Below are 90,954 nucleotides of genomic sequence, written 5' to 3'. Positions count from 1 at the left end.
AAGAGGCCCTGCGCACGATCTTCACACTGCCCACCGACCACGCCGCCGACGCCCTCGACCGCTGGATCTCATGGGCGCGGCGCTGTCGCATCGAATCGTTCGTCCTACTGCAACAACGCGTTACCCGTCACCGCACCCAGATACTGGCCGCCATCGAACATGGTCTGTCCAACGGACTCATCGAATCGGTCAACACCAAGATCCGGCTCATCACCCGCGTCGCCTACGGCTTCGCCACACCCGAGCCCCTGATCGCCCTGGCCATGCTCACCCTCGGAGGACACCGACCAGCGCTCCCCGGCCGACAATGACCCACACATACGTCAACAGAGCCACTTTCCTTGACGGTCAAGGAAAGTTGACGGCCCCAGATCGGATGTGCCACAGGAGAACCGATGAGCCCGAGCGCCCCGCTAGTTCGCCGGGTACGCCGGTGCCGGGAAGACGCCGCGCAGGATCCAGGGGAACCAGGTGAGGCCGTGCTCCAGCTCGTCGCTGCCGTCGTAGTCGGGACTCGGGTCGAAACCGTTGTTGCCGCCGCCCTCCTTCTCGTCACGGTGCGGCGGTTCGGGCAGCTGGCCGTACACGGCGACGACGACGGTGCGGTCGAGGCTGTTCTCGGACCACACGCCCATCTGGTTGTTGGCGCAGTTGGACATGATCTGCTTGATGACGGGATCGTAGTACCACTGGTTGATCAGCTCGACTCCGCTGATCGCGAGCGCCGGGTTGGTGGCCACCGTCTGCGCCACCGGACCGCCCCGGTAACCCGCCTGCTCGGCCCGCATCTGAGGCGTGGAGCCGTCAGATCCGATGTCGCCGTCCAGGTTCCGGTTGGCCATCATGTCCTTGGCCTGCCGCTCCGCGGCCTGCTGCAGCTGCGCATTGACCGCGATGTCGTTGGTGCATCCCGCCTGATGTTGCACGGTGTAGACGTTCGACACGACAGAATCGTTGAGCCGCTTGTTGTTCGGGATGAGGGTGTTGCCGTTGTCAGCGTGCGCGAGCGGTACGCAGAGCACGGCGCCCAGCGGCACGACCGCCAACACCGACAGCACCCATTGCCGACACCTCATGTTGGATTCCTTTTCGTCAGGGATGCACACCGGGCGGCGACTGGTAGTGGGCTGCAGAGTTTCTCAGCTGCCAGATCTGCCCGGGGCACAGTTCGTTGACGGCCTGCGCTATGAGGTAGGACGCCTGGTAGTCGTCGTCGGTGTTGAAATCGCCTCGTACGTCGCCCATCACCTGGGCGAACGGCCGACCGCCTGCCACCTTGTCGCAGATGCCGTAGCCGTAGCCGAGTGCCGCATCGGCATTGGGAAAGTTGTAACCGGGCCGCACCGTGACGCCGATCAGGTACGCAGTCGCGTCGGCATGGGCCGCCGCCGGCGCGAGCACCGCCGGTACCGATAGCGTCGCCGCGGCGAGAAACCCACATGTCCACCGTCGAATCATGGTGCTCACATCGGGTCGAATTGCGAGATGAGCCAATGCCCCTCGACCTTGTCGAGAGTCACACGCACGCTCGACGCGGTACTCGTCGGGGCGCTGTCGCCGATGATCATCGTCTGATCCACGAACAGCATCACGACCGCATGGTCGGGTGTCGCCTTGGTCCACGCGGCTGCCGGCACGGTGGCGACGGCCGAGATCTTCTTCTGCTTGGACCCGGGTATCACCACGTCACGGGTGAGCGACGTGTACGAGTTGAGGAAGTTGCCGGTCATGTACTTCTTGGCGGCTTCCAGATCCTTGTCGACCGTCTCGGGCTTGTACGACAGCAGCGCGATGGTGCCGTCGGTGGCCGCCTTCGTGGATTCCTTTTTCGCCGTGTCGGATTGGGCCAGCGACACGTCTTTCCACTGCAGGTAACCGGCTGCCCCGCCGAGAGCGAGGATGGCAGCGGGCAGCAGTCCGTAGACGGCAACGTTCGCCCACGCGACGCGGCGCCGCCCTGCGGCAGGCGCCGCGTCGGTGGTTTCTGCGGCAGTGGTTTTTGTGACACCGGCCTCGGCCGCTTCGTCCAGCTCATCGACCGAAGCTGTTGATTCAGCGGACTTTTCAGCGGCGACGTCGTGGCCGCGGGACTTCATCAGTTTCACGGCACAAACTCCACGTTCGACACCTTCATCACATCTCCGACTTTCTGCACCGCGATGCGCATCCGCCACTCGCGAGGTTCCTGCGCCTGCGCACCGACATTCGAGGTCTTGACGGCCACGGCGACCAGCACCTGCGCCGAATCACCGGCCTCCGATTCCAGCCCGGCCTCGGTGATCGAACCGGTGGACGTCGACTTCGCTTCCTTGACGACCTTGATGAAAGGTGCTGAGCGCTTGGCGAAGTCGTCGTAGAACTCCCCTGTCGCGCTGTCGAGGATGCGCTGCACGTCGGCGTCAGCCCGTTGCCAGTCGATGGTCGTCAGGTTCAGCGCACCCTGCCGGGCGGCCTGGACGATCTGGCTCTGCCGCTCGTCGACCGCCGTGGCGCGGTGCGTCCGCACCACCAACCACCCGACCAGTGCGCTCAGCGCCACGACCAAGACCAGCCCGACCACCGCCGCGATCCGGCGCACCGGCTTCGGCTTCGTGGGCTCGTCGGCAGGCGCATCCACGCTCTCCCCGTCGGCCTCATCCAGCTCGTCGATGCCATCGATGTCGGGGTCGAGGACGGCGACCCCGCCGCCGTCGGTCAGCTCCCCGGCTGCGGCGTCATCATGCTTTGCCATGTCTTCTCCTTCGGAGCCGTGTGGGCCAAATCGGCTTGGGTATAGGTCTTTCCGTCAGGGCCGATGTACGACCCGCCGGCCGGGTCGTACTCGGCCACGGCGACCGGAGGCGGTGGCGGCGCACCAGCCGACGGGGCCGTGCCCGGCCGCAGTTGCGGCACATCCTGCCCGGTCCAGGTGGCGTTGGGATCGCCCTTCCAGTTGTAGCCGTCGCCCAGCGGCACGTACGGCTCGTCGCTCTCGCACTGTTTGACGGTCGCGGCGCGCTTGCCGGGCACCGTCTCGCACGGCAGGTTCTTGGCACCACGCACGTTGAACATGCCGTCCTGCGGGGTCCGGCAGTACAGGTCGCCGGCCGGCAGCTCGGGGTAGTCCTCGAGTGCGGGATTGCGCATCTGCTGCGCCGGCAGGTACCCGGTGGTGCACGGCGGCGGCAGGTTGAGGTTCAGGTTGAAGCTCAGGTACGCGCCCTTGTATGCCTGCTTGGTGTCGCGGTTCGCCAACGTAACACCCTGCGCCGCTTCCGTTGTGCGGGGCAGCAGCACCAGGAGTTGCTCGAGGTTCGGCTGGTAGGTGATCGCCACCTTGTTGATGGACACGAGATTCTGAAGCAGGACCGGCAATGTCGGCTGCAGCCGGTTGAACAACTGGCCCATCTCGCCGAACGCCGGGCCGCCCTTGTCGAGCAGGGTGCCGACGGCCTTGTCCTGCGCCTGCAGTTCACCGGTCACCGTGGCGAGGTTCGACGCCCACGCCTGGATGGCACCCGAGGTGTTGTTCTGTGAATCGAGCACGGGTTTGACCTGATCGATCAGGCTCAGCAGCGGGTCGAGGTTCGCGCGTGCGTCGATGGCGAGCTGACTGCCGCCCTTGACGATGTGCGACAGCTCCGGCCCCAAACCACCGACGGCCGTGGCCGATTCGTCGATGACCGTCTTGAGATTGTCCTTGGGCACCGCCTGCAGACCCTTGGTCAGCGAGTCGATGACGGTGTTGATGTCCGGCGGCACCGAGGTGTGCGCCAGCGGGATGACGTCACCGTCCTTGAGCGGCCGAGAATTCGCGCTGCGCGGCGTCAGGGACACGAACTGTTCACCGATCGCCATCTGGCTGTGCACGTCGGCCTGCACGTCGGACGGGATGTCGGTGCCCGAGTTGAGCGACAGCTCCGCCTGCACCCCGGTGGGCGTCAGCCCGACGGACTGCACCCGGCCCACCACGGTGCCGCGGTAGGTGACGTTGCCGGTGGCATACAGGCCACCGGTCTCGGGCAGCTCCATCTTGACCACGTAGCGTCCGATACCGAACAGCTTGGCGGGCAACTGCATATAGATCAGGCTCATCATCGTCACCGCGACCAGGGCGACGAGGGCGAAGATCGCGAGCTGAATTCTCACGCGTTTGTCGAGATGCATTTACGGCCCCTGATCCCAGCGGTACGGAATGGTCAGCGGATTACCCGGGTTGTTCGGCCCGCCGGCGGTGCACGGGCTCGGGAACTGGCCGATGGTGCGGCCCCACTGCAGTTCCAGCTCGGTCAGGTCGCACTCCCAGCGGGTGCCGGTGAAGAACGCCTGATCGATGCGGCTGAGGGTGAGGTCGACGATCGCGGTGAGGTTCGCGTAGTCGCCGCGCTGCCACTTCTCGATGGTGTCGCTCGGGAACGGCACCGTGGGGATGAAGCTCAACGCCCGCGTCATGGCCGGCCCGGCGTTGGCGAGCTGTTCGAGCGTCGGCCCCAGATCACGTAATTCCTTGATCACGTTCTGTTTTGACCGGTCCACGGTGTCCGCAGCCAGCGCCGCGAACTTGCTCAACTTGTCGGCGGCCTTGACCAGGTTCTCCCGTTCACCGTTGAGCACCGCGAGCGCTTCGGGGACGGTGTCGATGGCCTTGTCCAGGACCGGCTGGCTCGCGGCCAGCTTGCCCACGACCACGTTCAGGCTCTCGGAAGCCGCGATGATGTCAGGAGTCTGATCCTTGACGTTCGCGGTGAACGTGTCGAGCTGCTTGATGAGGCTCCGCAGATCCTCGGCACGCCCGTGGAACGCCGTACTGAAGGCCTCGGTGATGTCCTGGACGTTGCCGATGCCACCGCCGTTGAGCACCATCGACACCGCTGACAGCGTCTGCTCGACCGACGGGAAACTGCCGCTACTCGCCAGCGGGATGACCGACCCCTGGTGCAACTGTCCTTGTGGCCGGCCGTCTTTGGGCGGCCCGAGCTCGATGTGCAGCGTGCCCAGCAGACTGGTCAGACCCAGTTTGATGGTCGAGTTGGCCGGTGCCTTCACATCTCCGTTGAGCCGCATGGTGACCAACGCGTGCCAGCCCTGTCGCTCGATCTTGGTGACGGTGCCGACCGTGACGTCGGAGACTCGCACCCGCGAATTCTCTTGCAGGTTGGTGACATCGGGCATCTGCGCCTGGATTTCGAAGGCTCCGGGTCCCCCACCCTCGGTGCCGGGCAGCGGCAGGCTGTTGGCGCCGCGCCATCCCGAGCAGCCGGCCGAGGCCAGCAGCGTCAGGACCGCGAGGGTGCAGCCGGCGGCGGTACGCAGGCGGCTCATGACCCACCGCCCGGCGGCGACATCATGCCGGCAAGGCCGGCGTTGGCGTCGGTGGCCACGGTCTGGGGGGCCGCCGGCGCGGGCGCCGCAGCCGCCTGCTGTGCCACGGGGGCAACGGGCCGCGACGGCGGCACATAGTCGGGACGCATCCAATCCTCGCTGTACGTAACCTCATTGGGCCGCGCTTGGGTACCGACGAACAAGTTCTCGCCCAGCGGCGGGAAGTTGTACTGCCGGTTCTTGACGATGGGCGCCAGATACTGCGCGCACAACTTCGACGACTGGTCTGCGCCGAGGCGCGACGCGGCCTGGATGGCGCCGCAGATGAAGCTGACCGGGTTGGCGAAGTTGTTGACCGCGAGGACGCCGGTCAGCGAACCGACCGCGGGCTCGTAGATGTTGTTCAGGTCCGCCAATGCCGTTGGCGCCACATGCAATACCTGCTTGATGTCGTCGAGGCTGCCCACGATCGCGCTGCTGACCGACGCCAGCTTGTCCGATGCCGTCCCGACGGCTTCTTTGTTGTCCGCGACGAAGGAGCGCACATCGTCGGCGACAGCACTCATGTCGTGCAGCGCCTGCCCGACCTTGCCCGGATCGTCGGCGAGCAATCCGGTCACCTCGGCCAGGTTGGTGTTGAGCCGTTCCAGCAAGCCGGTGCTGTCCTGCAGCGCGGACACCAGGATCGAGAGGTTCTTGAACGTCGAGAACAGGTCGTTACTGTGGTCGCCGAGGATCGAAACCGCCTGCGACAGGCGGATCACCGATTCCCGGATGCTGGCGCCCTGCCCCCGCAGATTGTCGGCAGCGGTATTGATGAAACCACCGAGCGTGCTGACCCCGCCGGGCTGATCAGGCTTGAGCAGATCGGCCACTCGCTGCAACTGGGTGCGGACCTGATCCCACTCCACCGGCACCGCGGTCCGATCGAGCGGGATCACCGCGCCGCCGCGCAGCGTCGGCCCGCCCCGGTACGGCGGGATCAGCTGAATTGCCCTGCCGGTCACCAGCTGTGGCGACAGGATCACGGCCTTGGCCTCGGCCGGCACCTTGTACTTGTCGTCGATCCAGAAGGTGACCTTGACCTTTTCGGGCCCCGGTTCGATCTTCTCGACCTTGCCGACCGGCACCCCTTGAATCAGGACGTCGTCGCCCTTGAACAACTGATTGGTGTTCTGGAAGTAACCCACCACTTCGTTGCGTGACGCGCGCTGGAACGCCTGCACCGCGAAGTAACCGCCGCCCACGACCAGGGCCACCGCGGCCGCGACGACTAGCAGGCGGGTAGACAGCTTGCTCATGGCTGTCCTCCTGGCGGCTCAACGGGATCCGACACGTGTACTGGCGGGGTCTTGGGTGGTTCCGGCATGGCGGTCTGCCCGGGCGCGAGCGCCGGCGGTCCGGGTGGCGGCCCACCCGGCGGCGGGGCCGGTTGCGTTTCGCGAAGCGGGTAGCAGCCCGGCCCGGGCAACGGGATTCCCGGTGGGCCACAAGCGGTATCGCCGGGCTTGCCGCTGATCGCGTCCGGAATGGTCAGTCGCGGGTCGCCGGCCTGACCCGTGCGCGGGAACGGCACCGGGAGCGGCGGGGTGCCCGGTTGCCCGGTCTGCGGATCCTGAAGCTGCGACGGCAGTTTCGTGTTCGGATCCACCCCGAGGTCCGAGAATGCGGCGTCGACGAACGGCTGCACGAACTGGCCCGGCAACAGGTTGACGATGTACGCCTTGAAGAACGGACCCGAGCTCACCGCATCGCCCAGTGCCAGAGCGTATTGACTCAGTCCCTTGACGGCCTGTTGCAGCCGCTCCTTGCGGTTGTCGAGCATCGCCACGACGCCGTTGAGCTTGTCCAGCGCCGGCCGCAGTTGCGTCTTGTTCTCCGCGATCAGCCCTTTGAGTTGCTGTGAGACCGACGACAGGCTGTTCCACAACCGGCTCACGGCGGCGCTCTGCGAACGCAGTTGCACCAGAAGCGCATTGGTGTTCTTGACCAGGCTCACCACCTGGTCGCTGCGCTTGGCCAGCACCGTCGTCGCCTTCGACGCGTTGTCCAGCAGGCTCCGCAGTTGCGCGTCGCGATCGCTCAGGGTCTTGGAGAATCGCGCGATACCGTTCACCGCGTCCCGCAGATCGGGGGCGGTGTTCGCGAAAGCCTCTGAGACGGTGGCCAACGAGTCCGACAGCTGATGAGTGTCCAGCCCGCTGATCGCGTTGGTCACATCACCGAGGGCGTCCGGCAACTGGTAGGCGGACACGGTCCGCTCGAGTGGAATGGTGCCCTTGAGGTCACCGTCGCCCTTGGGGACGACCTCGAGCATCTTGCTGCCCAACAGACCCTTGGTTTTGATGGCGGCTTCGGTGCGCTCCCCGAGGTGCACGTCGTCGTCGACGGTGAATTTGATCAGCACGCGCGGACCGTCGAGGTCGATGCTGGCGACCCGGCCCGCCGGAAAACCCGAGATGTCCACGGGCGCACCGGTGTGCAGTCCGCTGGCATCTTCGAAGTACCCGGAGTACGTGGTCGTGCCGCTGACGAACGGGATCTTCTGGAACAGCAGCGCGACCGTGGCGACCACCACGACAGCACTGATGCCTATCGCGCCCAGGGCGAAATGACTTCGCTCGGCAAAAGGTTTCATCTGGGTGTGCACCGTCCCGTGCTCTGTCCGGCCACCTTCACGTAAACCGGTTGTCCCCCTTTGCCGTTGAGCTTGAGCACCGCGTCGCAGAGGTAGAAGCTGAAGAAGTCGCCGTAGATGCCCTGCCGGGACAGCGCCTTGTACTTGTCCGGCAGGGTGTTGAGGAAGTTGTCGAAATAATCGTGGTCGGCCAGCACGATCCCCGCGGTGCGGTCCACTTCGTGCACCGTCTTGGCCAACGGCGGCCGGGCCTCGGTCAGCAGGCCGGCGATCGAATTGGCGGCCGCATCGGTGTAGGCCACGGCATTCGAGACATCGGTCTTGCGTTGCGCCAGGCGGTCGACCAACTGCGACAGTGACACCACGGCCTTGTCGAGCTTGTCGCTCTTGCCGCCGAAGGACGTCAGCACCGTGTTGAGATTGGTGACGACCTGCCCGATCAACTGATCGCGATCGGCCAGGGTGTTGGTGACCACCGCGGCCTGCGCCAGGAACGAGCCGATCGACGGACCCTGTCCCTGCAGCGCCTGGATCAGCTGTCCGCTCAGATCGTTGATCTTGTCGGGGCTCAGCGCAGAGAACAACGGGCGGAAGCCACCGATGACGGCATCGAGATCCAGTGCGGGCTGCGTGCGGTCGACAGGGATGGTGTCTCCCGGGTTGAGCTTCTTGGTGCCGCCGGCACCTTCCTCGAGAGCCAGGAACCGGTCACCGACGACGTTGTCGTACCGGATCACCGCGCGGCTGCCTTCGGTCAGTACGACGGAACTGTCGGCGGTGAATTCGACCGTCACCGTCGAATCGCGGTTGATCGACACGTCCTTCACCTGGCCGACCTCGACTCCTGCGATGCGAACGTGACTGTCCTTCTTCATGTTCGAGACGTTGACAAAGCGGGCGAAGTACGTGTGTCCCTCGTCGAATCGCAGGTCGGCGAAGACCGCCCAGAGGGCGACGGTGCCGAGCAGACATACCGACAGGAAGACCGACAGGCGCAGCAGCGTGCCTCTAAGGTTCTCCACGGCTTCCCTCCTGCCTCGATCGTTGGTTGGTCATCACGGTCAGTTCCCGCCCGCCTCGGCAGGCAACGCGGGCGCTTCCGCCGGCAGTGGCGGAGCCTCGGCGGGCGCCGGTGCCGATTGCGGTTGTGCGTCAGCGGGATTCGGCGGCGCGGGCGGCACACCCGGCCACAGCGGTACCCCACCGGGTCCGTACAGCGGTGCGCCGTACGGCGGCGCGCCGGGGTACGGGATCGGGCCGGGAGCTGGCCCGGGCAGGCACTGCCGGATGCTCGGCGTCTGAGGCACTGCGCGGGTGCTCTGGAACCACTGGCCCCAGCAGGGACTGCCGATGCCCGGGTTCGGCCGGATGTCGAGCCCGGTGCCCCATCCGGTGTTGGTGATCAGTTGCCGCACAGGGAAGTTCTTGGCCACGTCAGGCAACGAGCCACAGCCGGGTTTCCCGCCAGGTCCGCCCTTGGCCGCGTTGATCGGCAGGTTGTCGGGGAACACGTACGGGTTCTTGCCAGGCAGCAGCGTCGCGTCGAGGATCAGCGAGCGGCCGTCGGCCCCGCCGAACACGCCCCAGGCGCCGGTGTCGAGGAACTTCTTGGTGCCCTCCAGCCAGCACGTGTACCCGGGGCTGTACTTGAGCAGCAGACTCGTCGTGGGTTCCAACCCGTTGATCGCGTCGACGAGGTTGTCCCGGTTCGGACCCAGCAGATCCGTTCCGGCCTCGGAGAATCCGATGACGTTCATCAGCAGACTGTCGAGTGCCTTGGCCTTGCCCGTCACCGTGCTGCTGGTGGTACTGGCGGCGTTGAGGATCTTCACGATGTTGTCGGCGGCCGCACCGTAGGTGTCACTGAACTGCTTGAACGACCGCCAGTCGTCACGAATCTTGTCCGAGCGCGAGTTGAGCGCCGTCAGCACCTCGTTGAGATCGGTTGTGGCCTGGCCCATTCGCTCACCCTGGCCACGGACGCCTTCAGCAACAGCGCTCAGCACCGAGTTCAGTTTCGCCGGGTCGACCATGTCGAGCAGGTTGACGATGTTCTCGAAGACGGTGTCGACCTCGGTGGTGGTGTGCACGGATTTGAGCACCGCGCCGGCGGCCAGCCGGCTGCCGCTGGGCGACGAGGGATAGACCAGGTCGACGAACTTGGCGCCGAACGCCGTCGTAACACTCACCTGCGCACCGACATTGGCGGGGATGTACTTCACCTGGTCCGGGTCCAGCTTGAGCTGCAGGGTCGCCCCCGAATTGCTCACGTCGATCTGGCTGACCCGGCCCACCAACACGCCGCGCATCTTGACCTTGGCGTTGGTCTCCAGCACCAGACCCGCACGGTCCGCCATGACCGTCACGGGCACATAGGATTTCGCGGCGCCGGTGAAGATGACCGTGGTCACCACCATGAACAGCACCACAGCCGTGATCAGGATCAGGGCCCACCATGAGTTCGAGATCCGGCGATCTCCCTTGCGCGCTTCCACCGGCTAACCCGCCATGTTGAAGTTGCCGGACTGGCCGTAGATGGCCAGTGAGATGAACACGATCTCGACGGCCGCGATCACCATCGACAGGCGCACCGCACGGCCGACCGCCTCGCCGACGCCGGCCGGACCACCGGAGGCGGCGAACCCGAAGTAGGTGTGCACCAACATGATCACGATGGTGATGGCGACGCATTGGACGAACGACCAGATGAGGTCGGTCGGGTTGAGGAACGTGTTGAAGTAGTGGTCGTACACACCCGCGCCCTGCCCGTAGACGGTGGTGGTGCCCATGCGCGCGGCGAAGAACGCCATCATGACCGCGACGCAGTACAGCGGGATCACCACAACCACGGCAGCCAGCACCCGGGTGGACGCGAGGTAGGTGATGCTGCGGATGCCGATCACCTCGAGCGCGTCGATCTCTTCGTTGATCCGCATGGCGCCGATCTGCGCGGTGGCGCCGGCGCCGATGGTGGCCGACAGCGCGACAGCCGTGGTCGCCGGCACGATCATCCGGACGTTGAGGAACGCCGACGCGAACCCGGTGAGGGCCTCGAAGCCGACGGATGAGAACTGGTTGTAGCCCTGGATCGCCACGAGGGCACCCGTCGTCATCGTCAGGAAGCCGACGATCGCGACGGTGCCACCGACGACGACGAGCGCGCCGGTGCCCAATCCTGTTGCGGCGATGAGCCGTAGCAGCTCCGCGCGATAGTTGACGACCGCATCGGGAATCGAGCCGATGGCGTGCGAATAGAACGCGCCCTGTTCACCGATACGGTTCCAGCGCGCGGCCGAGCTCTTGGTCAGTTTGTCGAGCCGCGGGAACCTGCGGCTGGGGACGTCGACAGTCATTTCTCCCTCACGACACCGTGTACTGGATCGCGACCGCGGTCACGATGACGTTGATCGCGAACAGCACCATGAAGGTGAAGACCACGGTCTCGTTGACGGCGTTCCCCACACCCGCGGGGCCGCCGCGCACGGAAGTGCCCTTGTAGCAAGCGATCAGGCCGGCGGCCATGCCGAACAGCGTCGCCTTGATGAGTGCGACGATGATGTCCCCGGGACCGGTGAGCAGGTTCAGGCCGCCGACGAAGGCACCGGGCGAGACGTGCTGCACCGTGGTGCAGAACAGGAACGCACCGGTCAGGCCGACGAGGATCACCGTGGCCGACAGCGCCAGCGCCACCGTGGTGGCGGCCAACACGCGCGGCACCACAAGCGAACGAATGGGGTTGATGCCCATCACCCGCAACGCGTCGAGTTCTTCGCGGATGGTCCGCGCCCCGAGGTCGGCGCACATCGCCGTCGCGCCCGCGCCCGACACCACCAGCACCGTGACGATGGGGCCGATCTGGTTGACCGTGCCGATCGCCGCGCCGGTGCCGGAGAAGTCGGCTGCGCCGAATTCGGTCAGCAGAATGTTGAACGTGAATGTCAGCAGCACCGCGAACGGCATCGTGAGCAGCAGCGCGGGCAGGACGGACACGCGCGCCACGAACCACGTCTGCATGACGTATTCATGCCATGCGAACGGCGGCTGAAACATTTGCACGAAAGTGTCGAACGTCATGGCGAAGAAGCCGCCCAGTGAAGTAACCGGCTTAGCCGCAGTGCGAGCAATCGCTACCATTTGTCGCCCGCACTTTCCAACCGTTGCGCCGAATTCACTACGGATGGTCGATAAGCGATCGCTGCGGCCAACATGGGTGGAGACGCTATCAATGCAGCTCAGCCGCCAACCACCTCTAGATGGAGGGATTCACGGCTGTGATTTGTCCCCCATCAGGGTGATAGGCGTGTTTCAGATCACACCCCATACACGGAATGGGAATTCCGCAGCAATAGCACAGTTAAGCCATATCAGAAGATTGCTGAATTCGCATCCGAACGAGAATTCCGACCGGATTGTTAATTCACCACTGCGGCAATAATCGGCTGCATGCCGGCGCCCTGCGGAGAGACAGCGTGTGCGGCTATTGCGCCTGTTCACCGAATCTGGATTGGGCGTCCATGTAGAGCGTGATCGCCTCCAACCGATTAGCGGCGCCGATCTTGCGCAGGATGCGTTTCACGTGCGTTTTGACGGTTTCCACCGAGACGACCAGTTCCTCGGCGATCTCCGCGTTGGAGTCGCCCCGCACCATCCTGGCGAACACCTCACGCTCGCGGTTGGACAACGCCGCCGTGAAGGCATCGACCGCCGCGTCCGTCGCGAACGCGTCATCGTCACCGCCGGCGTCCAGGCTGACGGCGGTTCCGGCGATGCGGTCGGCTTCCTCCGCCAAGCGGGCGGCGGCTCCGATGATCGATACCCGAAGTTGTTCGACCCGCGCCGAATTCAGCAGCCGCTCGTAGACGAACGAATACACCGCCAGCAGCAGTCCCAGCGTATCGACGTCACCATCGGCGATGGCGCCCCGCGCGCGGGACATGTGGACCAGCGCCACCACTTTCGACTCGACGACGATGGGGGCGACCAGATAGTCGGCGGCGCCCAGTATTTCGCAGAACCCCTCGCTGGCCGCCGCCTCATCGCCGCCGGCGTGGATGATCCGCCGGAACCGCACGCAGTCCTGTTCGGCGACAGCGGCGCTGCGCGGCACCGGTTTTCCGGTTCCGCGCGTGCCGTGTGATGTCACAGGGATGAACTTGTCGGCAGCGATGGACGACAGCACCGCGCTGCTGAACCCGATGGTGTGGCAGAGCTCGGTGCACACCTGGCGCTCGAGTGCCTGCAGCGTCGGCGCCGCTTTCAACCGCCGGATGCTGTCGATCACCGACCGCGCCGTGGCACCGGAGTCGTCACCGCTGATCAGGCGCGCCTCGACCTGCGCCTGCAACGATGCCATCAGCAGCCGCTGCGCCACGGCCGGCATGAGTGCGATGCCCTCACCGTCGTCGCCGAAGAGCACTTCCTCAGTGGTTGCCGCCGAGTTGGCGATGGCTTGCTCGAGAGTGGTCGCCTTGTCCGCTCTCGGCAGGTTGAGCACGCTGCGCAGGTGTCCGTCGATCTGGTTGAGCCGGGTCACCATCGCACGGCGCGTCATCGCAGCCGTCCGCTCCCCACGCCGGCGTCCATGGCCAGATACATCGCGAGGGCGGCCGCGCGGTTGGTGGTGCCGAACTTCTCGGCGATGCGCTTGAGATGGGACTTGACGGTGCCTTCGGAGATGTCCAGGCAGCGCGCGATGTCGCGGTTGGTCGCGCCGGTCGCCACGTAGGACATGACCTCCCGCTCGCGCGGGGTCAATTCGGGCAGGACGGCGGGCTCACTCGCGGGCGGGGCCACCGATTCACAGTCACCCCCGGCCGACACAGCGGCGACACCCGACCCGGGCCGCGTCATGAGTTGATCCATTGTGGCGCAGAGCTTGTCGACCTCGACACGCTGCTGCGACACCTTCTCTTCCAGAACGGCCCGCTCGTACACGACAGCGAGGCATTCGGCGAACGCCTCGAGCAGGTCGAATTGATCCATGACCGTGGTGCCGGGTGCTTCGGGGAAATCGGCGTGCAGCATCCCGATCACCGCGCCGCCGACGGTGATCGGCGCCGCGAGGTAGTCCTGCCGAGCCGATGCGGTCGGACGGGATACGACGACCCCGTGTCTCCCGCGGATCAAGGCGGCCTCTGCCTCGGCGTCCTCGAGCCGGACGGGCACGCCCACCGAGAACCCGTGGAAGGAACAGGATGTCGCACCACGGCCGTGCAGGTGCCGCGGCAACCAGTCGTGCTCACGGACCGTGGAGACCATGACCCGGCTGAATCCAAAGTCTCGGCACAACAGCGTCATGGCGGCCTTGATGGTCTCGCGCGACGAGGTGCCGCGCAACGAGTCCACGGCATGACGAATGGCACTTAGTCGCCCGGCACCATGGGCCACCGCGCGACCGCTCAGCTCACGGCGGAGCCGCTGGACGCCGGCCAACAGGTCGTCGGTCGCGGTGCCGGCACTGCGCTGGCGTTCGAGGCGGCGCCGGAAGCGGTCCAGTTGCGTGTCCAGCTCGTGGTAGGCGCCGGGACCGTGAAGATTGCGGCCCAGCGAGTGCAGGCGGTCCGCCCCGGTCGTCGTCTCGGCGTGCCCGGCGATGAGCGTGGCCATTCACTCCCCTGCCTCGAGGTCAAATCAGCACTGGTGCCAACACGTTCCGCGGTGTGCGCGGCCAGACGGGTCGGACACGCGACAGCTCTGCCCAGCTGCGATCGATGCGCATTCAACAACCGTTCGGAATGTTGCTACGCAGATTCTGCGCGGGCGACAGCTTTCGACCTATGTCCGCAACCGACGAAAAAACGAGCGCTGCCCGCCCTGGTCTGTCCTGACGCAACAAACCTGTGAGTCAGCAAACCGCCGGACCGGATCCGGCGGGCGAGAGACGGGGCCTACAGGTAGGCGGTCTGGTTGACCAACCGGACCGCGGAACCGCCGTCGCCGAAGAACTCCGCGATGCTCAGTGACGCCAGATCCAGGTGCAGGCGGTACAGGATGCCGGGCCCCGCATCGAGCGCCTGCCGCAGGATCGTCTTGATCGGCGTGACATGCGAGACCACGAGTACCGTCGTCGCGCCGTGCTCGGCGATGATCCGGTTGCGGGCCCGGCGAATCCGGTGCGTCACCGTATCGAAGCTCTCCCCATCCGGCGGCGCGACGCTGGTGTCCCCCAGCCAGCTGCGGTGCAACTCGGGATCCCGTTCGGCCGCTTCGCGGAACGTCAGGCCTTCCCAGGCACCGAAGTCGGTTTCGATGAGGTCGTCGTCGACGGTGACGTCGAGGCCGAGCGCGCTCGCTGCCGCCTTCGCGGTATCCAGCGCGCGCTGCAGCGGCGAGCTGATCACGGCCGAGATGCCTTCGATGCCAGCGATATACGTCGCAGCCGCCGCGGCCTGCTCACGACCCAATTCGGTGAGCGGCGGGTTGCCCCGGCCCGAGTAGCGCCGGTGCACCGACAGTTCGGTCTGCCCGTGCCGCAGCAGCAGGAACCGGGTCGGCGCGCCGACGGCGCCGGTCCAGCCCGGTGGGGACGGCTGTGCCGCAGCGGCTTTCGGTTCGGCTACCGCAGCAGTCGGCGCCACCGCCGGCGCCACCGCGGCGTCCATGGCCTCATTGGCCAACCGGTCGGCGTGCGCGTTCTGCGCCCGCGGAATCCACGTGTAGCTCACCCGCGCGAACCGCCGCGCGAGTGCCACTGCCTCGCGGTTCAACGGGATCAGGTCCGGGTGCTTGACCTGCCAGCGGCCCGACATCTGCTCGACCACCAGCTTCGAATCCATCGACACCGCAACGTCATCCGCGTCCAGGGCCGCCGCGGCCTCCAGGCCGGCGATCAGTCCCCGGTATTCAGCGACGTTGTTGGTCGCCACCCCGATCGAGGCACTGCTCTCGGCCAGTACCTCGGCGCGGTCGGCGGAAAACACCACGGCGCCATAGCCCGCGGGTCCCGGGTTGCCGCGCGACCCGCCGTCGGCCTCGACCAGAACCCTCACAGACCGGTTTCTCCCGCACGGAAGTCCTTGACCCGCACCAGGATCGCCCCACACTCGGGGCAGCGCAGCACGTCGTCGGGAGCGGCTGCCGAAACGCGGGACAGCTCACCACGATCCAGGTCGATGCGGCAGGCGCCACAGCGGCTGCCCTGCAGCAGCCCCGCGCCGGGGCCGCCCAGCTTGCGCTGCTTCTCGTACATCTCGGCCAGTTCCGGGGCCACCGAGTCCAGCAGCGCCTTGCGGCGGTCGGCCGCCACCTTGCGCGACTCGTCGATGGACACCAGTGCCTGGTCTCGCTCGACCTGCGCCGAGGTCAGGTCGCCCTGCAGCGCGTCGATCAGGGCCAGCTCCTCGTTCTGCTCGATCTGCAGCTCTTCGCGACGCTCCATGATCTCGAGCTGCTGCTCCTCCAGCGCGGCCTGCCGGCGCTGCAGCGTCTCCAGCTCGTGCTGCAGTTCGGCCACCTGCTTGGCGCCGACCGAGCCACTGTCCATCAGCTGCTGGTCGCGGGCCTCACGCTGGCGCACGGCGTCGATCTCGGACTCGAACTTGGCGATCTGCGCGTCCAAATCCTCGACGGCGATGCTCAGCGCCGCCAACCGATCGTTGGCCTCGCGGTGCTCGGCCTGCACGGCGTCGAAGCGCTGCTGCTCGACCAGGTGCGTCGACCGGTGCGTCAGGCGGGTCAGCGCGGCGTCCACTTCGGCCACCTCGAGCAGCAAACGTTGTTGCGACACTTCAGCTTTCATCTTCACGTCTCTCAGCAGGTTATCTCGACGTTCCAGGGGTCGGTACGGATCTGGCTGACCCGCACCGGCAACGCATCACCGAATTGTGCACGCAAGACCCCGGCGGCCTGCTCGCACCACGGAAATTCACTCGCCCAATGCGCCACATCGACCAGCGCCACGTCCGATGCGCGGAGGTGCTCGTCGGCCGGATGATGCCGCAGATCGGAGGTCACGTAGACGTCGACGCCCGACCGCGTCACCGCGCCCAATAGCGAGTCACCCGCGCCGCCGCAGACCGCGACACGTGACACCAGCGCGTCGGGATCACCCGATGCCCGTACCCCCCACGATGTGGCGGGCAGACCGCGCGCGACACGGGAAGCGAAGGCCGACAACGGTTCCGGCTCCGGCAGCGAGCAGATGCGCCCGATCCCCACGTCCGACGGCAGCGGTGCCAACGTGAGCACGTCGAATGCCGGTTCCTCGTAGGGGTGCGCCGCACGCATCGCCGTCAGCACCGCCCGCCGCAGCCGCGACGGCGCAATCACCTCGACGCGGTCCTCGGCGACCTGCTCGATGGCGCCGACCATGCCGATGGTCGGCGTCGCGCCCTCGTGCGGCAGGAACTGGCCCACGCCCATGGTCGCCCAGCTGCAGTGTGAGTAGTCGCCGATCTGACCGCCGCCGGCGGCGAACATCGCATCCCGGACCGCGTCGGCGTTCACGTGCGGCACGAACACGACCCATTTGTCCAGGTCAGCGCGCGCCTCGGCGGGGTCGAGCACACCGTCGACCTGCAGGTCCAGCGCCTCGGCCAGCGCGTCCGACACCCCGGGCGCGGCCGCATCGGCGTTGGTGTGCGCGCTGAACAGCGCCGCGCCGCGGCGGATCAGCGAGTGGATCAGTGCGCCCTTGCCGGTGTCGGCGGCCACGGTGTCGACACCGCGCAGCAGCAGCGGGTGGTGCGCCAGCAGCAGTCCGCCGTCGGGCACTGATGCCGCGACGGCCGCGGTGGCGTCGACCGCCACGGTCACCGACTCCACGGCCTCGGACGGGTCGCCGCACACCAGGCCCACCGAGTCCCAGCTGTGCGCCAGGGCCGGCGGGTACGCGCGGTCCAGCGCGGCGATGACGTCACGCAACGGCACACTCACCAGAGCACCTCCTGTAGGGCCTCGACCAGGACCGGCCATTCCGGCCGGACCGCCGCGCGCAGGTAGCCGCCGGGCAGCCCGACGAACGTGTCGCAGCGGCGCACCGCAATCCCCTTCTCCGCCAGGTACTTCCGGGCCAGTTCGGCGTCGGGCACCGAGAACAGGACGAAGGGGGCGACGCCGTCGGTCACCGGGAAACCGGCGGTCGTCAGACCCGCCGCCATCTCGGCCCGCAGGTCGGCCAGCCGGCGCGCCCCGGCCTCGGCCTCGGCGACCGCGGCCGGCGCACTGCACGCCGTCAACGCCTCCAACTGCAGCGTCCCCAGCGGCCAGTGCGGCCGCTGCGCCGTCAGCCGCGCCAGCACCTCGGGGGCGCCCAGCGCGTAACCGACCCGCAGCCCGGCCAGCGACCACGTCTTGGTCAGGCTGCGCAGCACCACGACGTCGGGCAGTGACCGCCCGGCCAGCGACTCCGGTTCACCCGGGACCGCGTCGGCGAAGGCCTCGTCGACGACCACGATGCGACCCGGCGCCCGCAGCGCCAGAATCTCGTCGCGGCGGTGCAGGACGCCCGTCGGATTGGTGGGATTGCCCACAACCACGAGGTCCGCCTCGGCCGGCACCGCCGCGCGGGACAGCCGGAACGGCGCGTCCAGGACCACGTGCGCGACGGGCACGCCGGCGGCGTCGAACACGGCCTGCGGCTCGGTGAACGACGGCGCGATGAGCGCGGCCAGGCGCGGGCGCAGCAGCGGGAGCAGCGCAAATCCCTCGGCGCCGCCCGCCAGCAGGGCCACTTCCTGCAGGTCACGGCCGTGCCGGGCCGCCACGGCCGCGCGGGCCGCAGCCACGTCGGCGGAGGTCGGGTAGCTGCCCAGGTCGGCCAGCCGGGCCGCGAGCCGGTCGGCGAGCCACTGCGGCGGGCCGGCGCCGCGGACGTTCACCGCGAAGTCGAGCATGCCGGGCGCCACAGCCTGATCGCCGTGATAGCGCGCCCTGGATTCCACACGTAGACCCTAGTTCAGAGGTATCGGAAGCCGAGAAGGACCAAATGGTCGCTCGCAGTGCCCTCGCAGCAGCCATTTGGTCCTTCTCGCGCAGAAACGATGCGCGCGACGCAGGCGGCCAGATACATCAGGGACAATGACACCGTGACCCCGCAGTTGGTGCTATTCGACCTCGACGGGACGCTGACCGACTCCGCCGAGGGCATCGTCGCCAGCTTCCGTCATGCGCTCGGCGCTGTCGGCGCCGACGTTCCCGACGGTGACCTCGTCGGACGAATCGTCGGCCCGCCGATGCATGTGACGCTGGGCTCGCTGGGCCTGGGCGAAAAGGCCGACGAGGCCATCGCCGCCTACCGCGCCGACTACACCTCCCGCGGCTGGTCCATGAACCGCATGTTCGACGGCATCGAGGACCTGCTGGCCGACCTGCGGGCCGCGGGAGTACGCCTGGCCGTCGCGACGTCGAAGGCCGAGCCGACCGCCCGGCGCATCGTCGAACACTTCGGCATCCACGAGCATTTCGAGGTCGTCGCCGGCGCCAGCGTCGACGGCACCCGGTCGGCCAAGGCCGACGTCGTCGCGCATGCGCTCGCCCAGCTGGCCCCGGTACCCGAACAGGTGCTCATGGTCGGCGACCGGTCGCACGACGTCCACGGTGCCGCCCACCACGGCATCGACACCGTCGTCGTCGACTGGGGTTACGGCGCAAGCGATTTCACTGACGACTCGACGGTCCGGCGGGTCGCCACCGTCGACGAGCTACGGGAGGTGCTGGGTGTCTGACCGCGTGCACGTGACCTTCATCTGTTCGGGCAACATCTGCCGGTCCCCGATGGCCGAGAAGATGTTCGCCCACCAGATCAACGAGCGCGGACTGGCCGACGTGGTCCGGGTGACCAGCGCCGGCACCGGCGGCTGGCACGCCGGTGACCCCGCCGACAGCCGCGCCGAACGGGTGCTGCGCGCGCACGGTTATCCCACCGCGCACGCCGCCGCGGCCATCGACGACGACCATCTGTCCGCCGACATGATCGTTCCCATGGGCCGCAACCACACCCGCATCCTCAGCGACCTGGGCGCCGACCCGGACCGGGTCCGGATGATGCGCTCGTTCGACCCGCGTTCGGGCGCACACGCGCTCGACGTCGAAGACCCGTACTACGGCGGCATCGACGATTTCGAGGAGACCTTCGCGGTGATCGAGGCCTCGCTGCCGGGCCTGCACGACTGGGTCGACAAGCAACTGGCGGAGCGAGGCGACTGATGCGCCGGCTCGGGTTCCTGCTCCGGCCGCAGTGGCTGGCCCTGTTCGTCGTGGTGATCGCGTTCGCCTACCTGTGCTTCACGGTGCTCGCGCCGTGGCAGCTGGGCAAGAACACCCGCACCTCGCGGGAGAACAACCAGATCGCGTCGTCGCTGAACACCGAACCCGCGCCCCTCATCTCGGTCCTGCCGCACCAGGATTCGTCGGCCCCGGACGCGCAGTGGCGACGGCTGACGGCGACGGGCCACTACCGCCCCGAGGCACAGGTGCTGGTTCGGCTGCGGACCGACGACGGTGACCCGTCCTACGAAGTGCTGACCCCGTTCGCAGTCGACGGTGGCCCGACGGTGCTGGTGAACCGCGGCTACGTGAAGCAGGGCGACGGGCCGGGCGTGCCGCCGTTCGCCGCACCGCCGACGGGGACGGTCACGGTCACCGGGCGCCTACGCGACGCCGAGCCGATCATGTCGGGCAAGGAACCGTTCAACCAGGACGGCATCCAGCAGGTGTACTCGATCGCCCCGACGCAGATTTCGCAGCTGACCAAAGTGCCGCTGACGGCGGAATACCTGCAGCTCGTCGAGGGCCAGCCCGGCGGTCTCGGGGTCATCGCGCTCCCCCACCTGGATGCCGGCCCGTTTCTGTCGTACGGCATCCAGTGGATCGCGTTCGGCATCGTCGCGCCCATCGGGCTGGGCTACTTCGTGCTGGCCGAAATCCGGCAGCGCCGGCTGGAGAAGGCCCAATCCGGTTCGAGCACCGAGACTTCCGGCGGCCCCGACCCCGGCCCGAACGCTGAGGAGCCGGCCGCCCCGCTCACCGCCGAGGAGAAGACCGAGCAGAAACTCGCCGACCGCTACGGCCGGCGCCGCTGATCCCGACGGCCAGCACGGCCGCCAGCGCCTGCACCCGGCGGGTCAGTCGCACCGCTCGGCGCAGATCGGCGGGCACGGGCGCGGGCCCGACGCCCAGGGTCGGCCGCATCTCGAGCCGGTGCGCGTACTGCGTCGCTCCCCCGAGCTGTACACCCAGGGCCCCGGCGAACGACGCTTCCGCCACCCCGGCGTTGGGGCTCGGGTGCTTGTGCGCGTCGGCGCGCCAGGCCCGCCACGCCGCGGCGGGCCGACCGGAGGCCGCCATGACGCACAGCCCCGTCACGCGGGCCGGCACGTAGTTGAGGACATCGTCGAATCGTGCTGCCGCCCAACCGAACCGGGTGTAGCGCGCGTTGAGGTGGCCGATCATCGCGTCGAGGGTGTTGGCGCCGCGGTACACCAGCAGGCCCGGCACGCCGGCGACCGCGCCCCACAGGATCGGCGCGACCTGCGCGTCTGAGGTGTTCTCCGCGACCGATTCCAGCGCGGCGCGGGCCAGCCCGTCCGCGTCGAGCGCTGACGGATCCCGGCCGCACAGGGACGGCAGCAGCTCGCGGCCCGCGGCCACGTCGCCGCGCTCCAGCCGTGCCGCCATGTCGGCACCGGTGCGGGCCAGCGACGTCCCGCCCAGCACCGTGTAGGTCGCCGCGGCCGTGACCAATGTCTTCGCCATCGGGCCGCGCGCGAGGCGTTCCAGGCCGAAACCCAGCGCGCCCAAACCGACCAGCAGCGCCGCGGTGTGACCGGCCCCGGCCAGCCGGTTGTCGCGGTACGTGCGGCGTTCCAGGGCGGCCGCGGCAGTGCCGAACAGCGCTACCGGATGACCGCGCTGCGGATCGCCCCAGCACACATCGGCCAGGTAGCCGAGCGCCAGACCGGCCGCCCTCGGGGCGCTTCTGTCAAACACGCCGGGCAGCGTCTCACAGGGTGTTTACTCGGCAGCATGCGGCTCGGTCCACCCAGGCACCCGAAGCGGGTTGTCGACCTCATCAACCCCGCGGCGGCGCTGGCGCCGGCGGCCAACGTGATCATGCAACTGGCCCTGCCCGGGGTGGGTTACGGCGTGCTGGAGAGCCCTGTGGACAGCGGCAACGTCTACAAGCACCCGTTCAAACGCGCCCGCACGACCGGCACCTATCTGGCGGCCGCGGTGTACGGCACCGACGACGACCGTGCGCTGATCCGCCGGGAGGTGGACCGGGTGCACGCGCTGGTGCGGTCGACGGCGTCCAGCCCGGTGAAATACAACGCGTTCGATCCGAAGCTGCAGTTGTGGGTGGCGTCGTGCCTCTACCGCTACTACGTCGACCAGCACGAGTTCCTGTACGGGCCGCTCAGCCCCGAGGCCGCGGACGCCATCTATCAGGACGCCCGCACCCTGGGCACCACGCTGCAGGTCCGCGACGGCATGTGGCCGGCCGATCGCGTCGCCTTCGACGAGTACTGGAAACGCACGCTCGACGAGCTGCAGATCGACGAGCCCGTTCGCGAACATCTGCACGGCGTGGCGTCGCTGGCATTCCTGCCCACGCCGCTGCGGCAACTGGCCGGGCCGTTCAACCTGTTCGCGACGACGGGCTTCCTGCCCACCGAGTTCCGCACCCACATGAAACTGGCGTGGACACCGAGCCAGGAACGCTGGTTCGGCCGGCTGCTGACAGCGCTGCGCCTGGCCGACCGGCTGATTCCGCGCGACGTGTGGCTGTTCGGCTACCAGCTGTACCTGTGGGACATGCGGGCCCGCGCACGGCGCGGAAAACCGGTGGTATGACGCAACATTCACGATCAGGAGGCATCTCATGGCGTTCGCAGCTCTGAACCATGTCGCGGTCACTGTCAGCGACATGGCGGTCAGCGGTCCCTGGTACCGCGCCCTGATCGGCTACGATCCGGTGCTCGACGAACACACCGACGCCGGCTACCGACATCTGGTGTGGGCACTGCCCGGCGGCACGTTGTTCGGCATCCACGAGCATGACCGCGCCATCGAGCCCGGCCCGTTCAGCGAGTTCCGGGCCGGCCTCGACCACGTCGGTTTCGGCTGCGCCTCGCGGGCCGAGCTCGTCGACTGGGCTGCCAAGCTCGATGCGCTGGGCATCACCCACGGCGGCGTGGTCGACGCGCCCTACGGCTCGGGCCTGAGCTTCCGCGACCCCGATGGCATCGCACTGGAGTTCTTCGCGCCGCCCCCGGAGTGACGTCAGCGGTGCTGGCGCTCGCCGCCCCCGCCGCAGGCGCCGTTGACGGCAGGCCGCACCATCGCGAACGTCGCCTGCAGGGCGCCGTTGCCGTCCTTGGTGCCGCGCGCACCCAGACACATCCCGGCGGCGATCGCCTTCGCATCCGCGCCGGCGGTCTTGGTGTAGCGGGTGTCGGGCGTCACCGTGACGGTGATCTGGGCGTTGTCGGCGTCGGTGACCTGGATCGTGTTGCCGTTGACCGAGGCGACCGTGCCGTTGATGCCGTGCTCGCGCTTTCCGCCCTTCTGGCCGCACTGCGCGTTGCCGGGCCGGCCGACGAGGACGTTGGCGGCCGTCACCGCGGAACCGTTGTCGTTGCCCTTCACCGGGCGGACCGCGACGCACTCGCCCGCCGTGACGTCCGTCAGCTGACCGGGGCTGAGCTGCGTGATGCGGGTCGAGGACGTGATGTCCACGGTGCCCGGCCCGTCCTTTCCGGTGATCGACACGGTGCTGCCCGACACCGAGTTGATCAGCCCGGACAGCCGGTCTTTGCCACCCGGACCTTCGGGTGCGGGGGCGGCGGACGACGGCGACGAGCTGCCGGCGGTGGTCGAGCCAGCCGACGGTGTGCTCGAGGATCCGCAGGCCGCCAGGGACAGCGCGGCGACTCCGGCGAGGGTGACGACGCCGTAGCGCCGGGTACGAGACGTAGTGGACATGAGCCCACAGTGACCGGCCCAGCAATGAACCAGCTCAGATCTTGTTATGAAGATGCTGGGCGCCGGGAGCGGACCCGGGTTTCATATGGCGCCCGCCCGAAGTCAGCACAGGACATGCGGTAAGTGAAGTTGACTCCATTCATTAACCTCACTTACGGGTTAAATGAAGTTAAACTTCAGCTATGACTTCACTTCGTCCCATCGGCTACGAAGACATTCGCTGGGAGCCGCAGAGCATTACGTACGCGGGTGCAGCGCGGCCGCGGTACGGCACCTATCACCCCGCCGTACCGACCACTATCGCGGACCTGGCCCTCGACTTATCGCCGTCGGTGCTGGCCGACGCCGAGTCCGCCAGCCGCGAGATGACGCGGTTCGATGCCGAATTGGGCGGCGAGATCGCGCCGTTCGCTTCGGTCCTGCTGCGGTCGGAGTCGGCTGCGAGCTCACAGATCGAAAACTTGACCGCATCCGCGCGCGCAATAGGTGAGGCCGAGCTGCCCGGTGGCAAAGCGAAACAAAACGCGGAGCTGATCGTTGCCAACACCGCCGCGATGCAGGCAGCGGTCGCCCTGTCGCATGCGATCGACGCCGAGGCGATCCGCGCAATGCACCGCGCATTGATGGTCAACGATCCGCGCCATACGCCAGGCGATTTCCGCGCTGAGCCGGTGTGGATCGGTGGCGGGTCCACTCCGATCGGCGCAACATTTGTCGGCCCACGCGATGAATTGGTTCCGGGGGCGATTGACGATCTGATCGCCTTCGCCCAACGCGACGATCTTCCCGCGCTGCCGCAGATCGCGGTAAGCCACGCGCAGTTCGAGACCATTCACCCATTCACGGACGGCAACGGTCGTACTGGCCGCGCCTTGGTACAAGCGATGCTGCGCAACAAAGGTCTCACGCGCCAGGTCACGGTGCCGGTTTCAGCCGGGCTGTTGGCCGACACCGACGCGTACTTCGCCGCGCTGACGAGTTATCGAGATGGCGACGCCGCGCCGATAGTCGAGCGTTTCTCACACGCTGCGATCCTGGCAATCGCCAACGGGCGACAACTCGTCGCCGAACTGCGCGCCATTCGCGAGTCCTGGAACAGCGTGATCAACGCCCGGTCCGACTCGGCGATCTGGAAGGTTGCCGACCTGTTGACTCGCCGTCCGGTCATCAACGCAGCACTGGTGGCCCAAGAATTGGGCATCGAGTCCACCAACGCGCACCGATACCTGAACCCGCTCACCGATGCGGGCCTCCTTGCCGAGGCAACCAATGGGCGTCGAAACCGAGTGTGGCGTTCTCCCGAAGTACTTGCCGCGCTGGACGCTTTCGCGGAACGAGCCGGGCGGCGGGGGTGATCGAGCCCTGGCCGCAAAACGGTTGAGGGTCAACGGCTTCAACTGAATCGCACAAAGCGGCACGGAGCCGCCGACGCGGGGATATGGTCGCTTACGTAGTCATGTGAGCCAGGACGCGGGGGTGCGTTCGTTCCTCAGTACGTGTTGGATGCCGGACCGGCCCTCGCGTCAGTTTGTGGCGTCTGCACAACCCGAGGAGCTGTCATGAGCACAGCGGCCGAGCGCGCAGCCCAACTGGGCTTGGTGTCCCGCCTGAAATCGTCCTATCCGGAGCTGCCCGACGCTCCCTACCCCGACATGCTGGACCCCGCCCGCATCCAGGCGTACCTCAAGCCCGTCCATGACGTCGGTGGTGAGCCCGATGCGCCCATGGAGTACGTCAACAAGCAGTACGAGCTGTGGGAACACATGACGTACGTCATCTGCGAGGTCCTGGCCTGGCGCGGCATCTGGCTGTCGGAGGAGCGGCGCCGCATCGGCAACGTCGACGTCGGCCGCGCGGAATACCTCGGTCTCCCCTATTACGGCCGCTGGCTGCTGTCGGTCGCCCGGGTCCTCATCGAGAAGCACCACATCAGCCTCGGCGAACTCATGGAGCGGATGGCCGAGGTCAAGGCGCGCTACGAGGGCGGACTCGACGGCAAGACCCTCGAAGCCACGCCCAGATCCGAGGGCGACGGCGCGAACGTCAAGCGCAACAAGCACCACATCGAGGCGGTTGGCATCGGGGATCCGCAGATCTACGCAGGCAAGGCCGGGACACCGAAGTTCAAGGTCGGTGACGCCGTGCGGGTGCGCGAACTGCCGGTGATCTTCTACACCCGCACCCCGGAGTACGTGCGCGGCGCGACCGGCAAGATCGCCGTGCTGGCCTACGAGAGCCCGGCACCGGAGGACGAGACCTGGGACATCCCCGAAGCGCCGCCCGAGTGGTTCTACGTCGTCGAGTTCAACCAGTCCGAGCTGTGGCACGACTACACCGGCACCAAGCAGGACACCCTGCGCACCGAAATCCCCGAACGCTGGCTGGAAGCGGCCACCTAGCTCGAATCACCCTTGCCAGAAAGGATTTGCATGTCTGATCCAGGCTCCGATCACCACCATGATCATGACCACGATCACGCGCGCACCGTGAAACCCATGGTCGACGAGATCACCGACTTCGAGGTCCTCGAGATCGCACTGCGCGAATTGTGTATCGAGAAAGGCATTTTCACCGCCGAGGAGCATCGGCGGTTCACCGAGTTCGCCGAGCAGATCGGCCCCACCCCGGCGGCCCGGCTCGTCGCCCGCGCGTGGCTCGATCCCGAGTTCGCCGAACTCGCCGTCAACGACTCACTGGCCGCCAGCAAGGCCGTGGGCGTCGACTGGCTGGAGCCGACCGGCTTCGGCACGCCAAGCGATTTCGTGGCGTTCCAGATCCTCGCCGATACGCCGACGGTGCATCACGTCATCGTCTGCGCGCTGTGCTCGTGCTATCCCCGGCCGATCCTGGGGAACTCACCCGAGTGGTACCGCACACCCAATTACCGGCGGCGCCTGGTGCGTTGGCCGCGCCAGGTGCTGGCCGAGTTCGGGCTCTACCTCCCCGACGACATCGAGGTCCGGGTCGAGGACTCCAACCAGAAGCACCGCTTCATGGTGATGCCGATGCGCCCCGACGGCACCGACGGGTGGACCGAAGATCAACTGGCCGAGATCATCACGCGGGACTGCCTGATCGGCGTGGCGCTGCCGAAGCCGGGTGTCACCACCAACGCGATCGTGACGACGCGGCCGGCCATGCACCCGGGGACGGCCGGATGAGCGACATCGCCCCGCTGCGGGACATCGTGGCGCGCGACCAGGTGTGGTCGCGTATGGCCGCCAAGTGGGGCGTCGAAAACCCCGTGCCCCCATGGAAAACCAGCCTCGACGGCCTGTGCGACGCACTGGACCATTCGGCCTGTGATACCGAGGTGCTCAGCTTCAAGGAGCGCCGCGACGAGGAGGACGCCCTCTCCGCCACGGTGTATGCGGGCCTGCCGTACCCCGAGAGTCAGCTGGTCTCGCTCGCCCACTCGCTCGTCAGCCGCGGCGTCATCAGCGAGGCCGAGTTGCGGGAACGCCTCGCGAGCGTGCGCGCCCGGCTGGAGACCTGACCTACGGTTCAGGACACCTTGATCCGGATGTTCTTGGTCTGCCGGAACTCTCGGAGGCCTTCGATTCCGCCGGACCGGCCGATGCCACTGTGTTTGTAACCGCCGTAGGGGCTTTGCGGTTGGATGTCACTTCGGCTGTTCACCCAGACTGACCCGGCCTGAAGCTGCCGTGACACGGTATGGGCGCGGTGCAGACTCGTGGTGTGGACGAAAGCGTTGAGCCCGTACCGGGTGTCGTTGGCCAGGTCCACCGCCTCGGTGTCGTCGCGGAACCGCAGCACTGACACGACGGGCCCGAACGTCTCCTGCTGGGCCAGTGGTGAGCGGTTGTCGACGTCCGCGAACACCGTCGGCTCGACGTAGAACCCCGACGCCAGCTCGCCGCCGATCCGCTTGCCACCCAGCACGAGGTCGCCGGACCCTGCGGTGACCGCCGACTCGATGCTCGCCAGGATGCGCTCGACGGCGGCCTGGTTGATCACCGGACCGAAGAGCACGTCGGAGCGCAGCGGGTCGCCGATCGGCGCCCGCTCGACGGCGGCGAGGAACTTGTCCAGGAAGGCGTCATAGACGTTGTCGTGAACCAGGATTCGACTGCTGCAGGCGCAACTCTGGCCGGCCTGCATGATCGGCCCCTGATGCGCGGACAGATTCGCGGCGGCATCCAGATCGGCATCGTCGAAGATGACGGCGGCAGCGGTGCCGCCGAGTTCGGCGACCACCGGCGTGATGTTCTCCGCGGCAGCGGTCAGCACTCTGCGGGCAGTGGCCGTGCCTCCAGTGAAATGAATCTTGCCCACTCCAGGGTGCCGCACGAGCGCTTCGCCGCCGTCCGCGCCCGCGGGCAGCACATTGACGAGCCCGGCAGGTAAACCGGCTTCGAGGCACAGCTCGCCGAACCGAAGTGCCGCCAGCGGCGCGAGTTCCGACGGCTTCACGACGACGGCGTTGCCCGCCGCCAGGGCGGGCGCGACCGCCATCCCGATCACCACGAGGGCACCGTTCCATGGCGCGATGACGCCCACGACACCGTACGGATCGTGCTCCACCAGGTTGAGGTCGAAGCCGCCCGTCACGGGAGTGCTCGCGCCATCGGCTTTGTCGGCGTACCCGGCGTAGAACCGGAAGAACCGCTCGGTCAGCACCGACGTTGCGGCCAACGACGTCGGTACGCCGTAATCGTGGGTGTTGATGCTGGCGAACTCGGCGTGGTGCTCGCCCAGGAGATCGGCCAGGTTGAACAACATGTCGCGGCGGCGGTCGGGCGGGTACGACATCCACCTCCGCTGAGCCTGCGTGGCCGTCTCCACCGCCCTGTCGACTTCCGCGGCACCGGCCATCTCGACGACGGCGTTCACGCGACCGGTGCCGGGATAGACGTGATGGTGCGTCCCGCCAGAGGAGCCTGTGACCCGGTCTCCACCGAGAAGCAGTGCACCGCTGGGTAATTCGATGTCGATTTCGATCATGCGGTCCATTCCGTGTCCAGAACGCGGCTAGGCGTCCTGCTGTGCCTGATGCGCCGCATCCGGGTCCGGCAGTGACTGCACGTCACCGTCGACACTGGAGGTGATGGTGCCGGTCAGCGACTGCTGGAACGCGTTGATGTTCGCGTCCGCCGTCAGATAGCCGGTGTGGGCTCCGGTGACGGTGATATCGGCCAGGTAGTGGACCGTCGTCTGGCTCGCGTTGTAGTCGGCCGATTCGGTGCCGTTGAGAATCTCCCCCAGTTCGTTCACGTAATTGGTGTACGTGACCGTGCGGACGGTGCGCGTGGCATCGTTCGCGTCCGGCGCCTCGGTCACCACCGCGGTGCCACCACCGACGCCCGCATAGGTTCCGGTGGCCGGCAGCGGTGTCGTGGCGGCGACATAGCTGCCGAGGGCCGGGGCCCACGAATCGGAGCTCGGGGTCGACCGGTCCGCCGCCACCGGCCCGACGCTGGTGGTGTACTTCAGATTCGCGATGACCAGTCGGGACACCGTCGGATCGGTGACGCTGGACTCCCAGAACGTGACGGCGGTGCCATCGGGATTCCAGCTCGGCATGCTTCGGGCGGTGTATCCGTCGCCGGTGTCGAACAGCGGAATACCGTTCTCCCGGTTCAGCTCATCGCCGACGGCGACGATCCATTCCTGGTTGGAGACGTTGATCGGGTCGGCCCACTCCAGGTACACGGGTGCGCCGACGTACACCGGCAGGAAGTTCTGCCGGATGATCCGCGTCATCGGTGTCAGCGCATTCAGCCCGCGCGTGCTGCCGATGGCGATCCACTGCATATTCGGCGAGTAGTCCATGTCCTCGTCGTAGTCGAGGTTGGCCGTCACCCTGGTCACCTTGCCGGTGGCGAGGTCGACCTCGATGTCGTCCACATTGCCGGCGTCGTACTGGCCGCCGAGGATCACCACACCCTTGCCATCCGGGGTCCTTGCCTTCACCGGTGGGATACACGACGCGGGCATCGGTGACCGTGTAGCCGGTATCGGTGCGCGTCAGCGTGCCGACGATCGGCAGGGCCTGCAGAAGATTGTTGGGCCCGATCACGATTCGGGTGTACAGCACGTGGGTGCCGTCGGGCGACACCCGCATCTCGCGTTGCGGGTCGATGGCGTATCCACCGCCGGCCGGCGTGGTGATCGACACCAGCTCGGTCCCGTTGATTCCGGTTTCCAGCATGGAGTACCGCGGCGTCTGCCCGGCGACGTTCACCAGCACCAGCACCCGGCCCGAACCATCGTCGACGGGAACGGGTTTGGCCAGATTGCCGGTCTCACCGACGCTGACGCCGCAGGTGACACATTGCAGCGCGGTCCCGTCGGTCTTGATCTGGTAGATCTCCGAGCGGCCCCCGGAAGTCGGCTGGCCGGCGAAGAAGATGGACTTGCCGTCTGCCGAGTACCGCGGATTGGCCGGGCTGGCAATGGTGTTGGGCAGGTTCAGGATCACCCGCTCGACCTCGGGGTTGAGCACCGACACGTCGATACCCGCCTTCGCGCTGTGGGGACTGAACAGCTTCAGCAGGTTGAACTTTCCGTCGGTCACCGACACCGAGAACGAATCGGTCTGCACCGCCGTGTAATTGATGTCGTTCGGGGTGTAGGTGAAGTTGCCGGTGGCCTGGTCGATGGTCAGGGTGCCGTACTTCGGTCCCTGCGTGACCTTGTAGGTCAGGGCGTCACCCTCTGGGTCCGTGGCGCCGAGATTGCCGGTGACGGTCTGCTCGGTCTGGACCGTGGTGGTCGGGTTGTACGCGATGGTCGGAGCCTGGTTGAACACGTTGCGCCGCACCCAGGCCAGCACCGCCCACACCGCGGGACCGAACGGCTCGGGCGTGTGAGGCACCGGCTTGAGGAACGGATTGAGCAGGTTGGTCACGACACCGTTGAGGAAGCCCACCAAACCTGTTGCCGGAGAAGCTACTTGAGCGGCCACGACGGCCGGTACCGCGGCGGTGGCCGAAGCGGCCACCGTCGCGGCGGTGGACGTCGTCTGCGTCGTGGGGGCCGCAGCCGCCGCGGTCACCGTAGCAGTCTTGGCGCTGACGTTCGGGCTGACGGCGGCGGCGCTCACCGCCGTCTGGGCGGCGGGTTTCGAGGCGGCGCTGGTGGCCTCGACGCGCGATGGCTTGAGCGAGGGCTTGGTGCCCGCACTCGACTTCGATGCGGACTTGCCACTTGCGCTGGGCTTGGCCGCTCCGGGTTTCCCGATCCCCCTGACACTTTCGTCGGTGCCGTCCTTCGGGGTCGTCGACGAGGTGCCGGTATGGGCACCGCCAGTGTTGCTGACGACCACGCCCGAGCTCACCTCGGTACTCGATGTGGTCGATCCCGGTGTCGCGGATGGCCCGGATGCGGATGATGAACCGGTTGTTCCTGCGGTCCCCGCAGCGCCGGTGGCGCCAGTGGTTCCCGTCGTCCCCGACGCCGTGCCGCCGGCGGTACCCGGTGTCCCGCCAGGCGAGCTCAAGGACGTCGACCCACCCGATGAGCTCGAGGAACTCGACGTGGACGAATTCGCCGATCCGCCGGCGGTATCCGCCACGGCCACGCCATGTCCGGTCGCCACCGCGGTGACCAGCCAGGCCGCGACCGCCAGGCCACCGTACCCGCCGACCTTCGCAGCTTGCCGAGGTGAGTGGTGGGCAGACACATCGGGTGCGGCTGCGACGAACAGGGGGTTGACACGAGAACTGTTATTGGCCATGGGCTTTGGCTCCGTTGCCGTTGGGTTGATGCCTATTCGGTTGTGGGCGATTCTGTTGTAGCGAAAGGGGGTTACTTGAGCATGCTTCCGGCGTCGACGGTCATGGGAAGACCTGTTACATAGCGGGATTCGTCCGACGCCAGGAAAAGCACGGCATTGCTGATGTCGACCGGTTCAACCCAGCCCACCGGGAGCACGTGCATCATCTGCGCGACGACCTTCATGTCGTCGGGGCCCGGGTTCTCCAGGTCGGGCCGGAACAGCTTCATCGTGCCCTCGTTCATGAACAGCGGGGTGTTCACGTTCGTCGGGTGCACCGAGTTCACCCGGATCGAGTGGTGCCCCAGTTCCACGGCGAAGGTCCGCATCAGCCCGACCACGCCGTGCTTGGCCGCGATGTAGTGGCCCGTGTGCGGATACGGCTTCAGGCCGCCCACCGAGCTGGTCAGAATGATCGAACCACCCTGGCCCTGCGAGATGAGATGCGGCACTGCGGCTTTCACCGACTTCCAGACGCCGGAGAGGTTGACGTCGATCATGTCGGTCCAGTCTTCCTCGCTGGTGTGGTCCAGCGTCTGACCACCGTTGCCGATGCCGGCGTTGGCGCAGATGATGTCCAGCCGGCCGAGCTGTTCGACGCCGTTGTCCACGGCGGCCTTCACCGCGGCGTAGTCGCGCACGTCGACCTCGGCCGTGACGATGCGCCGGTTCAGCTGCTTGACCAGGTCCGCCGTCTCGGCGAGGTCGTCGCGGGTAGCCGGGGCGATCTGCGGGTTGCTGCTGACCGGGCCGCAGATGTCGATGGCGATGATGTCGGCGCCTTCTTCGGCGAGCCGCACAGCGTGACTACGCCCCTGGCCGCGGGCCGCTCCGGTGATGAATGCGACCTTGCCCTCTACCCGTCCCGTCATGAGTCCACCTCGCTGTCTGATTGTCGCCGCCGCCGCAGAACTGGCGGTTCGGCTCATCGACTCAGAATTTTGTCGATCGATCAGGAACCATGGCACGGACGCACCGCGCTGTCAATGACGAGTTGGGAAGACGCCGGCGACCGCCGCCGAAGCCCCCGAGAGGATGGGCGCACCGGCCCACCCGACCGAAATCAGTCGCGCACGACTTCGGCGGACTTCGCGAGCAGCTCGATCTGCCGGTCGATGAAGTCGCGCAGCTCCTCGTGGCCGCGCGTGACACCGACCGCGGCCTCGTTGCCGACACTGCGCGCGATCTGGGCGACGATCATGGAGATCACCACCGGCGGGTACGCGTTCAGATCCACACCGCCGGCCCGCAGGACCAAGGTCACCGCCGCGGTTTCGATATCGCGCACCCGCTCCGAGTACGCCTTCAATTCGGCGCCAACTGCCTTGCGGTGGTTGGCCAATGCCATGAACTCCGTACTGAGAACGGTCTGCCGCGGGTCGCTGTTGATGCGCCACAACGCCCGCAACGGATCCTCGTCGAGCAGCACCTCACGGAGCCGTTCCAGCGCCACTTCGCCACCGGCGCGCAAGGCCTCGACGAACAGGTCGTCCATCGTCGGAAAGTAGTAATAGACCAGCGCCTGCTTGACGCCGGCCAGGGCGGCGACCCGCCGTGAGGTCGCCGCGGCGTACCCCTCGTCGTGCATGATCTGCACCGTCGCCTCGATCAGACGCTGCCGGGCACCGCCGTCATCAGCCTTCGATTTGCGCCCCTGAGTCATCGACGAGTCCGCCCCGAAATGCTTGACCGGCCGTCGCGGCGCGTGATAGGCATACGGCAGTCTAACATTTTGATCGATCGATCAGGAGTTGCTGTCATGCAGCCCAAGTCCACCGTGACCGCCATCGCCGATGTCGACTACTTCACGAACCCGGAAATCGCCCAGGACCCGTACGCGTACTGGGACCATCTGCGTCAGCAGGGGCCCGTCGTGCGCGAACCGCACTACGGCGTGGTCGCGGTGACGGGGTACCAGGAAGTCCAGGCGGCGTTCAAGGACGTCGATTCGTTCTCGGCCGTCAACGCCATCGGCGGCCCGTTCCCGCCGCTCCCGTTCACCCCGGACGGCGACGACATCAGCGAGCTCATCGAGGCGCACCGGCACGAGTTCCCGATCTTCGAGCACATGGTGGTGATGGACCCACCCGAGCACGAGAACGCTCGATCCCTGCTGAGCCGGTTGTTGACACCGCGCCGCCTACAGGAGAACTCGGACTACATCTGGAGCCTCGCCGACCGGCAGTTCGACGAGTTCATCGCCAACGGCCAGTGCGAGTTCCTCGGTGAGTACGGCAAGCCGTTCGCAACGCTGGCGATCGCGGATCTGCTCGGCGTGCCCGAGGAAGACCGTCCCGAGATCCGGCGCAACCTCGGGGCCGGCAACGCGCCGGGCTCGCGGGTCGGCGCGCTGGACCACGAACCCGTCGGTTCCAATCCCCTTCAGTACCTTGACGATCTGTTCAGTGGGTACATCGCCGACCGGCGCGAGAGCCCCAGCGAGGATGTGCTGACCGGGCTGGCCACCGCCACCTATCCCGACGGCTCCGTCCCGCCACTGCTGGAGGTGGTGCGCCCGGCAACGTTCCTGTTCGCCGCCGGACAGGAGACCGTCACGAAGCTGCTCAGCTCCGCGGTCAAGGTGCTCGGCGACCGGCCGGAGCTCCAACATCACCTCCGGGAGAACCGCGACCTGATCTCCCCTTTCATCGAGGAAGCACTACGCATCGAGAGCCCCACCAAGGTGGACTTCCGCCTCTGCCGCAAGTCCACCATCCTGGGCGGCGTGCCGATCAAGGCCGGCACCGTGCTGATGCTGTGTCTCGGGGCGGCAAACCGGGATCCCCGAAAGTTCGAGAACCCCAATGAGTTCCGCCTCGACCGCAAGAACGTGCGCGAGCACATCGCCTTCGGCCGTGGCATCCACACCTGCGCCGGTGCTCCCCTGGCCCGGGTCGAGGGCCGCGTCACCATCAACCGCCTGCTCGACCGGACGCGCGACATCCGGATCAGCGAGGCCAAGCACGGCGCCCCGGGCCACCGCACCTACGGCTACGAGCCGACGTTCCTGCTGCGCGGCCTCACCGAGTTGCACATCGAGTTCACCGAGGTGCGGCAGTGACGGTGCAGTCGGTCCTGGAGGACATCACGAATCGGCCGGGCAGCGGAGACACCATCGCGATCATCAACCCCGCCACCGAGGAGGTGATCGCCGAATTCCGGGACGGCGGCGCCGAGGCCGTCGACGCCGCCGTGACCCGTGCGCGCGAGAGTTTCACGTCCGGGGTGTGGAGCGGGCTACCCGGCAGCGAACGGGCCAAAGTGCTGTGGCGGGTGGCCGATCTGATCGACCAGCACGCCGACGAACTCGCCCAGATCGATTCCCTGAACACCGGAATGCCCTATTTCCAGGCGTTCACGATCATGGCGACGTGCGCCGAATCGTTCCGCTACTACGCCGGCTGGTGCACCAAGGTCAACGGCATCGCCCACGACGTGCAGCAGACCGGCGGCATCACCGGCGCGTTCACCACGATGCACGCCTACACGCTCAAAGAGCCCTACGGCGTCGTCGGATTGATCTTCCCGTGGAACGGGCCGGTGTTCAACGCGTGCACCAAACTCGCGCCCGCGCTGGCCGCGGGTTGCAGCTGCATCGTCAAACCTGCTGAAGAAACCCCGCTTTCGGCCCTGATACTGGAGCGAATCCTGGCCGAGGCCGGCGTGCCGGACGGCGTCGTCAACCTCGTCACCGGATACGGCCACACGGTCGGTGCGGCGATCACCGCGCATCCCGGTGTCGACAAGGTGGCCTTCACCGGCTCCACCGAAGTCGGCAAGCAGATCGTGCAGGCTGCCGGCAGCGGCAACCTCAAGCGGGTCGCGCTCGAATTGGGCGGCAAGTCACCGGTTTTGATCTATGACGACGCCGACCTGGATACCGCCATCACGATGGCGGCGATGGGCATCTTCATCCATTCCGGGCAGGGCTGCATCAGCGGATCACGAATCTTCGCCCAGCGCAGCGTGTACGACAAGGTGGTGGAGGGCGTCGCCAACATCGCGAACTCGGTGAAGCTCGGCGCCCCGACAGAGGACGGGGTCCTGATCGGCCCGATCATCAGCGCCAAACAACTTCACCAGGTGCTGGGCTTCATCGAAGGGGGCCGCAGGGACGGGGTCGAGGTGGTCACCGGGGGCGACCGGCTGGAGCGCAGTGGATTCTTCGTGCACCCAACGGTTCTCACCGATGTCGCCCCCACCGCACGGCTCTACCAGCAGGAGATCTTCGGGCCGGTGGTCGCGATCCTGCCGTTCGATGACGACAACGAAGTCGTGGCCCTGGCCAACAATTCCGAATACGGGCTGGCCGCGACCGCCTGGACCAAGGACATCGGCCGCGCGCACCGACTCGCCAAACGTCTCGACGCCGGCACCGTGACGCTGAACTGCCAGATGGTGTTCGACCACTCGATGCCCTTCGGCGGCTACAAGCAGTCCGGTTGGGGCCATGAATGGGGACGCGACGGGATCGAGAGCTTCCTGAAGACCAAGACGGTTTACACCCAACTTTGATTACACGGCAAGGAGTTCAGATGGGATCGTTGGACGGGAAGGTCGCCTTCATCACCGGCGCGGCCCGTGGGCAAGGTCGCAGCCACGCAGTGCATCTCGCGAGAGAAGGTGCGGGCATCATCGCCGTGGACATCTGCGCGGACATCGCATCGAACGGCTACCCCATGGCCAGCCGTGCCGAACTCGACGAAACCGTCGAACTGGTCGAATCCGTCGGCGGCAAGATCGTCGCCGCCGTCGCCGACGTCCGTGATTTCACAGCACTCAAGTCGGCGCTGGACGCCGGTGTCGAGCAGTTCGGCCGCCTCGACATCGTCTGCGCGAACGCCGGTATCGCCACGATGGCGTTCCGTGAACTGACCATCGAAGAAGAACTCGAGATGTGGACCGACGTCATCGACGTCAATCTGACGGGCGCCCTGCACACCGCCAAGGCGGCGATCCCCCACATCCTCGCCGGCGGGCGCGGTGGGTCCATCATCTTCACCAGCTCCACTGCCGGGTTGAAGGGCTTCGGCGGTGCGCAGGCCGGCGGTCTGGGCTATGCGGCATCCAAGCACGGCATCGTCGGTCTCATGCGGACACTGGCCAATGCGCTTGCCCCACAGAGCATCCGGGTGAACACCGTGCACCCGACGGCCGTCAACACCATGATGGCGGTCAATCCGGCCATGACGGCGTTCCTGAAGAACTATCCCGACGGCGGCCCACACTTGCAGAACCCCATGCCGGTCGGGTTGCTCGAACCAGAAGACATCAGCCATGCCGTCGCCTTCCTGGCCTCCGATGCCGCGCAGTACATCACCGGAGTCACGCTTCCGGTCGACGCAGGCTTCTGCAACAAGTTATGAACTCTGTCACCGGGCGAGTCGCCGGCAAGAAGATACTGATCACGGGCGCGGCCCGCGGGATGGGCCGGAGCCACGCCGTGCGCCTGGCCGAGGAGGGGGCCGACCTCATCCTCGTGGACATCTGTGAGTCCCTCTCGGTGCTCGAATACCCGCTGGCGACGCGGGAGGACCTCGACGAAACCGCCAGTCTCGTCCGGGAATACGGGCGTCGCGCCGCGACGCACGTCGTCGACGTTCGCGATGCCGACGCATTGCGGGCCGCGGTCGACGACGGTGCGCGGCAGTTGGGCGGTCTCGACGGCGCGATTGCCAACGCCGGCGTGCTCACCGCGGGAACCTGGGACACCACCACCGCCGAACAGTGGCGCACCGTGGTCGACGTGAACCTGATCGGAACCTGGAACACGTGCAGAGCCGCGCTGCCCTATCTGATCGACCGCGGCGGCAGCATCGTCAACATCAGCTCCGCCGCCGGTACCAAGGGGACACCACTGCACCTGCCCTACACCGCGTCCAAGCATGGGATCGTGGGGCTCAGCAAGAGCCTGGCCAATGAGCTTGCCGCGCAGAGCATTCGCGTGAACACGGTACATCCCACCGGAGTGCCGACCGGAATGCAGCCGGCGTCCCTGCACGGCCTGATCCGGGAGACGCGGCCTGACCTGGCGCCACTTTTCGCCAATGCCCTGCCGGTCGTCATGGCCGAAGCGGTCGACATCAGCAACGCGGTGCTGTACCTGATGTCCGACGAATCCCGATACGTCACGGGCCTGGAACTCAAAGTCGATGCCGGCGTCACGATTCGGTGAGTCAGAAAGGACGACAATGACAGGGCTCGGTACCGAACGCTCCGAACGCGGCAAGTCGGCGTACGCCGACGTCATGACGGTCGCCGCGCCACCGGAATCCACACCGGTGGACGACTCGCTACTGGATTTCGTCTTCGCCGACGTGTGGCAGCGCCCGGGCCTGACCCGGCGCGAGCGGCGTTTCATCACCCTCCCCTGTGTCGCGGACGCCGATGCCGAAGACCCGTTGCGCGCCCACGTGTACGCCGCTCTGAACAGTGGTGACCTCACGATCGTCGAGATCCGGGAAACCGTACTGCATTTCGCCGTCTACGCGGGCTGGCCGAAGGCTTCGCGCTTCAACATGATCGTCGACCAGGAGTGGAACCGCATCCATCAGGAGCGCGGCCTGCCGGTCCCCGATCCCGAACCGCTGTTGCCACTCGCTACTCCCAGTGACCCCGACGAACGGCTGGCCGTCGGCGCGGCGTGCTTCAAGGACATCAACTGTCTGCCGTTCGCGCCCGACCAGGACAACCCGTTCCAAGGCGCGGGCATCCTGAACTTCGTGTTCGGCGAAATGTGGCTGCGGCCGGGGTTGGCGCGAAAGGAACGGCGCCTGATCACCGTGGCCTGTGTGGCGTTCCAGGACGCGCCGTTTCCGATCGTCAGCCACGTCTACGCCGCCTTGAAGAGCCACGACGTGTCGTTCGACGAGATGGACGAACTGATACTGCAATTCGCCGCGCACTGCGGATGGCCCAAAGCTGCACATCTGAGCCAGGTTGCCGCCGAGCAGAAACGGCGCGTCACGCAGGAGTGGGCGGCTGAGGCCGACGGCGCCCCGCAGTCATCCGATACCTGATGGCGCTTTCGGCCCACAGCCGGCGCATAGGTGCCACACTGGCGACGTGACGACGAACGATATCTACGAGCGGCTCGGCGCGCTGGAGCAATTGGTCCGACATCTCTACGCGCAGACCGGCATCCCGCTGCCCGATGTGCGGTCGATGGCGCAAACACAGGTGTCGAACCGCGTGCTCGAACTACTGGCCTCCGGCAACAAGATCGCGGCCGTCAAGGCATACCGCGATGAGGCCGGAGTCGACCTGCCCACCGCGACCCGGGTTATCGAATCCCTTTAGACCAAGGGAGCTTTCGTCATGCTCGCAGTCATCGCAACGATCCTGGAGAGCGGCGGACCGACGGCCGCGGCGGCGAGCCCGGCCGGCGACCGGATCTACGTCGGGAACAGCAATAGCCCGACGGTCTCCGTGATCGCCACCGCGACCAACACCGTGGTCGACAGCATCGGACCAGGCGTCGGTTTGCCGGGCGCGCAGCAATTGGTTGTGCATCCGGACGGTACGCGGCTGTACTGCAACAACTTCGGCGGGCTGTCGGTGATGGACGTCAACACCAAATCGGTTGTGGCCGTGGTTCCATCCGGCTGGGCCGGCAACGTGGCCATTCACCCCGACGGCTCGACGATCTACCTCGCGTCGGGTGGGGACATCAACGGCACTGCCGACCCGAAGGTCATTCTGATCAACGCCGCCACCAATACGGTGACCGGAAGCATCAAGGTCGACGAGGCTTACTACCTGGCCGTCAGCCCCAACGGCGCCCGGCTCTACGTGGCGGGCTACGGCGCGGACGCGCTGGCGGTCATCGACACCACCAGCCACAGCGTCGTCGGCACCATTTCCGTCGGCAAGCCTGCCGCCGGACTCGTCGTCAGCCCCGACAGCAGTCGCATCTACGTGATGGGCGCGGTCGAGTTCGGCGTCACCACCAGCTCGGTGACCGCGGTGGACGCCGCCACCGGCGCGATCATCGGCGGTGTCACCTTCCCGCTCGGCAAGGAGGTCACCGACATCGCCGTCACGCCTGACGGCTCGGCGGTATTCGCCACCCAGCTGACGGGCGACGTCAACCGGATCGACACCGCCACGATGTCCGTGACAGACACCGTCAATATCGGCAATTACGCTGGGGCCATTGCTGTTTCGCACGACGGATCCCGGATCTATGTCACCAACCAGTACAACAACACCGTGTCGGTGATCGCGCAGCTGCACGTACCGGCCGGAGGTTTCGACCTTCCCGATCTGGTCGGCAAGCTCATCGGTGGCGCTGCCGCCGGCGGAAACGGTTGGCTGGTCATCGGCGACCACTTCTTTCCCATCCCGCCTCGGGAACCCGCACTACAGGCCGTTGCCCGCGCGCTCGCCCCGCACGTCGGCAAACCCGTGCAGAACCACGAATTGGGCCAACGCCTACGCCGCACGCTGTCGGCCGAACCCGAGGCTCCGAAAATGGCACCGGGCAGTTTCCACCCCGACGAGCATCGAAGCTTTTAGAACCGACGGAGAGCGCCACGCCAGGACTTCTTCGTCATCCGCAGACCGTGCGGACGTACGCGATCTACCGCCGCATAACAATCATGGACGATATGCAAGAGGCCAAATCCCTCAGCGAAGGTCAGAACCCCGATAATATCGGCCAACGAGACTACCGGCTAAGCCGGCGCAGCCGTCGACCTTCGACACTGACACAAGCCGGGATCCCCAGACGCGGGCCTTTGCTCTGCTATGAATCCACGTCGCTCAAGCCAATGCTCTAGTCTATCGACTGTGATGTAGGGCGCGCACGAACCCGTGTACAACGAAGCCAACTGATCGAATTCATTTGCGAGAACAGCAAATAAGGCGTTGTGAGTTTGGGCATCGATGGCGCGAAGTCCAAATACACAATCACTCAGAACGAGACGCTCGATACTGGACGACACCACCTTGGCTCGTAACGGTTTCCCAACGCGAGGGATCAAAACGAACGGCCCGACGCTTTCGAGCGAACTCGGTAGCAAAAGTTCCGTCGGGCGAACCATCCCGTCTTGCAACATGGTCGTGTGGACAAACGGTACGCCATCGGTTGCGCGAAGATCGTGTGCGCGATGAACAGGCACTCGCCCACGAACAATGTCAACACATGCGCATGCTCCAGTAAAAACTTTCGCGTTCGGCCCATTCTTCTTTTTCCTTGAAGACGCTCGGCCAGAATCGCGACCAGGACGAAGCGTGACGACCATAGCCGTCGTATGAGCGCCCGGGAAGGTGTTACGACCTAGGACCCGCTTCTTCTCTAACTTGAAACGAGACTGCCAAGCACACCATAGCTCGCGATCTCCCTCGATATTCATAACGTTATTGGGGATGATCGCAACCACCAATCCGTCGCTATGAATCCATTCAAGGGCGCGAAGAACGAACGAGGTGGCTGGTGTAACGCGGTATTCGACGCCCCGATAACTTACTCGTTCACGCGCTTGACCTCTGAAGGAGAACGGCGGATTCAGGAGTACAGCGTCGTAACCATTCCGCCGGCTCCTGTACGCGAGCGACAGGCGATACGACGCCTCAGACAGAGAGTTCGCGTGGCTCACGAGCCACGCAGGATTTGACGATCGCAACAACCTGACCGCCGCGAGATCGATATCAACGGCCGAAACCACCAAGCCCTCAAACCTGTCGACAGCTGCGGTCAGGAGTGCCCCGCCTCCCGCTGCCAAGTCCACCACGCTGGCAGTCTCGGCTGGAAGCAAACCCGCCACGTAGTCGGCAAGCCAGGGCGGCGTGTAATACCGATCGATGCTGGGAATCATGGCCCTTGAACTATCGGTTGTTGGAACAGCTCCGATTGAGAGAAAGTCGAAACGTCGTATATACAGACTCGGGAAAGCCCGTTTGTCCGCTTCGCTTTTCGCCGCGGGTGGTCGTAAATGAGTTGTACCGTGGCCGGATTGCTAAGCGCATATAATGCTGCTCCGAGCCCATGCGGCTTGGTTCCTATTGCGGCCACCCGCAGCGGAGCACCGCCCACGTAGTCGTGTATTGCACGGAGAGTATGAAAAAAATCAAATGGGCAATTTGCACGTGCAAATCTGACATTTGGAATGACATCCAGATTTTCGAGCCCACCCCGATTCGCAACAAATGAGTTGGACGCAAACTCTGGGCGAAATCCTGGAATCCCTATTATTGGATGAATCTGGTCATCTGCGGGTTCCAGCTCGTTAATCACATAAGCGAAGCGATCACCTTCGAATCCGAGCGCGGCTACCAAGTGCCAATCAGCCCCACGGCGAGCTTGGAGCGAGGCAAAACCAGGCAGCGGTTGAATACCGTCAAAGCCCTCTGAAAGATCAAACTGCATACCTTGCGTCGGCGTTGGACTCTTTCGATAATCGGCCGGCTCGATATAGACAACCCGAAATGTCGAACCTGCCTCAGTTGCAGCCCGGAGGAGAGGAGCCCAGATCGTATACGGCATGCCTGTTATATCAATGTAAGATTCACCAGTACCAGCAAAGTACCCGATTACATCAGTTCGTTGTCGACCAGTGAAACTCAGGATCTGGTGTCCGTCGGCCCCGACTAGAGCGATTCCATCTTTGGACTGCATGACTTCTACAAATTCAGATCCGGAGGATTCTGCAGCTTGCCGCCAGTTCGCATCGAGTGCGGCCCTGTCTTCAATGCCACTGCTGAACATATATACCGAGCCAGCCGGGATCTGAAAATCGCGATGTTCGACCACGCGAGTGAGGAGCGGTTCACTAATTAGCGTCATCGAAATACTCGCGAAACATCATCAACTGCGACGGAAGTTCTTCCTCTGGCGAACGGTTACTCTTATGTAAGATCCGTGGTATCGCATTCTTGTGATCATGAACCAGGCCCAGAATATCTGAAGGACTAATATCCATTCTTCGCTTGCTACGGTAACTGTAGGTGAAGAACGGAGAAAAGATCGGATGAAGCTGGTAGCTGTAGTCTTTTATCTGACCAGAAACAGCCGCCATCTTGTCGGTTGTAAACCGACGCACCGCCAGATGCATTACCGAAGTGTTTAGCAGTTCTTCAACTTCAGTTTCTGGAGCGCTATTCAACCTAAACTGGGAAACCTCCGGGGTGTGCCCCTCCGGCTGGGCCGCCATAACCTGAAAAACCCGGCCAAGGCCAAGGACGAGCCTCGTCAAATCAGAGCCGTTCGACGACAGTCCTTGAAGTTCGCGGACAACACGTTCTCCGATTGTAGAAGCAGCATCGGTCTGAACCTCCGGCGAGAGCGGCGATGCAAGGCTCTTCTTTGCGATCAATTGACGTTGAAGTGCCTCATGTACAAGCTGAAGTAGATACCTGATATTGCCGTTTGCCATCTTCGCGTAGGAACTCCAACCGCAATAGTACTTGCGGTAACCTCTCTTACCTCGCCTAATGGTATACAGCATTGCGTGTTGATAATTGTTTAGTCTTGTATTCCACCTCGACTGATCGTCGATCGCGTCGTTGAGAGATTCGAGGAGACCAATTTCTTGCGAATCAGACCAGTACTGCACTAGGTAAGCAGCCAGCGGCGATAATGCATCAAAAGCCTGCAGCAAGTCGTTACCAGCACCGAGACGGGCAAGCTCACGGCGCGTGGACGCATTCTTGCCATCGACACCAAGCTTCTTAGCCTCCGCCTCCTCCGATAATGATGGAAACAGCTCATTAACAGCACCTAGGACTCTTACCTCGTCGTTTTGAAGCTTTCGTAGCCGACTTTCACAAACTTGACGCGCGAATGTCACGAAAGACGCATCATCAAGCCGCTCGGTGATGTCGATGTATGCGTAATCGGCCGGAGCAATCAAATGCTCATCTGGATTGATCGTGGCATGCTCACGATGGCCAGTCTCACGCATACCTATCTTGAAAGTATAGGGGTAATCGCCAGCATGCTTTACCAGAGTATTTACGATACGCTGCTGACGGTCGGTGAGATTCTCATACTCATCGATCAGAAAGAAATATGTCTTGCCAGCCAAATTCGGATCTGCAGCAAGCGCCTGGATTAGACGCTGGACTGGCCGACCTAATGACGATCCCGGAGGGAGGTTATCGGGGTCCAGATTATTGACGGCAATTTCCAGCGCCAGCAATTGTTCCGAAAGACCGTCGCGCAACTCCTCGGAGGTGGTGACGGGCCTCAATCCGATCGATAGCGCGGTTTCCTTGATTCTCTGCGGGGAAACAACCACAGGCAATGAGGACTTGCTCTCAGCCCACTCCACGAACTCAAGAATCAGCCCAGTAAGTGTTAGATTCAAATAGTGCGTAAAAAGACGATCCCATTGCCGATCCGTAAGCTCCGGCCCCTCGAATGCACGAACTACGCTCGTATCAATCCGCCAATACATACCAATTGCAGGCCATTCATCCATGGGTACCGACGCGTTCAGGTGCGCCTGACCTTCATATGATAGGCACCTGAGAACGGTGGTTTTCCCGGTCCCCCGGCCACCCACCAATAGACACGGCTGAATCGTCTGTAGCTGCGGAAAATATGATGGATGAGTAAAGAGATCAAAGACTTCTTCACGAAAATACTCGGCACGAACCTTTCCAAACACTGCGTTCAACTGCGCCGCCGCGCGCGTGGAAGAATCGTTGCTTGGACCAGTCAATTCTTCGCCATCAACGGTACCCATCCACCCTCCTTACTCCACAGAACTGCTATGCAAGCGTCGGGGATTGAGTGTTCGAACGCGATATCTAGCGCAAGATCGTGAAAGCCACGCTTCCACTTGACGATTCCCGCCTTCCGACTAGCATCTTCGATGAACTGAGATACACCACCGCGCAAATCTTCCGGCACCACGATCGTGTTTGGGTTAGTCGCACAATACACTTCTGTTAATGTATGCGCTGCGCGGATTTTCACCTCGGGTGCTGACGCGGATATACGACCGGCCGCGTACGCCGTACACACGAGCGGAGCGTAATATACATCCAATTGATAGTGAGTTACAAGCTGCGCGATCGTAGCGGGATATCCACCCCACTGGGGCCTATTCCACGTTTCGAGGAACTGGTTACCCGAGCCGACAAAATCATCCACGAAAACCAAGGGGGCCGGTCCATTAGACTCGATGACCGATCGTAACCCTGAGTCAATGACAATACGGTCCTCATCGATACCTATATCGGTTCTCGCGAGACGCTGAAAGATGTGACCTGAATCGGATGGATTTGGCTCCTCTCCAGTGGGAGCCGTGATTATCGCAGCGTCTAAAAATCCATTCCACAGCGCGCGTTTTTCATTGTAAGTAGCTCCGGGCCGCGATATTTCCTCGGACATCGAATGGATATTGTTTACGAATAACTTTGTCACCTGTTTGTCGCTGATGAACACAAACGCGTCAAGAAGTGCTACAGCATACTCCCTATGCTGTAGCTCAAACCTCGCCAACCACTTTTTGGCGTCTATCCTTTCAATCGAAGGCCATTCGCCGATCGCACGCAGGTACTTCTTGGTCGCAAGCACCTCATCTGCGTCCATACTTCCCCCCCGTTTTTGTGCGCGGTTGATGACTCTAGCGCTTCAGCCCAGACCACGAGTCGATTCACACACCGCGACGCGCTACGAACAGCCCACGGGCCGTAATGAATAGAGCCGGCCACTGGCGCCTCTCACGCCGATCAACCCCTTCATTCTGAGATCGATAGGTGCAACTCCCAGCTGCCACTCTCGTAGCCGCCTGCAGTTTGGCAATCTCCGCCGAGGGGCACTTGCGGTGACTAGTCGGACACAGACCCACGGAAACCCGCTATACGACGGCGAAACCCGATAGCCAGTCGCGGCCATGCCATCGCCGTTATGGCCATCGCACAAAATCACCGTCCGCACCACTGAGCACCGCCGCGTCGCAGCACCAACATTGCGATAACTCCACCCCGAGGCAAATTTATCGCTACCGTCAATATTGCTTGAGTTCCCCCTCGGTCAGGAGCTTTCACATGCATACACTCACCGCCCGTCTGAGTCTGCCCACCGCCGCCGCTGTCATGGCCGCGGGCGTCATCGTCACCGCTCCCCCGCCACCGGCGTTGCGGGCCCTCCCGACACCGGTCGTCCACAGCGTCCAGATGCCGGATATCCAACTGACCGCGACCATCGCCGACATCCTGGAGTTCCCTGCCTTCAGGCAGTGGGTGAAGAATCAGGTCGACGATGCCCTGACCATCGGTGTCGGTCTGGCCAAAGCCGGCCAGGGCGTCGGGCAGACCATCAGCGCCATCCCGGGACTCGTGGTCACCGTGGCCCAGCAGATCCTGGCCCGGGACCTAGTGGGCGCCCTCGGCACCGTCGAAGCGGGGGTGATCGGCGCCGTCACCGTCATCGGCGGGCCGATCCTGGTCTCCGTCATCGAACGCAACCAGCGCCAACTGGCCGTCCAGCAGGCATTGCAAGCGGCCGTGCCCGCCGCGCTCATCGGACTCGGCGCCGGCCTGCTCGGCGGGTTCAACGACGTCGCGACCTCGGCGATCATCGCCGGCCAGAACGTCGTGGCGGCGCTACTGCCCATCAACCTCGGCAATCTCGCCAAGGCCATCACCGACGGCGTAAAGCTCGTCATCCAGGGCCTCAATACCGGCGCCGGGAAGGTCATCGACGGAATCGCCTTCGCGCAGAACACCATCGCCAACGCGCTGGCGACGCAGCCGGCACCGATCGCGGCCACCACTCCCACGCCGGCATCCGGAATCGAGGCCACCGCCATCCCCAAGATCACCGCGACGAAGGTCAAGCCCACGGTCAAACTCGTGCCGACGGCAGCCAAGCCCACGACGACCACGCCGACGGACACCAAAGACCCGACAGACACCAAAGATTCGACGGCGCCCGACACTCTCTCGACGGCGAACCACGACACCGACTCCGGTACCAAGCCCGACACAAAACCCGACACGACCGGGGCGGCAACCAACACGAGCGCCGGCTCGGGAACGTCGGACACCGGTAGCAAGGCCGAGAAGCAGACCACTCAGAAGAAGCCGAAGTCGAAGTCCGGCAAGAAGACACAGGCCAAGAAGGCCGAGTCAACGTCGCAGGCCGCCGCCTGAGGTCCCAGCACAGTGGGAGGTAATTCACAGGCGACCGCAGCATCGCGAAAAGCGCACTGATTCAACGATATCCACGTCCCAAGGTGAACGGCGGGAAGACTGCCGTTCACCTTGGGTTTGCACGCTGTCCCTACCATCCGCCCCTACTGCCGTCGCAGACGTGGACGCGCCGAGAACGCGTCCCGGAGCACGAAAGCAACAGGAGCACAAGGTGATCGACACACTGGATATCGCGCTGCGGATCGGCGCCGGCCTGGGGCTGGGCGCGGCGATCGGGCTGGAGCGCCAGTGGCGGTCCCGCAACGCCGGGTTGCGCACCACCGCGCTGGTGAGCCTCGGCTCCGCGCTGTTCGTGATCATGGGCGGCTACACCTTCGCGGGCGAACACGCCGACCCCACGCGTGTCGCCGCCCAGGTCGCGTCCGGCATCGGCTTCCTCGGAGCCGGCGTGATCATGCAGCAGGGTGCCACGATCTCGGGGCTCAACACCGCGGCCACCCTGTGGGCCTCCGCCGCCATCGGGGCCCTGGCCGGCGGCGGACTGATGCTGCCCGCCGTGATCGGCAGCTGCGCCGTCATCGCCGCCAACATCTTCCTGCGGCCGGTCGGCCGCACGCTGGACCGGCACCGCCGGCCCGGCGCCGAAGAGTCCTCTGCCGAATACCGGTTCGAGGTGCGGTGCGCCACGAGCGCCGAGCTCCACATCCGCAGCCTGATCTTCGATGCCATCTCGCACCCCAACCTCACGGTGCGCTCCATCTCGGCCGTCGACCTGCCCGACGACGAGGGCGTCCGCATCACCGCCACCGTCATCGCCGACGAACGCGACGACCACCGCATCGAGGCCGCCCTGGCCGACGTCATCAAGGCGCCTGCTGTCACTGCGGTGCGGTGGAGTGCCGACGATATGAGCCCGGTCGACTAGTAAGCCGCTACCTGGGGATTTCTGGTGGGCGCGGACGGTATCGAACCGCCGACCGCTGGTGTGTAAAGCGATTCGGTGTATGCACGCGTGGGCGGCCGAGCTCCCGCGTCAAAGTCTTGGCCGACAAGGTGGATCGGCAAGGCCGGCCGGGACCGGGCACCATTCATCGGTACGAACGCGAGGTGTTACGAACGAGCAACTGCGGCCGGTTCGCATTGGTCCGCCAGAGACAAGTACCACTCCCCCCGCTTACGTGGCTTCCTTTGACGCGGCGTCAGTCGCCCGCATTACCTCGCGCATGGAGCGCCTCTCGACTGGAACGGTAAAAGGTTCCCCAACTAAGTGCTTGCCGTAGGGGTTCGCAGTGACGGTGTAGGACACGGTGATCTCGTCAGAGTCCAGGTGGGGGTCGACGATCAGCACCACATCGTCGCCGTGGTAATCGCTGCGCCATTCCGGGTACGGCCGCAGTTGCGCCAATGTGACGATCACCTCGAGGTCGCCGTCGTCGTTATGCCGCCACTCGATCGGATAGTCCTTTGGACGGGCCAACTCGAACGGCGGCACCGCCACGTGGCCGAACCGTGGATCACTCGGCGGCTCCCAATTAGGGTCCTGGATCTTCATCCACTCGTATGCCTGCAGTCCCTTGAACCGCACGCCGCGAGCACCATGGAAGGTGAGGATGATCTCCACGTCGGTCAGGAAAGTCTCCGCGGCGTTCGCAATGCGGAACCGAAGCGCCGGAAACCCTACGCTGGCGAGATAATCGCGGCAGGCAGGCCACCGCGCTTTCAGCGGATCACGATATTCGGCGACCTTTGTCTGAATCTCTTCCTCGCTCAACGGTTCCGGCGGTTTCGGCTGCTTCAGGCTGGGAATGCCCGCGATACCGATGGGAAAATCTTCGGGACGGATCGTCGGCTCGAACTGCTTCATCAGCGAGTCCATCAATCCGCTTTCGTTGATCATGTCGCTGACGCCACGCATCTGGAGACCGACGTCCCACGGCCTCTGCCGAGCCTGTCGGGCCCTCTCGGCATCGCGGGCCGCCCGCTCCCGCTCCGCCGCCTCCTTCTCCTTGCGGATTCGCTCATGCCCTTCATCAGACCGTTTCCGGATCCGGTCCTCACGCATAGCGACGAACGTGTCCCGCACCTCACCGTCATCCGTGAACGCGTACGCACAGCCGTCCACCGACACCTTGACGTCCAACGGCGCGACGCCGATCGCTGGGATCCCCAAGAACTGCTGCCGCACCTGCGCCATGTGAGGACGATCGAGAACCCCCGCCACCCGTTCGAGGTGGAGCAGCTCGATCTCAACATCACCGCCGAGGGCCCGGAGCGTTTCCCGGTCTGCCAGACCGACTTCCTGGTTCGTGACGAATACCAAGAACTTGGGTTTGTGCTGCCGGGCTTCGTCGATGTCGGCCTTCAGCTTGTTCTTGATCTTCGTCAAGGTCGGGTTCTGGCCGCGGGAGAAGTAAACAGCCCAGACGCCCTTTCCTCCTTTCCGCTTGCACTCGCCGTCCCGGCCGCCGTCGCGCCCCCCGAGCGGATGCGACGGGTCAACGTCTTCATATCCCTCGGCGGCGAGCACCTGCGCAGCTAACCGCTCGCTGGGAGGCTGACCGTACGTCCAGTCCAGGAGCCGCTTGTGCGTCTCGTCGGTCCGCACCGGCTGATGTTGGGGCGCCATAGTTTTCCAATCCGGACGTGGTCGAAATCGCCGACTCGCCATACTGCGGACTTTGAAGGAACTGGACCGTCGGGCGTTACCGTCGTCAGTACATCAGCCAATGCAGACTGACGAACGACCAGCGAGACGAATACTCAGTCAGGTTTCGTCGTAGTCCTGCGGTGGGACATTACCCGCGAGGCGCGATAGTTCCGTGCATCGACAACCTGCGAGTTGCGTGGCGTCCACTCGGCGCGGACCGTGGCGAGGCGCTAAAGGGGGTCGGCGCCGTCGACACTGACCTCTCCGACCGCCAATCGCGCAGCGGCGGCGACACGCAACGCGAGGTAAGCGAATTCCATCGCTTGATTCTCGGACGCCACGTTCTCGTGTACTGCCTCGTTCCGGACCTGCACGAGATAACGCGCTGCGGAAGCTTCGCCCTCAGTCAGCACGCCCTGGGCCGCGGCTTCTTTGATGAGCCTTCCCAACGTCATCTGCCTGGCAGCCGGGTTCTTTTTCGCGAGCACGGACCGCAACGCAACTTCCAGCCGCGCGGCCGCCGCTCCCACCGAAGCCGCGGGATTCAGCCTTGCAAGCTCGTCCATCTCCCGAAGAAAGGGGCTTTGTTCCTCTTCGACGACCCCCGTGATCGGTTCGGCGGATTCGGGCTCTTCGGTCAGCTCTTTCTTGGCATTCTCGAGCCCTGCATCGACGATGCGCCGCCTCACGGAAAACCCTTGGCGCGTGAGGGATGCTTCTTCTACACGGTCATCAAGGAGAGCTTTCAGACGCTCAAACACACCGGTGAGCTGCTTTCGGAATACCAACCCGCCGCCGACAACAACTCCTGGCCACGCCAGGTGCTCGATAATGCCAGACACGAACGTGAGCCAGTCCACGACAGCCAGTATCCAGGTATCACAACGAGCCGGACCACCGAAGTCCTGCGCTGGGAAAAATGCCAGGACCAGTAATACGCCTACGACTTGCGGGCACGGCGCCGGCGGCCGGCAATCATCTACAGTCGGTTAACGCTGTTGATCTGCAATAACACTGGTGGGCGCGGACGGTATCGAACCGCCGACCGCTGGTGTGTAAAACCAGAGCTCTACCACTGAGCTACGCGCCCCGCCCCGGGCACGCTACACGCCGATGGCGGGTCAGGGAAAATCAGTCCAAGGCGGCCAGGGCGTCGACCCAGACCTGCTGGTCCCGCGCCTCGCCCGGCGATGTGCACTCCGCGAACCGCACGATGCCCTCCCGGTCGACCAGGAATGTGCCCCGGTCCGGGTAGCCCGAAACCTCGTTGAAAACCCCGTACAGCTGGGACACCGCGCCGTGCGGCCAGAAGTCGCACAGGATCGGGAACTCGAAACCCGAGTCCCGGGCCCACACCTTGTGGGTAGCCGGCGGCCCGACCGAGATGGTCAGCGTTTCCACCGAATCATTGCGGTACCGGGCCAGATTTTCCTGAATCTCGCCGAGCTCCCCCGCACACACCGGGGTGAACGCCAGCGGGAAGAACACCAGCAGCACGTTCCGGCCGCGCAACGCCGACAGCGTCACCGCGCGACCGTGCTGGTCTCTGAGAGTGAAGTCCGGCGCGACGGACCCGACGTCGATCATGACTCAACCCGCGAATGCAACGTGGTGGCGGAAATCAGGCCGCTTTTCCGCCGTGTGGTTACAGTCGCGGCGACAGTGGCCCACAAACTGACAGCGGCCCGCGAACGTCGCACAGAGCCGGGCACCTCGGACGCACGAGACCGCGGCGCCAGGGCACCGACCACCACTAGTGCCGGCCCGCGGCCTTCGACTTGGGCTGCACCAGGCGGCTGGCGATCCAGTCCCCGAGGTTGGCCGAAGAGGTGACGACCAGTCCGGCGGTGGGCGCCGACTCGGCGATCTCAGCAGGCTGCACGTGGCCACCCTTGCCGGTCTTCGGAGTCACCACCCAGATCACGCCGTCGTCGGCCAGCGGAGTGATGGCGTCCATCAGACGGTCCACCAGGTCGCCGTCGTCATCGCGCCACCACAGCAGCACGACGTCCACGACTTCGTCGGAATCCTCGTCGAGAAGCTCTCCGCCGCACGCATCTTCGATGTCAGCGCGGATGTCGTCGTCGGTGTCCTCGTCCCAACCCAGCTCCTGGACGATCTGATCTTTGTGAATGCCCAGTCTCTGGGCGTAGTTCGGCGCGTCCGCCGCGGCCACCGGTGTCCTCCTCTAACCTGCTTGTTTGCAGTCTGTGTGTGTGGAACCCAATAGTCGCACGCGACGACGATTCATTCGACGCAAGACACATCTTTGATGTGCGACAGCTACCCGCATGCGGTCTCGGTGGCCGACTTGGCGTTATTGAACGAGTCGACCGCCGCATTGAAATCAGAGGTCGACGCGTTGGTGCTGATCGCCGTCGCCAGCGACTGGGCCGCCGCCGACCAGCCGGCGAGCGCCGCCTTGAGGGTGTCGGACTGCACGGTCGTGGCGCTCTTGGTCACCGCGTCCGCGGCGTGGTGGAGCGCGTCGACCGCGGCCTGCAGCTTGGCGGCGTCGGTGCCACCGGCGTTCTCGGCGTCGACGTAGGCATTGACCGCCTGCATCGCCGGTTTGCCGGTGTCGACGAACGTCTGGCACGCGGCCTCCGTCGCCGCCTTGGAGGCGCTCGACGAACTGGAACTGGCCGACGCTGCCGCGGACAGCGACACCGACGTGCGGTACGCCGCGGCGCCGGGCTGGTCGACCGTGGAACTTCCTTCGACGGACTTACTGCAGCCGACGATCACCATGGCGGATACCGCCACGCCTCCGGATACCAAAGCGGCTGCGCGAAGCCGCGACACACTAGCCGCGCTGGTCATCATCAGCTGACCGTACAGGGTGGATGCGCCAATCACAGGCATCCGAACGCGTACTCGCCGGTAGCCCACCCCAACGCCTAATCTGCGGAACGATGGGGGGACCATGGGCAGTGCCAAAAGCATCCCCAAAATCGCATACCAAGGAGTGGCAGTTGACCACTGAGTTCGTGCGCCAAGACCTGGCTCAAAACTCCAGTACCTCAGCCGAACCCGACCGGGTCCGGGTGATTCGTGATGGCGTCGCGTCGTATCTTCCCGACATCGACCCGGACGAGACCGCCGAATGGCTGGAGTCGTTCGACGACCTGTTGGGCCGGTCGGGGCCTGCGCGGGCCCGCTACCTGATGCTCCGGCTGTTGGAGCGCTCGCGGGAGATGCGCGTGTCCATCCCCGCGCTGACGTCCACCGACTACGTCAACACCATCCCCACCGACCTGGAGCCGTGGTTCCCCGGTGACGAAGAGGTCGAGCGCCGCTTCCGCCGCTGGATCCGCTGGAACGCCGCGATCATGGTGCACCGCGCGCAGCGGCCGGGAGTCGGTGTGGGCGGCCACATTTCGACGTATGCGTCGTCGGCTTCGCTCTATGAGGTCGGCTTCAATCACTTCTTCCGCGGCAAGAACCACCCGGGCGGCGGCGACCAGATCTTCATCCAGGGCCACGCCTCCCCCGGCATCTACGCCCGCGCCTTCCTCGAGGGCCGCATCGACGAACACCGCCTGGACGGCTTCCGTCAGGAGCACTCGCATGCCGGGCTCGGCGGCGGCCTGCCGTCGTACCCACACCCCCGCCTGATGCCCGATTTCTGGGAATTCCCCACGGTGTCAATGGGTTTGGGCCCGATGAACGCCATCTACCAGGCGCGCTTCAACCACTACCTGCACGACCGGGGCCTCAAGGACACCAGCGATCAGCACGTGTGGGCCTTCCTCGGCGACGGCGAGATGGACGAGCCCGAGAGCCGCGGCCTGATCCAGGTCGCCGCCAACGAGGCGCTCGACAACCTGACGTTCGTCGTCAACTGCAACCTGCAGCGGCTCGACGGCCCGGTCCGCGGCAACGGCAAGATCATCCAGGAACTGGAGTCGTTCTTCCGCGGCGCCGGCTGGAACGTCATCAAGGTGGTGTGGGGCCGCGAATGGGACGCCCTGCTTCACGCCGACAAGGACGGCGCGCTGGTGAACCTGATGAACGTCACCCCCGACGGTGACTACCAGACCTACAAGGCCAACGACGGCGCTTACGTGCGCGACCACTTCTTCGGCCGCGACCCGCGCACCAAGGCGCTGGTCGACCCGATGACCGACCAGGAGATCTGGAACCTCAAGCGCGGCGGCCACGACTACCGCAAGCTGTACGCCGCCTACCGCGCGGCCATGGAGCACAAGGGCCAGCCGACCGTCATCCTGGCCAAGACCATCAAGGGCTACACCCTGGGCAGCCACTTCGAGGGCCGCAACGCGACGCACCAGATGAAGAAGCTGGCGCTCGACGACCTCAAGAAGTTCCGCGACGCGACGCGGGTGCCGATCACCGACGCCCAGCTCGAGGAGAACCCGTACCTGCCGCCGTACTACCACCCGGGCTCCGAGTCACCGGAAATCCGGTACATGCTCGACCGGCGCCGGGCGCTCGGCGGCTTCCTGCCGGAGCGGCGCACCAAGTCCAAGCCGCTACCGCTGCCGCCCCGCGACGTCTACAAGTCACTCAAGAAGGGCTCGGGCAACCAGGCCGTCGCCACCACCATGGCAACGGTGCGCACCTTCAAAGAACTGTTGCGGGACAAGAACATCGGGCCGCGCATCGTCCCGATCATCCCCGACGAGGCCCGCACGTTCGGCATGGACTCGTGGTTCCCGAGCCTGAAGATCTACAACCGCAACGGCCAGCTCTACACCGCCGTGGATGCCGATCTGATGTTGGCGTACAAGGAATCCGAAGTCGGCCAGATCCTGCACGAGGGCATCAACGAAGCCGGGTCGACGGCGTCGTTCACCGCGGTCGCGACGTCGTACGCCACGCACGACCTGCCGATGATCCCGATCTACATCTTCTATTCGATGTTCGGGTTCCAGCGCACCGGCGACGGGTTCTGGGCGGCGGCCGACCAGATGGGCCGCGGCTTCGTGCTGGGCGCCACGGCCGGACGCACGACGCTCACCGGCGAGGGCCTGCAGCACGCGGACGGTCACTCGCTGCTGCTGGCCTCGACCAACCCCGCGGTGGTGTCGTACGACCCGGCGTTCGCCTACGAGATCGCGTACATCATCGAGAGCGGCCTCGAGCGCATGTACGGCGAGAACTCCGAGAACGTCTACTTCTACATCACCATCTACAACGAGCCGTACGTCCAGCCGGCCGAGCCCGAGAACTTCGACCCCGAAGGCGTGCTGCGCGGCATGTACCGCTACCGCGTCGCGCCGGAGAAGCGCTCCAGCACGGCGCAGATCCTGGCGTCGGGCGTCTCGATGCCCGAGGCACTGCGGGCGGCGGACCTGCTGGCCGAGAACTGGGACGTGGCCGCCGACGTGTGGTCGGTGACCAGCTGGGGCGAGCTGAACCGCGACGGCGTGGACATTGACCGGCACGCGCTGCGCCACCCGGACCAGCAGGCCGGCGTGCCGTACGTGACCGCCCAGCTCGCGAAGACCGCGGGCCCCGTGGTCGCGGTATCCGACTGGATGCGCGCGGTGCCCGAGCAGATCCGCCCGTGGGTACCGAACACCTACGTCACGCTGGGCACGGACGGGTTCGGCTTCTCCGACACCCGCCCGGCGGCCCGCCGCTTCTTCAACACCGACGCGGAGTCGGTGGTGGTGGCGGTGCTGGAGGCCCTGGCCCGAGACGGCGAGATCGACCCGTCGGTGGCCGTCGCGGCCGCCAAGCAGTACCGGATCGACGACGTCTCGGCCGCCGAGGTGTCGTACGCCGACACCGGCAGCGCGTAGAGCCCGCGCACGCTGAGATGACGGTTTCTGTCAGAAACCGTCATCTCAGCGCGGCCGTATTGGCAGAAGTCTCCAGAAATTAGGCGTAGCTTTTAGTCATGCCCGACAACGCGACCAGCGGCAAGCGGTTCGTGCCGCCCAAGTCGACACTCGAAGTGCTCGAGAACGTCCCAGAGACGGTGCTGCGTCGTCTCAAGCAGTACTCCGGCACGTTGGCGACGCAGGCCGTGCACGCCCTCGAAGAGCGGCTGCCGTTCTTCGCCGAACTGGAGGCCTCGCAGCGGGCCAGCGTGCATCTGGTGGTGCAGACCGCGGTCGTCAACTTCGTCGAGTGGATGCGCGACCCCAACAGCGACGTCAGCTACACCGCGGAGGCCTTCGAGGTCGTGCCCCAGGACCTGCGGCGACGCATCGCGCTGCGGCAGTCGGTGGAGATGGTGCGGACCACCATGGAGTTCTTCGAGGAAGTGGTGCCGCTGCTGGCCCGCACCGAGGAACAGTTGACGGCACTGACCGCCGGCATCCTGCGCTACAGCCGCGACCTGGCCTTCGCCGCCGCCAGCGCGTACGCCGACCAGGCCGAGGCCCGCGGCGCCTGGGACACCCGGATGGAGGCCAACGTCGTCGACGCCGTCGTGCGCGGCGACGTGGGGCCCGGCCTGCAGTCGCAGGCCGCGGCACTCAACTGGGACGCCACCGCGCCCGCGACCGTCGTGGTCGGTTACCCGCGCCCCGATCGGACCGATCTGGCCAGTGAGGACGTGCACGACGTCGTCACCCGCAACGGCCGCGTCGCGCTGTCCGACGTCCACGGCACCTGGCTGGTGGCCATCGTGTCCGGACAGATCTCCCCCACCGACCGGTTCCTGGGTGAGCTGATGGGCGTCTTCGCCGACGCCCCGGTGGTCATCGGGCCGACGGCCGCCACGCTGGCGGCCGCGCACTACAGCGCCACCGAAGCCATCGCGGGGATGAATGCGGTGAGCGGGTGGACGGGTGCGCCCCGGCCGGTTCCGGCCCGTGAACTGCTGCCGGAACGTGCACTGCTCGGGGATCGGTCGGCCATCGCGGCCCTGGAACTCGAGGTCGTCCGGCCGCTGGCAGACGCAGGTCCGGCGCTGACGGAGACGCTCGACGCCTATCTCGACGCGGGTGGCGCCATAGAAGCGTGCGCCCGCAAATTGTTCGTTCATCCAAACACCGTCCGGTACCGGCTGCGCCGGATCGCGGACTTCACCGGCCGCGATCCGATGGTGCCCAGGGATGCGTATGTGCTCCGCGTGGCCTCCACAGTGGGCCGATTGAGCCGTACGCCCGCTCAGGCCAATCAGTAAATGGCCTGATCAGCACAGTTACAGCAACCCTACCCACCGGTAGCTTGCGACATACGATTGTGATCCACATCGCAGCGAGGTCTCGCCAACGTTGCATAACGTGCGTTTTTGTAGACATTCCACAAAACTTTAAGACGAGGTTCATAATCTCTTACACGGCATAAAACCCGCTTCACAGTGTTTTCTTAATCCGTGCCTCAAACACCTGTGCTTGCGCTGCTTGCCCCCGGGCAGGGATCTCAGACGCCCGGCATGCTCACCCCTTGGTTGGAGCTGGCCGGTGCTGCTGACCGTCTGGCCACCTGGTCGGAGATCAGCGGCCTGGATCTGGCCCAGCTGGGCACCACGGCGACTGCCGAGGAGATCACCGACACCGCGGTGACCCAGCCCCTGGTCGTCGCGGCCACGCTGCTCGCACACGAAGAGCTGACCAAGCGCGGCCTCCTGGCCGGCGCCACCACGATCGTGGCCGGCCACTCCGTCGGCGAGATCGCCGCCTACGCCATCGCGGGCGTCATCTCCGCCGACGAGGCCATCAAGCTCGCCGCCACCCGCGGCGCCGAGATGGCCAAGGCCTGCGCACTGGAGCCCACCGGCATGGCCGCGGTGCTCGGTGGCGACGAGGCCGAGGTCCTGGCCCGTCTCGAAGCTCTGGAACTGGTCCCGGCCAACCGCAACGCGGCGGGTCAGATCGTCGCCGCCGGTGCCATCTCGGCGCTGGAGAAGCTGGCAGAGGATCCGCCGGCCAAGGCCCGGGTCCGCGTGCTGGCCACCGCCGGCGCCTTCCACACGCACTTCATGGGCTCGGCGCAGGAGCCGTACGCGGCTGCCGCGGCGACCGTCACCCCCAGCGAGCCGACCACCACGCTGCTGTCGAACGCCGACGGCCAGCCGGTCGCCGGCGCCGCGGACGCCATGGCCAAGCTGGTCGCCCAGATGACCCGTCCGGTCCGCTGGGACCTGTGCTCGGAAACGATGCGGAAGCGCTTCAGTGCCGCTCAGGAAGGCCAGGAGGTCACCGGCATCATCGAGTTCCCGCCGGCCGGCACCCTCGCCGGTATCGCCAAGCGCGAAGTCAAGGGCGTGCCCACCTTCGCCATCAAGACCCCCGCAGACCTGGACGGACTCGCCGAGTTCTGACAGGCCCGCTTGCCGAAACAACCAACCCGGCACACCAAATCCGGTGTGCCGACACAACAAAAAGAAGGAGCCATCGTGGCTGCCAGTCAAGAAGAAATCATCGCCGGCCTCGCCGAGATCATCGAAGAGGTCACCGGCATCGAGCCGTCTGAGGTGACCCCCGAGAAGTCCTTCGTCGACGACCTGGACATCGACTCGCTGTCGATGGTCGAGATCGCCGTCCAGACCGAGGACAAGTACGGCGTGAAGATCCCGGACGAGGACCTGGCCGGCCTGCGCACCGTTGGTGACGTCGTCTCCTACATCCAGAAGCTCGAGGAAGAGAACCCCGAGGCTGCTGCCGCGCTGCGCGATAAGTTCAGCAAGTGACCAGGCCTTCCACTGCTAACGGAGGCTTCCCGAACGTAGTGGTGACCGCCGTGGAGGCAACCACGGCGCTCGCTGCTGACATCGAGAGCACGTGGAAGGGCCTCCTGGCAGGCGAGAGCGGCATCCGCACTCTCGAGGACGACTGGGTCGAGAAGTGGGACCTTCCGGTGCGTATCGGTGGCCACCTGGTCGATGACCTGGAAAGCCAGCTGACCCGCGTCGAGCTGCGCCGCAACTCCTATGTGCAGCGCATGTCGCTCGTACTGGCGCGACGGTTGTGGAAGAACGCGGGTGCGCCCGAGGTCGATCCGGACCGTTTCGCCGTCGTGATCGGCACCGGTCTGGGTGGCGGCGAGAAGATCGTCGAAACCTACGACGCCATGAACGAGGGCGGCATCCGCAAGGTCAGCCCGCTCGCCGTTCAGATGATCATGCCCAACGGTGCGGCCGCGGTCGCCGGCTTGGAGCTCGGCGCCCGCGCCGGGGTCATCACGCCGGTGTCGGCGTGTTCGTCGGGTTCTGAGGCCATCGCCCACGGCTGGCGTCAGATCGTCATGGGCGACGCGGACTTCGCCGTCGTCGGCGGTGTCGAAGGTGCCATCGAAGCGCTGCCCATCGCGGCGTTCTCGATGATGCGCGCCATGTCGACCCGCAACGACGATCCGGCGGCTGCGTCGCGGCCGTTCGACAAGGATCGTGACGGCTTCGTGTTCGGCGAGGCCGGCGCGTTGATGATCATCGAGACCGAAGAGCACGCCCTGGCCCGTGGCGCCAAGCCGCTGGCCCGGCTCATGGGCGCCGGCATCACCTCGGACGCGTTCCACATGGTGGCTCCGGCCGACGGCGGCGTGCGCGCCGGTGCCGCGATGAAGCGTGCACTGGAGACCGCAGGCCTGGACGCCAAGGACATTGACCACGTCAATGCCCACGGCACGGCCACCCCGATCGGTGATACCGCCGAGGCCAATGCCATCCGCGTTGCCGGATGTCAGGGCGCCGCGGTGTACGCGCCGAAGTCGGCGCTCGGCCACTCCATCGGTGCGGTCGGTGCGCTGGAGTCTGTGTTGACGGTGCTCGCGTTGCGCGACGGGGTCATTCCCCCGACGCTCAACTACGAGACGCCGGATCCCGCCATCGATCTCGATGTTGTTGCGGACGAGCCTCGTTATGGCGACTACAAGTACGCCATCAACAACTCGTTCGGGTTCGGTGGACACAATGTCGCCCTGGCCTTTGGGCGTTATTAAGTCGAAGGGACATTGAGCAGTAATGGCAGGGGTAACCGCTAACAGGTTGTCAACGGGGAATGGTCTCCCCAATGTGGTCGTGACTGGCGTAGCCATGTCGACCGCCCTGGCGACCGACGCTGAAACCACGTGGCAGAAGCTCCTTGACGGACAGAGTGGGATTCGTCTTCTCGAAGATGACTTCATCGAGAAGTACGACCTCCCCGTCCGGATCGGTGGCCATCTGCACGAGGATTTCGAAAGTGAACTGACGCGGGTCGAACTGCGTCGGCTGTCATATCTGCAGAAAATGTCGACGGTCATCGGCCGGCGAGTCTGGGAAAACGCAGGCTCGCCGGACGTTGATCCCCGACGACTGATGGTGTCTATCGGCACCGGCCTCGGCTCGACCGAGGAACTGGTCTTCGCCTACGACGGTATGCGCGAGCGCGGCCTGCGAGCGGTTTCGCCGCTGGTCGTGCAGATGTACATGCCCAACGGGGCGGCGGCCGCTGTCGGACTGGAGCGCAAGGCCAAGGCCGGGGTGTCCACCCTGATCTCGGCCTGCGCCTCCGGGTCTGAAGCCATCGCCAACGCCTGGCGCCAGCTGGTGCTGGGCGAGGCCGACGTCGCCATCGCCGGTGGCGTCGAAACCAAGATCGAGGCAGTGCCGATCGCCGGGTTCGCCCAGATGCGCATCGTGCTGTCCAACACCAACGACAACCCGGCCGGCGCCTGCCGCCCCTTCGACCGCGACCGCAACGGCTTCGTGTTCGGTGAGGGTGGCGCCATGCTGGTGCTCGAGACCGAGGAACACGCCAAAGCTCGCGGCGCCAACATCCTGGCCCGCCTGATGGGCGCCAGCGTCACCTCGGACGGCTACCACATCGTGGCTCCGGACCCCAACGGTGAACAGGCCGGCTACGCCATGACCCGGGCCATAGAACTGGCAGGGCTCGTTCCTTCCGACATCGACCACGTCAACGCGCACGCGACCGGCACCAGCGTCGGTGACGTCGCCGAGGGCGTGGCCATCAACAACGCCATGAAGGGCCACCGCCCCGCGGTGTACGCCCCCAAGTCCGCTCTGGGCCACTCGGTGGGCGCGGTTGGTGCGGTGGAATCCATCCTCACCGTGCTCGCGCTGCGCGACGGCGTCATACCGCCCACACTGAACCTGGAAAACCTGGATCCGGAGATCGATCTGGATGTGGTCTCCAAGGCTCCGCGGCAGGGCGACTACAAGTACGCGATCAACAACTCGTTCGGGTTCGGCGGACACAACGTCGCACTCGTATTCGGCCGGTACTGAGCGACGAAGCGCATACCGCGAGATCAAGGAGATTAGAGAATGACGACCCTGGCACCTGAGGCGACGGCCGCCGAATCACTTGATCCTCGCGACCCGCTGCTGCGGCTCTCGACCTTCTTCGACCCGGGCAGCGTCAAGCCGCTGCACGAGCGCGACAAGTCGGGCGTCCTGGCCGCCTCCGGCACCGTCAACGGCGTGCACACCATCGCGTTCGCCACCGACGGCACCGTCATGGGTGGTGCCATGGGCGTCGACGGCTGCGCGCACATCGTCCGCGCCTACGACACCGCCATCGACGAGCAGGCCCCCATCGTGGGTATCTGGCACTCCGGTGGTGCCCGCCTCGCCGAGGGTGTGCGCGCGCTGCACGCGGTCGGCCAGGTCTTCGAGGCCATGATCCGGGCCTCGGGCTACATCCCGCAGATCTCGTTGGTCGTCGGCTTCGCCGCCGGCGGTGCCGCGTACGGCCCCGCCCTGACCGACGTCATCGTCATGGCCCCCGAGGGCCGCGTCTTCGTCACCGGCCCGGACGTCGTCCGCAGCGTCACCGGCGAGGACGTCGACATGGTCTCGCTCGGTGGCCCCGACACCCACCACAAGAAGTCCGGTGTGTGCCACATCGTCGCCGACGACGAACTCGACTGCTACGAGCGCGGCCGTCGCCTGGTCGGCCTGTTCAGCCAGCAGGGCCACTTCGACCGCACCAAGGCCGAGGCCGGCGACACCGACATCAAGGCCCTCATGCCCGAGTCGGCCCGTCGTGCCTACGACGTGCACCCGATCGTGGAGGCCCTGCTCGACGAGGGCGTGCCGTTCGAAGAGTTCCAGTCCAAGTGGGCGCCGTCCATCGTGGTCGGCCTGGGCCGGCTTGCCGGTCGCTCCGTCGGCGTCATCGCCAACAACCCGCTGCGTCTGGGTGGCTGCCTGAACTCCGAAAGCGCCGAGAAGGCAGCACGTTTCGTGCGCCTGTGCGACGCTTTCGGTATCCCGCTGATCGTTCTGGTCGACGTCCCCGGCTACCTGCCCGGTGTGGACCAGGAGTGGGGCGGCGTCGTGCGCCGTGGCGCCAAGCTGCTGCACGCGTTCGGTGAGGCCGTGGTCCCCCGCGTCACGCTGGTGACCCGCAAGATCTACGGCGGCGCGTACATCGCCATGAACTCGCGGTCGCTCGGTGCGACGAAGGTGTTCGCCTGGCCGGACGCCGAGGTCGCCGTCATGGGCGCCAAGGCCGCCGTCGGCATCCTGCACAAGCGCAAGCTGGCCGCCGTCGAGGACGCGGCCGAGCGTGAGGCCCTCCATGAGGAACTCGCGCTGGAACACGAAAGGATTGCCGGTGGCGTCGACTCCGCCATCGAGATCGGCGTGGTCGACGAGAAGATCGACCCGGCCCACACCCGGTCGAAGATCACCCAGGCCCTCGCCGAGGCCCCGGCCCGCCGCGGTCGCCACAAGAACATCGCGCTGTAATCACGCGAACAACCACAAAACTGCCCCTCGCCTTCGGACGAGGGGCAGTTTTGTCTTATCCCGATGAATTTCGGCGACCGCGGAGGTCAACACGCTCATGACGCAACTGGTGAAAGTGCAGAACTTCAACGTCTCGGCGGACGGCTTCGGCGCCGGTGTCGGGCAGAGCTTCGAGCGGCCCTTCGGCCACGCCGACCCGGGCACCATGTTCGCGTGGGCCGGTGCCACCGCCAGCTGGCCGAACCGCACCGATCCGGGCGGCACCCGCGGACTCGACGACCACCTCGTGCGCGACTTCCACCACAACATCGGCGCAGAGATCATGGGTGCCAACAAGTTCAGCCCCTACCGCGGTCCGGCCCGGCTCGACTGGCAAGGCTGGTGGGGCGACGAGCCGCCGTTCCACACCCCGGTTTTCGTGATGACGCACCACCTGCGGCCGTCGTTCACGTTGTCGGACACGACCTTCCACTTCGTCGACGCGGGACCGGCCGAGGTGCTGGAACTGGCGCGGGAAGCCGCGCAGGGCAAGGACATCCGCATCGGTGGCGGGGCGACGACGGTCCGCGAGTTCCTCGACGCCGACCTGATCGACACCCTGCACATCGTGGTGTCCCCCACCGTGACGCTCGGCGAGGGCTCACGACTCTGGGAGTCCCCCGACGAGCTGCTCGACCGGTACCACTGCGACGTCGTACCCAGCTCCAGCGGCGTCATCCACCACTTGTTCTGGCGCCGCTGACTTCACTCGCGAGCTGGGGGTACCTCCCGCTTGTGGGGGAACGTAAAACTGTCGCTTTTCGCCCGAAAACGACAGTTTTACGTCTGCTCGGCAATGGCTAGCGCGTGGTGTAGCCGCCGTTGGCGAAGATGGTCTGGCCGGTGATCCAGTGGCCCTCGTCGGCGAGGAACACGACCAGCGGGGCGATGTCCTCGATGAGGGTCAGCCGGTCGCCCATCGCCTGCGACTTGTGGAACGCCACGCGTTCCGGGGTCTCCTGGCCGTAGAAGAACGGCGTGTCCATGGGCCCCGGACCGACGTTGTTGACATTGATCCCGCGGGCCGCGAACTCTTTCGCGGCGGCGCGGGTGAAGTGCTCGACAGGGCTCTTGGCGCCGGCGTAGGTGCTGTAGCCATCGGTGAAGGCCGCCAGCAGCGCCGTCACGATGGTGATCACCGATCCGCCGTCGTTCAGCCGGCGGCCGGCCTGCTGCAGGAAGAAGTACGCGGCCTTGGCGTTGATGTCGAACATCGAATCGTATTCGGCCTCAGTCGTTTCCACGATCGGCTTGCGCAGCACCTTGCCGACGGTGTTGATCGCGATGTCGACGCCGCCGAACGCCTCGACTGCCGCGTCGAACAGCTTCTCCACGTTGCCGGGCACGGTCAGGTCGCCCTGGACCTTGACGGCCTTGGCGCCGGCGGACTCGATGGCGGCGACGGTCTGGTCGGCGTCGGTCTCGGTGGCGGCGCTGTTGTAGTGCACCGCGACGTTGACGCCGCGCGCGCCGAGGGTCGTGCTGATCAGGCCGCCCAGGTTCTTGGCTCCGGCGGCGACGACTGCTGTTTTACCTTCGAGATTGCTCATGCCGCCCACGCTAGCCACGGCCAACCACAAATAGAAACGAAACTTTTCTACCTATCCACAAGCAGCAGTTGTAGATAGGGTTGGCGGCATGACCAGGCCGTATCCCGATCTGCGTCGACTGCAGCACTTTCTCGCGGTCGCCGACGCCGGTGGTTTCACCCGCGCCGCGGACCAGCTGCACCTGAGCCAGCAGGCCCTCAGCAGCTCGATCCGCCAGCTCGAAAAAGAGCTGGGCGCAACGCTTTTCGACCGCGACGGCCGCCGGGTCACCTTGACGCCGGCGGGTCGGCAACTGCACAGCGATGCCCGGACCCTGCTCGCCGCCGCCCACACCGTCACCGATCACGTGCAGCGCGCGGCCAGCGCCGCGCGGGAGAACTACGTCGTCGGGCACACCCCCGCGCTCGAGAGCGTCGAGGCGTACGCCCTTCTGGAGCCGGTGATCGACGCCTACGCCGACGTGTCCTTCACCTTCCGTCAGATGTTTCCGGATCAGCTGTCGCCCGCGCTGCTTGACGGATCGATCCAGCTCGCACTGCGCCGCGGTGTGGTGCCGGATCGCGACCTCGCCACCGCGGTGCTGGGATATCACACGGTGCGCGTGGCGGTGTTGAGTTCGCACCCCCTGGCGGGGCGCGACGCTGTGGACCTCACCGACCTGACCGATGAACGCATCGCGCTCTGGGCACCGCCGGGCGCGTCGTACTACAGCGACCTCCTGCTCGGCGCCTGCCGCCGAGCCGGATTCGAGCCGGACTACGTCGTCAGCCGCGTACAGGGCGCGGCCACAGTGGCCGCGCCGTTGACGACGGGGGCGGTCGCGTTCGTCACGCATCCGGTGGGTCCGGTGCTGGATGGCCGGGTGACGGTCGTCGACCTCCAGCCGCCGCTGCTGGTGCCCGTGCAGGCCATGTGGCAGCGGCACACGCGCTCCCCCATCCGCGACCTGCTGCTCGCCCAGCAGGCGTAGTCAGGCGCGCGCCAGCAGTGCCTCATCGGCGAGGTCGTCGAGCTCCTTACCCTTGGTCTCGGGCCCGAACAGGTAACCGATCACGGTCAGCAGCCAGATGCTGGACAGCGCCAGATACGGCGTCTGCACACCGTAATGCCCGATGGCCCAGCCGACGACGGTCGGTGCGGCGATCGACACGATGCGGCCGCCGCCGACGGCGACACCAAATCCGGTGCCGCGCAGCACGGTTGGGAACAACTCGGAGATGTACGCGTCACCGACGCCCCAGAGCCAGCCGAGGGTGGCGATGGAGATGGCGCCGTAGACCTGGTATTCGGCCAGTGAATCCGAGGTGGCCGCCAGGATCGCGGACCCGGCCTCGATGACGGCGCCGAGAATCGCCGAAGGACGGCGCCCGAAGCGGTCGGCCAACGCGGTGCCGATGAAGACGAAGACGACCTGCAGCAGGAAGAAGACCAGCGCATAGCGAATCGCGTCGGTGGTGGACGCATGGAATCTCTTGACGATGTAGGTGGTCAGGAACAGGGTCGAGCCCCAGTAGCCGACAGCGTTGGCCGTGTAGATCAACCAGCCCACGATCAGCCGCCGCCGCACGCCGGGTAGCTGCCACAGCTTCGCTCGCGGGATACCGTCTCGCTGGCGCGCCTCTTTGACCTCGGTGTAGCGGGGCGATTCCGTAATGCCCTGGCGCACAAGGAACAAGATGATGGCCGGGACGATCGCCACGATGAACGACGCCTGCCAGCCATACCGCGGCACCAGCACCAGCGCGACAGCGGCCGCGAGGACGTAGCCGAGCGAGAACAACGAGAAGATCACCCCGCCCACACCGATCGCCCGGGTCTTGGTCGGCCACACCTCGGCGGTATAGGGGGCGCCCACCGCCAGCTCGCCGGCGCCGCCCACACCGGTGAGGAAGCGCAGGCCGGTGAACGCGACCAGATTGGTGGTGATGCCGGCCAGTGCCGTGGTGATGCCGTACAGCAGGATCGACGCACCGAGCGTGGTCTTGCGTCCCCACCGGTCGGCGGCGATCCCGAAACCGATGGTGCCGATGGTGTAGCCGACGAGGAAGATCGACCCGATGTACCCGGCCTGGGCCTCGGTGATCTGCAGGGTCTTCTTGATCTCGGGCAGGACCAGGCCGTAGATGTTCACGGCGTAGGAGTCGAAGCCGTATCCCAGCCCCGCCGTCACCGCCACGAACAACGCCGGCTTGAACGGCTGCGACTTTCGCGGGGGCGAATCGACCTGCGCCTCTTCCAGATTCGCGGCCATCTGACGACGGTATCGGGCACCGGACGTCGCCTGAACATTCAGAATCGCCCGGATCACAAGTGCGTTCAGATCTGCCCGTGATTCGGCGGTGCCACGCCGGACAGTTCCCACGCGCCGATGTGGTGGTACTTCCAGTCGACGGGGTCGTGCACGCTGTGGGTCCGCGCGTTGCGCCAGTGCCGGTCGAGATCGTGACGGCGGTCGGTACCGCTCGCGCCGGTCAACGCGAAGAGCTGACTGGCAACGTCGACGGCCACGTCACTGGCGAAGGCCTTGGCCTGCGCGACCGCTATCGAGCCGCGCGCGGCCGCATCGGGATCGGCGACGTCGAGCCCGATGTCCTCGAGTTCGCCTGCGGCCCAACGCAGTAGCTGGGTCGACGCGCGCGTCCGGGTGGCGAGCTGGCCGAACCGCAGCAGGACGTGCGGATCGTCGCTCGCAGCGTTGGCGCCGCCGTATCGCACCGCCTCGAAGAACGGCCGGCTGCGGGTGCGGACGAACTCGGCGGCATCGGCCAGGGCGCCTTCCGCGATACCGGCTTCGATGGCGGTGTGGACCAGCTGGGCGCGGGCACCGAGCAGTTGCGGCTTCTCGAATGCCGACCAGTACGGCACCACCAGGTCGCCGTCGATGGCGACGCCGTCCAGCGTCGTGGTGCCGCTCACGGTCGAGCGCTGCCCCATGGCGGCCCAGTCTTCGTCGATGGTCACCCCGGGTGCGTCACGTTCGACGAACGCCAGCACGAGACGGTCGGCGGGATCGAGCGCGCTGACCGCCAGCCACCGCGACGTGATGGCACCGGTGCAGTAGTACTTGGTGCCGTCGAGTCGCCACCGCGCGCCATCTTTGATGAGGCGGGTCTTGAGGTCTTGGGCATGGTGGCCACCGCGCTCGGCGAGCACCGGGGCGATGCGCGCGCCGTCGACGACAGCGGGCAGGATTCGGGCCCGCTGCAGTGGTGTGCCGAGCAGGCGCAGGATGTCGACGGCCAGGTAGTGCCCCTGCGGCGTCTGCGCGAGCGCCGGGTCGGCGGCCGCGACGATCCGGATGACCTCGGCCAGCGTTCGCGGCCCGAGCCCGTCTCCGCCGTCGTCGATCGGCACCGTGACGGCCGGCAGGCCCAGGTTGTCGAACTCGGCCACTTCCGCGCGGGGTACCGCGCCGGCCCGATCACGTTCTGCCGCACCGGGCTTCACCGACGCCGCGAACTCCTCCGCGACTGCGACGACTTGGGCGTGGGTCCTGGGAGCCCGGCTGCGGACCATGGTCAGGCGTGCCGATCAGCTAGCAGGCCACGCTCGGCCAGGATGGGGATGACGCCCTCACCGAAGGCGAAGGCCTCTTCCAGGTGCGGGTACCCGGACAGGATGAACTCATCGAGGCCCAGCTCGTGGTACTCGGCGATGCGGTCGGCGACCTGCTCGTGGCTGCCGACCAGGGCAGTGCCGGCGCCGCCACGGACCAGTCCGATGCCGGCCCACAAGTTGGGCGACACCTCCAAGTTGTCGGTCCGGCCGCCGTGAAGGGCGGACATCCGCCGCTGCCCCTCGGACTGCGAGCTGCGCTGCACCTGCTGGGCGCGCTTGATGCTCTCGGGATCGAGACCCGCCAGCAGTTTGTCGGCCTGTGCCCACGCCCCTTCTTCGGTGGGACGGCTGATGACGTGCAGGCGGATGCCGAACCGCAGGTCCCCGGCCGCCCGCCGCGCTCGGCCCAGGTTCTTGACCTGGTGCCGCACGGCATCGAGCTTCTCAGCGACCTGAGCCGGTGGCTCACCCCAGGTCAGGTACACGTCGGCATGTTCGGCGGCCACTTCCAGCGCTTCGGCCGACGAGCCGCCCAGGTAGATGTCCGGCCAGGTGTCGGCGGGGATGATCGTCGCGTTCTCCACCGACAGGTGCTTGCCGGTGAAGGTGACGGGCTCGCCGGACCACAGCTGCCGGAAGATCGTGAGGAACTCGGCGGCCCGCTCATAGCGCTCAGACTTGCCGAGGTAGTCGCCGAAGCGGCGCTGCTCGACGTCATCGCCACCGGTGACGACGTTGAGCAGCAGTCGATTCCGCGAGATTCGCTGATAGGTGGCGGCGGCCTGGGCAACCAGGGTCGGGGCCTGCAGGCCCGGCCGGAAGGCCACCAGGTACTTGAAGTGTTCGGTTCGCTGCGTCAGTGCTGCCGTGAACACCCAGGCGTCCTCACACCAGCTACTGGTGGGGGTCAGCGCCCCGGTGAACCCGAGCTTCTCCGCGGCCCCGGCCACCAGGCTGAGGTAGTCGATGTCGGGAGCCCGATCGGCACCGAAGGCGTCCGCCCGGCTGCCTGCGCCACCGACCGCGTTGCCGAGACTCAGGTCGGTGCGCGAGTCACCGTTGGTCGGCAGGAACCAGTGCAACGTGATTGCCATCGGTCTACCGCGAGAACTCGACGCGACTGCCGTTGCGAGTGGTCGTGGTCAGAACAGGCATGGCTCAACTCCCGGGAACGTGATGCCACCACAAGAGAACGCGCAGTGGCGAATGCAGACTTCTCTCCGAAATGTAGAGGCAAGCACTGCCTCCGGGTACTGCCGCTGAATCGGCTCACGCTGCCGCGGCAGGCGTGACCACCGGACGTGGCTGCTATTCGGTCAGAATCATGCTGATTCCAAACGCCCGATCTGGCAGTTAGATGAATTCCTGTGCCACGGCGGCGACGCGGTCGCGGTCGGCGCCGACGAGCCCGATCCGGGTCCGGCGGTCCAGGATGTCGTCGGCGCTCAGCGCGCCTTCGTGCGTGACGGCGTATTCGAATTCGGCCCGCGTGACGTCGATTCCGTCGGCCACCGGCTCGGTGGGACGGTCACAGGTGGCGGCGGCGAACACGTTCGGCGCCTCGGCGCCGTAGCGCGCCACGAGCGACTCCGGCAGCGCCGCAACACGATCCACCGACACCGGGTTCTCCGGAGCCCCGACCAGGGGCAGATTCCGCGTCCGGCACTCCCCTGCGCCCAGGTCGCGCAGCGACACCGCCCGGTTCAGCACATCCTCGGCCATGTACCGGTATTCGGTGAGCTTGCCGCCGATGACGCTGAGCACACCACTGCCGGACTCGACGACGGCGTGATCGCGGGAGACGTCGGCGGTGTTGCCCTCACCGGTGTCGATCAGCGGCCGTAGCCCGGCATAGGCGCCGCGCACGTCGTCCGGCCCCAGGCTTGTCGCCAGCGCGGTGTTGACGGTGTCCAGCAGAAACGTGATCTCGGCCGGAGTCGGTTGCGGCACATCGGGAATGGGGCCCGGTGCGGCCTCGTCGGTGAGGCCGAGGTAGACGCGGCCGAGCTGTTCGGGCATGGCGAAGATGAACCGGTTGAGCTCGCCCGGGATCGGAACCGTCAGGGCCGCAGTCGGATTGCCGAACGCCGCGGCGTCGAAGACCAGGTGGGTGCCGCGGCTGGGACGCAGCTTGATCGCGGCGTCGAGCTCACCGGCCCACACGCCGGCGGCGTTGATCACCGCGCGCGCCGTCAGATCGAAGGACTCCCCGGTGAGCTGGTCGGTCAGGCGCACCGAGGTGCCGGTGGCATCGGATGCCGCCACCCGGGTCAGGATGCGGGCACCATGCTGGGCGGCGGTGCGTGCCACCGCGGTGACCAGACGGGCGTCGTCGATCAGTTGGCCGTCGTAGGCGAGCAACGCGCCGTCGAGTCCGTCGCGGCGGACCGCGGGCACCAACTCCGCCGCGCGGACCGCGTCGACCCGGCCCGACCGCGGCAGGATCGACGCCGACGTGCCGGCCAGCCGGCGCAGGCCGTCGCCGGCGATGAATCCCGTACGGACCAAAGCCCTTGAGGCCCGGTTCATCTCGGGCAGCAGCGGCACGAGTTGCGGCATGGCGTGCACGAGGTGCGGGGCGTTGCGGCTCATCAGAATGCCGCGCTCGATGGCGCTGCGCCGGGCGATGCCCACGTTTCCGGTGGCCAGGTAGCGCAGGCCACCGTGCACGAGTTTTGAGCTCCACCGGCTGGTGCCGAACGCCAGGTCGTGTTTCTCGACGAGCACCGTCGACAGTCCGCGGGTCGCGGCGTCCAGCGCGATGCCCACGCCGGTGATCCCGCCGCCGATGACGACGACGTCGACGGTCTCGCCGTCGGCCAGGGCCGTCAGCTCGGCGCTGCGGCGGGCGGCATTGAGGGTACTGGTGGTCATGGCTTGAGGTATCCGTTCAGGGAGTGAGCAAGTTCGATGTCCAGCGCGGCGACGTCGAGGACGGGCGCGACCATCTGCGCCGACTGGATGGCGGACTGGACGATCAGCAGGCACATGGCGGCGAGTTGCTTGGGGTCGCCGGGGCGGACGCTGCCGTCGGCCTGCGCCGTGGCCAGCGCGCCGGCCAGCACTTCCAGCAGGATCTGCTGGCTGGTGCCCATGCGCTGGGAGATGTAGACCATCGCCAGAGCGGGTGCGCTGCTCAGGACGGACATGATGACTTCGTCGTCGCGCAGCCGCTCGGCCATGCCGACCATGCGCTGGACGATCGCGTCGCGGTCGTCGCCAGTGACGGCAACCTCATTGAGCGCGTTGGTGATTCGTGCCGTCAGCAGTGCCGCGAGGATCGCCTGGGTGTCCGGCCAGCGCCGGTACACCGTCGGCCGGCTGACGCCGGCGCGACGTGCGATCTCGGCCAACGTCACGCGATCCACGCCGAAGGCGATCACGCAGTCAGCCGCAGCGTCGATGATTCGGGCATCGAGGGAATCCCGAGCTTCATCGTTACTGATTGACATCATGTGTAATACTGTAACGCATGACCGCGACACGTGACCACCTCGAACCGCCGATGAAGTGGAACGCCTGGGGCGACCCCGCTGCAGCCAAGCCCCTGTCCGACGGCATCCGCGGCCTGCTGACCGCGGCCCTGGGCATCGACGCGACTCCGGCGGGCGAGCTCGAGGCCGACCAGGTCACGTTGCGTCCGTCCGCCCTGGCAGACGCCGACCGCGTCGCCCTCGCGGCGATCGTCGGCGACGAGTTCTGCCGCACCGACGATCGCGACCGCCTGCTGCGGGCCGGCGGCAAGTCGACGCTGGACCTGTTGCGCCGCAAGGACACCGGCGAGCAGGATGCACCGGACGCGGTCCTGTTGCCGGGCAACGAAGAACAGATCGCGGCCATCCTGAGCTACTGCACCGACCACCGCATCGCGGTCGTCCCGTTCGGCGGCGGCACCAGTGTGGTCGGCGGACTCGACCCGATCCGGAACGGCTTCAGCGCCGTCGTGTCGCTGGACCTGCGCCGCCTGGACCGACTGGTCGGGCTCGACAAGGAATCCGGCGAGGCCGAACTCGAGGCCGGCGTCACTGGCCCACAGGCCGAGGAACTCCTCGGCGCCGAGGGCTTTTCGCTCGGCCACTTCCCGCAGAGCTTCGAATTCGCGACCATCGGCGGATTCGCCGCGACGCGGTCGTCAGGGCAGAACTCGGCCGGCTACAACCGGTTCGACGACATGGTGCGCGGGCTCACCGTCGTCACCCCGGCCGGCGTCCTCGACCTGGGCCGGGCCCCGGCGTCGGCAGCCGGGCCCGACCTGCGTCAGCTGATCGTCGGCTCGGAGGGCACCTTCGGCGTCATCACCCGGGTGCGGCTGCGCGTGCATCCGGTGCCCGAGACCACCCGCTATGAGGCCTGGTCCTTCCCCGACTTCGCCACCGGCGCAGCGGCTTTGCGCGCGGTCGTGCAGACCGGCACCGGCCCGACGGTCATCCGCCTGTCCGATGAGGTGGAGACCGGCATCAACCTGGCCACCACCGACAGCATCGGCGAGCAGACCATCACCGGTGGCTGCCTGGCCATCACCCTGTTCGAAGGCTCGGCCGCGCACACCGAGAGCCGCCATGACGAGACGCGTGCGCTGCTGGCCGCTCAAGGTGGCACGTCGCTCGGCGAAGCCCCGGCCCGCGCCTGGCAGCACGGCCGGTTCGGCGCCCCGTACCTGCGCGACTCGCTGCTGACGGCCGGCGCCCTGTGTGAGACCTTGGAGACCGCGACGACGTGGTCCAACGTGCCGGCGCTGAAGGCGGCCGTCACCGAGGCTCTCACCAGCTCGCTACAGGAAAGCGGGACACCGGCTTTGGTGATGTGCCACATCTCGCACGTCTACCCCACGGGCGCCTCGCTGTACTTCACGGTCGTGGCCGGCCAGCGCGGCAACCCCATCGAGCAGTGGCGCGCGGCGAAAACCGCTGCGTCCGAGGCGATGGTGCGCTGCGGCGCCACCATCACCCACCACCACGCCGTCGGCGCCGACCACAAGCCGTGGATGACGGCCGAGGTCGGTGACCTGGGTGTCGAGGTGCTGCGCGCCGTCAAGAACGTGCTCGATCCCGGTGGAATCCTGAACCCGGGCAAGCTGATCCCATGAGAGTCACCCTCCTGACCAACCCCGCCTCGGGCCAGGGTCGGGGCTCGGCGGCAGCGCAGCGCGCCGTCGTGCGGCTGCAGAGGCGCGGTGTCGACGTGGTCGAACTGATCGGGTCCGACGCCGCCCATGCCCGCCAACTACTCGACGAGGCGCTCGACCACGGCACCGATGCGGTCGTGGTGTCCGGCGGCGACGGCATCATTTCCCTTGCGCTACAGGCGCTTGCGCAGGGCGACGTGCCGCTCGGCATCATCCCCGCCGGCACCGGCAATGACCACGCCCGCGAGTTCGGGATTCCGCGGGACGACCCGGAAGCCGCCGCGGACATCATCGCGACGGGCCGCACCCGCACCATCGACCTCGGCCGGATCGAGGGCGCCGACGGCACCGTCCGCTGGTTCGGCACGGTGATGTCGGCGGGCTTCGACTCGCTGGTCACCGACCGCGCCAACCGGATGACGTGGCCGCGGGGCCGGATGCGCTACAACGCGGCCATGCTGGTCGAGCTGTCGCAGTTGCGGCTGCATACGGCGCGGGTCAGTTTCGACGGTGGTCCCGAGCAGGAAATCCCCGTGACACTGGCGACTTTCGGCAATGGCAAGAGCTATGGCGGCGGCATGCTGATCTGTCCGGGCGCCGACCTCAACGACGGCCTGCTCGATGTCACGATGGCGGCCTCGGCGTCGCGCACCAAGTTGATCCGGCTGTTCCCCACGGTGTTCAAGGGCACGCATGTCCACCTCGACGAGGTGTCCACGAGGCGGGCCCGCACCGTCACGATCGACGTGCCGGGCATAAACGCCTATGCCGACGGCGAATTCGTCTGCCCGCTGCCGGTGACGGTGTCCGCGGTGCCGAACGCGTTGCGGGTCCTGGTTCCGTAGCCTGGCGACGACCTTCAGTCCTGCGTAGCCGCAAGCAGCGCAAGCAGATTCATCAACCGGGTGATGGCGCCGGTGACCGGTCGGGCCGGCAATGTCGGATCGACGGCACGTTGGATCCCGAGCCCGATGCCGGCGCTGAGAAAGAGGTTGCCGATGTCGTCGAAGCTGTCGATCACCCCGGCGGCGACCATCTGCTCTTCGCCGAGCCCCAAATCGACCGCGAGCGAACGCAATACATCGACGACCATCTGAGCGGCTTCGTTGCGGAGGTCCGTGACCATCTGCCCCAGCTCGGGATCGTTGCGCGACAGCACCACGAATTCGAGTTCGAGCATCGTCCAGCCCACGTCGCCGGCGGTCCGTTCCAGCCAGGCGTTCACCGCCTCGACGCGGCTCGGCACATCGGCATCCGACATCGCCAGCTCTGACATCTCGGCGAACTTCTCGCGGTGGATGGCCTCGAGCACCTCCCGGCACAGGACCGGCTTGCTACCGAAGTTCGAATACACCGCGCCCTTGCTGTAGCCGGCGTCGTCGGCGATGTCCTCGAGGCTCGTGGAGGCATAGCCGTGCTTGAGAAACCGGGCCTTGGCCGCGTCGAGCAGCTCGGCACGCGTCTGTTCCTGACGCTGCACCCTGGTCAATCGCGGCATGCGTTGATATTAGTGGTTTGTGATACCGGGAGTACTAGCTTTACTCGGAGAATTCGGATACCGTGAGTATTCGAATGAGCCGGAAAGGCTCCTACCAGCAGATACGAGGCTATCGATGCAGCTAGCACGACGCGCCATGTCACTCGACGGCGCCACAGTCATCATCACCGGAGGCGCCAGGGGCATCGGCGCCAAGACCGCCGAGCTGTTCTCACAGCACGGCGCCAACGTGTGGATCGGCGACGTCGACGCCGACATCGCCGAGCAGACGGCCCGCAAAATCCCCCGCTGTCGCAGCGCGCGCCTCGACGTCACCCGGCGCGACTCCTGGGACCAGTTCGTCGGGCAGGTCCTCAAGGACTCCGGCCGCATCGACGTCCTCATCAACAACGCCGGCGTCATGCCCCTCGGTGCCTTCGAGACCGAAGCCCAGGCGACGACCGACCTGATCCTCGACGTCAACGTCCGCGGCGTACTGAACGGCATGCGGGCCGTGATCCCCTTCATGATCACGCGCGGCAGCGGCCACGTGGTGAACGTGGCATCGATGGCCGGCATGATCCCCGTCCCGGGCATGGTCACCTACAACGCCAGCAAGTTCGCCGCGGTCGGCGCATCACTGGCGGCGCGCACCGAATACGCCGGAACGGGCGTCACGGTGTGCGCGGTGCTGCCCTCGGCAGTACGCACCGAACTCTCCTCCGGCGTCCAACTTGGCGGCGGCATGCCGACAGTCGACCCCGAAGATGTCGCGCAGGTGGTGCTGAAGACATTGCGCACCAAGGCCGCCCGCACCTCGGTACCCGAGTGGGTGGCGCCCGGCTGGGCACTGATCGACGCACTGGTCCCCGAGTTCATCCAACGTGCGGCGCGCTCGCTGATCGATGACCGCCGCGCCCTGACCGCCCTCGACCCCGTCGGCCGTTCAGCCTACCTGGAACGGATCGAACGGCAGTCGAAAGACCATGACGCCGAGTCGAACTCGGAACCGCGACGATGAAGCGGGCACTGGTCATCGGCTGCGGCGGGACCATCGGCGGCGCGTGGATCGTCGCGGCGCTGCACGCATTGCAGGAGCAGACGGGTTGGGACCCGCGGGAAGCCTCTGTGTTGCAGGGCACCTCGGCGGGCGCCGAGATCGTCACGATGCTCGGCGGCGGCGCGTCCGTCGACGACCTGGTGGCGATGCACCGCGGCACCAGTACCGACGAACGCTTGCATCAACACATCGAGGCGACGCCGCCGAGCCTGCCTCCCCTGCCGGCACCGCGGCTGCTGAACCCGGCGCTCTTGCGTAGTCAGAGCGGCCTGGCCGCGGTCACCGGTATCGCACCCACGGGGCGCGCCGACGCAACATGGCTGCAGCGCTTGGCATCCGGATTCGCCAACAAGTCGGGGTGGCTCGATCATCCGGGCTCCCGCATGGTGGCATTCGACTACCAGCGCGGCGAGCGGGTGGCTTTCGGTGCCCCTGACGCACCGAAAGCCACGGCAGGAGAAGCACTCCGGGCGTCGTGGGGTGTCCCCGGCTGGATGCCCCCGGTCAGCATCGGCGACCGCAAGTTCGTCGACGGCGGCGCCGCGTCCACCGCGTCGGTCGACCTCATCAGCCATGACGACGCCGACCTCATCTACGTCATCACCCCGATGGCCTCCGAAAGCGGCGTGCGCGCACCGGGGTTGGGCGGCATCCTTGAGCACCGGCTGCTCCGCCGTCCGATGTCGACTGTGCTGGATGCCGAGGTCGCCGCCGCCCGGGCCCGCGGCATCGAGGTCGTCGTCATCCAGCCGGACGCCGCCGATCTGGCCGGCCTGGGCGCCAACTTCATGCTGCGCGGCAAGCGGCGCGCGGCCTTCGAATCCGCCATGACCACAGCACCGAACACGGTGCGTCGAGCCTGGGAGTCCTGATGAACACACGTGATCCGCGCATCGTCATCATCGGCGCCGGCGTCGCCGGGATCGCCTCCGCGTACACCTTCCAGCAGGCCGGGTTCACCAACTTCACCATCCTGGAGAAGGGTTCGGACGTCGGCGGGGTCTGGCACTGGAACCGCTACCCAGGCCTGACGTGTGACGTGCCGTCGCACATCTACCAGTTCGCCTTCGCCCCCAAGCCCGACTGGAGCCATATCTGGGCGGGCGGCCAGGAGATTCAGGAGTATCACCGCGACGTCGTCGCGCGGTTCGGCCTCGACAACCACCTTCGACTCAACACCGAAGTCACGGCGCTGCACTACGACCAGGATGAACACACCTGGACCGTCACGACCGAGCACGAGACGCTCACCACCGATTTCGTCATCTGCGCCACCGGCGTGCTGCACCACCCCTTCACACCCGACATCCCCGGCATGGACTCCTTCGAGGGCACCGTCGTGCACACCGCCCGGTGGGACCCCGGACTGGAAACCGCGGGCAAGCGCATCGCCGTGATCGGAACCGGATCGACCGGCGTGCAGGTGGTTTCGGCGCTGCAGCCCACGGCCGACAAGCTGCTGCACTTCGCCCGGTCCCCGCAGTGGATGCTGTGGGCACCGATGAAACTGCCGCAGCTGAGTGCCGTCACCGCGCTGCTGCGCGCCATGCCGCAGCTGTATCAGGCCGTCGCCGAACGCATTCCGCTGTGGGGCTCGAGCGTCCTCGTCGACATCGTGACCAAGCCGACGTGGCGCCGCAAGCTGGTGCAGCAGTACGCGCGCCTGAGCCTACGGGCCCAGGTCCGCGATCCGAAGCTGCGTGCCGAGCTGACGCCCGACTACCAGCCGCTGTGCAAGCGGCAGGTGCTGTCGGGTACGTACTACCAGGCGATCAAGGCCCCCAACGCCCAGCTGGTCACCGATCGCATCGCCGCGTTCACGCCCACCGGCATCAGCACCACGGAGGGTGAGCACCACCGGATCGACATCGCCGTGCTGGCCACCGGTTTTCAGGCGCACAACTACATGCGCCCGATGCAGGTGGTGGGCCGCGACGGCGTCACGCTCGACGACGCGTGGGTCAAGGGCCCGCGGGCCTACCGCATGACCGCGATTCCCGGCTTCCCGAACCTGTTCACCGTGCTGGGCCCGAACTCGCCGACGGGGTCCATCTCACTGCAGTACACCGCGGAACTCACCGCGCGGTACATCGTGAAGTGGCTCAAGCGATTCGAGCGTGGCGAGATCAACGAGGTCGAGGTGACCGAGGAGGCCACCGACGAGTTCAACGCCGCGGCTGTCGAGGCCATGGAGCCGACGGTGTGGAACACCGGCTGCAACTCCTGGTACTTCAGCGAAGGCGGCACCATCGACCTGTGGCCGTTCGACGTCGCCACGATCACCAGCATGCTGAGCGAGCCGGAGCCCGAGCACTACCGGGTGAGTTGATCGGAACGATCAGTACTTCCGGGCAGCGCCCAACCGGGTGACACATTCGATCTGGGGCCGTCAACTTGCCTTGACGTCAAGGAAAGTTGACGGCTCTGGGCCAAACATGCCAAGGGAGACCGCTGGAACTACCCCACGCCCCGGTTCAACCAGCTGACTTCGCCGACCTCGGCGCCGCCGCCTCGATACGGCTCGAGCGCCTCGTCCCAGGCGGTGCCGAGCACGGTGTCGAGTTCGGCGGCGAGCATGTCGGCGCCGCCCTCCATCAACGTGCGCAGACGCTGCTCGCCGACCATGATGTCGCCGTTGGCGCTCATCGATCCGCTCCACAGCCCCAGGGTCGGGGTGTGGCACCAGCGGTGTCCGTCGACGCCGGCGCTCGGGTCCTCGGTCACCTCGAAGCGCAGCACCGACCACGAGCGCAGTGCGCTGGCGAGCTGGGCTCCGGTGCCGACGGGTCCCATCCAGTTGGTGATGGCACGCAGCTGACCGGGCATGGCGGGCTGGGGCGTCCACTTGAGGTTCGCCCGGGCCGACAGAGTCGACGAAAGCGCCCACTCCACATGCGGGCATACCGCCGCGGGAGAGGCATGGATATACACCACGCCCGTCGTCGCGTCGGCGAGTTGGTTCGACGCACGCATCATCTGCTCCTTCAGCTACACGAGGGACGTCTTCCCCAACGACCTGGTGTTGCTGAAATGTTGCAATTGTTTAGTGCGTGTCTATTGTGCCGCGTGAGACCCCTGTTGCGCTAGTCTGTCGCGCAATCTCTCAGGACGGCCACAGAATCGCACCGCGATCAGGCTCGTTGTCGACATTTGGCCAACGACCCAGCCAATTCTCGGACACAGGCCAACCCCCGCACGGAGCACCAGCGCGCCATCTATCTTCTAAGCCGTGACTGCCCTGGACCGGTTCTTCGAGATCTCCGCGCGCGGCTCCACCGTCGCCGCTGAACTGCGCGGCGGCGCGGTGACCTTCATCGCGATGGCGTACATCATCGTGCTGAACCCCATCATCCTGTCGAGCACGGCAGACATCGCCGGGCACAAGCTCCCGTTCGGCCAAGTCTCCGCGGTGACATCACTGGCGGCCGGCGCCATGACGATCCTGTTCGGCGTCGTGGCCCGGCTCCCCTTCGCGTTCGCCGCCGGGCTCGGCATCAACTCGTTCCTGGCCAGCTCCGTGGTGGGCGTCCTGACGTGGCCGGAAGCCATGGGCCTGGTGGTCGTCGAAGGCCTCATCATCGTCGCGATGGCCGTCACCGGCCTGCGGCGCATGATCTTCGACGCCGTGCCCATGCCGCTGAAACTGGCCATCACCGCCGGCATCGGGCTGTTCATCATGTTCATCGGCCTGGTCAACGCCGGCTTCGTCGCGTCGACGGGACATCCGTCGCCGCCGCTGGGTCTGGGCGCCGGCGGCACCGGCTCGGTCCGCGCGATCCCCACCCTGGTCTTCGTGTTCACCCTGCTGACCTCGGGTGTCCTGGTGGCCCGCAAGGTGCGCGGCGGCATCCTCATCGGACTCATCTCGGGCACCGTGCTGGCCGCCATCATCGAGGCGATCTGGCACCTCGGCTCGGCAACGGAGAAGGCCGGCGGCTGGAGCCTGTCCGTCCCGACGCTGTCCGGCTCGCCGTTCGCGGTGCCCAACCTGTCGCTGATCGGTCACGTGGACTTCGGCAGCTTCGGCCGGATCGGCGCCATCGCCGCGCTCATGCTGGTGTTCACGCTGCTGTTCACCAACTTCTTCGACGCCATGGGCACCATGACGGGCCTGTCCCGACAGGCCGGCCTGGCCGACGAGCACGGCAACTTCCCGCGCCTGCAGTCCGCGCTGGTCATCGAGGGCACCGGCGCGGTCGTCGGCGGCGCGGTGTCGGCATCGTCCAACACCGTCTTCGTCGAATCGGGCACCGGCATCGGCGAAGGCGCCCGCACCGGCCTGGCCAGCCTCGTGACCGGTGGCTTGTTCCTGGCCGCAATGTTCTTGACGCCGCTGACGGAGATCGTGCCCACCGAGGTCGCGGCCGCCGCGCTCGTGATCGTCGGCACCCTGATGGTCTCGGTGCTGCGCGAGATCGACTTCTCCGACTTCTCGGTGGCCCTGCCGGTGGTACTGACGGTCGCCGTCATGCCGCTGTCCTACTCGATCGCCAACGGCATCGGCGTCGGCTTCATCGCCTGGGCCGTGCTGCGCGCGGCGTCGGGACGCATCAAGGAGATCAGCCCGCTGCTGTGGATCGTCGCCGCCGGGTTCCTGCTGTTCTTCGCGCGCGGCTGGATCGACAGCATGATCGGGGTCGTCCGCTAGGCGAACTCCCGCAGGACCGCGGCCGACACCTCCGGCCAGACGGTGTGCGTCCAGTCCCCGAAATCGCGGTCCGTCAGCACGACGAGCGCCAGGTCCACCTCCGGGTCCACCCAGAGGAACGTCCCCGACTGACCGAAGTGGCCGAACGTCCGTCCCGAGTTGCCCGCGGCCGTCCAGTGCGGACGCTTGCCGTCCCGGATCTCGAAGCCCAGGCCCCAGTCGTTCGGGCGCTGCGATCCGAATCCCGGTAGCACCCCATCGAGACCCGGGAATTGCACCGAGATCGCATCGGCGTGCATAGGCGTCGACACCAGGGCCGGACGCAGCAGGTCACCGGCGAACACCGCCAGGTCGGTCACGGTGGACCAGGCGCCGTAGCCGGCGGTTTCGGCTGCCCCCGGCAGGTCGGAATCGCTCATCCCCAGCGGCTCGAAAACCGCTTCGCGCAGATACTGCGCGAACTCGATGCCGGACTCGTGCTGCAGCACCTGGGCCAGCACCGCGAACCCGACGTTCGAGTAGATGCGCCGCGTGCCGGGCGCCGCGATGGCGTCGGGCGTCTGCATCGCGAGACCCGAGGTGTGCGCGAGCAGGTGGCGCACCGTCGACCCGGGCGGGCCGGCCGGGGTGTCCAACTCAACGACGCCCTCTTCGATCGCGACCTGCGCGGCACGGGCCACCAGTGGCTTGGTCACCGACGCGAGCCGGAACGCGCGGTCGACGGGTCCGTGCGCGGCGAGCACACCGGCAGGCGACACCACCGCCGCCGCGGCGTTCGGTACCGGCCAGGAATCCAGCAGCTCGAGAGCGGTCACGCCCACGACCCTGTCACAGATCGCAGGGCCGATGGGCACGGGCCGAGCCACCGTTAACCAGACATTTGTATGGACACCATTCCAACGCTTCCCGGAGGCATTAGGTTATAGCCATGAGTCAGACAGTGCGTGGTGTGATTTCCCGGGCCAAGAAGCAGCCCATCGAGCTCGTCGACATCGTCATCCCCGATCCCGGACCCGGTGAAGTCGTCGTCGACATCATCGCCTGCGGCGTGTGCCACACCGACCTCACCTACCGCGAGGGCGGCATCAACGACGAGTATCCGTTCCTGCTCGGCCACGAAGCCGCCGGCACCGTCGAGTCGGTCGGAGAGGGCGTCACCCACGTCGCCCCCGGCGACTTCGTCATCCTCAACTGGCGCGCCGTCTGCGGCGAGTGCCGCGCCTGCAAGCGCGGCCGCCCGCACCTGTGCTTCGACACCTTCAACGCCACCCAGAAGATGACGCTCACCGACGGCACCGAACTCACCCCCGCCCTGGGCATCGGCGCCTTCGCCGACAAGACCCTCGTGCACGAACGCCAGTGCACCAAGGTCGATTCCGAAGCCGACCCCGCCGTCGCCGGACTGCTGGGCTGCGGCGTGATGGCCGGCATCGGCGCCGCCATCAATACCGGCGGCGTGACGCGTGACGACACCGTCGCGGTCATCGGCTGCGGCGGCGTGGGCGATGCGGCCATCGCCGGCGCGGCCCTGGTCGGCGCCAAGCGGATCATCGCCGTCGACACCGACAACCAGAAACTGCACTGGGCCCGCGAGTTCGGCGCCACCCACACCATCAACGCCCGCGACCTCGACGCCGTCGAGACCATCCAGGACCTGACCGACGGCTTCGGCGCCGACGTCGTGATCGACGCGGTCGGCCGGCCCGAGACCTGGAAGCAGGCGTTCTACGCCCGCGATCTGGCCGGAACCGTTGTCCTCGTTGGTGTTCCGACACCCGACATGACCCTCGAGATGCCGCTGATCGACTTCTTCTCCCACGGCGGGTCGCTGAAATCGTCGTGGTACGGCGACTGCCTGCCCGAGCGCGACTTCCCCACCCTCATCAGCCTGTACCTGCAGGGCCGGCTCCCGCTGGAGAAGTTCGTCACCGAACGCATCGGGCTCGACCAGATCGAGGACGCCTTCCACAAGATGCACAGCGGCGAAGTGCTTCGCTCGGTGGTGGTCCTCAAGTGAGTGCCATCCAGCGCGTCGTCACCAGCGGCACGTTCAGCCTGGACGGCGGCACCTGGGACGTCGACAACAACATCTGGCTCGTCGGCGACGACACGGACGTCATCGTGTTCGACGCCGCCCACACCGCGGCACCCATCATCGACGCGGTGAACGGCCGCAACGTCGTCGCCGTCGTCTGCACCCACGGCCACAACGACCACATCACCGTCGCCCCGGAGCTGTCCGCGGCCCTCGACGCCCCGGTGCTGCTGCACCCGGCTGACGAGATGCTGTGGCGGGATGTCCACCCGGACAATCCTTTTCACACCGTGGCCGACGAGCAGGTGCTCACCGTCGGCGGCCTGGAGATCAAGGCGATCCACACGCCCGGACACTCCCCCGGCTCGGTGTGCTGGCACATCCCCGAGCTCGGCGCGGTGATCTCCGGCGACACCCTGTTCCACGGCGGCCCCGGCGCGACCGGCCGCTCGTACTCGGACTTCCCGACCATCCTGGCGTCCATCTCCGAAAAGCTCGGCAAGCTACCCGGCGACACCGTCGTCTACACCGGCCACGGTGACACCACCACAATCGGCGGCGAACTGGTCAACTACGACGAATGGGTCGCCCGCGGGCACTGAATCTCGACGCACGTTCAGAGCGCGCCACACAGCTCACGGCGCTACCGTGAGACATGCCCGAGTCCAGCGTGGTGGTGCAGCCCGACCCGATCGGGAGTTCGCGCCTGCAGACCATCGGACTCCGCACGGCCACAAAGCTTTTCGAACAGGCTGCCGCCGAGGTGCCGCTCCCGGCGGCGCCGCGGCCGGTGGTGATCGCCGAGTACGGCTCGGGCAACGCGCACAACGGACTGCTGCCCATCGGCGCGGGTATCACCGCGTTGCGCAAACGCGTCCGGCCCGAGCATCCGATCGCGGTGACGCACACCGACATCCCCGACAACGATTTCAGCGCCCTGTTCCGCACCTTGCGTGACGATCCGTTCAGTTACCTGCGTGCCGATCGGGCCACCTTCGCGTCAGCGGTGGGCCGGTCGTACCTCAGCCAGATTCTGCCGTCGGAAGGTGTGCACCTGGGCTGGTCGGCGTGGGCCATCCAGTGGCTCAGCCGCATGCCGGCCGACATCCCCGATCACATCCAGCCGTCCTTCAGCGCCGACGCGCAGGTGCGCGCGGCGTACGCCCGGCAGGCGGCGCACGACTGGCACGAGTTCATCGCGTTCCGCGGCCGCGAGTTGAGTCCGGGCGGCCGGCTTGTGGTCATGACCATGGGCCAGCACGACGACGGGCGGCCCGGCCTCGAGCCGCTCTTCGACGGTCTGATGCACGCGCTGTCCGACCTGCAGGACCAACGGCTCGTCACCGCCGAGGAAGTGCGGCGCATGCGCCTGCCGATCGTGGGCCGCAGCGAAGCCGACTTCCGGTCACCGTTCGCCCCCTCGGGTCGCTTCGAGCGCCTCCGGATCACCCACCTCGTGGTGGCCGACGAACCGGACCGCTTCTGGCTGCGGTACCAGACCGACGGTGACGCAACGGCTTTCGCCAAGAGCTGGGTCGGTTTCACCAGGGCGGCGGTGTTCGGCACCCTCCTGGAGGTGCTCGAGCCCGCCGACCCGGCGCGCCGATGTCAGGTCGCCGACGCCCTTGACGCCGCACTGATCGAGCTGCTGTCCGCCGCACCGCGCCCGATGCCGATTCCGGTGGCGCACATCGTCGTTGAGAAACAGCAGCGCGAGAGCTAGACGAACACGTCCAGGATCAGGACCATGGCCAGACCGGACACCGACAGCACGGTCTCCATGATCGACCACGTCTTGATCGTCTGACCGACGCTCAGCTTGAAGTACTCCTTGACCAACCAGAACCCCGCGTCGTTCACGTGGGAGAAGAACAGCGAGCCGGCGCCGACGGCGAGGACCACCAGGGACAGCTCGCCCGAGCCCATCCCGTGAACGAGGCCGAGAATCAGCGACGACGCCGTGATGGTGGCGACGGTGGCCGACCCCGTGGCCAGCCGGATCAGGACCGCGAGCACCCAGGCCAGCACGAGCACCGAGATGTGCACACCTTCGGCCCAGCGCGCCAGCATCGTCCCGATGCCGGTGTCGACCAGCACCTGCTTGAATCCACCGCCCGCGGCGACGATCAGGAAGATGCCGGCGACCGGGGGCAGGCTCGACTCGATGCACTTGGTGATCGCGGTGCGGTCCATCCCGGCACCCCGGCCGAGGGTGACGGTGCCGACCACGACGGCGATGAGCAGCGCGACCAGCGGCGTGCCCACAGCGTCGAAGATCCGGCGGAACCACTGCGTCTTGTCGTCGATGAAGATGTCGACGAGGGCCTTGCCCAGCATCAGTGCGACGGGCAGCAGCACCGAGAACAGCGTGACGCTGAAGCGGGGCCGCTTGCCGTGTGCCCGAAGGGCTTCCGGATCGGTGGTGAAGGTGTCCGGTGCCGCGACGACGACCCACTTGCCGGCGAGGCGGCCGAACAGCGGGCCCGCGACGACGATCGTCGGGACCGCGACGAGCACGCCGAGTCCGAGCGTGACCCCGAGGTCGGCATTGAGCAGTCCGACGGCGGTCAGCGGCCCGGGATGCGGCGGCACGAAACCGTGCATGGCCGACAGACCGGCCAGCGCCGGGATGCCGATGGTGATGAGCGACTGCTGCGAGCGCCGGGCCACCAGGTAGATGACGGGCATCAGCAGCACCAGCCCGATCTCGAAGAACATCGGCAGCCCGATGATCGCGCCGACCAGTGCCATCGCCCAGGGCAGGGCGCGGGGCGAGGCGGCTCCGACGATGGTGTCGACGATCTCGTCGGCCCCGCCGGAGTCGGCGAGCAGTTTGGCGAACATCGCGCCGAGCGCGATCAGGATGCCGACGCCGGCCGCCGTCGCACCGAAGCCGTCGGAGAACGATTTGAGGACGGCGGTGAGGTTCTCACCGGCCGTCAGCCCCACCGTCAGCCCACCGAAGATCAGGGACAGGAACGGGTGCAGCTTGACCAGCGTGATGAGTACGACGATGACGCCGATGCCGGCCACGAAGGCCAGAATCAGCTGCGTCGCCGAGGAGACCGGCTCGATGAGTTTGGGTGCGTCGGCGAGGACGGTGACGGCGGTGCGCATCAGATCTTCTCCCCGTCGCTTCGCTCGCCCCGTCGGTTCTCCCCTTGGGTGCGCGAAATGTATTCCTCGACAATGGAATCGATGCTCTGTCCGACGTCGATCACGATTCCCGCCTCATCGGCTCGCAGGGGTTCCAGGGTTTCGAACTGTGAGGCCAGCAGCGAGGCCGGCATGAAGTGGCCGGGCCGGCTGGCCTGCCGGGCGCCGATGACCTCGGGCGTGCCGAACAGGTGCAGAAACCGGGTTTCCGGGCAGTGGCTGCGCAGCTGCACGCGGTACTTGTATTTCAGCGCCGAACAGCTCATCACGCCGCCGGTGCCGCAGTGCTCCCCGAGCCATTGCCCGATGGTCTCGAGCCAGGGCCGGCGATCGTCGTCGTTCAGCGGGTGACCGGCCTTCATCTTCGCGATGTTGGCGGCGGGATGGAAGTCGTCCGCATCGGCGAACGGCACGCGGAGCCGCTGCGCGAGCGCCGCGCCGACGGTGGACTTGCCGGATCCTGAAACGCCCATGACGACGATGGGTGATGGCATCTTCTGCACCCGCCCTTGTTGTGGTTTGACTCACACAGCGTGACGCAAAAGTCATACTTTTTCAAGAGGCATTCGTAAAACATCAGTTCTAAGTTAGATCGACGGAGTTATGACAGGATGTTATGCGTGGCCACGCCTTCAAACGTCAGCGATCTGCACGACAACGTGCTGAGCGCGCTGGGGGCCGCGGTGGTCTCCGGTACCTACGCCCCCGGCGAGGTGATCACCCTCGAAGGAGTGAGCGCGGAGCACGGCGTCTCCCGCAGTGTCGTGCGGGAAGCGATCCGGGTCCTCGAATCGATGGGCATGGTCGCCTCGCGCCGCCGGGTCGGCATCACCATCCAGCCCGCCGCCAACTGGAATGTGTTCGACCCCAGGCTGATTCGCTGGCGACTCGAGTCCGGCGACCGGGCCGCCCAGTTGGTGTCGTTGTCCGAATTGCGGCGCGGATTCGAACCCGTGGCGGCCGCCCTGGCCGCCGAGCGCGCCGACCCGCACCAGTGCCGGATCATGGCCGCCGCCGTGTCGGACATGGCGGTGCACGGGCGCGACGGCAACCTCGAGGCATACCTACTGGCGGACAAGATCTTTCATCAGACGCTGCTGGAGGCCAGCGGCAACGAGATGTTCCGCGCACTGAACGCGGTGGTGTCGGAGGTCCTCGCTGGGCGCACCCACCACGGCATGATGCCCGACTCCCCCAATCCGGCGGCAATCGCGCTGCACGACGAGGTGGCCCGTGCCGTGCGGATGCGCGATCAGGCCGGCGCCGAACGCGCCATGCGCGCCATCATCGACGAGGCCGCCGCGGCGGTCGCCGAGGAGCAGGGCTCGTCCTGATCGGCCCGGCCGTCAGCGGCAGCGCTTCAGACCGTCGTTGGGGTCACAGAACAGCGGGAACTGCTGCACCGGAATCGGCAGCGGCTTCTGGAATTCCAGCCGGAACGACTTCTTGGTCATGGCCGCCGGCACGCCGCACTGTTCGTTGTTGGTGGTGGTCCGGGTACCGGTCCAGTTCGTGTCTTCCCACTCGTAGGTTTCGACGAGCTTCATCTTGGTGCCGTCCGGGCACGTGAAACCCTGGAGGTCGGTCTGGGTGAACATCCAATGTCCCTCACCGCCGGTCTGGCGGGCATCGCCGCCCAGCGTTCCGCCGTACTGGTCGGAGCCGACGTGCACGAGGCAACCCACCGGCAGTTCCAGGTTGTTGCGCAGATCGCCGACGGTCGGGGCGCAGACAGGCCAGATGGTCCACACGCTCATCGGCGTGCCGTCTTGGATGTAGGTGTAGATGCCCTCGGGCAGCCGGATGTTGTCGGCCTGCGCCGGCGCTGCCGTCCCGAAGAGTGCGCCCGCTGCGGCGAAGCCAAGACTCGAAACCATAGCGAGAACACGTTTCATTTTCACCGCCCGAGTATCGCAAACGACTGGCCCACGGCGTGAGAAAGTCACCGTATGAGTTCACTCAGCGGGAGAGTTGCGTTGATCACCGGGGCCTCGGCCGGGCTGGGCGCGGCCACGGTCAAGGTGTTTGCCGAACGCGGCGCTTCGGTCTTCGGTATCGCGCGGGACGCCGAGCGCATGGCGACGGTGTTTGCCGACGCCTACGGCGACGAGCCCGGCGGCGCATTCGCCGCGGTGGACATCAGCACGGCCGACGCCTGCCGGCAGGCGGTCGAGGACTGCATCGCGAAATTCGGCCGGCTCGACGTCCTGGTGAACGTCGCCGGCTTCCACGTCATGCGGCACACCCTGTCGGTGACCGACGAAGACTGGGACCGCGACCTCGCGGTGAACTTGAACGGCCCGTTCTACCTGACGCGCGCGGCGCTGCCGCAGCTGCTGGAGAACGGCGGCAACATCGTCAACGTCTCCTCGATCGCCGGCGTCGAAGGCGAGATCTACTCGGCCGGCTACTGCGCCGCCAAGCACGGACTGATCGGGCTGACGCGCGCACTGGCGGTCGAGTACACCAAGGAAAAACTCCGGGTCAACGCCGTCTGCCCGGGCGGCATGCTGACCGCGCAGGTCACCGAGTTCGCCGCGCCCGAGAACGCCGACTGGGACCTGATCATGCGCATCGCCGCGCCGCGCGGCTTCATGGAACCGCGGGACGTGGCGAACGTGATCGCGTTCCTGGCCAGTGATGACGCCGCCGCGATTCACGGTTCGGTGTACCGCGTCGACAACGGCAAAGGCCCGGCGTGACCGGTTTCTCACCAACTGTCAAACGAAGTTAACGCGCCGTACTCACGAGCGCGGTTCAATCCGTGGGTGACCGACTTCGCGCTGACCGAATCCACCAACGGCACCCGTGAGCCCAGCCGCACCGGCCGCTCCGCCGAAGCCCTCGGCCGGGCCATCGCCGACCACCTGCGCTACTCGATCGGCCGGCCGGCGGCAGCCCTGCAACCGACGCACTATTACCGCGCGCTCGCCTTGGCGGTTCGCGACCGGATGCAGGACAACCGCACCGCCTCGACCCAGACCTCGCTGGATCTGGGCAACAAGGTCACGTGCTACCTGTCGGCCGAATTCCTGATGGGTCCGCAGCTCGGAGCCAACCTGCTCAACCTCGGCATCGAGGACGCCGCCCGGGATGCGCTGGCCGAACTCGGCCAGGACCTCTACGAAGTCCTGGCGTGCGAGGAGGAGCCCGGTCTGGGCAACGGTGGCCTGGGCCGGTTGGCCGCGTGCTACCTCGATTCGCTTGCCACGCTGGAACGCCCGGCGATCGGATACGGCATCCGCTACGAATTCGGCATCTTCGACCAGGAGATCCACGACGGCTGGCAGGTCGAGAAGACCGACAACTGGCTGGACAACGGCAACCCCTGGGAGATCGCCAAGCCGGACGTCAACTACCTGGTCGGTTGGAGCGGGCACACCGAGCACTACCTCGACGACGCCGGCCGCGACCGCATCCGGTGGGTGCCCGGCCGCCTCATCAAGGGCGTCGCCTACGACACGCCGATCCAGGGCTACGGCGTGAAGACCTGCAATGTGCTGACGCTGTGGAGCGCGCGGGCGGTCAAGGAGTTTGCGCTGGAGGCGTTCAACACCGGCGACTACTACAAGGCCGTCGAGGACGAGGTGACCTCGGAGACCGTCACCAAGGTGCTGTACCCGAACGACGAGCCGGAGGCGGGTAAGCGGCTGCGCCTGCTGCAGCAGTACTTCTTCGTGTCCTGCTCGCTGCAGCACGTCCTGCACATCATGGACGACCTCGCCGACGCGTCGGTCCACGACCTGCCCGAGCGATTCGCGTTGCAGCTCAACGACACCCACCCGTCGATCGGCGTGGCCGAACTGATGCGCCTGCTCATCGACGAGCGCCGCCTCGACTGGAACACGGCCTGGGGCATCACGGTGGCGACCTTCGGCTACACCAACCACACACTGCTGCCCGAGGCCCTGGAGACGTGGCCACTGGGGCTGTTCAGCGAAAGCCTGCCGCGGCACCTCGAGATCATCTACGAGATCAACAGCCGTTTCCTGGACGAGGTTCGCGCGAAGTTCCCCGGTGACGAGGACCGGGTCCGCCGGATGTCACTGATCGGCGAGGACGGCGGCAAGACGGTCAAGATGGCCTACCTGGCCACCGTCGGCAGCCACGCGATCAACGGCGTCGCGGCGCTGCACTCCGAGCTGCTCAAGGACAGCGTGCTCAAGGACTTCTACGAGATGTGGCCCGAACGGTTCTCCAACAAGACCAACGGCGTGACGCCACGGCGGTTCGTGGCCCTGTCCAACCCGGGTCTGCGCGCCCTGCTCGACCGCACCGTCGGCGAGGGCTGGCTGACCGACCTGGACCGGCTGCGCGGACTGGAGGCATTCGCCGACGATCCGGCGTTCCGGCAGGAGTGGCGGGCCGTCAAGCGCGCCAACAAAGCCCGGCTCGCCGAATTGGTACAGACCGAGACCGGTATCGAACTCGACCCCTCCTGGCTGTTCGACATCCAGGTCAAACGCATCCACGAATACAAGCGCCAGCACCTCAATGTGCTCAACATCGTCACGCAGTATCTGCGGCTGAAGCAGAACCCGGGCCTGCAGATGGCGCCGCGCGCGTTCATCTTCGGCGGCAAGGCCGCCCCGGGCTATTTCCTCGCCAAGCGGATCATCAAGCTGATCACCGCCGTGGGCGACATGATCAACGTCGATCCTTCGGTGAATCAGTTCATGAAGGTGGTGTTCCTGCCGAATTTCAATGTGCAGAACGCGCACCTGATCTACCCGGCGGCAAACCTCTCCGAGCAGATCTCGACGGCGGGCAAGGAGGCCTCCGGCACCGGCAACATGAAGTTCATGATGAACGGCGCGTTGACGATCGGAACGCTCGACGGCGCCAACGTCGAGATCCGGGAGGAGGCCGGTGCGGACAACTTCTTCCTGTTCGGCCTGACGGTCGACGAGGTCGAAGCGCTCAAGCGCGACGGCTACCGGCCCGCCGATTACATCGCTGCCAACCCCGAACTGGCTGCGGTGCTCGACCTGATCGAGCACGGCCACTTCTCCCACGGTGACACCGAGGTGTTCCGACCCTTGGTGCACAACCTGCGCTACGACGACCCGTTCCTGGTGTGCGCGGACTACGCGTCCTACGTGGCGTGCCAGGACGAGGTGAGTGCGGCCTGGCAGGACCGCGACCACTGGTCGCACATGTCGATCCTGAACACCGCCCGCAGCGGAAAGTTCTCCTCGGATCGGGCCATCGCCGAATACTGCGACGACATCTGGGACGTCTCGGCGCTGACGGTGCACTGAGGCACCGCCAGGGCCGAGTGCGGCTAGGGCCCCGGCTGCTAGTGCGCGAGCGCGACCAGCAGGTCGTGCTTCTCCGGGCAGTACGTGTCGAACGCGGCGTTGAGGAACTGGTACACCTGCTGCTCCGAGCTGCTGTTGCGCGGCAGGTTCTTCTTCAGGAACGCCGCGGAGTCGGTGGCGCTGTGGTCGACGTTATTGTCGAGCCGCTGGCAGGTGATCTTGCCGATCCAGGCGTTGTAGTCCTTGGGACCGTAAATCCCGTAGGTGTGCAGCTGGTTGGCGAAATCGGTGTCGGGATCGGCCTGCGCGGGGACGGCCATCCCGACGGCAAGGGCGGCTGCGGCGAATGAACCCGCAACTGCGGCGAGAGTGCGTGCCTTCATGTGACGGAGTCTATTCGTGCTGGTTGCCATGTGCCCCTGCTCCCTGAACAGTCGTCGCCGCCTGTTCAATCCCATTGAACTGCTGCGTATTTGGTTCGATCAGCTGCGCGTTACCGGCTACGGTGATACGAGCCACCCACAGCGAAGGTTTCCCATGATTAACTTAACTGGTCTAATCTAACACTTAAATGACCTAATCTGTCGCGGTCAGGGTATGGGAAGTGGGGAGCAGCACGTGCAGTCGACCATGGTGTCCGCAGCGTGATCGGCAATGCGCTCAAGAAGGCGTGGATCCCGTTGCTCATCCTCGCCGTGGCCCTGGTCGCCGGCTTCACCGTGCAACGCGTGCGCGGCTACTTCGGCCAGAACCCCGTCATCGTCACCCCGCGCAACTTCGCCGACGACGCCAAACCGTTCAAGCCCAAGGTCGTCACCTACGAGATCACCGGCACCGGCAGCTACGCCGACATCAACTACCTCGACCTGGACGCCAAGCCGCAGCGCATCGACCACGCCCCGCTGCCGTGGAAGCTCACTCTGTCCACCACCGCACCGGCAGCCTCGCCCAACATCGTCGCCCAGGGCGACGGTGACTCCATCACCTGCACCGTCCACGTCGACGACGAACTCAAAGACACCCGAACCTCCACCGGCGTGCACGCCCAGACCTTCTGCCTGGTGAAATCTGCATGA

The 90,954-nt window shown here is 66.3% G+C and carries 89 protein-coding genes and 1 tRNA gene; 42 read left to right on the top strand and 48 right to left on the bottom strand.

Annotated features, from left to right (window positions below; genetic code table 11):
* On the top strand, positions 1-311 hold a 311-nt coding region (locus tag BR47_RS0124475), incomplete at its 5' end, for an ISL3 family transposase (protein WP_029121094.1).
* Between the two features lie 102 nt (positions 312-413).
* On the opposite strand, the gene BR47_RS0124470 is transcribed toward BR47_RS0124475, so the two are convergent.
* The 18 genes from BR47_RS0124470 to cobC form a co-directional block, all read right to left on the bottom strand.
* Entirely contained in the window at positions 414-1,076 is a 663-nt protein-coding gene (locus BR47_RS0124470) for a CAP domain-containing protein (protein ID WP_081633582.1), read from the bottom strand.
* Positions 1,077-1,092: 16 nt separating this feature from the next.
* On the bottom strand, positions 1,093-1,458 hold the full coding sequence (locus BR47_RS0124465) for a DUF732 domain-containing protein (RefSeq protein ID WP_051634979.1): 366 nt from the start codon (positions 1,456-1,458) through the stop codon (positions 1,093-1,095).
* 5 nt (positions 1,459-1,463) lie between these two features.
* Positions 1,464-2,105, bottom strand: coding sequence for a hypothetical protein (locus tag BR47_RS0124460; protein WP_029121092.1), 642 nt, complete (start codon positions 2,103-2,105; stop codon positions 1,464-1,466).
* Positions 2,102-2,731, bottom strand: a complete 630-nt coding sequence (locus BR47_RS0124455; RefSeq protein WP_029121095.1) for an Rv1363c family protein — start codon at positions 2,729-2,731, stop codon at positions 2,102-2,104. The genes BR47_RS0124460 and BR47_RS0124455 overlap by 4 nt, the downstream gene beginning before the upstream one ends.
* Positions 2,695-4,146 (bottom strand): MCE family protein, encoded by a 1,452-nt coding sequence (locus BR47_RS0124450; protein WP_029121091.1) that lies wholly within the window; start codon positions 4,144-4,146, stop codon positions 2,695-2,697. The genes BR47_RS0124455 and BR47_RS0124450 overlap by 37 nt, the downstream gene beginning before the upstream one ends.
* Positions 4,147-5,301, bottom strand: coding sequence for an MCE family protein (locus BR47_RS0124445; RefSeq protein WP_029121090.1), 1,155 nt, complete (start codon positions 5,299-5,301; stop codon positions 4,147-4,149).
* Entirely contained in the window at positions 5,298-6,602 is a 1,305-nt protein-coding gene (locus BR47_RS0124440) for an MCE family protein (RefSeq protein WP_081831386.1), read from the bottom strand. The genes BR47_RS0124445 and BR47_RS0124440 overlap by 4 nt, the downstream gene beginning before the upstream one ends.
* Positions 6,599-7,939 (bottom strand): MCE family protein, encoded by a 1,341-nt coding sequence (locus BR47_RS0124435; RefSeq protein ID WP_036427718.1) that lies wholly within the window; start codon positions 7,937-7,939, stop codon positions 6,599-6,601. Before BR47_RS0124435 ends, BR47_RS0124440 begins: the two co-directional genes overlap by 4 nt.
* A complete protein-coding gene (locus BR47_RS0124430) occupies positions 7,936-8,961 on the bottom strand; it encodes a virulence factor Mce family protein (RefSeq protein ID WP_020104272.1) in 1,026 nt (341 codons plus the stop codon). Before BR47_RS0124430 ends, BR47_RS0124435 begins: the two co-directional genes overlap by 4 nt.
* A gap of 39 nt (positions 8,962-9,000) precedes the next feature.
* The gene (locus BR47_RS0124425) at positions 9,001-10,434 is read right to left on the bottom strand and encodes an MCE family protein (protein ID WP_029121087.1); all 1,434 of its coding nucleotides are present in this window, start codon (positions 10,432-10,434) and stop codon (positions 9,001-9,003) included.
* 3 nt (positions 10,435-10,437) lie between these two features.
* Positions 10,438-11,292 (bottom strand): ABC transporter permease, encoded by an 855-nt coding sequence (locus tag BR47_RS0124420; protein ID WP_029121086.1) that lies wholly within the window; start codon positions 11,290-11,292, stop codon positions 10,438-10,440.
* 7 nt (positions 11,293-11,299) lie between these two features.
* Entirely contained in the window at positions 11,300-12,073 is a 774-nt protein-coding gene (locus BR47_RS0124415; protein ID WP_029105877.1) for an MlaE family ABC transporter permease, read from the bottom strand.
* A 343-nt stretch (positions 12,074-12,416) separates the two neighbouring features.
* Positions 12,417-13,490, bottom strand: coding sequence for a helix-turn-helix transcriptional regulator (locus tag BR47_RS0124410; RefSeq protein ID WP_029121085.1), 1,074 nt, complete (start codon positions 13,488-13,490; stop codon positions 12,417-12,419).
* Positions 13,487-14,545, bottom strand: a complete 1,059-nt coding sequence (locus tag BR47_RS31325; RefSeq protein WP_051634977.1) for a LuxR C-terminal-related transcriptional regulator — start codon at positions 14,543-14,545, stop codon at positions 13,487-13,489. The genes BR47_RS0124410 and BR47_RS31325 overlap by 4 nt, the downstream gene beginning before the upstream one ends.
* A gap of 281 nt (positions 14,546-14,826) precedes the next feature.
* Positions 14,827-15,927: a bifunctional RNase H/acid phosphatase gene (locus BR47_RS0124400; protein ID WP_029121084.1), complete on the bottom strand. Its 1,101-nt coding sequence runs from the start codon at positions 15,925-15,927 to the stop codon at positions 14,827-14,829.
* Positions 15,924-16,676, bottom strand: coding sequence for a zinc ribbon domain-containing protein (locus tag BR47_RS0124395; RefSeq protein WP_029121083.1), 753 nt, complete (start codon positions 16,674-16,676; stop codon positions 15,924-15,926). The genes BR47_RS0124400 and BR47_RS0124395 overlap by 4 nt, the downstream gene beginning before the upstream one ends.
* Before the next feature lie 11 nt (positions 16,677-16,687).
* Positions 16,688-17,812, bottom strand: coding sequence for a Nif3-like dinuclear metal center hexameric protein (locus BR47_RS0124390; protein ID WP_029121082.1), 1,125 nt, complete (start codon positions 17,810-17,812; stop codon positions 16,688-16,690).
* Positions 17,809-18,819 carry an Rv2231c family histidinol phosphate aminotransferase CobC gene (gene cobC / locus BR47_RS0124385; protein ID WP_029121081.1) on the bottom strand — a complete coding sequence of 337 codons (1,011 nt, stop codon included), beginning with the start codon at positions 18,817-18,819 and terminating at the stop codon, positions 17,809-17,811. The genes BR47_RS0124390 and cobC overlap by 4 nt, the downstream gene beginning before the upstream one ends.
* Positions 18,820-18,918: 99 nt before the next feature.
* Here cobC and BR47_RS0124380 point away from each other — a divergent pair, with 99 nt between their 5' ends.
* The 3 genes from BR47_RS0124380 to BR47_RS0124370 are packed head-to-tail and all read left to right on the top strand — an operon-like array spanning position 18,919 to position 20,958.
* The gene (locus tag BR47_RS0124380; RefSeq protein WP_051634976.1) at positions 18,919-19,602 is read left to right on the top strand and encodes an HAD-IA family hydrolase; all 684 of its coding nucleotides are present in this window, start codon (positions 18,919-18,921) and stop codon (positions 19,600-19,602) included.
* Entirely contained in the window at positions 19,595-20,083 is a 489-nt protein-coding gene (locus tag BR47_RS0124375; protein ID WP_020104261.1) for a low molecular weight protein-tyrosine-phosphatase, read from the top strand. The genes BR47_RS0124380 and BR47_RS0124375 overlap by 8 nt, the downstream gene beginning before the upstream one ends.
* The gene (locus BR47_RS0124370) at positions 20,083-20,958 is read left to right on the top strand and encodes an SURF1 family cytochrome oxidase biogenesis protein (protein WP_029121079.1); all 876 of its coding nucleotides are present in this window, start codon (positions 20,083-20,085) and stop codon (positions 20,956-20,958) included. The genes BR47_RS0124375 and BR47_RS0124370 overlap by 1 nt, the downstream gene beginning before the upstream one ends.
* Here the strand turns inward: BR47_RS0124370 and BR47_RS0124365 are convergent.
* Positions 20,900-21,865, bottom strand: coding sequence for a cobalamin biosynthesis protein (locus BR47_RS0124365; protein ID WP_029121078.1), 966 nt, complete (start codon positions 21,863-21,865; stop codon positions 20,900-20,902). The genes BR47_RS0124370 and BR47_RS0124365 overlap by 59 nt on opposite strands.
* Before the next feature lie 36 nt (positions 21,866-21,901).
* Between BR47_RS0124365 and BR47_RS0124360 the strand changes: the two genes are divergently transcribed.
* The gene (locus tag BR47_RS0124360; RefSeq protein ID WP_029121077.1) at positions 21,902-22,729 is read left to right on the top strand and encodes an oxygenase MpaB family protein; all 828 of its coding nucleotides are present in this window, start codon (positions 21,902-21,904) and stop codon (positions 22,727-22,729) included.
* Between the two features lie 28 nt (positions 22,730-22,757).
* The gene (locus BR47_RS0124355; RefSeq protein ID WP_029121076.1) at positions 22,758-23,156 is read left to right on the top strand and encodes a VOC family protein; all 399 of its coding nucleotides are present in this window, start codon (positions 22,758-22,760) and stop codon (positions 23,154-23,156) included.
* A 2-nt stretch (positions 23,157-23,158) separates the two neighbouring features.
* Here BR47_RS0124355 and BR47_RS0124350 read toward each other — a convergent pair whose 3' ends face one another.
* Positions 23,159-23,860, bottom strand: coding sequence for a DUF5666 domain-containing protein (locus BR47_RS0124350; protein WP_029121075.1), 702 nt, complete (start codon positions 23,858-23,860; stop codon positions 23,159-23,161).
* 182 nt (positions 23,861-24,042) lie between these two features.
* Between BR47_RS0124350 and BR47_RS0124345 the strand changes: the two genes are divergently transcribed.
* The 4 genes from BR47_RS0124345 (at position 24,043) to BR47_RS0124330 (ending at position 27,356) form a co-directional block, all read left to right on the top strand.
* Positions 24,043-25,215 carry a Fic family protein gene (locus BR47_RS0124345; protein WP_020104255.1) on the top strand — a complete coding sequence of 391 codons (1,173 nt, stop codon included), beginning with the start codon at positions 24,043-24,045 and terminating at the stop codon, positions 25,213-25,215.
* A gap of 204 nt (positions 25,216-25,419) precedes the next feature.
* Entirely contained in the window at positions 25,420-26,259 is an 840-nt protein-coding gene (locus BR47_RS0124340) for an SH3-like domain-containing protein (protein ID WP_020104254.1), read from the top strand.
* Between the two features lie 30 nt (positions 26,260-26,289).
* Positions 26,290-27,021, top strand: coding sequence for a thiocyanate hydrolase subunit gamma (gene scnC / locus BR47_RS0124335; protein WP_029121074.1), 732 nt, complete (start codon positions 26,290-26,292; stop codon positions 27,019-27,021).
* Positions 27,018-27,356, top strand: a complete 339-nt coding sequence (locus BR47_RS0124330) for a hypothetical protein (protein WP_029121073.1) — start codon at positions 27,018-27,020, stop codon at positions 27,354-27,356. Before scnC ends, BR47_RS0124330 begins: the two co-directional genes overlap by 4 nt.
* An 8-nt stretch (positions 27,357-27,364) precedes the next feature.
* Here BR47_RS0124330 and BR47_RS0124325 read toward each other — a convergent pair whose 3' ends face one another.
* From BR47_RS0124325 to BR47_RS33870, 3 genes are read right to left on the bottom strand one after another with little or no spacing between them, the layout of a single operon-like run.
* Entirely contained in the window at positions 27,365-28,825 is a 1,461-nt protein-coding gene (locus BR47_RS0124325; protein ID WP_029121072.1) for an aldehyde dehydrogenase family protein, read from the bottom strand.
* A 27-nt stretch (positions 28,826-28,852) separates the two neighbouring features.
* The gene (locus tag BR47_RS33875; RefSeq protein ID WP_231506766.1) at positions 28,853-29,584 is read right to left on the bottom strand and encodes a hypothetical protein; all 732 of its coding nucleotides are present in this window, start codon (positions 29,582-29,584) and stop codon (positions 28,853-28,855) included.
* Positions 29,466-30,878 (bottom strand): cadherin-like domain-containing protein, encoded by a 1,413-nt coding sequence (locus BR47_RS33870; RefSeq protein WP_231506765.1) that lies wholly within the window; start codon positions 30,876-30,878, stop codon positions 29,466-29,468. Before BR47_RS33870 ends, BR47_RS33875 begins: the two co-directional genes overlap by 119 nt.
* 10 nt (positions 30,879-30,888) lie before the next feature.
* On the opposite strand from BR47_RS33870, the gene BR47_RS32270 reads away from it, so the two are divergent.
* A complete protein-coding gene (locus BR47_RS32270; protein WP_141772300.1) occupies positions 30,889-31,620 on the top strand; it encodes a hypothetical protein in 732 nt (243 codons plus the stop codon).
* 10 nt (positions 31,621-31,630) lie between these two features.
* On the opposite strand, the gene BR47_RS0124310 is transcribed toward BR47_RS32270, so the two are convergent.
* Together BR47_RS0124310 and BR47_RS0124305 are read right to left on the bottom strand one after the other, a co-directional pair.
* The gene (locus BR47_RS0124310) at positions 31,631-32,470 is read right to left on the bottom strand and encodes a mycofactocin-coupled SDR family oxidoreductase (protein WP_029121071.1); all 840 of its coding nucleotides are present in this window, start codon (positions 32,468-32,470) and stop codon (positions 31,631-31,633) included.
* A gap of 191 nt (positions 32,471-32,661) precedes the next feature.
* Positions 32,662-33,261 (bottom strand): TetR/AcrR family transcriptional regulator, encoded by a 600-nt coding sequence (locus tag BR47_RS0124305; RefSeq protein ID WP_020104247.1) that lies wholly within the window; start codon positions 33,259-33,261, stop codon positions 32,662-32,664.
* Between the two features lie 114 nt (positions 33,262-33,375).
* Here BR47_RS0124305 and BR47_RS0124300 point away from each other — a divergent pair, with 114 nt between their 5' ends.
* Genes BR47_RS0124300 through BR47_RS31310 form a run of 7 tightly spaced genes read left to right on the top strand, consistent with a single transcriptional unit; the run spans position 33,376 to position 40,115 of the window.
* A complete protein-coding gene (locus BR47_RS0124300; protein WP_029121070.1) occupies positions 33,376-34,659 on the top strand; it encodes a cytochrome P450 in 1,284 nt (427 codons plus the stop codon).
* Positions 34,656-36,113, top strand: a complete 1,458-nt coding sequence (locus BR47_RS0124295) for an aldehyde dehydrogenase family protein (protein ID WP_029121069.1) — start codon at positions 34,656-34,658, stop codon at positions 36,111-36,113. Before BR47_RS0124300 ends, BR47_RS0124295 begins: the two co-directional genes overlap by 4 nt.
* Before the next feature lie 20 nt (positions 36,114-36,133).
* On the top strand, positions 36,134-36,964 hold the full coding sequence (locus tag BR47_RS0124290; RefSeq protein ID WP_029121068.1) for a mycofactocin-coupled SDR family oxidoreductase: 831 nt from the start codon (positions 36,134-36,136) through the stop codon (positions 36,962-36,964).
* Positions 36,961-37,773, top strand: coding sequence for a mycofactocin-coupled SDR family oxidoreductase (locus BR47_RS0124285; protein WP_029121067.1), 813 nt, complete (start codon positions 36,961-36,963; stop codon positions 37,771-37,773). Before BR47_RS0124290 ends, BR47_RS0124285 begins: the two co-directional genes overlap by 4 nt.
* Before the next feature lie 16 nt (positions 37,774-37,789).
* A complete protein-coding gene (locus tag BR47_RS0124280) occupies positions 37,790-38,617 on the top strand; it encodes a carboxymuconolactone decarboxylase family protein (protein ID WP_029121066.1) in 828 nt (275 codons plus the stop codon).
* A 46-nt stretch (positions 38,618-38,663) separates the two neighbouring features.
* The gene (locus tag BR47_RS0124275; protein ID WP_020104241.1) at positions 38,664-38,897 is read left to right on the top strand and encodes a hypothetical protein; all 234 of its coding nucleotides are present in this window, start codon (positions 38,664-38,666) and stop codon (positions 38,895-38,897) included.
* Between the two features lie 18 nt (positions 38,898-38,915).
* Positions 38,916-40,115 (top strand): YncE family protein, encoded by a 1,200-nt coding sequence (locus BR47_RS31310; protein ID WP_051634974.1) that lies wholly within the window; start codon positions 38,916-38,918, stop codon positions 40,113-40,115.
* Between the two features lie 158 nt (positions 40,116-40,273).
* Here BR47_RS31310 and BR47_RS34160 read toward each other — a convergent pair whose 3' ends face one another.
* From BR47_RS34160 to BR47_RS33300, 4 genes are read right to left on the bottom strand one after another with little or no spacing between them, the layout of a single operon-like run.
* The gene (locus BR47_RS34160; RefSeq protein ID WP_081831385.1) at positions 40,274-41,416 is read right to left on the bottom strand and encodes a methyltransferase; all 1,143 of its coding nucleotides are present in this window, start codon (positions 41,414-41,416) and stop codon (positions 40,274-40,276) included.
* A complete protein-coding gene (locus BR47_RS33310; protein WP_141772299.1) occupies positions 41,413-42,351 on the bottom strand; it encodes a hypothetical protein in 939 nt (312 codons plus the stop codon). The genes BR47_RS34160 and BR47_RS33310 overlap by 4 nt, the downstream gene beginning before the upstream one ends.
* A 19-nt stretch (positions 42,352-42,370) precedes the next feature.
* The gene (locus tag BR47_RS33305) at positions 42,371-44,287 is read right to left on the bottom strand and encodes an ORC-CDC6 family AAA ATPase (protein ID WP_141772298.1); all 1,917 of its coding nucleotides are present in this window, start codon (positions 44,285-44,287) and stop codon (positions 42,371-42,373) included.
* Positions 44,260-45,138 (bottom strand): phosphoribosyltransferase-like protein, encoded by an 879-nt coding sequence (locus tag BR47_RS33300; protein ID WP_141772297.1) that lies wholly within the window; start codon positions 45,136-45,138, stop codon positions 44,260-44,262. The genes BR47_RS33305 and BR47_RS33300 overlap by 28 nt, the downstream gene beginning before the upstream one ends.
* 458 nt (positions 45,139-45,596) lie before the next feature.
* Here BR47_RS33300 and BR47_RS0124255 point away from each other — a divergent pair, with 458 nt between their 5' ends.
* Together BR47_RS0124255 and BR47_RS0124250 are read left to right on the top strand one after the other, a co-directional pair.
* Entirely contained in the window at positions 45,597-46,703 is a 1,107-nt protein-coding gene (locus BR47_RS0124255) for a hypothetical protein (RefSeq protein WP_029121064.1), read from the top strand.
* Between the two features lie 214 nt (positions 46,704-46,917).
* On the top strand, positions 46,918-47,628 hold the full coding sequence (locus tag BR47_RS0124250) for an MgtC/SapB family protein (RefSeq protein ID WP_029105869.1): 711 nt from the start codon (positions 46,918-46,920) through the stop codon (positions 47,626-47,628).
* Positions 47,629-47,877: 249 nt separating this feature from the next.
* Here the strand turns inward: BR47_RS0124250 and BR47_RS0124245 are convergent, their stop codons facing one another.
* From BR47_RS0124245 to BR47_RS33295, 6 genes are all read right to left on the bottom strand, one after another.
* A complete protein-coding gene (locus tag BR47_RS0124245) occupies positions 47,878-49,308 on the bottom strand; it encodes a hypothetical protein (protein WP_155987079.1) in 1,431 nt (476 codons plus the stop codon).
* Between the two features lie 272 nt (positions 49,309-49,580).
* Positions 49,581-50,210, bottom strand: a complete 630-nt coding sequence (locus BR47_RS0124240; protein WP_029121062.1) for a DUF4145 domain-containing protein — start codon at positions 50,208-50,210, stop codon at positions 49,581-49,583.
* 155 nt (positions 50,211-50,365) lie between these two features.
* Positions 50,366-50,440, bottom strand: a tRNA-Val gene (locus BR47_RS0124235).
* Between the two features lie 41 nt (positions 50,441-50,481).
* On the bottom strand, positions 50,482-50,937 hold the full coding sequence (locus BR47_RS0124230; RefSeq protein WP_029121061.1) for a peroxiredoxin: 456 nt from the start codon (positions 50,935-50,937) through the stop codon (positions 50,482-50,484).
* A 166-nt stretch (positions 50,938-51,103) separates the two neighbouring features.
* Complete coding sequence (locus BR47_RS0124225) at positions 51,104-51,526, bottom strand: DUF3052 domain-containing protein (protein ID WP_020104234.1); 423 nt, start codon at positions 51,524-51,526, stop codon at positions 51,104-51,106.
* Positions 51,527-51,633: 107 nt separating this feature from the next.
* Positions 51,634-52,116, bottom strand: a complete 483-nt coding sequence (locus tag BR47_RS33295; RefSeq protein ID WP_138158353.1) for an Rv2240c family protein — start codon at positions 52,114-52,116, stop codon at positions 51,634-51,636.
* Positions 52,117-52,325: 209 nt separating this feature from the next.
* On the opposite strand from BR47_RS33295, the gene aceE reads away from it, so the two are divergent.
* From aceE to BR47_RS0124180, 8 genes are all read left to right on the top strand, one after another.
* Positions 52,326-55,121 carry a pyruvate dehydrogenase (acetyl-transferring), homodimeric type gene (gene aceE, locus BR47_RS0124215; protein ID WP_029121059.1) on the top strand — a complete coding sequence of 932 codons (2,796 nt, stop codon included), beginning with the start codon at positions 52,326-52,328 and terminating at the stop codon, positions 55,119-55,121.
* Positions 55,122-55,219: 98 nt separating this feature from the next.
* Entirely contained in the window at positions 55,220-56,455 is a 1,236-nt protein-coding gene (locus tag BR47_RS0124210) for a PucR family transcriptional regulator (RefSeq protein ID WP_029121058.1), read from the top strand.
* 207 nt (positions 56,456-56,662) lie between these two features.
* Positions 56,663-57,595 (top strand): ACP S-malonyltransferase, encoded by a 933-nt coding sequence (locus tag BR47_RS0124205; protein ID WP_177127428.1) that lies wholly within the window; start codon positions 56,663-56,665, stop codon positions 57,593-57,595.
* Between the two features lie 75 nt (positions 57,596-57,670).
* Complete coding sequence (gene acpM, locus BR47_RS0124200; protein ID WP_020104228.1) at positions 57,671-57,964, top strand: meromycolate extension acyl carrier protein AcpM; 294 nt, start codon at positions 57,671-57,673, stop codon at positions 57,962-57,964.
* Positions 57,961-59,211: a 3-oxoacyl-ACP synthase KasA gene (kasA, locus tag BR47_RS0124195; protein ID WP_029121056.1), complete on the top strand. Its 1,251-nt coding sequence runs from the start codon at positions 57,961-57,963 to the stop codon at positions 59,209-59,211. Before acpM ends, kasA begins: the two co-directional genes overlap by 4 nt.
* A gap of 22 nt (positions 59,212-59,233) precedes the next feature.
* Complete coding sequence (kasB, locus tag BR47_RS0124190) at positions 59,234-60,502, top strand: 3-oxoacyl-ACP synthase KasB (protein WP_029105864.1); 1,269 nt, start codon at positions 59,234-59,236, stop codon at positions 60,500-60,502.
* Between the two features lie 39 nt (positions 60,503-60,541).
* A complete protein-coding gene (locus tag BR47_RS0124185) occupies positions 60,542-61,969 on the top strand; it encodes an acyl-CoA carboxylase subunit beta (RefSeq protein WP_020104225.1) in 1,428 nt (475 codons plus the stop codon).
* A gap of 97 nt (positions 61,970-62,066) precedes the next feature.
* Positions 62,067-62,711 (top strand): dihydrofolate reductase family protein, encoded by a 645-nt coding sequence (locus BR47_RS0124180; protein WP_029121055.1) that lies wholly within the window; start codon positions 62,067-62,069, stop codon positions 62,709-62,711.
* A gap of 97 nt (positions 62,712-62,808) precedes the next feature.
* On the opposite strand, the gene BR47_RS0124175 is transcribed toward BR47_RS0124180, so the two are convergent.
* Entirely contained in the window at positions 62,809-63,558 is a 750-nt protein-coding gene (locus BR47_RS0124175) for an SDR family oxidoreductase (protein ID WP_029121054.1), read from the bottom strand.
* 88 nt (positions 63,559-63,646) lie between these two features.
* On the opposite strand from BR47_RS0124175, the gene BR47_RS0124170 reads away from it, so the two are divergent.
* Positions 63,647-64,528: a LysR family transcriptional regulator gene (locus BR47_RS0124170; protein WP_029121053.1), complete on the top strand. Its 882-nt coding sequence runs from the start codon at positions 63,647-63,649 to the stop codon at positions 64,526-64,528.
* Here BR47_RS0124170 and BR47_RS0124165 read toward each other — a convergent pair whose 3' ends face one another.
* From BR47_RS0124165 to BR47_RS0124145, 5 genes are all read right to left on the bottom strand, one after another.
* On the bottom strand, positions 64,529-65,809 hold the full coding sequence (locus tag BR47_RS0124165) for an MFS transporter (protein ID WP_051634972.1): 1,281 nt from the start codon (positions 65,807-65,809) through the stop codon (positions 64,529-64,531). It lies immediately after the preceding gene.
* 65 nt (positions 65,810-65,874) lie between these two features.
* Positions 65,875-67,074: an acyl-CoA dehydrogenase family protein gene (locus tag BR47_RS0124160; RefSeq protein ID WP_029121051.1), complete on the bottom strand. Its 1,200-nt coding sequence runs from the start codon at positions 67,072-67,074 to the stop codon at positions 65,875-65,877.
* 2 nt (positions 67,075-67,076) lie between these two features.
* Positions 67,077-68,210 carry an LLM class flavin-dependent oxidoreductase gene (locus tag BR47_RS0124155; protein WP_029121050.1) on the bottom strand — a complete coding sequence of 378 codons (1,134 nt, stop codon included), beginning with the start codon at positions 68,208-68,210 and terminating at the stop codon, positions 67,077-67,079.
* Positions 68,211-68,469: 259 nt separating this feature from the next.
* Positions 68,470-69,990, bottom strand: a complete 1,521-nt coding sequence (locus BR47_RS0124150) for a glycerol-3-phosphate dehydrogenase/oxidase (protein WP_029121049.1) — start codon at positions 69,988-69,990, stop codon at positions 68,470-68,472.
* Entirely contained in the window at positions 69,987-70,571 is a 585-nt protein-coding gene (locus BR47_RS0124145; RefSeq protein ID WP_029121048.1) for a TetR/AcrR family transcriptional regulator, read from the bottom strand. Before BR47_RS0124145 ends, BR47_RS0124150 begins: the two co-directional genes overlap by 4 nt.
* A 50-nt stretch (positions 70,572-70,621) precedes the next feature.
* On the opposite strand from BR47_RS0124145, the gene BR47_RS0124140 reads away from it, so the two are divergent.
* Both BR47_RS0124140 and BR47_RS0124135 read left to right on the top strand, forming a co-directional pair.
* Positions 70,622-72,202, top strand: a complete 1,581-nt coding sequence (locus tag BR47_RS0124140; RefSeq protein ID WP_090562965.1) for an FAD-binding oxidoreductase — start codon at positions 70,622-70,624, stop codon at positions 72,200-72,202.
* Entirely contained in the window at positions 72,199-73,086 is an 888-nt protein-coding gene (locus BR47_RS0124135) for a diacylglycerol kinase (RefSeq protein ID WP_029121046.1), read from the top strand. The genes BR47_RS0124140 and BR47_RS0124135 overlap by 4 nt, the downstream gene beginning before the upstream one ends.
* A gap of 14 nt (positions 73,087-73,100) precedes the next feature.
* Here the strand turns inward: BR47_RS0124135 and BR47_RS0124130 are convergent, their stop codons facing one another.
* Positions 73,101-73,739, bottom strand: coding sequence for a TetR/AcrR family transcriptional regulator (locus tag BR47_RS0124130; RefSeq protein WP_029105860.1), 639 nt, complete (start codon positions 73,737-73,739; stop codon positions 73,101-73,103).
* Between the two features lie 115 nt (positions 73,740-73,854).
* Here BR47_RS0124130 and BR47_RS0124125 point away from each other — a divergent pair, with 115 nt between their 5' ends.
* Genes BR47_RS0124125 through BR47_RS0124115 form a run of 3 tightly spaced genes read left to right on the top strand, consistent with a single transcriptional unit; the run spans position 73,855 to position 77,107 of the window.
* On the top strand, positions 73,855-74,739 hold the full coding sequence (locus tag BR47_RS0124125; RefSeq protein ID WP_036427711.1) for an SDR family oxidoreductase: 885 nt from the start codon (positions 73,855-73,857) through the stop codon (positions 74,737-74,739).
* Entirely contained in the window at positions 74,736-75,650 is a 915-nt protein-coding gene (locus BR47_RS0124120; protein ID WP_029121044.1) for a patatin-like phospholipase family protein, read from the top strand. Before BR47_RS0124125 ends, BR47_RS0124120 begins: the two co-directional genes overlap by 4 nt.
* Entirely contained in the window at positions 75,650-77,107 is a 1,458-nt protein-coding gene (locus BR47_RS0124115) for a flavin-containing monooxygenase (protein WP_029121043.1), read from the top strand. The genes BR47_RS0124120 and BR47_RS0124115 overlap by 1 nt, the downstream gene beginning before the upstream one ends.
* Positions 77,108-77,235: 128 nt before the next feature.
* Here the strand turns inward: BR47_RS0124115 and BR47_RS0124110 are convergent, their stop codons facing one another.
* A complete protein-coding gene (locus BR47_RS0124110; RefSeq protein WP_029105859.1) occupies positions 77,236-77,751 on the bottom strand; it encodes a DUF3145 domain-containing protein in 516 nt (171 codons plus the stop codon).
* A 256-nt stretch (positions 77,752-78,007) separates the two neighbouring features.
* On the opposite strand from BR47_RS0124110, the gene BR47_RS0124105 reads away from it, so the two are divergent.
* Positions 78,008-79,426, top strand: coding sequence for an NCS2 family permease (locus tag BR47_RS0124105; RefSeq protein WP_029121042.1), 1,419 nt, complete (start codon positions 78,008-78,010; stop codon positions 79,424-79,426).
* Here the strand turns inward: BR47_RS0124105 and BR47_RS0124100 are convergent.
* Complete coding sequence (locus tag BR47_RS0124100) at positions 79,423-80,241, bottom strand: serine hydrolase domain-containing protein (RefSeq protein WP_029121041.1); 819 nt, start codon at positions 80,239-80,241, stop codon at positions 79,423-79,425. The two genes, BR47_RS0124105 and BR47_RS0124100, sit on opposite strands and share 4 nt — an antisense overlap.
* A 113-nt stretch (positions 80,242-80,354) precedes the next feature.
* Between BR47_RS0124100 and BR47_RS0124095 the strand changes: the two genes are divergently transcribed.
* The 3 genes from BR47_RS0124095 to BR47_RS0124085 are packed head-to-tail and all read left to right on the top strand — an operon-like array spanning position 80,355 to position 83,184.
* Entirely contained in the window at positions 80,355-81,443 is a 1,089-nt protein-coding gene (locus BR47_RS0124095) for an S-(hydroxymethyl)mycothiol dehydrogenase (RefSeq protein ID WP_029121040.1), read from the top strand.
* Positions 81,440-82,063 carry an MBL fold metallo-hydrolase gene (locus tag BR47_RS0124090; protein ID WP_029121039.1) on the top strand — a complete coding sequence of 208 codons (624 nt, stop codon included), beginning with the start codon at positions 81,440-81,442 and terminating at the stop codon, positions 82,061-82,063. Before BR47_RS0124095 ends, BR47_RS0124090 begins: the two co-directional genes overlap by 4 nt.
* Before the next feature lie 53 nt (positions 82,064-82,116).
* Positions 82,117-83,184, top strand: coding sequence for a class I SAM-dependent methyltransferase (locus BR47_RS0124085; RefSeq protein WP_029121038.1), 1,068 nt, complete (start codon positions 82,117-82,119; stop codon positions 83,182-83,184).
* Here the strand turns inward: BR47_RS0124085 and BR47_RS0124080 are convergent.
* Both BR47_RS0124080 and BR47_RS31305 read right to left on the bottom strand, forming a co-directional pair.
* A complete protein-coding gene (locus BR47_RS0124080; protein WP_029121037.1) occupies positions 83,181-84,578 on the bottom strand; it encodes a GntP family permease in 1,398 nt (465 codons plus the stop codon). The genes BR47_RS0124085 and BR47_RS0124080 overlap by 4 nt on opposite strands.
* Positions 84,578-85,111 carry a gluconokinase gene (locus BR47_RS31305; RefSeq protein WP_036427714.1) on the bottom strand — a complete coding sequence of 178 codons (534 nt, stop codon included), beginning with the start codon at positions 85,109-85,111 and terminating at the stop codon, positions 84,578-84,580. Before BR47_RS31305 ends, BR47_RS0124080 begins: the two co-directional genes overlap by 1 nt.
* A gap of 126 nt (positions 85,112-85,237) precedes the next feature.
* Between BR47_RS31305 and BR47_RS0124070 the strand changes: the two genes are divergently transcribed.
* Positions 85,238-85,951, top strand: a complete 714-nt coding sequence (locus BR47_RS0124070) for a FadR/GntR family transcriptional regulator (RefSeq protein ID WP_020104436.1) — start codon at positions 85,238-85,240, stop codon at positions 85,949-85,951.
* Between the two features lie 12 nt (positions 85,952-85,963).
* On the opposite strand, the gene BR47_RS0124065 is transcribed toward BR47_RS0124070, so the two are convergent.
* Positions 85,964-86,494, bottom strand: coding sequence for a hypothetical protein (locus BR47_RS0124065; RefSeq protein ID WP_051634971.1), 531 nt, complete (start codon positions 86,492-86,494; stop codon positions 85,964-85,966).
* Between the two features lie 72 nt (positions 86,495-86,566).
* Here BR47_RS0124065 and BR47_RS0124060 point away from each other — a divergent pair, with 72 nt between their 5' ends.
* Entirely contained in the window at positions 86,567-87,319 is a 753-nt protein-coding gene (locus BR47_RS0124060) for an SDR family NAD(P)-dependent oxidoreductase (RefSeq protein ID WP_029121035.1), read from the top strand.
* Between the two features lie 66 nt (positions 87,320-87,385).
* Positions 87,386-89,878, top strand: a complete 2,493-nt coding sequence (locus BR47_RS0124055) for a glycogen/starch/alpha-glucan phosphorylase (protein ID WP_051634970.1) — start codon at positions 87,386-87,388, stop codon at positions 89,876-89,878.
* A gap of 38 nt (positions 89,879-89,916) precedes the next feature.
* Here BR47_RS0124055 and BR47_RS0124050 read toward each other — a convergent pair whose 3' ends face one another.
* A complete protein-coding gene (locus tag BR47_RS0124050) occupies positions 89,917-90,261 on the bottom strand; it encodes a DUF732 domain-containing protein (protein WP_029105927.1) in 345 nt (114 codons plus the stop codon).
* A gap of 261 nt (positions 90,262-90,522) precedes the next feature.
* Between BR47_RS0124050 and BR47_RS0124045 the strand changes: the two genes are divergently transcribed.
* Positions 90,523-90,954, top strand: a complete 432-nt coding sequence (locus BR47_RS0124045) for an MmpS family transport accessory protein (protein ID WP_029119471.1) — start codon at positions 90,523-90,525, stop codon at positions 90,952-90,954.

Origin of the sequence: Mycobacterium sp. UNC410CL29Cvi84 (assembly GCF_000686745.1) — a bacterium.
GTDB classification, from domain to species: domain Bacteria; phylum Actinomycetota; class Actinomycetes; order Mycobacteriales; family Mycobacteriaceae; genus Mycobacterium; species Mycobacterium mucogenicum_B.
Note: the sequence above shows the minus strand (reverse complement) of the source record. Positions and strands in the feature narration are given on the sequence as shown.

What these genes read in the sequence shown, in the direction of transcription:
- BR47_RS0124470 (WP_081633582.1), bottom strand. Translation starts at nt 1,076, where the DNA reads ATGAGGTGTCGGCAATGGGTGCTGTCGGTGTTGGCGGTCGTGCCGCTG.
- BR47_RS0124465 (WP_051634979.1), bottom strand. Translation starts at nt 1,458, where the DNA reads ATGATTCGACGGTGGACATGTGGGTTTCTCGCCGCGGCGACGCTATCG.
- BR47_RS0124455 (WP_029121095.1), bottom strand. Translation starts at nt 2,731, where the DNA reads ATGGCAAAGCATGATGACGCCGCAGCCGGGGAGCTGACCGACGGCGGC.
- BR47_RS0124450 (WP_029121091.1), bottom strand. Translation starts at nt 4,146, where the DNA reads ATGCATCTCGACAAACGCGTGAGAATTCAGCTCGCGATCTTCGCCCTC.
- BR47_RS0124445 (WP_029121090.1), bottom strand. Translation starts at nt 5,301, where the DNA reads ATGAGCCGCCTGCGTACCGCCGCCGGCTGCACCCTCGCGGTCCTGACG.
- BR47_RS0124440 (WP_081831386.1), bottom strand. Translation starts at nt 6,602, where the DNA reads ATGAGCAAGCTGTCTACCCGCCTGCTAGTCGTCGCGGCCGCGGTGGCC.
- BR47_RS0124435 (WP_036427718.1), bottom strand. Translation starts at nt 7,939, where the DNA reads ATGAAACCTTTTGCCGAGCGAAGTCATTTCGCCCTGGGCGCGATAGGC.
- BR47_RS0124420 (WP_029121086.1), bottom strand. Translation starts at nt 11,292, where the DNA reads ATGACTGTCGACGTCCCCAGCCGCAGGTTCCCGCGGCTCGACAAACTG.
- BR47_RS0124415 (WP_029105877.1), bottom strand. Translation starts at nt 12,073, where the DNA reads ATGGTAGCGATTGCTCGCACTGCGGCTAAGCCGGTTACTTCACTGGGC.
- BR47_RS0124410 (WP_029121085.1), bottom strand. Translation starts at nt 13,490, where the DNA reads ATGACGCGCCGTGCGATGGTGACCCGGCTCAACCAGATCGACGGACAC.
- BR47_RS31325 (WP_051634977.1), bottom strand. Translation starts at nt 14,545, where the DNA reads ATGGCCACGCTCATCGCCGGGCACGCCGAGACGACGACCGGGGCGGAC.
- BR47_RS0124395 (WP_029121083.1), bottom strand. Translation starts at nt 16,676, where the DNA reads ATGAAAGCTGAAGTGTCGCAACAACGTTTGCTGCTCGAGGTGGCCGAA.
- BR47_RS0124380 (WP_051634976.1), top strand. Translation starts at nt 18,919, where the DNA reads ATGCGCGCGACGCAGGCGGCCAGATACATCAGGGACAATGACACCGTG.
- BR47_RS0124370 (WP_029121079.1), top strand. Translation starts at nt 20,083, where the DNA reads ATGCGCCGGCTCGGGTTCCTGCTCCGGCCGCAGTGGCTGGCCCTGTTC.
- BR47_RS0124360 (WP_029121077.1), top strand. Translation starts at nt 21,902, where the DNA reads ATGCGGCTCGGTCCACCCAGGCACCCGAAGCGGGTTGTCGACCTCATC.
- BR47_RS0124355 (WP_029121076.1), top strand. Translation starts at nt 22,758, where the DNA reads ATGGCGTTCGCAGCTCTGAACCATGTCGCGGTCACTGTCAGCGACATG.
- BR47_RS0124350 (WP_029121075.1), bottom strand. Translation starts at nt 23,860, where the DNA reads ATGTCCACTACGTCTCGTACCCGGCGCTACGGCGTCGTCACCCTCGCC.
- BR47_RS0124345 (WP_020104255.1), top strand. Translation starts at nt 24,043, where the DNA reads ATGACTTCACTTCGTCCCATCGGCTACGAAGACATTCGCTGGGAGCCG.
- BR47_RS0124340 (WP_020104254.1), top strand. Translation starts at nt 25,420, where the DNA reads ATGAGCACAGCGGCCGAGCGCGCAGCCCAACTGGGCTTGGTGTCCCGC.
- scnC (WP_029121074.1), top strand. Translation starts at nt 26,290, where the DNA reads ATGTCTGATCCAGGCTCCGATCACCACCATGATCATGACCACGATCAC.
- BR47_RS0124330 (WP_029121073.1), top strand. Translation starts at nt 27,018, where the DNA reads ATGAGCGACATCGCCCCGCTGCGGGACATCGTGGCGCGCGACCAGGTG.
- BR47_RS0124325 (WP_029121072.1), bottom strand. Translation starts at nt 28,825, where the DNA reads ATGATCGAAATCGACATCGAATTACCCAGCGGTGCACTGCTTCTCGGT.
- BR47_RS33875 (WP_231506766.1), bottom strand. Translation starts at nt 29,584, where the DNA reads ATGACGCGGATCATCCGGCAGAACTTCCTGCCGGTGTACGTCGGCGCA.
- BR47_RS0124310 (WP_029121071.1), bottom strand. Translation starts at nt 32,470, where the DNA reads ATGACGGGACGGGTAGAGGGCAAGGTCGCATTCATCACCGGAGCGGCC.
- BR47_RS0124305 (WP_020104247.1), bottom strand. Translation starts at nt 33,261, where the DNA reads ATGACTCAGGGGCGCAAATCGAAGGCTGATGACGGCGGTGCCCGGCAG.
- BR47_RS0124290 (WP_029121068.1), top strand. Translation starts at nt 36,134, where the DNA reads ATGGGATCGTTGGACGGGAAGGTCGCCTTCATCACCGGCGCGGCCCGT.
- BR47_RS0124285 (WP_029121067.1), top strand. Translation starts at nt 36,961, where the DNA reads ATGAACTCTGTCACCGGGCGAGTCGCCGGCAAGAAGATACTGATCACG.
- BR47_RS0124280 (WP_029121066.1), top strand. Translation starts at nt 37,790, where the DNA reads ATGACAGGGCTCGGTACCGAACGCTCCGAACGCGGCAAGTCGGCGTAC.
- BR47_RS31310 (WP_051634974.1), top strand. Translation starts at nt 38,916, where the DNA reads ATGCTCGCAGTCATCGCAACGATCCTGGAGAGCGGCGGACCGACGGCC.
- BR47_RS34160 (WP_081831385.1), bottom strand. Translation starts at nt 41,416, where the DNA reads ATGATTCCCAGCATCGATCGGTATTACACGCCGCCCTGGCTTGCCGAC.
- BR47_RS33305 (WP_141772298.1), bottom strand. Translation starts at nt 44,287, where the DNA reads ATGGGTACCGTTGATGGCGAAGAATTGACTGGTCCAAGCAACGATTCT.
- BR47_RS33300 (WP_141772297.1), bottom strand. Translation starts at nt 45,138, where the DNA reads ATGGACGCAGATGAGGTGCTTGCGACCAAGAAGTACCTGCGTGCGATC.
- BR47_RS0124255 (WP_029121064.1), top strand. Translation starts at nt 45,597, where the DNA reads ATGCATACACTCACCGCCCGTCTGAGTCTGCCCACCGCCGCCGCTGTC.
- BR47_RS0124230 (WP_029121061.1), bottom strand. Translation starts at nt 50,937, where the DNA reads ATGATCGACGTCGGGTCCGTCGCGCCGGACTTCACTCTCAGAGACCAG.
- BR47_RS0124210 (WP_029121058.1), top strand. Translation starts at nt 55,220, where the DNA reads ATGCCCGACAACGCGACCAGCGGCAAGCGGTTCGTGCCGCCCAAGTCG.
- kasB (WP_029105864.1), top strand. Translation starts at nt 59,234, where the DNA reads ATGGCAGGGGTAACCGCTAACAGGTTGTCAACGGGGAATGGTCTCCCC.
- BR47_RS0124185 (WP_020104225.1), top strand. Translation starts at nt 60,542, where the DNA reads ATGACGACCCTGGCACCTGAGGCGACGGCCGCCGAATCACTTGATCCT.
- BR47_RS0124180 (WP_029121055.1), top strand. Translation starts at nt 62,067, where the DNA reads ATGACGCAACTGGTGAAAGTGCAGAACTTCAACGTCTCGGCGGACGGC.
- BR47_RS0124175 (WP_029121054.1), bottom strand. Translation starts at nt 63,558, where the DNA reads ATGAGCAATCTCGAAGGTAAAACAGCAGTCGTCGCCGCCGGAGCCAAG.
- BR47_RS0124170 (WP_029121053.1), top strand. Translation starts at nt 63,647, where the DNA reads ATGACCAGGCCGTATCCCGATCTGCGTCGACTGCAGCACTTTCTCGCG.
- BR47_RS0124165 (WP_051634972.1), bottom strand. Translation starts at nt 65,809, where the DNA reads ATGGCCGCGAATCTGGAAGAGGCGCAGGTCGATTCGCCCCCGCGAAAG.
- BR47_RS0124160 (WP_029121051.1), bottom strand. Translation starts at nt 67,074, where the DNA reads ATGGTCCGCAGCCGGGCTCCCAGGACCCACGCCCAAGTCGTCGCAGTC.
- BR47_RS0124155 (WP_029121050.1), bottom strand. Translation starts at nt 68,210, where the DNA reads ATGGCAATCACGTTGCACTGGTTCCTGCCGACCAACGGTGACTCGCGC.
- BR47_RS0124150 (WP_029121049.1), bottom strand. Translation starts at nt 69,990, where the DNA reads ATGACCACCAGTACCCTCAATGCCGCCCGCCGCAGCGCCGAGCTGACG.
- BR47_RS0124145 (WP_029121048.1), bottom strand. Translation starts at nt 70,571, where the DNA reads ATGATGTCAATCAGTAACGATGAAGCTCGGGATTCCCTCGATGCCCGA.
- BR47_RS0124140 (WP_090562965.1), top strand. Translation starts at nt 70,622, where the DNA reads ATGAAGTGGAACGCCTGGGGCGACCCCGCTGCAGCCAAGCCCCTGTCC.
- BR47_RS0124135 (WP_029121046.1), top strand. Translation starts at nt 72,199, where the DNA reads ATGAGAGTCACCCTCCTGACCAACCCCGCCTCGGGCCAGGGTCGGGGC.
- BR47_RS0124130 (WP_029105860.1), bottom strand. Translation starts at nt 73,739, where the DNA reads ATGCCGCGATTGACCAGGGTGCAGCGTCAGGAACAGACGCGTGCCGAG.
- BR47_RS0124125 (WP_036427711.1), top strand. Translation starts at nt 73,855, where the DNA reads ATGCAGCTAGCACGACGCGCCATGTCACTCGACGGCGCCACAGTCATC.
- BR47_RS0124120 (WP_029121044.1), top strand. Translation starts at nt 74,736, where the DNA reads ATGAAGCGGGCACTGGTCATCGGCTGCGGCGGGACCATCGGCGGCGCG.
- BR47_RS0124115 (WP_029121043.1), top strand. Translation starts at nt 75,650, where the DNA reads ATGAACACACGTGATCCGCGCATCGTCATCATCGGCGCCGGCGTCGCC.
- BR47_RS0124110 (WP_029105859.1), bottom strand. Translation starts at nt 77,751, where the DNA reads ATGCGTGCGTCGAACCAACTCGCCGACGCGACGACGGGCGTGGTGTAT.
- BR47_RS0124095 (WP_029121040.1), top strand. Translation starts at nt 80,355, where the DNA reads ATGAGTCAGACAGTGCGTGGTGTGATTTCCCGGGCCAAGAAGCAGCCC.
- BR47_RS0124085 (WP_029121038.1), top strand. Translation starts at nt 82,117, where the DNA reads ATGCCCGAGTCCAGCGTGGTGGTGCAGCCCGACCCGATCGGGAGTTCG.
- BR47_RS0124080 (WP_029121037.1), bottom strand. Translation starts at nt 84,578, where the DNA reads ATGCGCACCGCCGTCACCGTCCTCGCCGACGCACCCAAACTCATCGAG.
- BR47_RS31305 (WP_036427714.1), bottom strand. Translation starts at nt 85,111, where the DNA reads ATGCCATCACCCATCGTCGTCATGGGCGTTTCAGGATCCGGCAAGTCC.
- BR47_RS0124065 (WP_051634971.1), bottom strand. Translation starts at nt 86,494, where the DNA reads ATGGTTTCGAGTCTTGGCTTCGCCGCAGCGGGCGCACTCTTCGGGACG.
- BR47_RS0124060 (WP_029121035.1), top strand. Translation starts at nt 86,567, where the DNA reads ATGAGTTCACTCAGCGGGAGAGTTGCGTTGATCACCGGGGCCTCGGCC.
- BR47_RS0124050 (WP_029105927.1), bottom strand. Translation starts at nt 90,261, where the DNA reads ATGAAGGCACGCACTCTCGCCGCAGTTGCGGGTTCATTCGCCGCAGCC.